Here is a 93,704-nt window from a genome sequence, read left to right as displayed (position 1 = left end):
CAAATATGAATTCATCATCAAAGAAGATTTTCAATTAGTAAGCTATAGTCAATTTATAAAAATAATAGGTCCACATTTCCCCCTATTAGTACTAATATTCAATTCTATTTTGGATCAGTGTGACGGACTCTCTTTTGTAGATTCAAGTAGTATAGAGGTATGTAAGAGATACCGTATTTCAATGAATAAAGTGTTCGCCGGCATAGCAGCAAGCAGTAAGACAACAAAAGGTTGGTTCTATGGACTTAAACTACATCTAATAATTAATAGAGCCGGTGGTATAGTTAAAGCATCTTTTAGCCCTGGCAATAAGGATGATAGAAAACAGCTGGAACTGATAATCAAAAATCTTTTTGGTAAAGTATTCGGAGATCGTGGTTATATTTCGCAACAATTATTTCTACAACTTTTAGAGCAAGGAATTTTTATGGTAACTAGGGTAAAGAAAAATATGAAAAATAAACTTATGTCTATGTTGGATAAAATATTATTGCTTAAAAAAGCATTAATAGAATCTGTGTTTAGTAAAATTAAACTATTGGGGAAGTTTGAGCATTCAAGGCATAGATCAGTTACAAATGCCTTTGTGCATATGGTTGCAGCACTGATAAATTATCAAATGTCTGATAATAAACCTTCTATTACATCTCTCTTGATATGCTAAATCCTATGCTATATTAATTCGAAACTTGCGTTCTTTAAATCTGTTGTAATGCTAGCCAAAGATGCAACACGTATAGTTTTCTTAATATTATTACTAGTATGTGGGTCTAATTTTTGTTCTACCTTCATAAGTCATTATGTAGGTATATACATATATCAATTCGATTTATCAATGATCTCTCCTATAGAAAATGATAGCTTAAAGCCTTTATGGTTACTTAATTTTCCTAATATTATTTCTAATGATAAAATCGTATTTAGTAGTATTATCTTAGGCTTTATTTCCTCAAAATTTTGTGCTGAAGTTGCAATTGGATTGGCTTTCAAGATAGAAGTATTTGTTGCAAAAATATTGCGATTGTTTATCTATGTAATCCCCTTATTTATAATGGGCTTTATCGTAAAACTACAGTTTGATGAAGTATTAAGTATAATTATTAAAGATTATATGTTTATTTTTGTGACAATCGCATTTGCTCAGTTTGGCTATATCTTTCTTGCTTATTTTATTTTAAGTAACTGTCGAGTTAAGGAATTCATAGCTAGCCTTAGTAATATGATGCCAGCGTCTATAAGTGGATTTAGTGCAATGTCTAGTGTAGTAAGTATGCCACTTAGTATAATAGGAGCGGAAAATAATACAAATAATAAAGCACTCGCTCGTACCGTTGTACCAATAACAGTAAATATTCATCTTGTTGGCGATTGTTTCGCCATACGGATTTTGGCTTATGCCATACTAAAGAGTTATGGATTAGCTGAACCTACTTTATTTAATTATCTTATTTTTACTTTTTATTTTGTATTGGCAAAATTTTCAGTAGCAGCCATACCAGGTGGCGGAATTATTGTAATGCTCCCTATACTTGAACAATATCTAGGTTTTAATACTAATATGATGTCGCTGATTACAGCTCTTTATATCTTGTTTGATCCTGTGATCACTTGTGCTAATGTTTTAGGAAATGGTGCTTTTGTTAAACTGATAGATAATATATTAGTGTAACTCAGAAAGCTTAATTTAAGCAAATTTGCATGGATTAAGTCATGTCCCACCGTGAGCATTGATAAATATTTCAGCAATAGGATGAGGTTTCTTAAAATACTCTAGGTTCTTGCATGCGGGAAATTAAATTATTTGTATTTTTAGATATTTTTGAGCAAAAATTAATAAGAACGCAAGAACCTAATATCTCTCTTTCTTTCAACCCGAATTCTGGATTAAAAGAGGTAGGAATGGAAGTATTTACAAGGGATAGAAGATATTCTATATAAGTTTTTAGCAAAAAAACAAGAATATCCCCTTGAAGAAAGATATTACCGCATTATTTTATTTTGTCGATGATTTTTGTAAAGTTGCTGAATATTGGATTAGTCGGTCTTTTTTACCAATTAGCAATAAAAAACCTACAAGAGAGTCTAAGATAAGCCATTCTGAGCTATTAACAATAGTACTTTTATATCATCAATCACCTTGTAAAAACTTTAAATATTTTTATATGTCCTATCTACAATTATATAAATCTGAATTTGTAACTCTTCCATCATATACTCGTTTTATAGCTTTAAAACCCAGAATTCTAACGTATTTAGTTTTATTGCTTGAATGGTATATGTATCAATCTCAACCTACCGGAGTCTCTTATATTGATGCAACATCTTTAGCAATTTGTCATCCAATTGGAATGCCTTCGTCCATATTCTTGTTGCTTACTGTATGAAATCTAACAAACCAGCTATATCTAAAAATTATCTAATCCAGAATTGAGGTTTTTAAAGTAATTGTTGAATTATCTATATTTGATAAATTAGATATTTGTGTCCCTTGAATTATTATTTTAATATTAATTAACGCGAGTTTCGTATTAAGATGCCTAAATTATGGTTAATGAATATGCTATAATGCTTATCCTTTCAAGGTTTGTAAGAGGTGTGACAAGTTTTACAATTTAATAGTTATAGTCAAAAAAGACAATTTACTAAAAATTTATGCAGTTTTAAGTACATTTTATAACAAAAACAATATTACTAATATCCTCGTAACCCAGTTACTATCAGCTATTCAGTTCCTCTATTAATACGAAACTTGCGTTAATTAGATAATTGATTTAAAAGAGAAAAAGTATATAATCTTTGTGTGGAAAGTTATATATTGGTAATAAATTATGATGTGGTTATTAATTGCGATTGGTTTAACCGTTGCGGTTCTTATTATAGGGGTAGTGTCGATGGCTATCGGAGGAAAGTTTAATAAGAAATTTAGTTCAAAGCTAATGACTTTAAGAGTTTTTTTTCAGGCAGTCGCCATATTTTTATTGATTATAATATATTTTTATAAAGTTAATTTATAAATGCCTGAAAATAACTCAAAAAGCTACTTAATCGATTTCTCTCATTTCTTCACGTAATTCTTCCCATTTGTCTAAAATTTCTTCTAATGTAACTTCTCCGACTTTTTTCTCTTCATCTTCAAAGTCCTTTAAATCTCTAATCAGTTTCTCTAGCTTTAATAATGAAATTTTTTTTTCATTATACTGATCGCTACAATGTTCTTCGAGTTGTTCGGCAATTTCTTCAATATCACCCCAATACATTACTATTCCTCTTTAATTTTATGCAAGCCTTATTTTTATTAACATGTTATCTGATATTTGCTATTATTTTTTACTAAATATTATTAATTCGACAAATTATTGCAAATAGGTGAGTTTATTATGCAACTATTGCCGGAATTAGGCAGGTTTGCTTTCTTTACATTTTGGTGATTTTATGGTATATTAAAATAAAATATTAAGATTTAATTATGTCAATATTACCGATAGTAAAGGCACCTGATGAAAGATTAAAGCAGAAATCTCAGCCGGTTTTAGAGTTTACCGATCAAACACGAAAATTTATGGATGATATGATTAAAACTATGTACCATGAAGACGGTGCAGGGCTTGCAGCAGTGCAAGTAGGGGTATTGAAACGTATTTTAGTAATTGATATAAAAGATCATGATTCGGTAGAAAGACCAAAAGATTTGTATCCGCTTTTTATAGTGAATCCTGAAATAATAGAAAAATCAGAAGAGCTAGTTACGGCTAACGAAGGTTGTATCTCATTACCGGAGCAACGTATTGAGGTGGCAAGACCGGAATCTATAAAGATTAGGTATTTAGACTATCATAATAAGCAACAAGAGCTTGAGGCAAATGATTGGCTTGCAAGAGTTATCCAGCATGAGTATGATCATTTAGAAGGTAAGCTTATGATTGATTATTTAAGTAATTTGAAACGAGATGTAGTACTTCGTAAGCTTAAGAAACTCAAAAATAATATAGTGTGAAAGTAATCTTTATGGGAACGCCTGAATTCGCCGTTCCCGCTTTTAAAAAACTTATAACTCATCATGAAGTTAGAGCTGTTTTTACCCAGCAATCTAAAGCTAAGGGCAGAGGACTTAACTTAGCTAAATCTCCCATACATCAATTAGCATTTGAGCATCAAATTCCTGTTTATACTCCTTCTACTCTTCGTAATGATGAAATAATAAATCGAATTAATAAAGTTAATGCTGATATTATAGTTGTTATTGCATATGGTTTTATTGTGCCGAAAGCTATATTAGAAGCTAAAAAATACGGCTGTCTTAATATCCATCCATCCGATTTGCCTCGCCACAGAGGAGCGGCTCCTCTGCAGCGTACTATTATAGAGGGCGACCGGAAAAGTAGCGTATGTATTATGCGTATGGATGCAGGGCTTGATACAGGTGATATATTGATGAAAGAAGATTTTAATTTAGAAGAAAGAACAACATTGGAAGAATTGTATAATAAATGTGCAAACCTCGGAGCGGAGTTATTAATTAAAACACTTGCAAATATCGATAATATAGTACCGATAAAACAGTCAAGCGACGGTATTACGTATGCTCATAAACTAACAAAGGAAGAAGGAAAGATTAATTGGCATGAATCCGCATATAAAATAGATTGTAAAATAAGGGGGATGAATCCTTGGCCCGGAGCATATTTTAGTTATAATGATAAAATAATTAAAATCCTTGAAGCAGAATATTTAAATACGGATCATCACTTTACTTCCGGTACCGTTATTAGCGATAAGCTGGAAATAGCTTGTGGAAGCGGTATATTGCGAGTGAAAAAACTTCAGCAAGAGAGTAAAAAAGCTTTGAATATAGAAGAATTTTTACGTGGTACAAATATTTTAAAAGATACAGTATTAAAATAAGAGTATTATTATGGGTGAAGATAAAAAAGAAGTTAGCTTTAATGATAATTTAGACGTTAAGGAGTTTACCTCAAAGCTTGAAAAGAATAGTGATATTTATTTTGTAAAAAGAAAAGTAATTAATATAGTAGATGATGAAGTAGAGGATCAAACTAAGCTACTTACGGAAACTCAATTTCTTGTGAAAAAAACTCCACACGGTAAAACATCTCAATATGAAATTAGCGGCTTTATTAACAAAGCCGGCGAACATATAAACGATTCAAAACAAATAAAACAAATTTCAAAATTATACGCTCATGCCGAATTTGCTGATTTACAGAAAAATGTTTTAGGTAAATTTGATAAGAACGGTAATTTAAGTATAACTAAAGATTTTGAAATTGATGAAAATCTAGTCTTTAGAAAAGGCGGTAAATTATTGTTTGTTAAAACTCAAAGCGGTTTGATAAACAGAGAAGGAGAAATGAAAGCAGTAAATCATGTTTTATAAAAAGGCAGGTTCTTTTTTGAAGATTTAGGCGGTAAGGTAGATACAAAATTAGGGACCACAAGTCTAAACAAAAAGCCGGCAAAGCCTACTTTAAAAAGAGGTTTAAATAACTTTAAGCTCCTTCATGAAAAATAAAATTAAAATTATTTGAAATTAGTGTTTGACAAGCTTTAGAAATATAGATATAAAATCATCACACAAAGTTTGAAACGTAAAACTTTGTAGCTGTTTAAAAAGTTGATAAAGCTAAAAACTAAATACACCGCGATAATAAAAATTTATATCGTGAGTAGATACTGAAAATAATTGTGAAATTAATTCTGTATGCATCGTGTAATCTCAAGTTAAAAGCGTAAGTAAATATAATAAGAGCATTTGGTGGATGCCTTGGCACTAGAAGGCGATGAAGGACGTAATACGCTGCGATAAGCTTCGGGGAGTTGCGAATAAACTTTGATCCGAAGATTTCCGAATGGGGAAAACCCACCTAATTTATTAGGTATTGTATAGTGAATACATAGCTATATGAGGCAAACCCAGCGAACTGAAATATCTAAGTAGCTGGAGGAAAGGACATCAACCGAGACTCCGTTAGTAGTGACGAGCGAACGCGGACCAGGCCAGTGGCTTCAAAAAATAACTAAAACAACATGGAAAGGTTGACCATAGAGGGTGATAGTCCCGTATAGGTAAAAAGATTGAAGTCCTTGAGTAAGGCGGGACACGTGAAATCCTGTTTGAACATAGGGGGACCACCCTCTAAGCCTAAGTACTCTCTAGTGACCGATAGTGAACAAGTACCGTGAGGGAAAGGTGAAAAGTACCCCGACAAGGGGAGTGAAATAGTATCTGAAACCAAATGCTTACAAGCAGTCGGAGCAAGCGTATTTATATGTCTTGTGACGGCGTACCTTTTGTATAATGGGTCAGCGACTTAGTTTATCTAGCAAGCTTAAGCCGTTAGGTGTAGGCGTAGCGAAAGCGAGTCTGAATAGGGCGTTTAGTTAGATGAATTAGACCCGAAACCGGGTGATCTAGCCATGGCCAGGTTGAAAGCGGAGTAAAATCCACTGAAGGACCGAACCCACTACTGTTGAAAAAGTAGGGGATGAGCTGTGGTTAGGGGTGAAAGGCCAATCAAACTCGGATATAGCTGGTTCTCCGCGAAATCTATTTAGGTAGAGCGTTATAGTGATTACCGTCGAAGGTAGAGCACTGAATGAGCTAGGGGGTCCCACAGACTTACCAAACTCAATCAAACTCCGAATGTCGACGAGTACAGCATAGCAGACAGACTATGGGTGCTAAGGTCCATAGTCGAGAGGGAAAAAGCCCAGACCGCCATCTAAGGTCCCTAAATCATGACTAAGTGTTAAAGGATGTGAGAAGACCAAAACAACTAGGATGTTGGCTTAGAAGCAGCCATCATTTAAAGAAAGCGTAATAGCTCACTAGTCTAAATAAGTTTTCTTGCGCCAACAATGTAACGGGGCTCAAGTCTATGTACCGAAGATGCGGATTTATGCATTTGACATAAATGGTAGCGGAGCGTTCCGTAAGCCTGCGAAGGTGAACTGTAAGGTTTGCTGGAGGTATCGGAAGTGAGAATGCTGACATAAGTAGCGATAAAGAATGTGAGAAACATTCTCGCCGAAAGTCCAAGGGTTCTTGCGTAAAGTTAATCTGCGCAAGGTTAGTCGGCCCCTAAGATGAGGCTGAAAGGCGTAATCGATGGGAATCAGGTTAATATTCCTGAACCTGAAGGATGTGACGAAAATAGTAAATTGTACAGTCTTATTGGATTGATTGTGCAGTGAATATTTCCCAGGAAATAACACCTTCATTATAGACCGTACCCAAAACCGACACAGGTGGACAGGTAGAGTATACCAAGGCGCTTGAGAGAACGATGCTGAAGGAACTAGGCAAATTGCATCTGTAACTTCGGAAGAAAGATGACCTGTATATGGGCAACCATGTGCAGGTGGCACAAGCTAGGGGGTAGCGACTGTTTATTAAAAACACAGGGCTCTGCAAAGTCAATAGACGACGTATAGGGTCTGACGCCTGCCCAGTGCTGGAAGATTAAAAGGAGGGGTGCGAGCTCTGAATTGAAGTCCCAGTGAACGGCGGCCGTAACTATGACGGTCCTAAGGTAGCGAAATTCCTTGTCGGGTAAGTTCCGACCCGCACGAATGGCGTAACGATTTCCCCACTGTCTCCAGTATCGACTCAGCGAAATTGAATTCTCCGTGAAGATGCGGAGTTCCTGCGGTCAGACGGAAAGACCCCGTGAACCTTTACTATAGCTTTGCACTGGTGTTAGGAATCAGATGTGCAGGATAGGTGGGAGACTACGAAGCGAAGGTGTCAGCCTTTGTGGAGTCATCATTGAGATACCACCCTTTTGGTTCTTGACATCTAACCGAGATCCTTGAATCAGGATCCGAGACAATGCATGGTGGGTAGTTTGACTGGGGCGGTCGCCTCCCAAAGAGTAACGGAGGCGCGCGATGGTTAGCTCAGGTTGGTCGGAAATCAACTTTTAGAGTGCAATGGCATAAGCTAGCCTGACTGCGAGTCTGACAAGACGAGCAGAGACGAAAGTCGGTCATAGTGATCCGGTGGTCCCGAGTGGAAGGGCCATCGCTCAACGAATAAAAGGTACTCCGGGGATAACAGGCTGATGATTTCCAAGCGTCCATAGCGACGAAATCGTTTGGCACCTCGATGTCGGCTCATCACATCCTGGGGCTGGAGAAGGTCCCAAGGGTTCGGCTGTTCGCCGATTAAAGTGGTACGTGAGCTGGGTTTAGAACGTCGTGAGACAGTTCGGTCCCTATCTGCCGTGGGTGTAGGAAGTTTGAGAGGATCTGCCTTTAGTACGAGAGGACCGAGGTGGACGTACCCCTGGTGGACCAGTTGTCATGCCAATGGCACAGCTGGGTAGCTAAGTACGGAAGGGATAACCGCTGAATGCATCTAAGCAGGAAACCCACCTCAAAACTAGACTTCCCCATTAGAGCCGTGGAAGACCACCACGTTGATAGGTCGGGTGTGGAAGCACAGTAATGTGTGTAGCTAACCGATACTAATAGCTCGATTGATTTACTTTGCTGTGAGATTACATATGCATATAGTGTTAATTCTATAAAAATGTAGTATCAACTCACAAAGTTATCAGGTTAAATTAGCTTTATCAATGAATAAAAATGTTGTTGCATGACCAATGTCATACCGTGGCTTGACCATGGTATCCAGTAAAAATTATTTTGCTGAGTATCGTAGTAAAAGTTAAGATATGATGTTAAGACTTTTTTTGAGTTGTGCAATAACATTAACAGCAAACTATAATACAAGTCTATCTTTTTAAAAGTTTGTATTGCTAGCTTGGTGGTTATAGCATGAGTGAAACACACGATCCCATCCCGAACTCGAACGTGAAACCTCATAGCGCTAATGGTACTATGTCATAAGGCATGGGAGAGTAAGTCGCTGCCAAGCTTGCAATGCAAATAGGGTCTGTCAAATTTTTTGTGTAAGTACGATTTCTCCATTTGCCCAATTTTGTAAATTAGTATCACAAAGTATAGCAAATTGATTTAAAGCCATGGCCCAATTCTTAATAGGCATTGTCCATTTTTTAGAAGCATTTGTCAATGCTAAAAAGATTATTTTCTGAATCGATTTATCATCTGGAAATACCCCCTTATTTTTTATAATTTTACGAATTTGACGGTTAGTTGATTCAATAGCATTAGTAGTGTAAATCGCCTTTCTAATGTCTTCCGGAAAGCTAAAGAACGGAGCTATTCCAGACCAATTTCTCTGCCATATATCAAAAATAACTGGATATTTTTCATCCCATTTTTTAGCAAAATTTTGTAATTCTCTTAATCCCTCTGCTTCATTTATTGCAGAATAAACTGCCTTTAAATCAGCTGTTACCAATTTTAAATCTTTATATGATACGTATTTTACAGAGTTTCTTACCATATGAACAATACACAGTTGTACTGTGGTTTTTGGGAAAATGCTATTTATTGCTTCTGGAAAACCTTTAAGACCATCAACACACGCAACATATATTTGTTCTACACCACGATTCTTCAGTTCTGTTACTACTTGCATCCAAAATTTAGATCCTTCATTCTTGCCTATCCAAATACCTAATAGTTCCTTCTTGCCTTCTATATTCACGCCAATATCTAGATAAACTGCTTTATTTATTATTATATGATTGTCTCTTGCCTTAACATGAATACAATCTACATTATAGGATATACACTATCAAGTGCTCTATTCTGCCACGCAGTAACTTCCTCTAAAATGCCATCAGTTACCTTTGATATTAACTCAGATGATACTTTGGTGGCATATAGTTCTTCTAAGTGCCCTTGTATTTCTCGAATAGTCATTCCCCTAGCATATAAAGATATTACTTTATCATCAAATCCTTCAAATCTCCTTACTCCTTTTGGAATTAGTTGAGGTTCAAATTCTCCTTCCCGATCCCTTGGCACTTCTACTATCAATTTACGACCCTCGGAATCTATTAGAGTCTTTTCATAATTGCCATTACGTCTATTATCTGACTCCTTGGTATTCTTAGAATGCTTCTCATAACCTATATGAGATTCCATTTCTTTTTCTAAAATCTTATTTACTATCTGCTTTTTAATTTCCTGAAATATTCCTTCTTTGCCAAATATCTCAGATGGATCACTTTGTGATAGTATTTCTGATACTACTTTTTCTATAGTCGGATTTGATACTTTACTCTTATTCTTCATATTAGCCTCATGTAAGTTGTTTTAATTAATTTTATTCTTAACTATTTTTATAACTTACACAAACTTTCTGACACCCCCAAATTGTCATGTAGTGAGAATCTTTTTAATTAGTTTATTATATTCTGTCCGATCATTTGTGCTACTATCACTGGTTCTGTAACTTGTATCTTCACTTTCAGTATCGCTAATAACCTCATGTATTACTCTTATAGATTTGCTCTATATATTCTCCTAGCTTACTATCTGTTAATTCATTATTTTGTATTATATTTTTTTATGTCATCTATAGTAATACCACGAGTAACTTGATTGTTATATCCTGTATCTTTTAGATAATCTTCAATTATATTTAACCTGTGCTCAGGTATTTTATTAGATATTTCTTGTTTAAATTGAGCATCCGTAATCTCTTTAATGTTGTCTATATCTAGACTTATTTTTAAATGTTCTGCTATAGATTTTTTTATAGTTTTACGTAGTTGTTGAACTTGTCTATTAACTTCTTGTCCAATTTGTAGTGATTTATATCCTTGTTTATATTTATAATATAATAGGATGATTTTTTCACTATCTTGCTGACTTGTAAAATAATCTACGATTTGTGCTGCTTCTAATTTTAACTGCTCGTTTAAAGCTTCTTTAACTAACTTCTGAGCTAATATATTTGGTTTATGTTGTTTTAACTGTTTATATAACCATATAGCACTTACTTTACTTCTATTAGCTATTAATTGATCGCCACCACGAACGTTTAATTCAAACCACTCTTTAATTTTAGATAAATTTGACTCATCATCACTAAAATATTTTGTAATAGCACTATATAGTGACTCTATAACTAATGAAATTTCTCGACTCATTTTATATAAATCTTTAGTATTACTTATTGAAAATTAAGATAACTTTAAATAGTGGATAGCTGCTCATGATTATCTGTAATATTACCAGTTAATTTTAATTCAGAATTTTCTTGGTCATAATTTGTAACATCAATCAGTATTTCAGTATCAATCTTGTCATAAGATATAGGATTAATTATATTACCCTGATCTTTTACAACTATATCTATGTTCCCAATTCTTTTTCCAATTAAACTTATTAGCTTTAGTTCAGGATGAGCCTTATAAAATCCTAAAACATCAACATCACATTGAGAAAAAGCTCTAAATGCAATTTCTTGATTTTCCTTTAAAAGAGTAAATAAGTTAGGGGAATAATTTATTAAAAAAACATATCCTTCAATAATTTTATCTAATGATTTATGTGATTCTGTATGATTACAACTTGTATTGTTACAGTTATCATAATGATGTTTACTTAAAACTTGATTTCCTAAATTCTTTACTATTATTTCATCACAATATTTATCGATTAGTTCCTTAAATTTATCAGAATCTAATCTATTAGTATTAAAATATCTCTCTTCCCATATTTTTTGATCCCAATTCCAAGATGTAATGCATTGTTCAAAATATTCTTCAACTTCATCTTTTTCTTTTGTTTTGACTTTAAATTTATGTTTTTTTCTTCTTATTGTATGACCTTCATTATCTTCTACTACCGGATCCCAGGATACTGCTTTTTTTATGTTGGCACTTGCAACAAATTCATCTTGATTCTTATCAACTAAGCTTAATTGATCTATTTCTTCATCATCAGTTAATTTTAATCCATTCAGTAATTCTTGATGTGATTTTTCATATTCTGCATAAGGAGTATTCATGATTTCTATAATCTTGTCATCTGGTATTTGGTGAGGTGATTTATATTTTATACTTAATTTTATTATTTCTATGAGATTGCTAATATTGATTGGTAATTGAGCATTATACCATTCAGGTATATCATCAGTAATTATGCGTAATTTTTTTAATTCTTCAGACCCTAATTTTAATTGTTTTTTTAAATTTTTTAATAAATCTACAGTATCTTCATTGTCTATTACAGGTAATATTTCAAGTTGGTTTTTATTATACAGTTTTAGTAGGATCGCAGAAGATATGTTTTGATCTTGATTAATAGATTGTTCAATTATGACATAAAATTTATCATCTGATACTATTTTATCTTTAGTTTCATATATTAATTTGGTTTTTAAATTATTTACAAAATTATAATATACATGATCCTCTATTACTTTAAATAAGTAAATATCCTCTATGTTTGCATTTGGTAAATAACTTTTTAATAATGATTTAATACTTTTATCAGAATACATTGTACTTGATACGCTAGAAGTCTGGTAAATTATACCTTTTTCAGCATTATCTTCTAATTTTCTTTTCTTATTCATTATATTAATTTGTATACTCTCCTTGATTACACAATCCAATTTTCTTTTAGTCATGTTTAATCACCATGAAATAAGTTTTAAAAAATTAAATCATCCTATTGCCATAATTTTAGTATTAAAATTATTAACTGTAAATTTATTTTAATAAACATTAAAAACTCAAAAATTATTGATAATCTTACGAAATACTTAAAAAATCAAGAAGTTCTGAGACCTATACCAAACCTAATTACTATATTATTGATTTATCCTTTACTATAACGACTCTTAGCAAACGAACTATCTATACTAACACTAATAGATTTAGCAATCATATTAACCTTCAGTTAATTCTTGACTCATATATTTTTGTTTTTTGTAGCAATCTAATTCTGTATCATGAACAATAATCTTTAATATCTCACCTTACAATTACTATATTCCTGATACTATTAACTTTCAATCCTATATTATGATGCGTGAGTAAGAGGGATAAATTATACTGCATTACTATATAAATTTAATTTTTTATAATTTGCAATTATATTTAAACAATGTGTGTGTAATTGTCTTGTAACATTTGGTATTTTAAGATAAGTAGCAACAGTTAAGAAGACCTGTAGAGTTTCTAAAATTGTTCTCCATCCTTTCTCAGAAGGTTTAGCTCCTACTGTTTGTATATTATGTAACCGGTCAAATAATTTAATTAATAGTAAATCTTTTTTCTTCTGCTGATACAATATTTTAACCATTTCTACTGCACTTATTTTTTTATCATTTTTAACTCGTGTTAAATCTTCAACCTGATTAGCAATTTTATAGCCAAATTCTTTTATAATCATTTCTTTAGTAAGTATTGTATCTTCAATACAATTATGCAATATGCTAGTTACTATGATATCCGTTCTAAATAAATAATCAGAAATCATATATGCTACTTCTAAAGGATGTGAGTAATAAAATTCTCCTGTTTCTCTTTTTTGCTTGCCGTGATACTTTTTAGCAGAATAAATTGCTTTTTTAATTTTATTAATATCAACTTTCTTCTTAGAAATCTTATTAACGAGCATGAGCTTAGTTAATAGTCTTTTACTGTATCAGCAATTTGATAGATCGTTCATTTTTACTTTTCCTAGATCAAGATCTATACCTTTAGGTAAATTTAGCTTTGCTATAATAGGACCTATAGTTTTTTGATGATTTTCTTGATTTCTTGCCATCTATCTATCCCTAATATTATTTAAGTGTAGTAAGAATCATAGCAATAATCAAGAAAATCATACTTGTTAATTAATAGAGCACTTTCAAAACTCTACTTTTAGAGATAATTTGTGTGTGTATTATCATCAAACCTTATCAATATCAACATTATGTATCATAAATCAGATCATCAAGAAGAGGTAACTTAATTGGTATATTACAGACAATAGTAGTACTTTTACCTTTTTCGCTGGTTACTTCAATCTCTCCATTTAGCTCACCAATTAGACGTTTTACAAAACTTAATCCTGATCCAAGTCCATGATATTGCATAGCAACATCAAATTTATCAATCTTTTCATGAAGATGTTGCCTGATTTCTTTAGACAGACCAATACCACTATCATGCACCATAAATTGGCATACCATTTCTCTGTGTTGTTGTTCTAATTCTGAAACGGCTGGACTAATAGTAAACATGTTCACTGTTACCACAACTCTGCCTTCTTTAGTAAATTTAATAGCATTATCTATTAACTGCTCTAATATTGCCCCTATTCGATTTCGGTATTATTCTGCTTCGCTTCAAGCTCAGAAAATGGTATGATTTTCAACTTCTCAATACTACGACCATAGATCATTTGTACTTGCTGTAGTATTTTATCTTGTGCATTTTCTGAAAGCGTAATATTTTTAAGTAGTTTGATTTGGTATTGATTATCAATTGCCCCAATAAAGCAGCAAGAACTTAGTAAGTCATAAGCGGTATTAGCATCAAAAATGCTGATTATTTTACGTTTTAGTTGAGCTTGTTTGCTATTATTACGACTGCTTTCTATCTTATCTAAATATTGCTCTTGAGCTTTATTGAAGTTACTAAATTGAGATTTAGTAGCATAATGATTCGCTTGAGTATATTCATCACTTAACTCATGAAATAATGCCTTAGCCATATAATCTAGTAGCACTTTTTTATGACCAAAATGATGATTTGAATATTTTTCTGCAAGCTTTAAGAGTAACTGATTGATAGAATCAAGATTAAATTCTCTATTTGATTTGAGCTGTAAGTAAATTGCCATCTTCTTAGCTTAATGGATAAAAATCTATTAATTTTTTTCTTTTGAACCAGCCCTTATTCTCTACAAATTCTCCTGCTGGATTATTATGAGATGATAATGCTACTTGCTTACATCTTGTCTTATCAATTTTATCAAGAATTTCTTGCAATGGCTTACTAACTTGTAATGGAGCGATGACAAAATTATTTTTGGCTGTTTCGGTATTTTCACTTTTTTGTTTATTATTTGGTGATCTTATTGTTTTAAATTCTAATTCTTGTGCAAGATTTGGTGTTTATTGATCTTGTAGTAATTTCTGATCGTGCAGAGTTGGCTTTTGTTGATTTGGAAAAATTGTAGATTCACTACATCTAGATTTATTAGATATATTTTTATTATTATCTATATATATAGAGTGGTCCAAACTTTTTGGGGGTTGAGCCAAAATTTTTTTCATTTTCAAGAGTATTTTTTTGAGAAAATGGATGAAAATTTTTAGCTAGTTTAATACAAGGAGTATTACGGCATTTAATGCCATATTTTACGATTGTTGCATTGTAAACGCTAATAAAGCCACTTTTTTGTAACTCAAGTAAGCATTGTCGTACACGTTCTTGGCATACACCTAAGGATTCTTGAAAGAAATGATAGGTTTCCTGAAGTTCGTCGATACTATTGTTATAGTAGATTTGCATGCGGAAGACTATTAGAGATAGAAGCTGTCTTGCAGTTTTACTTAATATTTTTCCGTTATGAGATGAGAGATTACTCCATTCAGGAGGAATAAAATTGCCAACAAAATTATAGAAAATTATTTGCTTTTGATCATCAAAATTATGCGTTGCACAATCATTAGTAAAATGCGATGAGCATATAGTGTGCATAAGACCTCAACTTAAACATCAGGTTTAATCGAGGTAATAAGGCAATTAAAGCAGTATTTTTAAAAATGTGAGGAGCATATAAGCAGCATACAGAGTAGGGAGGTAAAATTAGTAGATTATGAAAAGCTTGGAGATATGGTGGTGGGTGATAGAGGGATTAAACCTCTGACCTTTACGATGTCAACGTAACAGTTCGTTTTTTTAGATATTACCTTAGCAATTTCATAAAAACAAAATGCAGCACTATAGTGCTGTATCACGCCTAGTGAAAGCCTTATATTCATAGCTACCTCTTTGATGTGTAAAGGAATAATTTTACTGTAGTTAAATTTGAATAACCTGTCAAATACTTATTCACATATGCTAACAACTTATGCTGACAGGAGAAAATATGGAGCATCAATATTATCAACCATTATCTAATTTCAGTGATTATTCTTATATGATTTGCTATCATAGCCAAAGCATATTATAACTTTAACTATCAATGCTCTTTGAGGTATTTATGTCAGTAAAATCTTTATTCTTTACTAGAGAAGCATTAAATAATATAAAAATCCCAACAGAAAAACAAAATATATATAGAGATACTAAAGAAAAAGGATTATTTTTAATAGTATCATACGGTGGCAGTAAGACATTTTACCTTGGTAAAAAAATTCAACAATTATACCAAAAAATTAAGATAGGGCGTTTTCCAGAACTATCTATTACTGAAGCAAGAACAAGAGCATCTGAATTAAAAGGCGAGATTGCAAAAGGATATAATCCTGCAGAAGAAAGAGCCAGATTATCTAAAGAGCCTACTTTTAAGGAGTTTTATGATAAATATCTTAATGAATATAGTAAAACTAAAGAACCCTCAGCTATAAGCTGAGGGGTTATAAAGTGGAATCGATTAGAAATCGATCATCATTCACAGGTTCACCTTCCTGTTCATCAATATAGCGCTGTATCATTTCATCAGTTATATTACCTGAACTGACCGCCATATAGCCCCTAGCCCACAAATGATTGCCCCAAAATTGTTTTCTTAAATGAGCAAATTCTTGCAATAAAATTCTTGAGCTACTACCTTTTAAATACTGTACTAACTTGCTAAGAGATATTTGTGATTTATATGAGATAAACATATGCACGTGATCACATGATATTTTTCCTGAAATTATATATACTTCATGTTCCATACAAATCTGCCTTAGTAAATCTCTAGCCCTTTCCGCTACTTTGCCTATCAATGCTCTCTTCCTATATTTTGGTATCCATATAAGATGTACTTTTAAATCATACTGACTATGACTATTCTTTCTATAACTTCTCATGTTTCTTGATATAAATTCATTGCTAAAGCAATTTCATTATATCTTCCCTTCGCCTGAAGGCGAGGGATTTCTTATCCCCGAAGGGGGACATTAATAATAAAAGATGGAGGGATTATGCTGCTTCTGTAGATAGATATGCAAAACATTTATATCCTAGAAAAATATCCACCATTCAAAAAACAGATATTCAAGAGTTGTTTAATAATTTAACTAAAACTGGTAAATATGGAGCTAATAGATTTCTTGAGATATTAAGTCCTGTATTTAGCAAAGCAATAGAATGGGGATTGATTAAGGTGAATCCAGTTATTGGGATAAAGAAACATCAGGAACAATCTAGAGACCGTTATTTAACTAGAGAAGAAATACCACAGTTTTTTACAGCAATAGCAGAAGAGAAAAACCAGGTAATGAAGGATTTTTTCTTAATAGCTTTATATACATCAGTTCATAAAGATAATTTACTTACTATGAAATGGGAACAAGTAAGTTTTACTGATAAACAATTGTATCTTCCAGAAACTAAGAATGGTGATCCGCATCATTTACCTTTGTTAGATCAGGCAGTAGAAATATTAAAAGCCAGGAAAGAGCAATCCACTAGTACGTGGGTATTTCCAAGTGAGACCAGCCGTAGTGGTCACCTACAAGAACCAAAGAAAGCATGGAAGAGTATTTGTAAAAAAGCAGGAATAGAAAATTTAAGGATCCATGATTTAAGGAGAACAATACCAAGTTGGATGGCAATGACCGGAGCAAATCAATATGTAATAGGCCAACTCCTAAATCATAGAGATCCAAGATCAACGGCAATTTATACTAGACTTGCCACTGATACTGCTCGAGAATATATGCAAAAAGCCATTAATGAAATGATCTCTAAGGTTAAACAGTAAGAAGTCAATCCGCCAAAACTCAAAAAAATATCACTTTAGGCACTAATTCCCAAAAATTGTATGATTTTAGAGTAAATTACTACGATTTTGAAGGCTAATTTTAAATTTTTTTATAAAAAACACCCTATTTCCCAAAATGTACTAAATTTTTTCACTACTATTTTTTCTTATTTCCATAAGCTTTTGATATTAAAACCTTCATTATGGATTTGCTATTATTTTCTGCCATAAAACCCTATTTCTACTAAGTATGTAGAGTTTAGTTGGTAGAGCGACTAATTACCTAGTTCGCCCCCCAATTTAGAACCTCATCGTGCCCTATTAAGGCAATGGGCTCAGGATATCACCATTCACGCAGTTTTCTTTACATCAAGCTTATGATAGCTTACTGCAAGTACCTCTTCATTAAATAAGTACATATGGAAGGTTATTAATCTTCTTACCTTTATCTAGTGAAGATAACCACGCTATTCTCTTTAGTTTTGTTTCTGTTGTTTCTTGATAATCAGTTGTTATCATCAACATTTCCCTAAAAAGATTGATTCTACCCACGAGCCTTCCCTCCATTGGCATTACCCAATTTCATAAGTACTATGCCAGATCTGACTTCCTACACCTCGTTTTAACTTCCTCATTTTTACACTTGTGAGTTAATACTCATTTCTGAGAAAGTGCAGGATCTCCCAAGTTCACGTAAGTTCCATCTCAAAACATACCACTGTCTTAGACTCCGATAGAGAGAAAGATAGCTTGCCATTTTGCACTACCTCCCTTACTGCCTTCCATACCACAACTGTCGAAAGTTAAAAATCTACATTCTGTCTTAGGTTAAAATTTTTCTATAATCCTTAAATTATTTAATGTTATAAGCTCATTACAAGTATAGCTTTTAGATTAAAACAGTATAACATGCATGATCATAAACTATTATAAGTACTAATTATTAATATCATTTACCTTGTAATAGAATATGAATTTTTAACTTTCGACAGTTGTGCCTTCCATACCGCCAAAGATGTCGGCCTCTATAATTTCGTCCTTTACGGAGCTCAATCCATTCACTTTCGTTGCGGTCTGCTTTGTCCCCCACTTGAGCTTTACAACCCTTGTTACCTCATGCTGTATCAAGTTAGGTTCTACGCTGTTGGCTATTCTTTACGTAGGCTGGATTTTCACCAACTGTTCCTTACGCACTTTGCTTGGCACACTGGCGGACGGACCTAGTTATTTGAACCTCACATTATATCTAGTAACTATTAGATTCAACCTAAGGGCAAATCTTTGTCATCTATTTTGCTAAGATATTTATATCATATTTTGATCTTAAATTCCAGTTTCAAAATAGGTCTAATGTTTGAATATCATTAAGTAAATCTATTATATGGCAAAATAGTTTGTATAGGGATAGCGTAATTTTTATGATAAATACAAGATTGTAAAAAATTTAGTTCTGATTCCATATTATTCTCAATAATTTCAACCATCCATGCTTTATAATTTTCCTGTGGATGGGTAGACCAACGATATCCTCTAGACTTTAATAAATCCTTAGTCGCATAGGGTGCATTTTTAGCCCAAACTTTAAATCTTGTTTTATGATAATTCATGAGTAATTGTTTCAATACTAATTCTTTAGAAACGGGTAGATACTGTGATAGTAAATGTAACCCTGCAAGGCAATCTATAACTGCTCGGTGTCCTTCATAAAAGAAATTATATTTATATGCAAGATATTCCAATTTTTGGCTTTCTATTTTTTCATATTTCCAATCTATGTCTAATCTAGCACAGCCCCAAATTTTGGTTGTCAGATCTGGAAACAATTTATCAAAAAATGGTCTATCAAATCCTGCATTATGTGCAATAATAATACTTACATTCTGAAGAAAATTAATAACTTCTTCTTTATTTATATTTTGGTCACGAACCATTTCATCGGTAATACCGGTTAGTTCCGTAATATGTGGTGCTATAGGCTCTTTTGGATCTTGATATTGATTAAATTCCTCAAGTATATTGTAAATACGTCCATCGTTCGTGTATTCAAATTTCACCATTCCAAGTTCTAAGATTTTATCAGTAACATAAGATAATCCAGTAGTTTCTGTATCTAAAAACACTCCTATTTTTTGTGCCTGTCATCAGGTATGCTATAATAATTCGGTTTATTGTATCGTTTAATCACTTTATATTGATTAGTATTATTTAATACATCTGCTATTTGATCTAAATGGTTAAACATAGTATTTTATTTCAAAATATAAATTATAAATTAAAAACTTAATTATGCACATAATTTATTCAAATTTAAGAAAAATATATATGTTGTTATTAAAAAGCTAAACTTACACTATGTTATAGCAAATATAATAAAAGACCTTGAATAAGGTAGATTTTTAATAATACAGTATTTTAAACTTAAGTCATTTGTTATAAAATATAGTGTAAGTTTAGATTCTTATTCGCATAAATTAGTAATAAGAAAGATCCTTATTATTATAAATTAACTTTTTCGATAATAGTAATATTGCTAGTATTATTCAAAAGATAAATACTAACAAGTAGGACAAAATTTACCGTGTGTAGTGAGATTTACCGATTCATGATATGTAGACCAATATGGCATATTTCTTTTAGACCATCGAGGTTTTATCTTATCATGATACCATTTAGCACTAAGGTATTTTTGATAAGCTATACATACATTAGATACACTAGTAAAATCTAAGTTTAAGATTTTTGATCTAGTACAATTAATAAATGTAGTTATTGTACTATTAGGAAGATAATAATTATATTTTGATAAGGTGGATAACAATATTTCTGTTTTATGTAACTTATTAAAACGAAATTTATATTCTAAACACAAAGCTTCGAAGTGTTTAAAGAGCCAATTCCAATTAGCAATATTCACAGAAGTCCAAATAGTACAAGGATGTTTTAAATGAGTTGGTTTATATATGTTATTATAAATGGATTGACTGTTGATGAAAATTGCCGAACTTAATAATTGTGCAGATTCAAGTATCATTTTAACAACACGCTTATCATCTAATGCTTGGGCAAACACAATAGGAGAAATATCAGTAACAAAGATGTTCATATTCTGTGAATACTAATTTAAACTTATTTTATTGATAGAAAATTGAATTGGTACATTTTTATTATTTTCCATAAGAAATTGATAATAATGCCTTGCTAGATCTACAGCGTCACAACTACAACAACACTGGATAGCAAGTTTTAAACATTCTAATTTTAACTCCACATCGCTTCTAAACATACACCACTCGCCAATAATTTATTTCATTAATACTAGCAAAATTACTACTAGTTATCAACAAATTCATGGATAGAGCTATAGATTCTATCTCCAGATAAGCACAGTGTGAGATGAATTACAGTTTTTTTTATTATGGCTTAAAACTCCACTGGCAATGTAAAAATTAGGATGTTAATGTCATGACTAGCAAAACTTATCTATTAACAGCTCTATTAACAGAAATATCACTTATTATATGAATAATAATTGTGCTAATCAAAGATTATATTGGTCACTAACTACTTCCTTAAAATATATGGGACTGAGCTTAGATGAGTGGTTAGTTATCTTATTTGGTATAGTACCTGGGATAGTGTTATTAAATAGTGGTCATGCAAAGCTTGGGGTCATTAGCATTATAACCGGTATTGTGCTTTGCTATATATTTAAAAAGTTTAAGAAAATATCAGAATATTTTATACTTAAGAGTTATTTAGTCGCTAAGAAATGGCTATCTGCTCCTACTTCTTATCCTAATCTACTTGGTAAAAAGGTAGGCAAGTAATGGATCATTTATTTAAGCAAAGCGGGGTTCAGCAGCTAGTTAAATATAATAAGAGATTATTGCTTATCACATTGCTGCTTGCAGTTACGAGTCTTCTTGGGATGATTAAAACAGTTGGCACGGAAGAAAAATGGTTATTAATTCCGGCAATGGAGCCAGATCGCCGGATGATAGTATCATCCAAAAGCTATCATGAGACATATCTTAAAGAATGGGCAGTTTTTGTAATGAAAGAATTATTTACTACTTCACCAGAAGGAGTAGAGAGGCAAATAGCGGATATGAAGGTGGTGACTAGTAATACAGAGCAACTAGATAAGTTTTTTAAAGAACATTTAGATTTTGTTAAAGGATCTAATGTTTCATCAGTATTTTTTCCTAAAAAAGTAAAAGTCATTGAAGATGGAGTATTAATTAATGGAACATTTCGTTATTGGTTTTCTGAGAATAAGCATATAGCAGCTGATAAAACTTATTTGTTAACCTATAAGCGAGGAGCAAATCATTTATTATTACTTACAGGTATTAAGGAAGAAGAGGCAAATAAGCAATGAGAAGTTTGAAGTCAGAGTTGCAGATCTTAGTAGTTTTTGTTGGAATAATGCTTGCAAGCTTTAGTAGTAATGCTTATGGGATAAGCTATATGTTACATGCTGATTCTTTGTTAGAGCTGCAAATAGCAAAAGACGGCCCTACTAGAATTAATATCGAAGGAGAAAAGATTAATGATATCTTTATTCATCCTCAAATCGCCGCAGAAGTAGCAGTGCATGATTCAGGCTGTTTATTTATTTTGCTGCAGCAAGATAGCAGTAAACTGTATCTCACTCTAATTGGAGAAAATGGTACGGTCCAAGATTTAATGCTAAATTTCACTAAAACTAAACCAGCACCGATTAGACTTATTAAGTTTGATTTAGAACAGGAAGTAACAAAGTTAACTAATAACAAAGAAGAGAATCATCATGAATGTAAAAAACAAAGATGTAAGAGAAGAAGAAAGTAATAACCAGTATTTAAGGATAATATATTCTTTATTGCCGGTATTATTAATTTTTTGTGTAAATGTAATACTATCTGAAGTTGCTTTAGGAGAAACATTGGAAGGACAGTTAGATCGCATTGGTGGACTCTCTACCGGTAAACTGAAAACTATCGGGATATCAGGGGCAACGATTTTATCATCAATCTGGGCAGTGGTCAGGGGTAATTTAAGACTTGCTGGAGCAATTGTAGCTATTGGTATTATTTTAGGATTTTATTTAGAGTGGGTCTCTAGTGGGATGAAAATCAGTTAAATAATTAAGATGTTGATTAAAAGCAATGGATCAAGATTTCAATAAGCAGGAAGAAGTACAAGGTAAAGTAGAAGAATTACCATCTGCATTCAGCAAAAGATTATCAGGGCTTATAGAGATAATTAAAAACAGACCATTAGTAACTCTAGCTTGCCTAGGCGTAATAATGATTTTGCTATTTTATGGATTGTCAGAAAGTGAGGTAAAAACTTCTATGGTTTTAGCGGAAGATAGACAATCAAGGGAAATATCTGGAATAGAAAAGGCCATAGATCCAAGAGCTAAATGGACTGCAGAAATATTAAATGAAGTTAAAAACATGCAGAATCATTTGGAAAAGCTAATAGAGAATAAATATTTAGAAACTAAAACTAAAATTGATGATTTTAGTCAAAAATTAGAATCATTAGAGAATCCTCTTAAAGAAACTATATTATATGATGGCAATGATTTTAATAATAATCAAAAAATAGAAGATTTATTAGATAATAACTTTGAGCAAAGCATTGCTGCTGCTCCTACTGCTCCAGTAAAAAGATTACTTGGTTATGTAAAAAGAGCTGATGTGGAGCTCAAAAAAGATTTTAAAGATTATATTACTACTGGCAGCTTTGCACGAGGGGTGCTGCTTACCGGAGTTGTGGTTGGAACTGGCACTAATAATGCAGCTTCGCCTAAGCCCATAATGATAAGGCTTGTTGATACAGCTATTTTTTCTAAAGGGTATAAAACGGAGCAAATCAAAGAAGCAATTTTAATTGGTTCTTGCAGCGGGGATATATCATCGGAGCGGGCTAAATGCCGGTTAGAGACGGTATCTTTACTAAATAGTAATGGAGAGATAATTGAAAAACCGGTAGAAGGATGGTTAATAGGAGAAGATGGTAGACCTGGAATTAAAGGGATAGTAGTTGATAGATCATCAGATGTAGCAAGGATGGCGGTGCTTAACGGCGTACTTGGCGGGATAGCACAATTTTTCCAGAACCAGGCAACAAATAGCATATTTCCGGTGTCACCGATTACTGGTCAGCAAAATGCCTTAAAAGCTCAGGATTCTCTAAAAGCCGGTGTGGCCGGCACTGGTAATGCTTTAGAAAAGCTTGCTGATTTTGCAATTAAACGAGCAGAAAGCATGAGTCCGGTAATTGTTGTAGCTTCAGGTAGAGTAATAGATGTGGTATTTAGAAAAGGTTTTGATTTAAGAGAGAATAAAGAGGCTTCTAAAGTAGATAGAGTACTACCACCAACTACTACTGATTATTCGCAAGATAGAACAAATTATAGTAATTATCAAAATTATTCTGGAAATAAAGTGACAAGTTTTTCTAATAAAAAAACTAAATTGCAAGAACGTTTTATTAAGAATAATGATGATTATGAAATGACAGATATTGATTTGCAGTCAGAACAACAATATCCGGGTAATTTTTAATGAATAATAAAATAATTGATCTGCTTTTGTTATTAATGTTAAGCTTTATCGTTTCTGGTTGTAAATTGATGCCATATAGAAGCGATTTTGATTGCCCGCTGCCCCAAGGACTAAAATGTAAATCTTTATATGAAGTAAATAAAATGGCTGATTTTGATATGTTTAATCCAAATAATAATAATGATAAGCCTAATTTTAAATCGAGATGCTCTGCTAGATGATTTGGAAGGTATAATAATGACATCAGGAATTGATAAAGATTTTGCACGGGAGAGACTAGCTAAACATTTTGTTTATGAATCATATGATGAGGAGAGTAGCTTGTTTTTTAATAGGGACTCGGTAGGATTTGTACTACTTGGTTGGCCACTGGTTGGGACAAGCTTGCAAGCACAAGGGGAGATAGCTGAATTTTTAAAAAGTGATGAGAATTTACCGGCAGGAAGTAGTTTTCAAATATTGATGATTGGCTCTGATCATATAAGAGAATATCTAGATAACTGGCAATTACATAGAAAGGGCAGCATCTTTGCTGAGCTTAGCAGTAGAAGAACAAAATTTTTAGAGCAAAAAGCAAGGGAAGAGGGAAATATCAAAGATGTCGTGTTATTAATTTCCATAACTATTCCGACGCTGACGATTGATATTAATGAGATGCTTCGAAGAAGAGAAGTATTGCAAGATACATTTAAATCAATTGGTCTTACTACTTATAATGTTGAGGCAACATTGCTATTAAAATTTGTCCGTTTAATATTTGGCTGGAGAGAAGAAGAGCATCCTGAACTTAATCCTTATGAAATATTATCCGAGCAGATTTTACCTGGTAATTTTTCTTTATATGAAAAGGAAGATTATGTAAGTCTTAATGATAATCAAATATTTATAAGCTTAGAGGCAGGAAAAAGACCGGCAGAGTGGCGTTTATCAGCCATGGATTTATTTTTAGGTAATGAGCTAAGACGAGATGAATATATTAGAGCAAATTTTTTAATTCATTTTGGTTTGCAGATTATACCAAATCAGTTAGTGGCAAAAACAACAGCAATTACCAAAAGAGAAGCTTTAGAGAGAAATATTAATGCTGGGATGGGTAAATTCTTTCCTAATCTGCAACTAGAAGCACAAGATTTAGCAGGAGCAGTAGCGTGCTTGCAAAGCGGTGATAGAGTAGTAAATATCCACTTAAATGTCATTATGTGGGATCAGAAGAATAAAGCCAAAGGATCAGCATCACAGTTTTGCTCACAGCTTCGTCGAAGTGGCTGGTATTTTGTCCCTTGTAAATATGATCATTTAGCATTAGTGCTTGCTAGTTTACCGATGCAGTTAGTTGAAGCAGCACCTAATTCTTTAATGGGTAAATTTAATAGATTCAATAACATATTTAATAAAAAGACTCGAGGAGTTGGCGTAGCATTATCAAATCTTGGTAGAGGCATAAGGACTATTGCTTCAGAAAGTAAGGTGTTACTGCCTATCATTGGTGAATGGAAAGGGGATTTAAGCTCTCCTGGCATGCTGCTTACTGGTAGAAGAGGACAGATTATGTATTGGTCGCCCTTTGGTTCAGCATTAATTGGCTCAAATTTATATAACACATCTGCGGCTCCAAATGAAAATTTTAATCTTTGTATAGCAGGAGTACCTGGATCTGGTAAATCAGTATTTATGCAAGAATTAATGCTATCGGTCTTAGGCACTGGCGGCAAAGTATTTGTTCTTGATTATGGTAGATCATTTAAAAGAACCTGTTTGCTACTTGGCGGTAATTATATTGAATTTGATGTAAAAAATCCTATTTCTATTAATCCATTTTCAGAAATTCCAGCAGGTGGCAGCGAAGGCTCAATTGAAGCACAAGCAGATTTTTTAGCAAGTTTTCCATCGATTCTAGCTACCATGGCAGCACCTCAGTATGGCACTAATGATTTGCAGCAACCAATGCTGCAAAAAGCCTTAATAGCTGTGTGGCAAGAAAAAGGCAATAAAGCTGAGATAACTGATATAGCAGATTGGTTACTTAAAAGAGAAGAATCTTACGCACAGGAACTTGGTAATATGTTATTTCCGTTCACCAGAGATGGACAATATGGCAAGTTTTTTAGTGGTAAGGCAAAATTATCCTTAAGCTCAGATATAGTAGTAATTGAAACTGATCATTTACGTAGCAGCCCTGCATTACTTGCAGTGATCGTACAAATCATGATTGTTCATATTAACCAGAGCATGGTTAAAGGTGATAGGAAGCGTCCTTTTCTAATCATGATTGATGAAGCATGGAAATTACTATATGGCAAGAGATCTGGAGAATTTATTGAAGAAGCAGGTAGAATTGCAAGAAAATATAACGGCTCAATTACTCTTGCTACTCAGCAATTAACTGATTACTTTAGAGAGGAAGGATCAGCAGCTGAAAAAGCTTTTGAGAACTCATCACATAAAGTTATTTTAAAGCAAAATCCTGAGAGCTTTAAAGCAATGAGAGCTACCCCCAAGCTTGTAGGTTTTGTTGATGAGGACTGGAAGTTAAATTTACTACAATCAATTCATTCAAATCCACCACATTATAGTGAAGCAGCGATTTATGGACCAAGTGTTCATGGAGTTGTAGCAAGGTTAATGTTAGACCCATTTACTCTGATGCTAACATCTACTAATGCTAGGGATTACCAAGCCATAGAAGATAGAATGATTGCGGGAATGAGCGTTACAGATGCGATTAATCACATATTGCAAGAGAGAGGTTTTTTGTCAACACCGGCTGAAAAATGATACAGATTTCTAAATATGCACCGGTCGAAAATTAATACAGTACACACTACGTTATGTTGAATAATTAATTGCTTAATATTGAGATATTATTACAGTTATGCCTTATCAAAATGTACTTTTATTACAGGGGTTGAAATCATCTTGGAGCAACATAGCATAAGTTTTGGATGATAATACTGTATCATTTTACTTCCGTTGCTAACAGCTTAAAGTAACATAGAAAAATATGACAGGGTATTTAGATCTAAAAATTATTATTATAAGCTCCTTTGTTTTATTTGTGATTATGTTGAAGGTAAGTTATGTAAATGCACACAATAATAATTTGGCTATAAGCATAGATAATAATTCTAAAATAGAAATTAGAGATTATGAAGTCCAAGGTCATGTATTTCCAATTATTGAAGAGTCATTACTAGAGGTCATTATGGCTAAACTTCAAATAGCAAAACAAAATGGCGATTTAGAGAAAACGCAGGAAGAATTTAAAAATAAAGTACAGCAAAAAATATCAAGACCAACTCCGGTATTGGCTCTAGCAAAAGCAAGCATAAACCGAAATTGGCACTATGATCCGAGCTTTATACAAAAGACAGATATAAAAGATCAGGCGGGAAATATCATAGTAAAAGCTGGCACAAATGTAAATCCTTTAGAAAAAGTAAGCTGGGGAGAAGCTTTAATATTTATTGATGGTGATGATGAGAAGCAGGTTAAGTGGGCTAAATCAAAAATAGGAAAATTAGTACTCACGAGTGGCAATCCTATTAAGCTAGCACAAAAGTTAAATAAGCCAGTGTTTTTTGATCAAGGTGGCGTGTTTACTACTCGTTTTAAAATAAAAGCAGTGCCAGCTGTAATAGAGCAAGAAGGGATTTTATTAAAAATTAGTGAAATAAAGATTAATTGAAATGTCATAGTATTTAAGTAAAAAATTAAGGTGTGAATAAACACTGATAAAATCCGGAGGTAATCTATGAAAAAGTGGCAATTATCAGAAGCAAAGCAAAATTTAGAAAAGATAATAGATCATGTATTACAAGGTAAGGTGCATGCAATAGTAAAATCTAGTGGAGAAGTAGTATATCTAATCGCCGGTGAGAAAAATAATATGATAGCAGAGCAAGCAAAGTTAGGTTGTCAAGCAAATACAGATTTAATAACTTCTGAAATATACAAGTAATAATGAAGTTAATAATGTTTATTATAATTATTTTGCTTGGTAATTATAGTTATGCATCGATTGGCTGCGTAGGAAGATTTGTAAATCCAATAACTGATATTTGCTGGAAATGTTTATTTCCAATTACGATAGGAGCAGTAAAAGTAGTGCCAAGCCCTATGGCTGATACTAATAACCCAAGACAAATAATTTGTTTTTGCCCTAAACCTGGCGTTCCTGTACCAGTGCCCGGAATTCCAATTGGATTCTGGGAGCCCGTACGGTTAGTTGATGTAACGAAATCTCCTATGTGTATGGTAAGCCTTGGTGGTATTAGCCTTGATACTAGCATGCAAAAAGGAGTTAAGGATGATATAGAGGGAAGTAGCTTTTATCATGTCCACTGGTATATCTATCCGGTTATTTACTGGCTTGAGATATTACTTGATTTTGTCTGTTTAGAGATGTCACAATTTGACTTAGCATATTTAACTGAATTTGATCCATTATGGGGAGATGATAACAAGGCTGCTATATTAAATCCTGAAAGTTTGTTATTTGGCAATATTGCAGCTCAAAGTGCCTGCATAGCTGATTGTGTGAGCTGTAGTTCTGGTAACCTCTCAAATGATGCGATGTTTTGGTGTGGGGGATGTCAAGGTTCTCTTTATCCCTTTACCGGTACAACTAGCTCTCATAATGGCGGAGTTGGAACTTCTGCATTAATAGTGGCTAAATTTATGGCTAAGTTACATAGGGAGTTATTATTATGGGGTTATATGGGAAGCGAAGGATTATGTGGTAAATATCCAATGCCAATAATCAAGAAGAGCCAATATAGACTGCAGATGACTTACCCTATAACGGAAATTCATTCTTGTAAAAAGATTGGTGAGACTGAAACTACCTGGCAGGGTGCACGCGAATTCCCAGTTAAAGGTGAAGATTTTGGTTATTTGATTTGGCGTAAACGCAGTTGCTGTCTCTTTTGATTTTATAATGATGATGTAGAAGCTAAATTTACAAATATAGAGATATGCAATTTAACTTAAAGGCAATAATTTTAACTTGTTTACTAATATTAGGTGGAACAAGTTCTTTGGCACAACCAGCAGTATTGTTATACAATATATTACAACCTAAGTTAGAGCCTAACACATATAATAACATCTATATTTTTGTTTCATTTTCAATGCCTGATTCAGCATTAAAGAGTTATTATATTGAAGCAGAACAAGAAGGAGCAAGACTTGTAATGCAAGGTCTAAAAAATAATTCTTTTTTAGAAACTAAAGCAAAAGCTGATGAAATTGGTATTAGCTTTGATATTGATCCAAATCTATTTGAGAAATATCAAATTACTTCTGTACCGATAGTAGTGATAGATAATAACCAAGGCAAAGTTAAAAAACTAGCAGGTCATATAGGATTAAATGATGCATTGCAGATAATGCAAGAGGAACAAATGTGAGACAAAGTATTAATATTATTATGTTAGTTATTTTAGTGATGAATGCAATCAGTTCTTACTCTGCTACTATGGAGGATAGTTATAATAGTGCCAGACAGTATGAACACAGTATTAAGCTTGGTAATCCTGATCAAATGGGTAATAAGATAATATTTGATAAAGAGGTGAATATATCAAATTTAAGTAAAATGAATGATCAAGACTTAGCAAATCAAGGTAGTGTTATGCTAAATAACTCTGCACAAGGGCAATTACTGCAACAAAGTGAGCTGAAGAAAATAAATGCAATGCAAGAATATGACCTTAATCCTGACAATCCCTTAATTAGTAATTCAGCTAAGATTGAGGCAGAGCCATTAAAGCATACAGAAGGGACTGCACTTAATGTTAGTGAAAAAGTATTGAAAACCAAAATTAATAAGAGTTGCTGTGAAGGGGTAGAATTTGAAGTAGATATTATCAGAAACCTCATACTAGATGCTGAATTAATAGATAAATGGGGAGATTGGCAGGATCGAAATATAGCATTTTCAGGTTCTGAGATAAGTAACAGTTATCGTCACTGGCTTTATCCTGTCTTTTGGAAAAAGAAAAGACGTTTAGGTAAGCGTAAAACAATATACAGCATGCATATGCATAATAATCAGATCATAATGGAAGAAGTGAGAGCAGCTATTGTTGCTAAGTTAAATACTTCCCTTGATCATATTGATACATATATAGGAATTTCTCCTCAAGGAGAAGGAGCATTAACTGAAGGCTGGGATGGTGATATAGTAAAATGGGATAGATATGTTTTTACTTATAAATATCGTGATAAAATTAAAGTATTTAGAGAAAAAGGTGAGTACTTCCAAATAGTAAATGAGCTTTCAGAAGCTTTGGTTGAGGAAAATGAATGCCATGAAATAAATCGCATATGTCTTGAAGCTGGTAATAAGTTGTTTTTTAATCAATATAATGTTAATCGTCCATGCTGGAGTGAGCAAATTAAATATCAATGTAGTAGTGAGCCAAAATATGGGTGTGATCATTTAAAGAAGCAAGGTTGTGAACTTGCAAGGAGCAATTGCATTAGGCAAGCTGCTAGTATCTGTTTGCAATGGCACAAAGATTACATATGCTCTAATGAGAAAAAAGAACTCAGCTCTTCTCTTGCTGGATCACAAATGTTTTGTTTAGGAGGGAATTGTCATACTGCAACTATTGTGCCAAATAATGATATTGGGAGTGTTGGGCACCTTGCCATGTTAAATGAAATGAAAAAAGATATGCAGACAAATCCGATTTCAGTATTTAAGGGGCATGCCAACAGTTGCCGCAAAACAAATATTGGCAATTTTCTTAATTGTTGCTCTGGATTCAAAGGTTGGGGTAAGGATTTAGGGCTGAGCCAGTGTAATGCAGAAGAAAAAGCCTTAGCCTTAAAAAGGGCAAAAGGTCAGTGCTACTATGTTGGGACATATTGTGCTAAGAAAGATAAAATATTTAAGACATGTATTACTAAAAAATCTACTTATTGTTGTTTTAATTCAAAACTTGCAAGAGTATTTCAAGAGCAAGGTAAAGCTCAATTAGCTATTAGTTTTGGCACAGGGCAGCAGGCTAATTGTCGCGGGTTTACAGTAGAAGAGTTACAAAGAATAGATTTTTCTAAATTTGATTTAGAGGAGCTATTTAGTGATTTACTTGATCATGCTAAAAGTAAAGTGCATAAGAGCTTTCCACAGCAACTAAAAAACCAGATGCCTATAATAATGCAACAACAAAAATTTAATAATAATCATACTGATTCAAATTTATCCTATTAAAATGATGAAGTGGCTAGTAAACACAATAACTAAATCATCACTAGCTATTACATTACTAGTAATTAATTTATTGTTATTAATCAATGATTGGTCAAATCATGCATTTGCTGGTACTATGGAGTTAGATAGTAGTAATAAAAATGAAATGATCAGGTTTAATGTAAATAATCAGTTTTGGCAACAACCTCAAGGGTTTTTATGGTATAACGAGGATCATGCTTACAAGCCAGAAATATTAAAATTTTCTCAAGATCAAAAAAAGCAAGAGCCAGAACTTGAGCCTTATGATCAAAGGATAGAAGCTTTAAAGAAGGAATTTAATAGAGCTAAACGTAAAGCCTTAGATGATCCTACTCTTGAAAATGTCATTATTGCTCAAAGGTTACACAAACAAATTTTAGAAAAATCACATAAATTTGCCACCATGTGGCAACTAGCAACGATATTAGATTACAAGCTAGTAAACATGGATGAACCAGTAAATTCCTTACATAAAAAATTATATGAAGTAAGGCAAGAAGAAGAAAACAGCCAAAAACTAAGATTGTTAGCTAAAGATTGGGGATTAATTCTGCAAGTAAATCAAGGATGTGAGTATTGTCATGCATTTGCTCCCATTGTAAGAGAATTTGCAGATAAACATGGCTTTCAATTAATTTTTGTCAGTAATAGTGAAACTAGATTTCAAGGGATTTCAACCATTAAAGATACCGGTTTGTTACAAACACTAAATCCTGCAAAGCTTGTACCGGTATTATATTTAGTCGATAGCAGCGGCATACAAATATATCCAGTTGCAAGAGGAATTATTAGTGAAGATAAAATTGCTAAAAATATTTTATTGATAGTTCAGCACTATAATGGACTAAAGGTTAGTGATCATGATTGGTAACAATAAGTTTAGAAGAGTAATCCAAATAAAACATGTGATGCATATTCTCATGATAGTTTTATTGTTACAAGCAACAACATCTTATGCTTGGGATGTGCAAGATGTATTTGAAGGGATGAGTGTTAATGTAACTAAACCTGGTGCATATCAATCCCAAGCTGCCGGTTATTATGCTGCAGGAGGGCTATCAATGCGGACAGGTAAAACAGCTTTTAATCCGATCTCTATAACTCCGCCAACACTGACCATGAGCTGTAGTGGTATTGATTCTTACCTTGGCAGTTTTTCGATTATTTCAGGAGATGAGCTAGTTCAGCTAATGAAAAATATAGGCTCACAAGCAAAAGCTTATGCTTTTTCATTGGGCCTTAAGACCTTTGCTCCGCAAATAGAAAATGCCTTAAAAGATTTAAGAAATCTTGCTATGGAAATGAATCAATTTGCCAAATCTGATTGTGAGATGACTAAAGCTATATTTGCTTCCATTTTGCCTAAAGATTCAGCCATGAGAGAATCAGTATGTCGGGATTTACAATCCAGCTCTGGCTTTGATTATTTTGCTGCCGGTAAAAGGTGCCGTAATGATTTAGAGCAGAAACAAGCTTTAACGAATATTCAAAATAAAGATCCAGAGCTAATGCTAGATAATTATAATATTTTTATCAAGGCAGCAGAAAAAGCAGGGATTCCTGAAAATATGAGAAATGCCATTATGTCAATGACGGGAACTATAATAGTTCGAGATAATAATGTATATTTCTTTGAATCACTTGCTCAAGATGAAAAGAGCTGGATTACACATTTAAAAGGTGGTGAATCAGCATCAATTTATAATTGTGACAATATTCATTGTTTAAATCCAGCAATAAGACGCAATATTACTATTGCTCCAGAGCAATCATATCAAGGCAAGGCTAAAACCAAGCTGGATGAATTAAAGAGTAAACTTGTTAGTAATAACGAGTTTAGTAATGCCGATATTACTTTCCTATCCTCAATAGGGGAGGCATTTCCAATATATGATTATATTACCTTAGAAGCAATATCAGGAGTTACTATTTTAGATAGCTCTTCAGAATTAGTTGCTAGTTATAGTTTACTGCAGCATTTAAAGGAAGTGATATCTGAGGTAAGAAAAGCAGTTACTATGCTCAAATCAAAGCAAGTAGCAGATCATCATTTAATTGCCTACTTAAAAGCTTTAGATCGAGTACAACTTTTTGCTCAGGAGAAATGGATTAATATGCTAACTAGTAGCGATCAGATTGATAGAAGAGCAAGATTAATAGAACAACATTTAATAGCTAAAGAGAGGGCTTAATTATAAATTAAAATTAGATGAGCAAGCAGATAAGCAGGTACAAAAATAAGCAAAGAAGATAAAAATATAAAAAGAATATGACAGATTACGTAATACATACATTTGGTGGCGGAGATATATTATGGCAAGTTTTTAATGGCATAGGAAGAGTCTTTGCCTCAAATAGTGAGTATTTTACTCCGGTAGGTCAGTTTGCTTTGACAATTGGTGGAATTTGGGCAGCAACTCGTGCTATTTTTAGAGGCAATATCAGTATTTTTGCTATGGAATGGTTTTTTCCATCTCTATTTATTTTTATCTTTTTATTTGCTCCAAAAGCAAATATTTGGTTAAAAGATGAAATATCAATGCAAGCTCCTGTGAAAATTGATAATATTCCAATAGGAATTGCTTTTTTTGCTTCTATATCATCAAAAATAAGTTACTCTTTATCAGAGACGCTCGAAAAGCATTTACTGCCACCTGATGAAGGGTTATCAAGTAGGAAGAATGGGATTATGTTTGGAGCAAAAGCAATTGGTAAAATTAAAGATATTCAAATAGAGGATCCAGTAACTTTAAGCAATACAAAAGAATTCTTAAGGCAATGCTTTATGAAACCTTATATAATTGGTAATATTTTAGGTAAAAAAGCCGAAGCACAAAGAGCTAGTGACATCATTGCTTTTATTCAGCAAAATATGCCCAATAATTTTGGTATTTATTATAAGGATCCAAGTAATTCTACTATTTCTTTTAAAACCTGTAAGCAGGTAACTCCTTTAATTAAGGCAGCTATTAATAAAGAATTAAACGATGGATTACTAACTAAATTTGCAAATGGTATAGGGATTAGCTCGGGTAAGCAGGAGATGTTAGCAAGTAGATTAAAAGCTATGACGTTAAAATATCTTAAAAAAGAGCAAACAGATATTCACCAGTGGATGAGGCAAGCAATGTTACTTAATGCTAATCGTGAAGCTTATGATGATTTAAGAGAAAAATTCTCACTTTCTAGAATATATCCTCAGTTAGTTAGTATGAATGCGACTCGTGGATTATTTCAGCAATCCTTTTCTTACCTGGTTGCAGGAGAGATGGCAGCAAATATCATGCCTATCTTACAATCAGTATTTTTTGCTTTGGTAATTTGTCTCATTTTCATAGTATTTCCAATGTCAATGTTGCCCGGTGGTTATACTATCTTTAAAACTTGGATAACATTAATCATTTGGGTAACCAGCTGGCCAGTGTTTTTTACCGTAATTCATTGTTTGGGGATGATTAGCCTAGCTGGTAAAAGTGCAAATCACCTTACTGGTTTAAATATCTTATCGCAGGGGAGTTTTTCAGAAATTCTGTTGCATGAGTTTGCAACGTTTCAGATGTTGGCAGCTTCAGTTCCGATGTTATCCTGGGCAGTATTAAAGGCTTGTGCTCATGCAACAACAACATTAGCTAATCAATTTTCTCCAGTACCGGTTGCAAGTAGTATTGGAGCTAATATTGCTGATAATAATCTTGCTATGGATAATTATAGCATTGGTAATAGAACAATTGCTCAGCAAAATCTGACCCCAACTTTACAATTGGCAGGAGGAATTATTGATTATGGAGGAATGAGGGTGACCAGTACTGATAGTGGTAGACAGGTATTAACGCAAGCAGTAGACTCCTTAGTAAATAACTACCGCTCTTCTAAATTATTGCAAGATAGTTATCAAAGTCAGTTTATGAGTTCACAAAGTTATCTTGACTCATTAAGTGATCGATATAGTGATTTAACTACTACAGGAAATTCTATAGCAACTGAAATAGGCAAGAGATTAAGCTATGAAGAGGCAAAATCTATCGGTATTACTGATAGTGAGTATTTGGCCTTGCAACAAATAAATTCAGATAGCATATCTGCTACTGATCATACAGGTAGTAGTAATAGAAAAGGAACGAGTACTAGTGCCGATATAGGTTTAAATGTTCCTAGTCTGGGAGGAACAAAAGTTGGATCAAGTAATGACAAAGTACAAGATCAAGGTAAGTCAGTTAATCAACAACAATCATATAATGAGGCATTATCTAAAATTAAGAGTGCTACTAAAGATGGCAGATTAGGTCACACAAATAGTGATCTGCAGTCACTTAGTAATAATCTAAATAGTAATTTTTCTGAGCAACAGTCTGTAGGGCAAGAAATAGCAAAAACCAAACAAAATATCGAGCAATTAAGCTGTAACATGAACTATATAGCACAAAACTCGGCTGTTATTGATCGTAATTTAAATGAACCAGTATTGAATAGCATAATTGCAAAAAATATTCCTGGAGTAAGTAGTAAAGAGCAAGCTGCTATGTGGGCAGGTACTCACCAAAAAGAGGCTGAACAAATAGCTTTAGATATAGCTAAAATTAATAATACTATACCTCAAAATTTAAGCTCTACAAGTAGCTCCCGTATTCCAACTAAAGAAAGCTTGCGATCAAATTTTGATAAAAATACCAAACAATTAAATGACCAAGCTGCTATTAGTAGTATTGATGACAGAAAAAATGATGTTTATGATAAAAGCATAGAACAAATGCTAATTAACAATATAGACGATAATGAAGTAGAAAAAGTAAAGATTCTTGAGCAGTTATCTGATAAAGTAAAAGATAAGAAGGCACAGATTCAGGATGAATTTAATAAAACTCCTGAATCAACGATTGTAAGAACTGGCCAGAAAATAGCAGATAATCTTGAGATCAGTGATAAGGCTATAAAGAAAAGAAACATTAAACTATCAGGCTATAAAAATGAAAATAACTAAAGAACCCTCAGCTATAAGCTGAGGGGTTATAAAGTGGAATCGATTAGAAATCGATCATCATTCACAGGTTCACCTTCCTGTTCATCAATATAGCGCTGTATCATTTCATCAGTTATATTACCTGAACTGACCGCCATATAGCCCCTAGCCCACAAATGATTGCCCCAAAATTGTTTTCTTAAATGAGCAAATTCTTGCAATAAAATTCTTGAGCTACTACCTTTTAAATACTGTACTAACTTGCTAAGAGATATTTGTGATTTATATGAGATAAACATATGCACGTGATCACATGATATTTTCCCTGAAATTATATATACTTCATGTTCCATACAAATCTGCCTTAGTAAATCTCTAGCCCTTTCCGCTACTTTGCCTATCAATACTCTCTTCCTATATTTTGGTATCCATATAAGATGTACTTTTAAATCATACTGACTATGACTATTCTTTCTATAACTTCTCATGTTTCTTGATATAAATTCATTGCTAAAGCAATTTCATTATATCTTCCCTTCGCCTGAAGGCGAGGGATTTCTTATCCCCGAAGGGGGACATTAAGAAGAAATTTATGCAAAATATAAAAAAATTAGCGATTTTATCTATCTGGCCATTAATACTTTTTAACATTGTTTTAGCAGAAGGCTCAAATAACTCTGTTAATGAAAAACCACAACCAATAGATTCACAAAACAAGATTCAAGATCCAAATACTTTAGCAGAAGAGTATTTTAATATTGGAAAATCACTTTATAAATTAGGTGAATATCAGGAAGCTATCAAAAACTATGATTTAGCTATTAAATATAAGCCTTACTATGCTATAGCTTATAATAGTAAAGGAATAATTTTTAATAAGTTAGGAAAGTATCAAGAGGCCATTAAAAATTACGATTTATCCATTAAATATAACCCTCACTGTGCAGAAGCATATAATAATAAAGGAAACGTTCTAAATACAATAGGACAGTATCAGGAAGCTATAACTTTATATGACATAGCCATTAATTATAATGCTAGTTTTGCAGAAGCATATAATAATAAGGGGAATTCTTTAAACAATTTAGGAAAATACCAAGAAACAATTGAAAATTTTGACCTTGCTTTAAAATATAATTCAAGATATCCAGAAGCATATTATAACAAGGGAATCTCTTTAATGTCTTTATGGCAACATCAAGAAGCGATAGAAAACTATGATTTAGCTATTAAATATAAACCAGATTATGCAGATGCTTATAACAACAAAGGTGCAACTTTAATAAACTTAGGAAAATATACAGAAGCAATTGATACTTGTGATATAGCTATTAAATATCAGCCCAATTGTGTAGAAGCATACTATAACAAGGCTATCTCTTTAAACATATTAAAAAAATATCATGAAGCAATAGAGAATTGTGATTTAGCAATCAAATATGATCCTAATTATATAGCATCATACTTAGAAAAAGGTATAGCTCTTAGAAAATTAGGAAAATATCAAGAAGCAATTAAGAACTATGATTTAGCTATTAAGTATAAATCTGATTATGCTGAAAGTTACTTAGAAAAAGGGATTACTTTAATTAGCATGGGAAAAGAAAAAGAAGCTAAAGCAAATTTTCACTTAGCTCTTAAATACAAACCTAATCTTATGACAGAATATAGAGGAATAATTAAAGCTTTAAGGCAATTAGGTAATAACCTTATGGCTGATGAATTTGAGCAGAAATTACAGATATTAAAAAATAATCTATAATTGAACATGAAACTAAAAAATAAAATTAAGCTAGAAAATACAAATAAATTTGCTAGCAAATTTATTTAGCCTTACAATCAAATAGGAATTAAATGAAAAAAGAAATTATTAGTCTTGAGTATAAAGAATTTTTAGAACAACTGAAGCAACGTGTATCTAAAAGTCGTTATAAAGCTGCAATAACTATTAATGAAGAATTGATATTCTTATACTACTATATTGGTTGTGAAATTTTACAAAAACAACGTCATTATGGTTGGGGAGCGAAAGTGATTCATAACTTAAGTAAAGATCTATTAAAGGCATTTCCTGAAATGAAAGGTTTTAGCGTAGCAAATTTACATAATATGCGTAGATTTGCTGAGTTATACGCGGATTCACCAATTCTCCAGCAGCTTGCTGGAAAATTACCATGGTATCATCATGTTATTTTAATGGAACGAGTAAAAAGGCAGGAGGAACGAATTTTTTATATGCAGCACGCTGTACAATATGGGTGGTCACGTGCAGTAATGATACATCAAATAGATGCGAAGTTATATGCCCGACAAGGACAAGCTATTACTAATTTTAAACAAAAATTACCATCACCAACTGCAGAATCAGCAAATCAAGTTTTTAAGGACCCATATTTCTTTGATTTTCTTAATATAGGTAAAGAAGCTCATGAAAGAGAAATAGAACATAACTTAATGATACACATGGAGAAATTTTTACTAGAACTAGGTAGTGGTTTTGCTTTTGTAGGGCGTCAATATCATTTACAAGTTAGTACACGAAATTATTATCTTGATCTACTATTTTACCATTTAAAGCTTAGATGTTTTATAGCTATTGAGCTAAAAGCTGTTGAATTTGAACCAGAACATGCTGGAAAGATGAATTTTTACTTATCGATAATTGATGATAAATTAAAACATCCGACAGATAACCCATCTATTGGTCTTATATTATGTAAGACCAAAGACCAAGTACTTGCTGAATATGCGTTGCGTGACATGAGCAAGCCTATTGGTTTAGCAGAATATCGTATTACTGAAAATCTACCTGAAGATATTAAAACGTCTCTACCCACTATCGAAGAACTAGAAGCAGAGTTGGCAAGAGAATTTGACAACAATAAAAATGTCCAAGGAAAAGTAGTCACTCGTGAATTATCAAAATCAAAAGCATAGTCAAAATAATTTTACTCGTGGTTCACAAATTTTTGCTCATCAGATGAGAATGCTTGGGCAAGGCAGTATTAATGTTTTAACTATTGGATTAATATTTACTGTAGTTTGGCTAATGTGGCGTACATATCAGAAATTATCCTTAGTAAGCTTATATTATTTTATTATAGAGAGATATGTGGGGTTAAAACTTGCTATAGGAGAACATTTTTATCCTATAGATCAAATAGGTATTAAATTCTATTATTTAGAGCAAAAAGCTTGGGTTTACCGTAATGCTGAAGAATTTGTTTATAAATTTTGGCATGTTACACCGCATTCGCATAATATCAATCAATTTGGGCAATTCTTATTGCATTCGGCTTGGCAAGAAGGTATTATTACTTTTACTGTGAGCATGTTTACTGCTATCATCTTTTTTATGTATCGAGGTAAAAAAGCTGTTATCCAAGATAAGATCAGAGGAGCAGATTTTGTAGAAGCAGGTATTTTAGCAAAAATGCTTTATAAAAACAACCAAGCTGCTAATATTTGCTTTTCTGGATTACCATTAGTTAGAAATAGTGAAAGAAGACATATTCTTATTACCGGTACTACAGGTAGTGGTAAAACTAATATGTTAAATGAGTTATTACCTCAAATTAGAAAAGAGCATGGTAGAGCAATCATTGTTGATTTAACCGGTAGCTTTACTGATAGATTTTTTGATCCCAAATGTGATAAGCTACTTAATCCTTTGCAAGATGGTACAGAGCATTGGTTGCCTTGGAATGATTGTCATGAAATTTGGGATTTTAATGATATAGCCAGTAGTTTTAGTAATTATAATCCAAAATTAGATGATTTTTTTGCTAAAAGTGCTGAGTTAGTATTAGCTGAAGGATTAAGATTATATCAGGATAGTAAAGACATCAGAAAGCTAATAAATACTATTCTTTATGCAAAATAATAAAGAATTTGCAAGGGTCTTTAAAAATAGTGCAGTATCTGGTATAATTAGCAGTAGTGCACCTGAGATTTCTTCAGGTATTCAAGCAACTATTAGTAAAAATATTGAAGTGTTGCAACATTTAAAGCCTAAAGGTGAATTTAGTATTAGAAAGTGGTTTACTGCGGACAAAGGTTGGTTATTTATCACTAGTACTCCTAATCAAAGAGTAATGCTTCGACCACTTATTGCCGCATGGATTAGCATAGCAATAAAAGCATTAATGAATAGGAATATCAATAATGTTAATAGTAATATGTGGTTTGTAATTGATGAATTACCAGCACTGCAAAAGATATCTTCACTCCCTATAGCTTTAGCTGAAAGTAGGAAATATGCTGGCTGCGTTGTTGCAGGCATGCAGAATATCCATCAATTAGAGGAGATATATGGTCATGCAGGAAGTAGCTCAATGCTTGATCTATTTGGCAGCAAATTTATTTTTCGGGTAAGTGATCAGCAGACAGCACATAAATCAGCTTTAATGCTTGGTGAGCAAGAAATTATTGAAACTCAAGAGAATCTCTCTTATGGCTCTAATACTGTGCGTGATGGAGTAAATATGCACAGCTTAGAGAAAAGGAAGTTATTAGTAATGCCTTCTGAAATCATGAATCTACCGGATCTTACCTGTTATGTAAAGCTTGTGGGTAATTTCCCCATTACTAAATTACAAATGAATCTGCAAACTTGATTTAAATCCAACAAATATAAAAACCATTTTAATGGCATTTTTAAAAGATTTTAATTACTTCACGTAAGGGGAATACCTGAACAAGAAAAATCTTATTACAATGCCCCTTTAAATTGTGAATTTAGTACTATGAATTTTAAAGGTAATGTATACAGAAAACTTTTTATTTTACAAGAAACATATTTACTCTAAAGAACGAATAAAAACCTCATCAAGACCAGTTACACTAGAAATTAAAGAAATATTGCAACCTTGAGCTAACATTTTTTTTGCTATTTCAACTTTTTCCTCAGCTTTTCCTCTAGCTTCACCAACTTGTAAGCCTTCAAGAATACCTAGCTCTTTTCCTTCTTGTTGCCAATGCTCTGCTAAACTTCTCATAAGCCTTGTTCCTATTTCTGGATTTAACTTTGTTGATAATAAATTCTCTAGTTTTATTTTATCAGCTTGCTCTATCTTCGTCAATGTATAATATAATATCATTTCTAAATAATCATATCCTATAGTTATTTTGGTTAATTCCGGCAGTATATCTGATATTTCTTGCCATCTCTTTAATAACTCCCTCTCATGTATATGCTTGAGAAAAAATTCTAATATCCCTGACCATATCCTTTGTTTAAACTCTTCATCAGGAATTTCATGGACATTCACTAACTGGTAATCATTAATCCATAATTCTTTTGCTAATTTGTTATTGGCAAATAAATCCCACAAATTCCTTGAAACATTGTATTTCGCCTGACTATTGTAAAATATCATTGGGTATACCAATGGTAAAGTCTTAGCTTTAGGATTTTGTATTAAATATCGCTCACAAATATTAATCATATATTTAAATAGCCTAAAAGCCATAAAATGATCTGCTTTTGATTGATGCTCGACAAGCAAAAATAAATATCCATCTTGTTTATCAAATTTGCATGAGAATAAAACATCAGAGATAGAATCTTTTAAAGAGCTTTCTACAAAAGTGGTGTTTTCCATTGCTAAACTAGGAAAATCTATTAAACTTTTAATATTTGGGGGCAAATGTGCATTAAAGAACTCATGGGCGACTAGAGGATTCTCGAGTGCCTTACGAAATATCTTATCATGCTTAGCTTTCTTCGTGCCTTTATCTGGATCACCAAGCAGGTTTCCTTGTTCACTCATATATTTACATTTTTTAACTTGATAAAATAGTATTACACTACACTCTAAACTCTTATTCCTTGACTAAGCTTTACCTCAGATGCTTTCTGTAACTCACTTTTTATCGTTTGACCTATTTCTGAGCTTGGACTTACATATTGCATTACTTGTTTATCTCTTCCTATGGCATTTAAGTAATCTTCAGGGACTAGATGGCTTTTGCCTTGAAAATCATATACTACTATATCAGAAAATCTTTTATAACCAAGATTATAATTAGGATCAAATTTATTCTTTATAATTTGTAAATCTTTCTGTATCTTCTGCTCTATTGCTGCGATGCAAATCTTGTTACTATATGCAGTACAAGAATCTATGCCTTTTGCCCTGTAGATTTGTAAGGCAGTATTGATATTTTCTGCTGTGCCAAACTGTGCTAAAGCTTTTATTTGCTGTTGCTGCAAATTATTTAGTCTATTATTATCGTTATTTACCATTTTTGAAAATAGTAATTCTATAGACTTAAATTGTGATTTTCTATCATCACTTGCTTTTAAGGATGACTGTTTAGTTACCTTAGTAGCTGCTGTTAATTTTATTATTTCAGGCTCTAGAAGATTTCTAATAGATTCTGCTCCTTGAGATTTTAGCACATCATTAAAATCTCCTGTCTCGAGTGGTCGTATTATTGCTACCGCTGCTCCTTTGCTAATTAATTCTTCTTGAGCCTTAATTACAGTATTAACTGATACTGCTTCTTTGCCATCGTTATCAGCAGCAATTATTATTCTCTCTCCTTTGATAGGCTCATAGTTCCTGATGTTACTTACACCTAAACTACAAAGAATTTTGCCTTTAATACCAGCTTCCCTAATACTTAAAGCCGTCTCTAACCCTTCTGCTATAATCGTTACATTACTTGCTGAATTATTGCCATCTTTACTGCTTTGTACGTTCTGCTGTTCATTATTTTTACTAATCTCAACAAAAGAACCTTTAATTTTTCCAAAAGAACGTTTATTAACCTCAATATCAGCTTTATTATTTGTGTCTTTGTTTAAATAAATTGATTGTCCACCGGTAATATTACCATCTGTATTTCTAGCAAAAGCAATTAATGCAGGATAATATTGTTTACTATTACTATCCCACATCATATCAGTTCTAAGATCATTACTTAGTTGGTATCTTGTTAATACTTCTTTAATTCCACGATGTTCTGATAAATATCTTTTTGCTACATTATTTGGCATGACATATTTTACAGAGTCTGATTTTTCATATAATCCTATAGCTCTCTTAATTTTTGCTATTTCATCATACTGCTCTTTTTGATCATTGGTTTTTACTTGTTTATTTTTGTTCAACTTCAGATTTGTTACTAAATCTTTACTGTTTGTTGACATACCAACCATATTTTGTAAATATTTCTTAGCTTCTACAAAATCACAATTTTTTTCTCTTTGTACTAAGGTAAATAAATCTCCTCCCTCGTCTTTACTAAAATCATACCAGATGCCAGCTTTACTGCCACCTATCTTCATCGCTATTTTACCATCTTTCTCCCAGCGGAGTAACTGGCTATTTGATAAATGCTTATTTGGACTTCCTAACAAATTTCTACCTATTTCTTCTGCTTTAAATGATAATTTTTGTTTTAATTCCAGTGCTTCTTGTTTATTAATAGAATTATAATTTATTTTATTCTTGGCCATAATATCCTCTTGTAACTTAACACTGATTGTTGTATCTTGTTTATTACAATTCTTGAGGTTATAAGAAGAGCGTGTCCGCTCTTCTTGGACTTTATGGCTTGTGGCAAGATTTGTGCTAGTACTTCCTAGGATCTCTGCTACTTTAGCAGGTGGCTCTAACTTCACTCTTAAGTGGTAATAGTTATCATTACTATGTAATCTATCCTTAATATCTTCTACTACCCCTTTAAACCAATTACCTACTTTATCTATAATATTAGGACTCTTATTTTCTTGATCTTGAATCGCTACTAATTCTTCTAAAGTTTTAAAATTAATGCTAGATAGCCTATTATCTATTTTGTTAAGTTGTGATATTAAACTTGCTATATTTCTTGTACTGTCCTTATTATAGTAGAGTTTTACCTCTTCTATGTGCCTCGTCATCGCTACATAAGAATTTCTGCTATTTCCTGCTAAATTATGTAATACATAGACATCTTTAATTGAGGCTCCTTGTGCTTTATACACTGTAGAAGCATAGCCATGTTTAAAGCTTACATCTTGAGGATTAAATTCTATTTCTTTCCCGCTATCTGTTCTAGCAACAAACTTATCGTTACTTACTGAAGTTATCGTTGCAAATTCACCATTTTCTATTTGTAAATCTTTATTAGTGACCTTAAACAAAATACGATCTCCTGCCATATAATCTCCGTGCTTTTCAGATGATAGATGGTGTCTATATTCTGTACCGGTAAGCAAGCCTTTAGATTTTAGTAACTCCCTGATCCCTTGATTAATACTATCGACTTCAACATTACGCATGGTAATTATTAAACGCTCGTTTAGAGCAAATTTGCTGTTACTCCAATCATTAATTAATCTTGCCATTGATTCTTCTAACGTATGATCAATCTTTAAACATTTATGCTGTGCAAGTAAACGTAGACCACCAGTAATATCTGATCTTGCAAAGCATGAAGCCATTTCTCTTGCCCATGCTTTACTCTGTCTTCTAATATCACTTAACTCATATGAGCCAAATTTACTAGCCAATACTGCAAACATTCCTCCTCGCTCAACGGAAGTGAGTTGTCTCTCATCTCCAGCAAGTATCAAATTACAATTATTATTCCTTGCTACTTTTAGTAATTCTAAATAATCACTATTACTTACCATTCCTGCTTCATCTACTACTAGCAGGCTATCTCTTGGTAGATCAGCTTTGCCATTATATAATTTAAATAAAAACCCTTTTACTGTATGACATTGCAGGTAACCTTTACTTTTAAGCTCCGATGCTGCTTTATGAGTAGGGCTAAGCCCTATAATATTTTGCCCATGATTGGTGGCAATTTTATAAGCTTCAGCAAGTACTTGCGACTTACCAGTGCCAGCTCTACCTTGTAAAATCCTAATCCCTTGATTATTAATTAAAATATGCTGCAAACTTTCTCTTTGTGCTTCATTAACACTTGCAAGATTATCAATAGCACTTTTAAGCTTAATAACGTTATTAAAATGAATCTGGCTATTTACCTTATCTGCTATTCTAAGTATCCTTAATTCTTCATCCCGTATCTCTTGAGTAGTATAGTATTTAGTATTCGTGCCATCTTCATTATATAGTTTTACCAGCCTATCTGAATTTAATACCTCCCTTATTAGTTTTTGCTTTTCTGCTTCTTCTTGAATCTCTTTTACTGCTTTTTCTATATCCAATTTAGTAAAAATAGCTTGATAACGAATAATACGATTTAATACTCCATCGCTATTCTTAACAATCTCAAGATGGGCTAGCTTACATATTTTATTTTGCTCTGCTATTTCATTGATAATACTTCTCATTCTAGTAGGGCCGACATGCTGCTGTGGCATAAAACTTATTGGGTCTACTCTGATTTCTAAACCTAACTTGGCAAAATATTTATTGATTACTTCTTTAGCTCTTGCATGAATAATTTTATCTTCGGGGATAATGAACGCTTTGCCCTTAACTTTGGCAAATTTAGGATTTAAATCTACTGCCTTAGCTCCTAACGTTTTACCGTCTTCTGCAAATCTTCTGGTAGTAACAAGCACATGGGCATGCCAATTCTTTTCTCCATCATGCGGCTGATGAATATCAATTTGAACTCCTAGACCATTTTTGACCCACCCCATCTCTTCGATAATTTTATGAGTAATGGCTATCCTATCATTTAAATCTAGTTCTTTATCATCAGGTAGAGCTATAACTACATCTTTTAATAATTGACTATTTTTTCTTGTCTCTAGACGTTCTACTTCATTCATCAAAACCCTTGGGTCTTTGAATTTGTGATCTACATAATTAGGTAATAATACTGCATGGTAAACATTATCGTCTTTTTTGCTAAAATTATAAGTAATGTTAATTATCTCATCTTTAATAATCAGCCTGGCATTATAGGCAGCTTTAAGGCAAGCATTGCCCCCAGAGCTTCTACTTACTATCTCTATCCTTGCAAACTGTATCGCCATGGTTTGTTAATATCAATCTTATTCAATCCATCATTGACATTACTATGCAATCTTAAAATCATCCACAGAAATCCAGAAACACATGAACCAGAAAGCAAAAATAAACCTTCAGGTTTATATATTGCGTCTTGCTTTGTTTTATGTCACAAAGCAAGAACCTCTCTATCTATTACTTTTCAATATAGTTTAATGAGCATTAACCATCTTTGCTTATTTCTATTGATCTTAGTTTGCTGGTTCGGTTAGGTATGGGGATATTTTGATTTTGAGTGACTTGCCTGTTTCACCACTATGCCGGACTTTGCAAGCTTAAAAGTTGTATCCAAACATTGATCTATTCAAGAAAAAAATGCAGAATTTCTGAGCACTTATCATTATGCAGTTGACTTCCATAATTTATTGATGATTCATGATGATTATAACAATCAAAAATGCAAATTATCTATATGGATAATGTCATAAAACGTAGACTAAAATTAGAACAAAAAAAAGCTCAAATTATTACTAAAGAAGCAAGACTTAAAATTCAAGAAAGAAAAGCTCGTACCCGTCGTTTAATTGAAATTGGCGGCTTAGTTGTTAAAGCTAAACTTGATGATTTACACACTAACAGCTTACTTGGTGCTTTTGTTTCTTTGAAAGAAGAATTAATACAACATCCGAGTATCCAAAATCAATGGACTAAAATCGGCAAAAATGCTTTCGATAACCCAAAACTATAATCTTTGCTGACTTTACTAAAGAAATTGGCAGAACTTATTAATCTATGTTGTTAGTAAGATACTAAAATTATAATTGTAATATTTTGTCTTGCTATATCTTATTCATTGCTTTTTAGAATAATTTTTGAGTAAAATTACCAACTGACCACCACTTTATTTTTGTCTTGATTTTTCATGTATGGACCTCCTGTAGAATGCAAGAAAAAAATAACGTCAGTCCATTATATCTTACATGAATCTACCGTCTTAAAAGTCAAGAGTAAATTCTTTATTATTTTTTAACATAGCATTTAAACAAATAATAATTTTTCTCATTACCGCCACTAGAGCAATTTTTGCAGACTTACAAGCAGCAATAAGACGATTATAAACTAATTTTATTTTTTCGTTATATCTAACTGCAACTAAAGCCACCATGTACAGTGCCTTTCTGACAAAGAATCTGCCCCCATTAATGTGTGCCTTCCCTGTCATTTTACCACTTTGAAAAGTCCTAGGAGCTACCCCAACCAAATTTGCAATTTGCTTGTGATTAAATTTTCCAAGCTCTGGTAATTCTATCAACAATACACTAGCTGTCTTTTGACCAACACCCTTATAGCTGGTTAATAAATTACTCTTGGATTTTAAAATTGGATCATCATTTATTATTTGTTCAATATCTTTTCTAACTCCAACAAGTTGTTTTGTAGTAAAATCAATTTGGTTTTGAAGATAAACTTTTGCTTTACCTTTAGTATGATCAAGTCTGCATTTATTAGCATGTAAATAATTTTCTAGATTATGTTCCATGGAACGTAGCTCTTTCAAATGTTGCTCTTGCTCAGATATGAATTCATCACCTTTTTCTTCTTCAGCAACAAACTTAGCATAATTTTCTAGTAAGATAGCATCTAGTTTATCAGTTTTTGCAAAATGACCTTTAGCTTTTGTAAAAACATGTACTTTATTTGGGTGAGCTCTGTGTACAGGTACGCCATATTCTTGTAGAATACGCATGGTGCTACTTTCATAACCTCCTGTAGATTCCAATACACATAGCACAACTTTGCAACCCATGATATACTTATTATAAAAAGTTGATAGGGCTTCCTTACTGTTAGCTATTTTATAGTGTTTACCTGCAATTGAGATATCAAGGGTTTCCTTAGAGACGTCTATTCCTATAAATATTTCTTTGTTATTCATTTTTATTCTCTTTTCTAATATGATTACCTTTACCTTAAGTATTTTTTACTTGATTGTAAATTCGATCTTTTCCGATCACACTACCGTTCGTATTTTACTTAAGTTCACCTGCAAGGAGGTACCTTAGATTCACTCGGTCTCTCTTAACCTATCACACGATCGGTATCACTCCTTGCTTTTACTCTACTTCTTTAAAGACTTATTTCAAGATACAATCTCACAACTTAACCAACCTACCGGCCCTCAGCCGGTAGTAGTTGATTAAAAGTATTACATCCAATAGGATCGTTTTCTTTTTGAGCACTATAATAGTTCTTAACACTATGGCTTATTTGCTTAGAATAATCAAAATTAAACGTTCCATTATTAAATGATTGTTCGTTTAGATTTCTAAACCAATATTTTATTTCTGCTTCTGTTGCATTTGCTAGTGGTACTGATGGAGATTTTTCAGGATATTGTGCTGTACTATGGCATGATAGGCATGAAGAGTTTTTATTATCTATGGGACCATTAAGTCTACCTAAATATCCTAAAGAGTTTGTAGATACATTAGGATTGATCCAACACTCTGATAGTTTTTTTCTATTCTCGTAACTTGATGTAAAATAATTAGGATCATTACCCCACGTAATACCTACTAATTTCATATTAAACCATGGGTTTTCATTATTCATAGTATTATCATAAATAAATGTACCTGCAACCCATCCTGTTTCCTTTGAACGCCTATCTTTAACTAAAAAGTCAATTTGAAATAATCTCAGTTGTTTAAATACTTTTGGCGTACCTTTGTTATTCTGATTAATATAACCAGTCCAGGTAATACTGTTTTTAAGAGTTGGGATATCTTCTGGTGCTGCCTCTGTAAATACTAATTTTGCACTAACTGTACCATCTAGGAATATACCTTTGGTAATATCGGGTTTGTTGATATCTCGCCATACCTGTCCATATGTGTAAGCTCCTTGCTCATTAATAATAGAGATTGCCCAATTTTGTATTATAGACTTTTGCTTACTATGTAACTCACCGGGTTTAAATGCTTTCTCTCTGGTTAAACCGTGTACAAATTCTCTACCATTAACCCCATAATGCATCCATGGTGCATGATACCAATTAGCAATCTTATTACAGTGCAAATCAAAATCACAGTTAATATTACCATTATATATATATTTTAACACTGTATAGCCATATTTTGATGGCTCCTCCTTAAATGATATGTTTTGCCACGGTTTTTCTGTATTATGAATTTTAGTTGGATAGTTAACCTTAATTTGAAAGATCCTATCGTTATAACCTAAAGGTATTTTATCACATGAAGATATCACTGTTGAATTAGCATGTGCAATAATATTATCAAATATAAAAAGTAATAGTATTATTATATAATAACCTTTGGTTCTATTATTACCTTTAAATTGTAATAATCTTTTCTTATAACTCATCACTATTAAGTAATACAGTAATACGTATTCATAATACTAAATCTAGGTTTTTGTTTAGGTAATTTCTACTTGCCCTAATAAATCAATGATGTCTTGAGCATCATCAACTTCTGGATGATTAGTACAATAGGATATTATTCTTTCTTTTATATCAGGCTCAATCTGCTCATTATATAAAGGCATGTTATATTTATGGAGCATCTTGTATATATATGGATGTAATATATATTGTTTTTCGTCAATGAAATAAACTGGTCTATGATATAATAAACTTTTGACAGCACTACTTAATCCCATATCTTCACATTTTTTTAGAATGTTTATTTTAGCATTTATATCTGCCTCTAATTTAGTATTAAACACAGCAAATTCATCTGAAATGCTTTTTATAAAATTTACTATTTGTTCTTGTGTATATGTTATACTATTATCGTTAATAATATGAGAAACCATACCAGGAGTACAGTTTATAGAGTTTATAAAGAAGATGCACTGATCTATATATTGTTCTAAACTTAGATCATTTATTATAGTAGAAAATGCTAATAAATTGTTATTATCTTCAAACACCACATTTTTAAATATATGAGTTAAATGTTTTGCATTTATCCAATTTTGATATAAAACATTCCTTAGCTCCCAGTAAGTATTTAATCCTATATATTCAAAATTAATATCAAGACATGCTATATGCGAATCTTGAAAATCTTTAATCATAGAATTCATGCCATCTTTTCCTAAATGCTGGGAAGTGAGAATAAGGTTTATCATTTGCGTGTTTTTGAGACCTGTAGCTAAAGCTTGTGCTCCATCTTTTCCTATACTTTTTTCATTCAAAACAAGATGTATGATTTGAGTGTCTTTCAGACATGCAGCTAGTGTTCTTATTCCTTCACTACCTATATTATTATAACTAAGATTAAGATATGCAATCTGAGTATCTTTTAAGCAGTTAGCTAAAATTTCTGCTCCTTTGTCTTTTATACTATTACCACCTAGATTAAGATCTATAATTTTACTATCTTTAAGAGATTCACCCAGAGTATGCACTTCTATATCGTCTATATCATTAGAACTAAGATCAAGATCCATAACTTTGCTACCTCTTAAACCTTGAACAAAGATTTGTGTGCTTTGGTCTTTTTTATAACTTCTTAAGGTAGCATAGAGGTGAAGGTGAGTGATTTGTGTATTTTTCAATCCTTTAGCTAAAGCCATTGCTCCTGCTTGATCTATACTATTTAAACCTAGATTAAGATTAGTAATCTGAGTATTTTCTAAAGATTCCGCCAAAGCTCTTATTCCTTCGTCTCCTATTAAACTTTTGTACAAGTTAAGATATTTAATTTTTGTATTTGGTAATACTACAGCTAATGCTTTAGCACCGTCATCCTCCATTCTACTCTTGCGAAGATTAAGAGACATAATATTAGTTTTATCCAAAACATTTGCTAAAGCCTTAGTTCCTTCTATCCCTATTCTATTATAACTAAGATCAAGGTTTGTAATTTGAGTATCTTTTAATCCTTCGGACAAAGCTATTGCTCCTTCTTCTCCCATCCTATTGTTATAAAAATTAAGTTCTGTAATTTTTGTATTCTTCAAGTCTTTAGCCAAAAATTTCATATCTTTGCTTGTAATACTTCTATTACAACTAAGATCAAGGTTTATAATTTGAGTACCTACTAGGTTTTCAGATATAACTTTTAATACTCCTCTACCAATAGAGCCTGCAAGACTAAGATGTGTAATATGAGTATGTTTTAAACTTCTAGCTAAGGTTTCAGATTCTTCATACCATATGTGATTGGAACTAAGCTTAAGATTTATAATTTTAGTATCCTGTATACCATGAATTAATGCTTGTACCCCCTCATTTCCTATATCATTATAATGAAGACCTAAATAGGTAAGTTGTGTACCTTTTAAATTTTGAGCCAAAATATGTATTCCGTGATCTCCTATGCGGTTACCACCAAGCTCAAGATTTGTAATTTGACTATTTTTTAAAGAATTAGCTAAGGTTATTGCTCCTGTTTGTCCTATTTTATTAGCACACAGATTCAGAATTGTAATTTCTGTATCCTTTAAAGAATTTGCTAAACTCTGCACTCCTTTTTGTTCTATATCATTAGATGTTAAATTAAGACTTATAATCTTACTACCCTTAAGACCAGAAGCTAACGCAACTGCTCCTGAATCTCCTATATGGTTATTGGACAAATCTAAGTGAGCAATTTGAGTATCTTTTAAAACTTGTGCTAAAAAAGGCATAATTTCTTTTTTCATTTTATAAGCATGCAAACTAAGATGTGTAATCTTAGTATTTTTTAATTTTTCAACTAGTGTAATTACTGCATCACCTATATTATCAAAGCCAAAATTCATATTAAGATGTGTAATTTTTGTATCCTTTAAACCTTCAGCAAATGCTTGTATCCCATCATTATCTATACTATTTTCAGAAAATTTCAGATGTGTAATTTGAGTGTCTTTTAACCCTTGTACTAGTGCTTCACCTCCTTCTTTTGTTATTCTATAATGACTAAGGATTAGAGAGGAAATGTGAGTATCTTTTAATTCTTTAATTAAGATTTCTGCTGTTTCCTTATTTATAATTTTATAAAACTTGCTATTTAATGATATAGATAACATAAAAACCCTTCAAATTTACGAACTCCTTTAGGAATAATAAGTGGTGCAAATTCTCCGTCCCGGTCTCCTTGGGACCTCTATGCTCAATTTACGACCTCCAGGATCTATTAAAGTCTTATCATAATGACCATTACGTCTGTTATATGAATCTTTTTCATTTTGAGAATGTTTCTCATAACCTATATGAGATTCCATCTCTTTTTCTGAAATCTTATTTACTATCTGCTTTTTAAATGCCTGAAATATTCCTTCTTTACCAAAGATTTCAGATGGATCACTTTGGGATAGTATTTCTGATACTAGTTTTTCTATAGTCGGATTTGATATCTTGCTCTTATTTTTCATATTAGCTCCATGTAAGTTGTTTATATTATTTTTATTCTTAACTATTTTTACAACTTACACAAACTCTCTGACACCTTCGACAGCACCTTCTATTGTAATAAATTTATTGACTGAGTTATCTTATGATCTTCACTATTTTAATTATTTACCAACATTTTATCCTGTAAGATTTCATAATTAAAGACTACTCGTAGGCAGTGTGCCTCTAATTGCTTAGCAATCTCGGGTATTTTTAAATAAGCAGCTAAAGCTAAAAATATTTGTAAAGTTTCAGATGTTGTTTGCCAAATCTTGTCAAGAGACTTAGCTCTGACTGTCTGCATATTATGCAGTCTATCAAATAGCTTAATTAATAATAAATCATCCTTCTTTTGCATATATAATATCTTCACCATTTCTACAGCACTAATCTTATGATCTTTCTTAATTCTGGTTAGATCCTCAACATAACAAGCTATTTTATCACCAAATGTTGCTGCTATCATTTCTTGAGTTAACTCTGTATCCTCAATGGTATCATGTAATATAGCAGTAACAATAATATCAGTTTGAAATGAGTAATCAGAAATCATATAGGCAACTTCTAAAGTATGAGTGTAAAATAATTCTCCAGTTTTGCGCTTTTGTCTACTGTGATATTTTTTGGCATAGTAAATAGCCTTAGTGACTTGATCAAAATCTATCTTATTTGTTGTATATTTATTTAGTAGTAAAAGTTTTTGTAATAATCTTTTACTATAATAACAATTTAAAGATTCTTCATATTTACAATTAACTTGATTTTTAACCATATCTTGTCATGCTTTACTCATTTCTTCAGTTTAGTTAACTGAACTAGTAATAGTCAATAATATTTTTACTATAGTAGATTACTTTTATAGATATTGAAGTAAAGTCTTGTAAATTTTACTTTACAAGACTTTACTGTTTATTGATTTTTAATAAATAGATATAGGTAATTTTACTGGTATATTACATGTAACAGTTGTACTCTTACCTTCTTCGCTTTCGACGTTAATATCTCCACGCATTTCATGGATAAGTCTTTTAACAAAGGTAAGTCCTAATTTAAATCCTTTATACCCAGTTGCAGAATCAAATTCAATATTCTTACCTCTAATATATTGCTGTATTTCTTCAGACATGCCAATACCTGTATCATGGATGATAAGTTGTAGTACCATCTCTGTATTATCTTCGTCTATAGTAGTAGGAAATAGATTGATGGTCACAATAACTTTGCCTTCTTCAGTAAATTTAACTGCATTAGCTACTAATTGTTCTAATATTGCCTTTATCCAGTAACTATCTCCAATAATAATCTTTGCTATATCGTACTGAAAATTACAAAAAAGATCTAAAYCCTTATCCTTAGCTTCTGGTATAATTTTATTAACAGTTTCATTTACTAATTGCTCTAGATCGAAAGCTTGTAGATCTATGGGAACTAATTTAGTACCTTGTTGCTGCAGCAAATTAACCAGATTATGAGAATAATCTAATAGTCCCCTAGCACAATCTATGACAATATTAGATAAGGAATTCTTCTTATTAGAATCTGTTTCTACTCCATAAAGTGTAAGTAGCTCAGAGAGAATTTCATTACATGATATATCTAATTTATTGCTAATATTTTTAATTAAATCTATCTTAAATATATTAGATTCTTTTAGTTCATGCTTTGCCTGTTGTAATTCTTGCTCTAATTCTTGATGTTTGTCTGTAAAACTGTATTTGGGATCAGATGGCATTAATGTGACAGATATAGGAGATAATTGCAATATCCAAGCTTGCTGCAGAGTATTTTTAACGTTATTATTATCTTTTTGTTGATTTGTATTATTAATTATCATAACATCTCCTTGCTGTTGTAAGTTAAAAAAACAGCTCAGAGGTTAAAGTGTTAGAATGTTGAAGTCTTGAATTTAACCTCTGAACTAGAGCTGCAGTCATGTCAGCTCTTAACAAGGACAGATATCACCACAATTCTGTGAAGTACAGAGGATTTAAGAGCTTTTTTGACAGATTTTTATACAATTGGGCAAACAGCTGCATAAATGAGACATAGCTAAATTTTATTATTTGTTAGCTCAACTCTTTAATTTATTAAATCTAAATCCAAAGTAGCATTAATTATGCTACAAAAACTATCAAAAATTCCTTTAAATATGGTATTTTGCTAGCATTTAAGCCTACTTTATACTATAATTATAGTATAAATATTTTAATAATAATTTCATGTCAGTAAACAACTCAAACAAAACACAACCATTTCTACAATGGGTTGGCGGTAAAAGAAAAATAGTTGATCAATTAATTAAGTTTTTTCCATCAACACTAAATAACTACTATGAACCATTTCTTGGTGGTGGGGCTTTATTTTTTCAAGTTAGAGATAAATTTAAACATTGCTTCCTATCTGATATTAATCTCGAGCTAGTAACTAGCTATAACGCAACTAAAGAACCCTCAGCTATAAGCTGAGGGGTTATAAAGTGGAATCGATTAGAAATCGATCATCATTCACAGGTTCACCTTCCTGTTCATCAATATAGTGCTGTATCATTTCATCAGTTATATTACCTGAACTGACCGCCATATAGCCCCTAGCCCACAAATGATTGCCCCAAAATTGTTTTCTTAAATGAGCAAATTCTTGCAATAAAATTCTTGAGCTACTACCTTTTAAATACTGTACTAACTTGCTAAGAGATATTTGTGATTTATATGAGATAAACATATGCACGTGATCACATGATATTTTCCCTGAAATTATATATACTTCATGTTCCATACAAATCTGCCTTAGTAAATCTCTAGCCCTTTCCGCTACTTTGCCTATCAATACTCTCTTCCTATATTTTGGTATCCATATAAGATGTACTTTTAAATCATACTGACTATGACTATTCTTTCTATAACTTCTCATGTTTCTTGATATAAATTCATTGCTAAAGCAATTTCATTATATCTTCCCTTCGCCTGAAGGCGAGGGATTTCTTATCCCCGAAGGGGGACATTAAGAAGAATCCAGATAAGGTCAGTAAACTATTAGACTCTCATAAAGAAAAACATTCTAAAGAGCATTATTACCAAGTTAGAAGTAATAATGACAGTAATGACCCAGCGAAGATTACTGCAAGGTTTATCTATCTTAATAGATATTCATTTAAAGGCATTTACCGGATTAATATTGATGGCAAACCAGCTCAAACTTTCTCCGGTAGGAATTATAGTAAATCTGATATTGCCTCTAGATTAAAACAATGTAGTCAGCTTTTAGCTGGTACATACATTTATGCAATGGATTTTTCTTTTATTGAACCGCAAAAAAATGATTTTGTTTATTTTGATCCTCCTTATCATAAATCAGGTGAGAAGTTTTATACCAGATTACCCTTTGATGAAAATGAGCAAACTAGACTTAAAGATTTTGCTACAGAACTCAATGATAAAAATGTTAAAATAATGATTTCTAATAGTGATACTCCCTTTATTAGAAACTTATACAAGAATTTTAATATTAGTATTATTAAAGTTAAATATTCCATGCCTGAACACAATAAAATATCTGATGAAGTAGTTATTACAAATTATCAATTACCACAATAGCTTAGTTATATTCAAACTTGATTAATTCAAAGCAATAATCTTGACTCTTAAAAGCTTCTTCTAGATCTTGCATATGACGATTCCTAACATAATAATCATTAAAAGCTGATATTGATTTGAGGATTACCTTTTTATTGACTATATCTTCCTCTACCACTACTAATTTAGTTAATACACCAAAATCAATATATTAGTTATAACGTTCAATAAGAAATTTCCGTGCCCTGTACCATATTGAATTAGGATTTAATTGCTTGCTAAGCTGCAATAGATAATTTTGTTTTTCATCTTTAGTATTATTATGCTTTGCTTCAAGCTCAGTAAATTGTATGATTTGCAACTGCCCAATACTATTGCCATAGATCATTCGTACTTGCTGCAATATTTTATCTTGGCTATGTTCTGAAAGAAGCATATTTTTAAGCAATTTTATTTGATACCTATTATCTACTACCCCAATAAAGCAGCAAGAGTTTAATAATTCATAGGCAGTATCAGGATCAAAACTACCAACTATTTTACGTTTTAGCTGAGCTTGTTTGTTAGTATTAAGGCTACTTTCTATCTTATCTAGATATCGCTCTTTAACTTTGTTTATATCGCTAGATTTAAACTGAAACTGCTGACAATTAGCTTGAGTAGTTTCTCTCAGTTCATGAGCTAAAGCTTTAGCCATGTAATTTAAAAACACTTTTTTATGACCAAAATGATGTTCTGGGTATTGTTCTGCTAGTTTCAATAAGAGCTTGTTAATAAAAGTAAGATTAAATTCTCGATTTGATTTTACCTGTAATAAATCGGCCTCTTCTTGAGTTAAGGGATGGAAATCTGTTAATTTTTTTCTTTTGAACCAGCTTTTATGATTAACGGCATTAATTGCTGCATTATTGCTATTTGATGTTGTAGAGTCATATTTTTTAGAGATTTTATTAATAACTGTTTGTAGTACAGTGTTAATTTGCGTACTACCTGGTATGCTATCAGTGCTAGATACACTGATATTATCGCCTTGTTGTTCATTGTGTACTGGTTTTATGCTATTACATTGTGAATTTGCTTCAAATTTTTGTTGTTGCAACTGATTTTTTGCATTTTGACTGCATTTATCTTTTTCATTGTGCAAAATTGTAGATTCACTATATCTAGATTTATTAGATATATTTTTATTATTATCTATATATATAGAGTGGGCGAAACTTTTTTTGGGTTGACCTGAAATTTCTTTCGGGTTGGGACGAAAACTTTTTCGTGTAGGTAGTATTAAAATTTTTTTCGTTTTTACCTAAAGATTTATGATTATAAGGCTGGAAATCTTTTGCTAATTTCACACAGGGAGTATTACGACATTTTATACCGTATCTAATTATTGTTGTAGTAGAGAGATAGATAAAGCCAGCTTGTTGTAATTCAAGTAGACATTGTCTAATTCTTCGTTGACAAACTCCTAAATGTTCTTGAAAGAAATGATAGGTTTCATTAAGTTCATCAATGCTATTATTATGATAGATTTGCAAGCGAAAGACTATGAGAGATAGAAGCTGCCTTGCAGTTTTACTTAATATTTTCCCATTATGAGATGAGAGATTACTCCATTCAGGAGGGATAAAATTGCCAACAAAATTATAGTAGATAGCGGAGCCATTATCGCTATTATCAATATTTACCTTACTAGAGGTGGAAAAAGAGGAGAATATATTATGCATAATATTCTCCTGAATGTCAGTTATAGGAGAGATTTTGCAGCAATTATAACTCTGACGATGCAAACACAAAGGAGAATATAGGAAGCATATAAATTTTTTAATAATAATTATAAATTGTAGAAACGTTGAAGATATAATGGTGGGCGATAGAGGATTCGAACCTCTGACCTTTACGATGTCAACGTAATGCTCTAACCAACTGAGCTAATCACCCTTAGAGGTGTCTGTAACGTAATTTTAACTGATAATTAAAGAACTTTTATAGTGAAAATTAATAAGTTTTTTGCTAGAATAGCTAGTTACTATTTCAAAAAAACTTATAATTTGTAGCAAAAAAGAACTTAATTAGCTTTAAAACTATTTTATAGATAGCCTATTATAATTTTAAATTCTATATTTATTGCATAATGTACTAGATTTCAAGCTTTATTTCCATTATTTATAATATTTTATTATTTAGTCTATAATTTTATGAATTTTATGGTGGATTTAAAAACTAAAGCCTGTGATATTTCTCAAAATTTTACTATTTCTCTTGATGGTCCTGCTGCTTCAGGTAAGGGGACTATCGGTTTAATACTGGCAAAGAAATTTTCTCTTAAATATTTTCAGTCAAGTATTGTTTATAGGCAGCTTGCTTTTGACTGTATTAGTCAAAAAATAGATATCACTGATATAGACGCAGTAATTGCTTTATCTAAAGAATTAAAGCTCGATAATACTAGACATCTTTCCAAAGTCGCTTATAGAGAGGAATTTAAAGGAGACACGGAACGCAGCACCGCAGCGTACACAAGAGATCGCGCAGATGCGAGTCTAGGCTCGACTTATAAATTACCCCTAGAAGTAGAGTTTGGGAAGATGTCTAACCTTGACTTAGAGAATGAGAATATAGGAGATATAGCATCGCAAATTGCTGTAATAAGTGAAGTTAGAAATAATTTAAACAAATACCTGATTAATCTAGTAAAAACAACGCCTAGAATCATTATGGAGGGTAGGGATATAGGTACTGTTGTTGCACCTGACGCCGATTTAAAGATTTTTATAACCGCAAATCCTCAAATTAGGGCTGAAAGACGATATAAACAGTTGCAAGCAAAAGGAAAAACATGTATACTCGATGAGATTTTACGGCAAATAATTTTGCGAGATAAAAGAGATAAAGAGCGAAAAGCTGCACCGTTATTACCAGCTTCAGATGCTTTAATTATCGATACTTCAGAGCTTTCGGCAATGGAAGTCGTAGAAGAAGTAACAAATTACATAAAGAATAAAATAACTTGAAAGTAGCCAGTCTTGTTGCCTGGCTCAAAAAACTTATCTGTCACCCCGTGGCTTGACCACGGGGTCTAGCTTAAAATACTAATTGGTATTTTAAATTGTTTTTTTGGATACCGTGGTCAAGCAACGGTATGACATTTTGAGTACTTTTGGGTCCATGCAACAAACTTCATACAACTTTCAAAGTGCTAGGTTATTTTATTCAATTTTATTAACCTTTTAAAAAAATTTATTAGTTTAGGTTCTATGAACATTTTTAATTGATTTGCTATTTTGAGGTATTTTTTAGCGAAAATTAATAAGATTTTTGCCAGAATAGTTATTCATATTTCAAAAAAATCTTATAATTTGCAGCAAAAAATAACCAAAATTAAATCTTTTTAGAAATGTTCATAGAACCTAGGGCACTTTAGCTAATATTACGAGAAAAATATGCCAATAAAACTAAAACAACGATTTGTTCCACAACTTGCAACAATTAATCACGAATTTGAAGAAGATTTTTCTAAAATGCTTGAAACCGTTGATACAAGTCATATAAAAGAAAAAACGGTAGTTAAAGGTCAAGTAATCGAAATAAAAAACGATATGATTATTGTTGACGTTGGATTAAAAAATGAAGGTAGAATACCTAAGTCTGAATTTTTAGCTTTACCTGAAGTTGGGGACGTAGTTGAAGTTTTCATCGAGAAAATTGAAGGACGTAACGGCAGAACGATATTGAGCCGTGAAAAAGCAGTTAAAGAAGAATTATGGGGACAACTAGAAATCATGTGTTCCAAGGGCGAATTTGTCGACGGTACGATTTTCGGTCGTGTGAAAGGAGGCTTTACCGTGGATTTATCCGGTGTAGTAGCATTCTTACCGGGAAGCCAAGTTGACGTTAGACCTATTAAAGATCCTACTTCTATAATGAATATCAAGCAACCGTTTAAAATTTTAAGCATGGATAAAAAGCTTGGTAATATAGTAGTTTCAAGAAGAGCTATCTTAGAAGAATCACGTTCCGAAGCTAGAGATGAGATGCTATCTAAAATTAAAGAAGGCATGGTGTTAGAAGGAACTGTAAAAAACATTACTGATTACGGTGCATTTATCGATCTTGGAAGTGTTGACGGTTTATTACATTTAACCGATATTTCTTGGGGAAGAGTTAACCATCCTTCAGAAATGTTAGAATTTAACCAAAAGGTTAAAGTAATGGTTATTAAGTTTGATGAAAAAACCAAAAGAATATCACTTGGTATAAAACAACTTGATTCTAACCCATGGGAAGCAATTAAAGAAGAGTTCCCGGTCGGCAAAAAAATGACGGGTAAAGTTACAAATTTTGCTGATTACGGCGTATTTATAGAGTTAAAAGACGGGCTAGAAGGACTTGTTCATTCAAGCGAAATTAGTTGGTTAAAATCTAATCAGAATCCTAGAAAAACGCTAACTATCGGTCAGGAAGTAGAGTTCGTAGTTTTAGAGGTTGATACCGAAAAGCATCGTGTTTCTTTAAGTATTAAACAATGCCAAGAAAATCCTTTAATAAAGTTCGCTGAAAATAATCCTGTTGGTACTGTAATTAAAGCACCGATTAGAAATATTACGGATTTCAGTATTTTTGTTGCACTCGGTAATAATATGGACGGCATGATTCATGAAAGTGATATTAGCTGGGAAGATAAAGGAACGGATCTATTAAAATCATACAAAAAAGGTGACGAAATAGAATGCAAAGTTCTAGCCATTAATATTGAAAAAGAACAAGTTAGTTTAGGTATAAAACAATTGTCGCCGAATCCATATCAAGAAATCAGTGATGAATATAAAAAAGGCACAATAGTTAAAGCCCTTATAACAGAAGTTAAAGATGATGGACTCGAAGTATTATTAAACAATAAAGTAGCAGGTTTTATTAAAAGAACTGAACTATCGGATGAAAAAGACGAGCAGAAGCCTGAAATGTTTAAAATAGACGAAGAAATAGAAGCAAAAGTTGTTTCTATCGAGAAATCAACCGGTAGAATTTTATTATCGGTAAAAGCTCATAAAATAGCAGAACGTCAAAAAGCTCTCAAAGAATATGGTTCTAGTGATAATACTACCAATATGGGAGATATACTTGCTAATGCTTTAGAAGATAAGAAGTAATAATCTATAAGTCATTGCGAGGAGAAACTGTAAGTTTCGACGAAGCAATCTCAGGAGTTCTATGCTACTTCATGAGATTGCCACGTCGGTTCTCGCAATGACGAAAAGCTATTTAATTCATCAATTTCAGGAGAAAATATTAATGTCGTATGTACCGATAGTAATTGAACAAACATCACGCGGTGAACGTGCTTATGATATATATTCAAGATTGCTAAAAGAACGTATAATCTTTGTATGTAGTACTGTTGAAGATCATATGACAAATTTAATTGTTGCACAATTATTGTTTCTTGAAGCAGAAAATCCTAAAAAAGATATATATATGTATATCAATTCCCCCGGAGGAGTTATAACCGCAGGTCTTGCGATTTATGACACAATGCAATATATAAAACCTAAAGTGGCTACATTATGCATAGGTCAAGCTTGTTCTATGGGGTCACTTTTACTTTGCGGAGGCGAGAAGGGAATGCGTTATAGTTTACCTCATAGCCGTATTATGATCCATCAACCGTCAGGAGGTTATAAAGGACAAGCTACCGATATAGAAATCCACGCTCAAGAAACCCTAAAAATCAAAAGGTTACTTAACGAATTGTATAGTAAACATACTAGACAAGAGTTAAAACATATCGAAAAAAGTATGGAACGTGATAATTTCATGTCACCGGAAGAAGCAAAAAAATTTGGAATAATAGATAATATAATTTCTTCTAGAGATGCTATGACAATGTCAGCAAAATAAAGATTAAATTTTATAAAAAAATCTTATAGATTTAGTTTTATTATTATATAAGAGAATTAATGTCCCCCTTCGGGGATAAGRAATCCCTCGCCTTCAGGCGAAGGGAAGATATAATGAAATTGCTTTAGCAATGAATTTATATCAAGAAACATGAGAAGTTATAGAAAGAATAGTCATAGTCAGTATGATTTAAAAGTACATCTTATATGGATACCAAAATATAGGAAGAGAGTATTGATAGGCAAAGTAGCGGAAAGGGCTAGAGATTTACTAAGGCAGATTTGTATGGAACATGAAGTATATATAATTTCAGGGAAAATATCATGTGATCACGTGCATATGTTTATCTCATATAAATCACAAATATCTCTTAGCAAGTTAGTACAGTATTTAAAAGGTAGTAGCTCAAGAATTTTATTGCAAGAATTTGCTCATTTAAGAAAACAATTTTGGGGCAATCATTTGTGGGCTAGGGGCTATATGGCGGTCAGTTCAGGTAATATAACTGATGAAATGATACAGCACTATATTGATGAACAGGAAGGTGAACCTGTGAATGATGATCGATTTCTAATCGATTCCACTTTATAACCCCTCAGCTTATAGCTGAGGGTTCTTTAGTTGTCTAAACACACCTATTGAAATAAAAGATAATACTAATTATAGCAGCATTGTATTACATCAGCATAATTATATAAGTAGCACAAATCCTCAAATATTTCATATACAATGTAATGATAATATAGTGTCAACTATACACTTAAAAGCACAACAAGATTTGGTACTATATAATCTTGTAATACAAGGTGAATTAAAAGTTGCTGCTAATAATGTAACCATTTTATATGCAAAGAGTTTGAACAATAGTTACATAGTAGCAGAAGAAACTACAAAAGATTTTAAGATGATATTAGGAGGACTAATTCGTATTAAAAAATTTACTACAGAATTTATATCTGAGCTTAATATAATACCTGTACGTACAGATAATGATAATATGCAGTTAGTATATGAGTATACAGAGAAGTATCCTAGACCAGTCTATACTGTAAAATTAGAACATATTAATCAAAACTTTTTTGATAGTATGTACAATAGAGAAAATCAATTTATTCAGTTTAAAACACTAGGCGGAGCATTGTGCAAGTGGTCTTATATTTATAATTATTTATCAGATAATGGTATCCCATTTTTATTGAACCACAATTATCATAATGTTTTTAAGATTCGAGGCAAATTATACGATGATAAGAAAGGTTCATTGTCGTTAGAAGGAAATAAATATATTTTAAAAGTTTATAATCAAGCGAGAGAATTAGACTTAAAAGAAATAAAATTTTATAATCAACAACAACTGTACCATATAGAGAAAAATTTATCATTTGAAGGCATGATACCAGTATGTAATGCATCTTATTATTGTTACCATAACTTTTCTCCCAATTTATCAATAACAACTAAGAACCAAGTGAATTATGATAGTACTCATAACATATTAGTATTTATAGGAGATAACTATAAAGTATTGTATCACTTTAATCATCAAGATATAGAACCAGTTTATAATATAAATAATGTTTATTATAATATAACAAGTAATGAAATTTGTGCTACGTGCAATTACAATCAATCATTGAGTAGTATAATTTTATTAAAGTATCAAAATAATGATACCGTGCCAATTTGTTTCAATAGTATGTTACAAAATGCTAATATCACAAAATATAGAGATGGTTTATTTATCAATAATTGTTTTTTATCTTACTACATGACAATTTTTCATTTTATCATCTTTGGATATTGGAATATCAAGGACAACAGCTGTATCCAACGTACTAATTGAGTAGAAATATTATACAAGATATTAACCAATGTATCTAATCCAACACGAAATATACTATTTTGCCTATAACCATGTTTTTTAATAACTATTGGTTTATCTAAAACTATAATCTCTCCAGTTTGATAAGCTAGGCAAAATGCAATAGACAATATTTGCATCAATGTATCTAATCGTAAATCATTAGTAATATGAGTTGCTTCACAGTTGAATCCTGCTGATTTAAAAGCTTTGAACATTGTTTCAATTTGCCATCTTTGAGCATATATCTCAGCAGGATTTTTGATCTCATCACTATGTATTAAGACTGCAAGTTCACTCTTCTTATTTCTGATCCCTACTACATTAAATATTTCACCTTTTGTACCAATTCTACGTTGTGACAAACTCACATGCGATCCTATGGCTAGAGGGCGAAATAACTCTTGTATTTTAACCATTTTTCCCCTTGCATTACTGATATATTGTCCATTTTCTCTAACTCGAAAAACGTATCTTATTTGATTTGTTCTAAGCCAAGAGAGCCATTCCTTACCTATAAATTCTCTATCAGCGGTTAATGCTTCAATGCGGTTTTTGTCAAAAACTTCTAAAAAACACTCCATCAGATCAATACGCTCAATATAATCAGAGTTACCACACTTTTTATCACTTAGAAAATTCCAAAAAGGGGGATCGCTATACCATGAAAACTGACAGCTAAATATAAAATATTTATATGTCGTTTACCAAATTTCCAATTCGTTCTATCTAAACACAATACCCATTTTTGCTCCTGCTCAAACCCAGTCATCATGACTAACATAACAGGTAATACTCTCCATGATATTGAGATTTCAGAGATAAATCTTTGCATCCTTCTATACCATGAAGCTGCTTTAATCCCAGACGGCATTCTATTGCATAACAATGACATGTTTACTGTCCTGCTGTTAAGCATTGAAATGATAAATAATCCTAAACATTTTGCTCTTGATAAATTAAGCGAAATATGTTTTTGTAATAATTCGACTAGAGGGGCGGAATGATCTTTCATATGTAAACCAAGTTCTTTCCCCGTTATCATCATGAATTATCAGCAAAATTCAATCCTTTAGTCCTTACATCTCTAAAAATTGTCATGTAGTAAGGTTTTTTAGATAAAATAACTGAAAAGACGATGATTAATTTCCAGGATAGTAAAAACCATTCTTTTCAAGAGTTATTGAGTAGTAGTACTAATCCACGCCTTCGTCGTGCTATAAAAGAAGATAAGCAACATTCAGAGCAAGCAGCGGGTTTGGAATAAATTATCTAATTTAAGTTTTAAATTATTACCGGAAGCAGATGCTGCTACTCTTGACAAGAGTAAATCCTTTAATGATATTTATAAACTAATAAAACAATTTAATAATAATCCATCTAATACTCAAATAAAGAAACAAAATCATGAAACTGAAGCAGAAAATAATAATATAGATAACAATGAAAATTATAATCTATATTATAATGATATAGATAACAATAAGTCATCTTTGTCAGATTATCTTTTAATAGATGATCCTGGTAATGACCAAGGAAATTTACAAACTGTAATAAATTCTATAGATATACCTAGTAATCTGTCGTTATTAACATTATTAATAGGGCAGTTTTTTGGTACCAATAAGGCTTTATCTAATAATCCTTATATATCTCCTGAACAAGAAAAAAATAGATATATAAATGAGTTAAACAAAACAGTAAAAAGTGCAATATCAGAAATGGAGACAAAATATGGTAAAAGACATATAACTAATGAGGAATTAGAAGATATTTTACCAAGTTTAGATATATTATTTAATGACCAAGAAGAGTTAAATTATAACAATTATTCTACATCTATTCTTGGCAAAATAACTGGAAATATGTAATCATATATATGATTGTTTGGATATGAAGCAAATTAATAAACATTGTTGTTATGCAAGATTTAGAAAATTGGCAAGATGAGTTTAAGATATTTTGTTATGCTAAGAAACGTGAGTTTCGTATTAAGATGCCTAAATTATGGTTAATGAATATGCTATAATCCTTATCCTTTCAAGGTTTGTAAGAGGTGTGACAAGTTTTACAATTTAATAGTTATAGTCAAAAAAGACAATTTACTATATGCAGTTTTAAGTACATTTTATAACAAAAACAATATTACGGGTCTGTCAGATTTTTTGTGTAAGTACGATTTCTCCATTTGCCCAATTTTGTAAATTAGTATCACAAAGTATAGCAAATTGATTTAAAGCCATGGCCCAATTCTTAATAGGCATTGTCCATTTTTTAGAAGCATTTGTCAATGCTAAAAAGATTATTTTCTGAATCGATTTATCATCTGGAAATACCCCCTTATTTTTTATAATTTTACGAATTTGACGGTTAGTTGATTCAATAGCATTAGTAGTGTAAATCGCCTTTCTAATGTCTTCCGGAAAGCTAAAGAACGGAGCTATTCCAGACCAATTTCTCTGCCATATATCAAAAATAACTGGATATTTTTCATCCCATTTTTTAGCAAAATTGGGGGTGTCAGAAAGTTTGTATAAGTTATAAAAATAGTTAAGAATAAAATTAATTAAAACAACTTACATGAGGCTAATATGAAGAATAAGAGTAAAGTATCAAATCCGACTATAGAAAAAGTAGTATCAGAAATACTATCACAAAGTGATCCATCTGAGATATTTGGCAAAGAAGGAATATTTCAGGAAATTAAAAAGCAGATAGTAAATAAGATTTTAGAAAAAGAAATGGAATCTCATATAGGTTATGAGAAGCATTCTAAGAATACCAAGGAGTCAGATAATAGACGTAATGGCAATTATGAAAAGACTCTAATAGATTCCGAGGGTCGTAAATTGATAGTAGAAGTACCAAGGGATCGGGAAGGAGAATTTGAACCTCAACTAATTCCAAAAGGAGTAAGGAGATTTGAAGGATTTGATGATAAAGTAATATCTTTATATGCTAGGGGAATGACTATTCGAGAAATACAAGGGCACTTAGAAGAACTATATGCCACCAAAGTATCATCTGAGTTAATATCAAAGGTAACTGATGGCATTTTAGAGGAAGTTACTGCGTGGCAGAATAGAGCACTTGATAGTGTATATCCTATAATGTAGATTGTATTCATGTTAAGGCAAGAGACAATCATATAATAATAAATAAAGCAGTTTATCTAGCTATTGGCGTGAATATAGAAGGCAAGAAGGAACTATTAGGTATTTGGATAGGCAAGAATGAAGGATCTAAATTTTGGATGCAAGTAGTAACAGAACTGAAGAATCGTGGTGTAGAACAAATATATGTTGCGTGTGTTGATGGTCTTAAAGGTTTTCCAGAAGCAATAAATAGCATTTTCCCAAAAACCACAGTACAACTGTGTATTGTTCATATGGTAAGAAACTCTGTAAAATACGTATCATATAAAGATTTAAAATTGGTAACAGCTGATTTAAAGGCAGTTTATTCTGCAATAAATGAAGCAGAGGGATTAAGAGAATTACAAAATTTTGCTAAAAAATGGGATGAAAAATATCCAGTTATTTTTGATATATGGCAGAGAAATTGGTCTGGAATAGCTCCGTTCTTTAGCTTTCCGGAAGACATTAGAAAGGCGATTTACACTACTAATGCTATTGAATCAACTAACCGTCAAATTCATAAAATTATAAAAAATAAGGGGGTATTTCCAGATGATAAATCGATTCAGAAAATAATCTTTTTAGCATTGACAAATGCTTCTAAAAAATGGACAATGCCTATTAAGAATTGGGCCATGGCTTTAAATCAATTTGCTATACTTTGTGATACTAATTTACAAAATTGGGCAAATGGAGAAATCGTACTTACACAAAAAATCTGACAGACCCCGATTCCACTTTATAACCCCTCAGCTTATAGCTGAGGGTTGTTTAGTTTTCTTGCCTGCATCATATCCTCTAGACCCCCTTTTTGGGTATTCTTAACAGATTGACTATCTATAATACCTACAGTAGGAGTCGATTGCTTACTTGCTTTCTCCCTTACTTTCTGGACTAACCCTATGATGAACGAACATTAGAATTCCCCATGACGAATATTAAAATTCCCCATTTTTGAGTAAAAAATATTGTCTAAAGTATTACATTATTATCCTCCGATTTTATAGTTAATTTTTTGCCTTTCGCTGTAGCGATTCTATGACTTTCAGTATTTAGTTTAAGAATTGAAGAATGGTGAACCAATCTGCCAATAGCTGCTGACGTAGTCATTTCATCTTTAAAAATAGTATTCCATTTTGCAAAAACTAAATTGCTAGTAATTAATACACTACTCATTTCATAACGTTCAGGTAATAAGGTAAATAAAACATCAGTTTCTTCACGATTATATGGTACATATGATATATCATCAATTATCAATATTTCAAAATAATCGAATTTTTTAATAATTTGCTTAAGTTTTAAACTAAGTTTTGCTTCTAGTAATTGTTGAACCAAATTAGCTGCTGTTGTATATAATACACGCCTACCAGCAAGACACCACTCACGTGCTAAACCTATACTAAGATGACTTTTGCCAGTGCCAGGATTACCAAAAATAAGTATATTTTCATAGCGATCCATAAATTCTCCTTGTGCAAGATATTGGATCTTAGTTGAYGATAATCCTGGGATACTCTTAATATCAAAGTTGCTTAATAACTTATCTCGAGAGAGTTTTGCTTGCTTCAGCAATCTGGCAATACGTTGCTGATGTCTATGTTCTAACTCACGTATGGCTAACTCCTGTAGTAATCTATATATGTTTTCTTTTCTTGCTCAAAGCTTTCTGCAACTGATTTGTAGCATGATGCAAAAGTAGGTAAGCAAAGGTTCTTGAGTAAATTATTTAGCGGTTGCAGAGTTATTATCTGTTTACTCATGCGACCTCCATTGTTTTAAAGCAATGTAATTGATCATATTCAGACAGTATTGGTTGATTAATTTTTACTGAACAAACAGTTTTAGTCTGACTATTTAGTAAATCTGTAATATGATCAATTATTGGCTCAATCTTCTCTTCTAATAGCACTTCTAATGCAGCAACTACATTCAATTCTCCATACATTTTTGCTAATTGTAATATTTTAAGATATATTTTATGCCCTTTATATGGATATATAGATATAAGCTGGTCATATACCTGACGAAATATAGCACGTGGGAATAAAGCTTCATAATATTGATATTGGACAAATGCTCTAGGTTTACGTACTAAACTATCAATAATATGTCTATAATCAATAACATAGCCATTGCTGATTCTAGACATTTTTTGTAAACATTTGTTACCATAGTAAAGCTCTATTTCTTCAGAATAAATATAAGCTTTTAAAGTATAACCTATTAAGCGACTAGGCACAAATAAGCTACAGATAAAATACTAACTGTACTGCTTGGGTTAACACGTACTGATAATATTGTAGGTGCATTCCATTTCCTGATTGGTAACTCTTTTAAATAAACTAATTCTTCAGCTAATTTTTCTTTTCTACAGCTATTGCGCTTTTCTTTAATTTGTGTAAGGAATAATTCATAAGCTTTTAAATCAACAAAATTACGTGATCCACGTAATAGCAAATGTTGTTTCACTGCTTGCTTAAATGTATCATGACTTTTTTCAACAGAACCATTTTCATGACTAACACCGGGATTATTTCGCGATGGTGCAACATCGTAATAACCAAGCAATTCTTGCCATTTTTCTGTAAATTGTCTACTATTACCACATTGCTTGGTAGCTGCACTTAAATTATCTGTACGATGCTCTGGTAAAACTCCACCTAACTCCCATACAGCTTTTTCAAACCCTGATGCTAATGTATCAAAACTTTCACTATGGCATATGCTGAAAGTTTCCCAACATGAATAAGGCAACATAAAATGAAATAGTAAGTGAGGATATGGTTTCCCACCAATACAAATACCCAATTGATTCATATTGCTCCAATCAGACTGGCTTTGTTTGCCAGGAAGAATATTTTGTAAAAAGATTACTGGCTTATCCTTACCATGTTCAGCTCTCCATTGTTTCAACCTTTTCTGCAAACAGCATAATTGCTTTCCATTATAATTCCCATGATACTTTTCTGTCAAATATGCTAATATGGTAGTTGCTTGCAACTACCGGAGCTGATTCTAGCATTGATTCTATTTCATCCCAGTGCTTAACAAATGGATCCTTACGTGTCCTATATTTACGTATTGTTCGTAATTCGCTTGGATACTTATTAACACGTAAATACTTACGTGCCGTTTTTACACTCATACCTGCTTTTGCAGCAGAAATTATCTGATTATATTTTTTGATCTTTTGCATTAAAATACCTACTTGTTTATTTGTACATGTCATCAGTAATTCTCGAATAATATATAAATCTTAAAAAAGAAATTTTTATTCGATTTTACTGTCCATAGTTACTTCTTTTTTATAGGTAATTTTAATGTTCGTTGAGGGTAATTCTAATATTCGTTAGTCAGTATCACCTTTTCTTAAACTATCTGCTTGCCGGCCCCCTCTTTTTTCTAGAAATTCTATTAGTTCTTTCATATTTAAATCCTATAAATTTTAATATTTTGTTAAAAATGAGCTATAGACAGAATCATAATAAGGAGTTTTAAGAATACAATAGAAATTTAACTAAAAGTGTGAATAAATGAGTTGAAGTTGCTTTAATGAATATATATAAGTTAGTTTTTTATAATATTTAAACGGTATTTAAAAGAGTTTAATATAAAAAATTAGACATTTTGGAACATAAAAGGAGCATATGGATTTTTTAGAAAACGAAGGGAAACCCTGAAAGGGCTTGGCGAGAATGACGGGACTCGAACCCGTGACCTTCTGCGTGACAGGCAGACGCTGTAATTTTTGTAACAATACCTCTAGCATTATATAAAAAGCAGACATAGCATTATTAGCCTGTCTTTCAATTGCTATAACCTGAATCCTCATAGGATTTCCTATTATCGGAATGAAGATTTTAAATTGTAGGTAAAATTGCATTATCTGTCAATCTTTATTCATATTATTGTCATACCTTGAAATTAAAGCAGCATATATGCAGCATAAACTCATTAAGAAACACATTCTGTAACACCTTTTTTATTAATATATTGTTTTACAGCATTAATTAATAAACATTACAATAAAATCATACTAAAATTCATAGCCCTTCGTATAAAATGTTAAGAACAATTAAGTGAAAATTGAAAAAGTTAAAACAAAGTTGTAGCAGTAAGATAAAAATACTTATATACATTTAAGGGTTTAATTTATTGTATAAAACCAAAGTAATTTAGTATTATATAAAATATCCATGAAACCATTATAATTACGTTACTATATATGAAATATTATCTACAATTAGAAAAAGAAATAGAACAAATTTGCCAAATCAACAACGTTATTAATTTATTACAGTGGGATATTGCAACTAATATGCCAGCAGGTAGTGCCACTAGTAGAGAGCAAGAAATTACTACTCTTAGCTTAATTGTTCAGCGGAAGTTAAAATCCAATAAAATTACTGATTTACTCGAAAAAGTACAAGGGGAATCAGATCAATTAAATCAGTGGCAATTAGCTAATTTAAGAGAAATTGACAAAATAGTAGAAAAAGCTTTGTGTATAGATGATGATTTACATGCAAGATTTGTTTCTTCTACAACGCAGTCGGAATTAGTTTGGCGACAAGCACGGCTAGATAATGATTATGCTAAACTAAAACCTTATCTACAAACAGTATTAGAGTGTGTTCAAGAAATAGCTAAGGTTCAATCTCAAAGATTTAACTGTTCACTCTATGATGCTTTAGTGGATGAATATGATCCTGGTAGGCAAGCTAGTGAAATTAAAGAAGTTTTTGCTGTTCTTAAAAGGAAATTACCTCCTTTAATTCAAAGAGTAATTGATAAGCAGCAAAGTCAAACTGTTATTCCTCTTAATAAAAAGATTAGTATAGAACAACAAAAGTTGATAGCCAAAAAATTAATGCAAATCATGGAATTTGATTTAAATCAAGGTAGGCTTGATGAATCAACACATCCCTTTTGTGGTGGTACTCCTTATGATATAAGGTTAACTAATCGTTATGATGAGAATAATTTTCTCTCTGGGCTTATGGGAGTTATTCATGAAACTGGCCATGGCTTATACGAACAAAACTTACCTGCCAATTATAAAAATCAGTTCGTTGGAAAAGCTAAAGGTATGGCAATTCATGAAAGCCAGTCACTATTTATGGAGATGCAGGTAGGAAGATCTAAAGAATTTATGGAATTCTTGGCTAAACTTCTTCGAGATGAGGTTGCTTTTCAAGGACCCGAGTATTCAAGTGAAAATCTTTATAAATTAGCTACCAGGGTTAAACGCAATTTTATTAGGGTTGATGCTGATGAAGTCACCTATCCACTGCATGTAATATTAAGATATGAAATTGAAGAAGCATTAATCAATAATGATCTAACATTAGATGAGTTACCTCTTTATTGGAATCAAAAAATGCAGGAATATTTAGGTATTACTCCTGATTCAGATCGAGAAGGTTGCTTGCAGGATATCCACTGGCCAATGGGGAGTTTTGGTTATTTCCCTGCTTATGTTAATGGAGCTATTATCGCTAGTATGTTAATGAAAAGTATCCAAGAGCTTTATCCACAAATAGGTCAAGAAATTATGATAGGAAACTTTAGGAATTTAAATCAGTTTTTGAACAAAAATATTAGAAGTTTTGGTTCTTTAAAAACTACTAAGCAGTTATTGCAAGATGCAACAGGTCAAAACCAAATTAATCCTGATATATTTTTAAGTTATTTAGAACAAAAATATTTGGGATAAATTGATTAGTCAATATTTAAAATGTTTAAATCTACAAAATCTTTAAATGGTAAAATAATTGAAAATGTTACTAATGTTTACAAATATTATTGGAAGTATTGTCAGGCAGTAATTATCTTAATTGGTAGTATTATTATTTTAGATATTTTAATTTATTTCTATCTTATTCAGAATTATAAAAGTAAAGAAGAATATTTTATTAATGCTTATCAGGATAGTATATCTAATACATTGTTACGAGATTTTAAACTAATTTTTAATCCTTTAGCGGATATTAATACCCTAAAATTAATTCCCAATTCTTCTGCATCTCACAATAATATAGGTAATGATTTTATTTTATCAGGAACAATATTGAAAGTAGCAAGAGGTAGCAAGTCAATAATCTTTGATATGCAGCCTTTAATTTCATTAATAAACAATATTTTAGAACAAAACTTTTATTATCAACTTAAACTTAACAATAGTATTTTAGCAACTAATGCAGAAGATATTGAATTTATCTCAGTCGAAAATTACAATATTACTAAAAATATTATATTAACCATTAAATTATTACCAACAAAGGCTTCAGAGTATATTAACAGATCTTCAGAACATTTTACTTATCAAATCCAATTAGTATTCTTGGCTTCAGCATTATTGGTTATATTGTTGATTCCAATCTTAATATATTTGGTTAGAAAATATACCACAAAGCTTACATTAGTAAATCAATTATATGCTCTTAATGAAGAGTTAGAATTTAATATTAATTATATAAATCAATGTTACTTAAAAGATAAACAAAATCATTTTCCAATTGCTTTATCGCCTAGCAATGAAATCAGCAACTTAGATATAGCTGCAGTTGCACGAAATATGAAAACATGTGCTTTGTCTTATACAACCCGTTATAAATATAAGTTTGAGTTGCAAATAACTTCTTCTGTGGATTTTATACCTGTAAAATACGGACTCAATGTTGTAGAACAAATCTTAATGAGTTTATTTTATAATATCCTTTATTTTATGAGAGGTGGTACACACATTAAAAAAATTATAGTAAATTTTTCAGAGCAAAATATCATATTCACTTATGATTCCTTCTCTGCTAATGAAACACATATGGCTAGTTGGTCCAAAGATATATTCGAACATACAGGAAATTTTTATATTCTTGATAGCCAAAAAATCTTTGATTTAATAAAAAATTGTGGTCTACTTTACCAAGTTTTACCTAAACAAGGGCAAAATCGAGTAATAATTGAACTCAATAACAATGATATAAAAGATAATGTTGTTAAATTTAATAAGAAAAGCAAAAATTAATAAAATTATATTGTTGCTTTTAATATTTTTACCAATCAATTCAGTTTTAGCTGAGTTATTAGTAGAAAAGCAAGTGAAGCCAGTTTCCTTTTTCGTAAACCGATTCCAAGAAATTAAAACAATATCAGAAAATTTAAAATCTTATAAAATAGTGAGCCTAGTTGGTGTAACTAGTATTGGCAAAACAGAAATTACCAGAAAATATGCTGAATCACATCAAAAACAGTATAACTTAATTTGGTTTTTTGATTCTAGTACAGATTTAAATGAACAATTTGTTGCATTAGCCAAAAGGATTAATCAAGCTTTTGTTCTAACAGGGAATAATCATATTTCTGAAAATGCTAATCACTCTATTCAGGAAGTAATAGGATTTTTAGCAATGCAAGATAAATGGTTGTTAGTATTTGATAATCTTAGAGTTAATGATAATAATAAATTAAAAAATATTATTAATTGGCAACATAATGGCCATATTATCATATCATCCCAAGATAACAAAGATTTACCAAATGTTATATATGTCCATAAATTAGCTCAAAAACATGCGTTATTGCTGTTGCAAAACATATTGGGTAAGAAAACTGAAGTTGCTTTTTTAGAGAAATTAGTAGAGATTTTTAAAGGTTATCCTGGTCCTCTTGTGCAAGGAGCAATGTTAATTAAAGAGCATAACTACCTTTCTTTGGATGAGTATAAAGATATTCTAACTAATTCTTCTGACCCGATAACAGCTCACATGAAAATTATACGAAGTTTATTAAGTGAGCATGATAATAAGTTATTATTAAAGATAGCTTTGATAAATAATCAAAACTTTTCTAAAAACATGTTAGAGTCTATAACAGGAGATATTAATACAGTAGGAAAGAGCATATATAATTTAACTAGATTTGGATTAATAAAACACATTGGGACTATGAGAAAAGAGAACATGTTTGAAATGCACGATGCAATTAAAAATGCAATATTACAGATTAATCAAGGTACGGAAGGTACAACTATTAAAGAAGCGATTAATGATATTATTGACAAACTTAATAAGTTAATGCCTAGAGGTGTAGGTAGTAGATATTCTTTAATTAGTAAGGATCCTAGTTTAATATCAAATTTAGAGGTAATACTGAATAACACAGAAAAATATAGTGTCGATTTTAGCAAAATTCTAGAATTAAGAAAAAATCTTATCAATTATTATATGACTACTTTAAATTATTATAACATGGAAAAAATGAAAAATTGGCTTGAAGAAAAGGAATCAAGTAAGGTTTTTCAATTAAGCAAAATGACTGAAGAACAGAAAATAAGTTATAGTTGGTATATGGTAGATATTGGTATTTATGAAGATTTTTCTCAGTCTAATTATGTTAAAGCTTTAGCTTGTTATGATAAAGCAAAAGAAGTTGTTAAAGATATCCATAATCAGCCAGAATTAAAATCGACTATTTTATTTCAAATTGCTCAAACTCAAGCTTTTGGCGGAGATATAATAAATGCAGAAAAAAATATGCTTGAAGTTGATAATTTGATTCAGGAATATAAAGAAGCGGATTTTGATATGGGATTATATTGGTTTATCAAAGCTAAAATAGCTTTAGCAAAAGGAAATTATCAAGATGCTTTACTTGCTATAGAAGGTAATATTAAAGCAGAATCGCATTTACCGCAAGATACTTTTACAGCACCAACTTATATTCTTCAATCAGAAATACTTAATTATTTAGGAGAATATAAAAAAAGTTATGAAGTTATCCAAAGAATATATAAGCAAGAAATTGGTGACAAAAAAGCTGATCATGAAATACATGCTAGAATCCTTACTCAATTATCCAGAGCTGAATTAGGATTAGGCCTTGTAGATGCAGCACTGCAACATACGAAAGCAGCATGTTCTATTTTTCAAAAAGAAGTTGAAAAATATCAAATTCAATCAGTAATTAATACTGATTTAGCAGCTGCTTTAGTAGCACAAGGAGATGTGTTGCTACAAAAGAATAACCTTAAAAAAGCATTGGAAATATATAATGCAGCAGAAGCAATTTATCATAGACGATATGGTTCTAATTACAGCCAAATGGATGACGTATCATATTTACTTGCCCAAGGAACTAAAGCTGCATGCCTTCACAAAAGTAATTTTTGGAAAAACCATTTTCAAGATCAGTTATTTACTAACTTTGGTCAATCTCATTTTAGAAGTCAAGAAGTAATAACATTTTGCAAGAAGTTATTTTTCTAATTTATCCAAAGAATAATATTTCATTATAGTCCATTTAATGAATTCGTTATCTATAGTAGAATTTTTAAATTGTTCAGCATATGTATGCACTTCATAAATTAATGTAAATATTGCATCATAGCTAATTTGTATAGAATCAGGTAGATGCCCGATTTCTTCTATAACTTTCGTGCATACTTCAAGTAATAACTGAGGATTTTTAATATAATTCGCGTTATTATATTCTTCTATTAGTTCCTTGTAACTAACATTTAAAGTTTTGGCCATCTTTTTTATTAAATCTATAGAAGGGTTATTACTTTTATTGCGAAATATATTATGGATATTTCTATTAGTACCAGCTTTTTTCTCTAAATCATATAGCTTCCATCCACGTTCTTTTAATATCCTCGTTATATTTTCTTTTAATAGCTCAGCAGACATTTTGATATTTTTAATGAATATTAGATAGAAAGCATAATTACACGCCTTATGTTTAAAATGCAATTAATAAAAAATAATATATTGACAGGCTACACGAAATCATATTACTGTATACTCATACTACGAGTATACCAACTCATAATAATTAACAAGCATAGTAAGTACTAGCAAAGTTTGGCGATTATTAACAGTACTTACTAGCTACAATGGATGAGCTAAATACTATTTTAGTATTTAGCAATAACACTTAAATTATAAGGCTATAGCTATGACTATACATAAATTCTGTTTGCAGAGCAAATCCATTTTGCTTGGTCTTTTCAATCTCTTAGTTCAACTGAAGACCGAGTTTAGATCATTACTCGTTTCTTATATCTTAGCAAATTTCATGATTTACCAATCAAGGTCTAGTCATTATGGAACTTGAAAAAGTGTTTAGCCTAATTTTTGTGGCAGTGGCCATAATCTATATAGTAGTGATGTTTTATTTTCTCATAAATGTCGAGAAGCATAGTTTAGCAAAACAGCAACGGGAAGAGCGGTTACACATCGAAGTTACTAAGGATAGAAAACAGCGTGAACCTCAAAATACTATAGTTTTAAAGAATGGACACTAAACTACTTCGTTCCAGTATATTAACCAGTACTCTTAGATATTGTGTTGATTTGAGAACATAGATAAAAAATTACTGCCATAATGACGCATTATATTAACAAGAGACTAACAATCTTAGAAAGATTCATTATAACACCATTACAAAATCATTAAGAATTTAACTTTAATTGGATGTATAAAATATGACAGAAAAATTATTAAATTTTACTAAAGATTCTTTGCATAAAATTGAACCACCAAAAGAGAAAAGAGATGTTTATAAAGACAGCAGAGAAGCAGGGTTAATTTTGATAGTATCATATGGTGGGAGTAAAATCTTTTATTTAGCTAAAATGATTCAAAAAGAATATTGTAGAATAAAGATAGGACGTTTTCCGGATTTGTCTATTGTTGATGCTAGAGCAAAAGCAGCTGAATTAAAAAGTCAAATTGCAAAAGGGATCAATCCTACAAAAGAGAACAGTACAGTATCTAACGAACTAACTGACTTACCAATATCTGAAGAACTAACCTTTAAAGAACTTTTTGATAAATATATTAACAATTACGCCAAACATAATATAAAAAGATGGCAAGATCGTATTGCTACAATGGATAGACAAGCTAAACATTTTTATTCATTAAAAATTTCTGATATACAAAGAGCTGATATTCAGCAGACATTTAATGATCTTACGAATGTTGGTAAATATACTGCTAACCGATTTCTTGAAACGTTAAGTTCTATATTTAATAAAGCTATTGAATGGGAACTATTAGAAAAAAACCCTGTTACTGGAATTAAGAAACATAAAGAACAATCAAGAGATAGATATATTACTAAAGAAGAAGCACCACGATTTTTTCAAACATTAGAAGAAGAAACAAATCAGTTAATGAAAGATTTTATTTTGATTTCCTTATATACAGGAGCACGTAAAAGTAATGTATTATCGATGCGTTGGGAAAATATCAGTTTTATTGATAAAACATGGTATATCTCAGATACTAAGAATGGAGAACCGCACACTGTGGTGTTAATAGATGAAGCAATAAAAATATTACAAGATAGAAAAGCACAAGTAATCAATGAATGGGTATTTCCAAGCGAGACAAGTAGTAGTGGGCACTTGCAAGAACCTAAGAAAGCATGGAAAAGAATTTGCCAAAAAGCTGGGTTAAAAAATTTAAGATTGCATGACCTTAGACGAACATGTGCTAGCTGGATGGCCATTAATGGAGCGAGTCAATATGTCATTGGCAAAGCTCTGAATCATAAACATCCTAGATCAACAGCAATATATGCACGATTAAGCTTAGATCCGGTAAGAGAGTTTATGGAAAAAGCTACAGAGGCTCTAACAATTTCAAAGGAAAAAACTGTATCTAATAATTAATGGATATTAATTAAATTTGTTACTAGAGTTAAAAGTTGAGATAAATATTAGAGGATCATTTTTACCGGTAAGAAAATTATAATATTCCATTGCAATATTTGTTACTCCGCAACTACAGCTAGACTGAATAGCTAATTCCAAACATTTCATTCTCAAGTTTAAATCATTATTTAACATAATCTCTACTAATAAACTAATTGATAAAATATTAGCAAATCTAATTAAATTCTGCAACAATAAGCTGCACACAGAGGTAAATTCTACTCTTTTGTCTCCAGATTAGCACAAATATCCAAAAGTTTTAAAGTATCTATTATTAATCTAAATAATCCGCTGGCAAAATAATTTTGCGAGAGTTAAGGTATCAGCTGTGAGAAGGAGTTTACTGGCATTTTCCTTCTCTTAATTAAGGGCATAACTTTTAGATACTAGCAATAATATTGAAGTTAAAACTGTAATAATCAAGGTATAGAAGATTAAAACTTGTTAGTATCTTTAAGTTATATCACAGGTAGCTACGCAACTCTAATAATAGTGTGAGAATCTTATGTCGCATTCCCATCAAAATCAACAATTATATTGGTCGCTATCTAAGCCTTTGAAATATATGGGATTAACTTTGGATGAATGGGGGGTGACTTTAGTAGGTGTGGTGCCAGGGATAGTGCTGCTCAATAGCGGTCATGCTAAATTAGGATTATTTTGCATGTTTTGTGGAATTGGCTTTTGTTATAGTTTCAAGAAATTTAAAAAAGTTTCACAATATTTTTTATTAAAAAGTTTTTTGGTAGCAAAAAAAATACTCCCTGCGCCAATAAGTTATCCTGGGTTGTTAGGCAAAAAAGTAGGAAAATGAATCATCTATTCAAGCAAGCATCAGTACAGGAATTAGTTAGATACAATAAATGCCTTTTGATGATAACTGTGCTACTAGCGATCACTAGTTTACTGGCAACAATAAAAGCAGTTAATAAAGAGGAAAAATGGTTACTAATCCCAGCAATAGCACCTGATCGGCGGATGATAGTATCATCAAAAAATTATCATGAGACTTATCTAAAAGAATGGGCAATTTTTGTGATGAAAGAATTATTTACTACTTCACCTGAAGAGGTAGAGAGGCAGATAGCTGATATGCAGGTGGTATCTAGCGCAACGCCAGAATTGGAGAGATTTTTTAAAGAGCACTTACAGTTTGTTAAAGGTTCTAATGTGTCTGCAGTATTTTTTCCTAAGAAAACGGAAATAGTAGATGCAGGAGTGTTAATTCAGGGAACGTTTCGTTATTGGTTTGGGGAGAATAAACACGTAGCAGTTGAAAAAAGTTATTTGTTGACTTATAAGCGTGGTGCTAATCATCTCTTATTACTAACGGGAATTAAAGAACAAGTGGAGGATAAGAATGTTGAATAAAACAACTATTAATTTAAGAAATTATTCATTAGTTATAATATTTTTAGTATTATGCAATTTAAAGTTTGACACTGCTTATGCTATAGGTTATATGTTACATGACGATAGCATCCTAAAGTTGCAGATTGCTAAAGATGCTCCAACTAGGATTAGTATTGAGGGAGAAAAAATTAATGATGTATTTATTCATCCTAAAGACGCAGCAGAAGTGGTGGTGCATAATTCTGGTTGTTTGTTTATCCTGCCGCAGGTTGGTAATAATAAGGTATATTTAACAATAATTAGTGAAAGTGGCATAGTGCAAGATTTATCTTTACGTTTTATTGGTAAAAATCCTAGTCCTATAAGGTTACTTAAATTTGATTTGGTACAAGATTTGGCACAAACCACTAACATAAAGCAAGAGAAGAAAAATGAAAATAAGCAAATATCTAGAAATAAGTGATAGTAAACGACTTAACGAGCAGAGTAGTTATCAATCTATTACCTTAGCAATATTGATGGTGTTTTGTTGTTATATATTATTACCTGATATAGCATGGGCCACGACCTTAGAGGGACAATTGGATCGGATTGGTGGGCTTTCTACCGGTAAACTCAAGACTATTGGTATATCAGGAGCAACTATTTTATCGTCAATCTGGGCGGTAGTGCGAGGTAATATTAGACTGGCAGGAGCAATAGTAGCTATTGGAATTATTCTTGGCTTTTATTTAGAGTGGATTGCAAGCGGCATGAAGGTATAATGATTTAGGAGAAATAACTAATGCACCAAGAAGATCCAATATGGGAAGATCAACAATCAGAGAATAACAATAAGGTAGCTGTTGGTCAGTTACCATCAGGTTTTAGTAATAAGTTATTAGAACTTTTGAATGCTTTAAAGAATAGACCAGTAATTCTTATTGTTAGTATCAGTGTAGTGCTATTCTTAATCTTTTATTATTTTTCTGAAGCCAAGGTAGAGAGGTTTGAAGAACAGAAAGAAAAGCGTACATCTCGCAGTCAAATATCAGGGGTAGAAAGGGCCGTAGATCCAAGGGCTAAATGGACGGAAGAAGTACTAAAGGAAGTTAAAACTATGCAAAGTAAATTAGAAAGTTTAATAGAAAGTAAAGCTGTAGAGACCAAGAATTAAATTAATGATTTTAAGCAGAAGCTTGAATTGCTGGAGGAGAATCAGCCTCAGCCCCAAATTTTGTCAAATGAAATAAATCCTGATCATTTTCGTTTGCAAGATTTGCCAAATGAGAACCAAGAACAAGTAATACCAACTTTACCAGCAAAAAGACAATTTGGTCATGTTAAAAGAGCTGGGGGTAATATTAACAAAGATGTTAAAGACTATATTACAACTGGTAGTTTTGCTAGAGCCGTGCTGCTTACTGGTGTAGTGGTTGGAACTGGCACTAATAATGCCGCTAGCCCAGAGCCTATAATGCTGCGGTTAGTAGATACAGCTATTTTCTCGAAAGAATATAAGACAGAACAAATCAAGGAGGCTATTCTGATTGGCTCTTGTAGCGGAGATATTTCTTCAGAAAGGGCTAAGTGCAGGCTGGAGACTGTATCGTTGTTGAATCGCAATGGGGAGATTATCGAGAAGCCTGTTGAAGGTTGGTTAATAGGGGAAGACGGCAGGCCTGGTGTTAAAGGCCTGGTAGTTGATAGATCCTCTGAGGTGGCAAGAATGGCTGTACTTAATGGCGTGCTGGGCGGTATTGCTCAATTCTTGCAGAACCAGGCAACTAATGGCATATTCCCAATATCACCATTGACTGGTCAGCAGCATGCTTTAAAAGGAAAAGATTCACTAAAAGCTGGAGTATATGCGGGCAGTGGTAATGCTTTAGAAAAGCTAGCAGATTTTGCTATCAAACGTGCGGAAAGCATGAGTCCAGTAATTGTTGTGGCTTCTGGTCGAGTAATTGATGTAGTGTTTAGAAAAGGTTTTGATTTAAATCAGGATAAGCTTGACGATGAATCTATTAGGTTGCTGCCGCCAACTACTACTGATTATTCGCAAAATAGAACAAATTATCACAGTTACCAAAATAGTGATGAGGACACGTCTCATGTGAGTTCATTTTCAAATAGCAGGCAAGAAGGTAGGCAGTCTTCTCAGGCCAATGCTAAATTAAAAGAACGTTTTATCAAGGGAAATGAAGAGGAGGAAGATCAAATCCAAAACAACTTAAATAATGTTAATTGGCAGCAACAGTTGAAGCAACCCTCCTCACTCCAAGGTAATTTTTGATGAATAATAGTTTACTAATTAATTTTTTATTGCTGGTATTTTTGAGCGTAAATATTTCAGGATGTAAATTAATGCCATACAAAAGTGATTTCGATTGTCCTATTCCAGAAGGGCAAAAGTGTAAATCTTTATATGAGATTAATAAAATGACTGACCAAGGTATATTTGATCCTAATAATAATTATGGTGATGTGCTGGAGCCAAACAAATGTTGCAATAAGTTTAATAGGTTACATCGATGAAAGCTCAGGTTCACCAAGATTTTGCTCGAGAAAGATTAGCAAAACATTTTGTCTATGAGTCATATGATGAAAGATCTCAGCTATTCTTCAACAGAGGATCAGTAGGATTTGTGTTGCTTGGCTGGCCGTTAGTAGGAACGAGCTTGCAAGCCCAAGGAGAGATCGCTGAGTTTTTGCGGAATGAAGAGAATTTACCAGCTGGCAGTAGCTTGCAGGTATTGATGATTGGCAGTCAGCATATTGATCATTTTTTGGTTAATTGGCAAAATCACAGACAAGGTGAGATTTTCTGTAAATTAGCCGAAAGAAGAGTAGAATTTTTGAAACTAAAAGCGAAAACAGAAGGCACCATAAAAGATATGATATTGTTAATTTCAATGACTATTCCCGGCATTCAAACAAATATTGATGATATAGTTAGAAGAAAAGAATGCTTGAGCGATACTTTTAAATCTATTGGTTTAGTGACGGAAAATGTGGATGCCAAGCAATTGCTAAAATTTATTCGCATTATTTTTGGTTGGCAGGAGGAGGAACACGCGGAAATTAATCCTTATGAATTGCTTTCTGAGCAGATTTTGCCTGGAAACTTTTCGCTATTTGAGGAGCAAGATCACGTAAGGCTTAATGATAATCAAGCTTTTATCAGCTTAGAAGCCAGCAAAAGGCCGCTGGAGTGGCAATTATCAGCGATGGATTTATTTTTAGGCAATGAAATGCGGCGCGGTGAATATATTAAATCGAACTTTCTGATTCATTTTGGTTTGCAAATCATGCTCAATCAAACTATCGCTAAGACTTCAGCAATTACCAAGCGGGAAGCCTTAGAGAGAAATATTGCAGCTGGTATGGGTAAGTTTTTTTCTGATTTAATTGCTGAAGCTCACGATATGAATGGGGTAGTTGCTTCTCTGCAAAGCGGTGATCGGGTAGTAAATATTCATCTCAATGTTATCATGTGGGATGAAAAAGAAAAAGCCAAACAGTCAGCTTCTCAAGTCTGCTCCATGTTAAGGCGCAGCGGCTGGTACTTTACCCCTTGCACCTATGACCATTTGCCAATAGTGCTAGCCTCAATGCCTATGCAATTAGTAGAAGAAGTAAAAAATTATGTAGGAGAAGGATTTAATTATATATTTGGTCAAAAAATAGGAGGGCTTGGAGTAGCGCTTAGTAGCTTGGGTCGAGGTAAAAGAACCATCTCCTCTGAGAGTAAGGTGTTGCTACCAATAGTAGGGGAATGGAAAGGTGACTTAAGCTCGCCTGGAATGTTACTTACTGGGAGAAGAGGTCAAATTATGTACTGGTCACCTTTTGGTTCAGCATTGCTACCCACAGTGAAATCGCATAGTACTGCACCTAACGAGAATTTTAATCTTTGCATTGCTGGCGTACCTGGTTCAGGTAAATCAGTGTTTATGCAAGAACTAATGTTATCAATTTTAGGAGTTGGCGGCAAAGTATTTGTGTTGGATTATGGTCGGTCATTTAAACGCAGTTGTCTGCTATTAGGTGGAACCTATATTGAGTTTGATGTTAAAAACCCTATTTCTATTAATCCTTTCTCAAGGGTTCCAGAAGGAGATGATGAAAGAGCAAGTGAAGCAAGATCTGACTTTTTATCAAGTTTCCCCTCAATCTTAGCAACTATGGCAGCCCCACAATATGGCACTGGCACTAGTGATTTGCAACAACCAATGCTCCAAAAAGCTTTAATTGCGGTGTGGCAAGATAAAGGAGCAAAAGCTGAAATCACTGACATTGCTAATTGGTTGCTTGCCCGAGAGGAATCTTATGCTCAGGAACTTGGTAATATGTTATTTCCTTTTACTCGAGAGGGACAGCATGGCAAATTCTTCAGCGGTCCAGCGCAATTATCACTAAATTCTGAGATAGTAGTAATTGAAACTGATCATTTACGCAGCACTCCAGAATTACTGGCAGTAATAGTCCAAATCATGATCGTTCATATTAACCAAACTATGGTTAAAGGTAATAGGGATAGGCCATTTTTGATTATGATAGATGAAGCCTGGAAATTACTGGCCGGCAAGCGCTCTGGGGAATTTATTGAAGAAGCCGGTAGAATCGCTAGAAAATATAACGGCTCGATAACGCTCGCTACCCAGCAACTTACTGATTATTTTAGACAAGAAGGATCAGCATCTGAAAAGGCTTTTGAGAATTCTGCCCATAAAATAATTTTAAAACAAAACCCTGAAACATTTAAAGCCATGCGAGCTAACCCTAAGCTAGCAGGCTTTGTTGATGAAGAATGGAAGCTGAATTTACTGCAATCTATTCACTCTAGCCCGCCGCATTACAGTGAAGCAGCTATTTATGGCCCGAATGTTCATGGAGTAATTGGTAGCCTAATGATTGACCCATTCACCTTGCTGCTTACTTCTACTAATGCTAGAGATTATCAGGCACTAGAGGATCGGATGGTTAGAGGAATGAAGGTTGCTGAAGCAATTAATGATGTGCTGAAGGAAAATAGGATGGGGTTATGACGCCTAACATAATAATGATCTTTAGTTTTACTACTATACTGGCTTTCAGTGCTTTAGCTTTGGAGAATAAGCTGAAAATCAAGGATTACGGAGTACGCGGAGCTACTTTCCAGGTTATTGAACAATCAATGTTAGAAGTAATTATGGCAAAACTAAAAGCTGCCAAAGAAGGTGGGTTATTAGAAAAAATGCAAGAGGAGTTTAAAGAAAAAGTAAAGAAAAAAATAGCAAGACCCTTGCCTGTACTAGGATTACATAAAGCTATTAAGGCTAGAAGCTGGAAGTATGATCCAACATTTACTCAACAGACAACTATAAAAGACCAAAATGGGAGAGTGATAGTACCAGCTGGTACAAAAGTTAATCCTCTTGTTGCCCTAAGTTGGGGAGATCCTTTAATCTTAATTGATGGTGATGATGCTAGCCAAGTAGCATGGGCTAAAGCGCAGCAAGGTAAAATTGTTTTAACCAATGGTAGCCCAATCGAATTGAGTCAAACAGTAAATAGAGAGATCTATTTTGATCAAGGAGGTATGTTAGCAACCCGTTTTAAGATCGAAGCTATACCAGCAATCATAGAGCAAGATGGCAAAGAGTTAAGGATTAGAGAGGTCGCTCTATGAGGAATGTTATAATAATTTTTACTAAAAATACCATAATATTAATAATAGTGTTTTCTTTAAATAGAACTGCCCAATCAGCAGTAGATTGCGTAGGACGTTTTGTGAATCCTATCACTGATGTTTGTTGGAAGTGCCTGTTTCCGATAACTATAGCAGGCGTGAAAATAGCAGGTAGCCCTATGGCTGATACTCCTTCTGCCCGAAACTTACTATGTTTCTGCCCGAGACCTGGTATAGCTGTACCAGTTCCTGGTATCCCAATTGGCTTTTGGGAGCCGGTGCGGCTGGTTGACGTTACTAAATCACCAATGTGTATGGTTAGCCTTGGCGGCATTAGTTTAGGGACAAGCAGTCAAAGAGGCATAAAGGATGATAAAGAAGGAACCGCCTTTTATCACGTGCACTGGTATATTTATCCAGTCATTTATTGGTTAGAGATTTTACTAGATTTTATGTGTTTAGAAATGGCCTCGGTAGATGTAGCATATCTAACTGAATTTGATCCACTTTGGGGTGATGATGCAAAATCAGCAATCTTAAATCCTGAAAGCTTGTTATTTGCTAATATTGCTGCTCAAAGCGTATGTATTGCTGATTGTATAAGCTTGAGCACCGGACAATTATCCAATGATGCGATGTTTTGGTGTGCCGGCTGTCAGGGCTCTATTTATCCATTTACTGGCACGACTCCATATCATAATGGCGGAGTTGGCACTTCAACGCTAATAGTCTCTAAATTTATGGCTAAACTGCATAGGCAGTTAATGTTATGGGGATATTACGGTACAGAAGGCTTATGCGGTAAATATCCAATGCCGATAATCCAGAAGAGCCAGTATCGCTTGCAAATGACTTATCCAATACCAGAAGTGAGTTCTTGCAAAAAAATAGGAGAAACGGAAGTAACTTGGCAATCAGGTAGGGAATTTCCAATTAAAGGTGAGGATTTTGGTTACTTAATTTGGAGGAAACGTGATTGCTGTCTCTGGTAATTTAAGAGATGTTTAATATGTTAAAAAATTTCAGGACACTAATGCTTATAGGCTTATTATTGTTAAGTAGTGTTAATGCTTTAGCACAACCTCAGACTTATATTTTTGTATCGTTCTCTATGCCGGATGCAGCATTAAAGGAATACTACTTAGAAGCACAACAAACAGGTGCCATTTTAGTAATGCAAGGATTAAGAGATAATTCATTTATGCAAACAAGAGATAAAGCTATGGAACTTGGCATTAATTTTAATATAGATCCCAATCTGTTTGAGGAATATCAAATTAAACAGATACCAGTAATAATAGTTGATGATGGGAAAGGGTTCGTCAAAAAATTAACAGGTCATATACCTTTAAGTGAGGTGCTTAAGATTATGGAAAAAGATGATTATAAAAATTTACCGTAATTATTTGGTTTTTATGACGATTGCTTTGTTGTTACTAACTTATGAACCAGTATCTATTTTAGCACATTCCATGCAGGATAGTTACAATCAAGCAGAAGCTTATAGAAATGACACCAAGCTTGGTAATCCTAACTCTATTGGTAATAAGGTGATATTTAATAAAGATGCGAATGTCTCAAATTTAACTAATATGAGAGACCAGGATTTAACTAATCAAGGGGGTAATATTTTAAATAATAGCCTCGAGGGTAAATTTCTCCAGCAGATGGAAATGAAGAAAATTGATGCTATTCAAGAATATGATCTGAATAGTAAAAATCCTCTAATAACGAATGCAACAGAGGTTGCAGCTGATCCTTTGAAACATACTGAAGGTAGTAATTTTAGTTCTAGTGAGGTTGTCACTAAAACTAAGATTAGTAAAAGTTGCACTGAAGGTGTTGACTTTGAGATAGATATAATAAAGCAGTTGCATTTAGAAGTAGAATTGATTGATAAATGGGGTGACCCGCAAAACCGTAGCATGGCAATCAGTGAGAGTGATCTTCATGCTAGCTGGCTTGAGACAAAAATTAAGGAACATTATTACAATAAAGATAATTGGTGGAGAGCACACTATCAAAGAGTACGTGAGGAAGATTATAATGTTGGGCAACAATTAAGAGTTATGATTGCCACTAGACAACAGATCTTACTGGAAAATATTGGTGAAGTAAAAGTTGGTTATACTGATAAATCATGTTGGTTATTATATCATATAACTGTACCGACTGCTACAGTACTTAATTATACATATCGAGACAAAATTAAGGAATTTAAAGAAAAAGGTGAATATTGGCAAGTCATTAATGAAGAGTCAGAAAAATTAGCAGAAGAAAATGAATGTCATGAGCTAAATCGTCTCTGTTTAGAGAGTGGTAATAAGATCTTCTTTAACAGCTATGTTATAAACCGCCCATGTTGGAAGGAACAGATTACTTATCAGTGTAGTAGTAACCCTAGAGATGGTTGTAATCATTTAAAAGTTCAAGGCTGCCAGTTAGAAAATAGTACCTGTTTGAAGAGAAATGGTAATATCTGCTTATTATGGCAAAGAAATTATAGCTGTTTTAACGAGAATAAAAGCTTAAGCTCTTCTCTAAACGGTGCTTCGATGTTTTGCCTCGGAGGAGATTGCCATACACCAACTATAGAACAGAATACTGATATCTCCAATGTTGGTTATTTAGCCATGTTAAATGGAATGAAGAAAGATATGCAATTAGAGCCAATTGAGGTGTTTAAAGGTGAAGCAAATAGCTGCCGGAAAAATATTGTTAACTTTCTTAATTGTTGTTCATCAATGAAAGGTTGGGGGAAGGATTTGGGACTTGGAAGGTGCAAAGCTACTGAAAAAGCTTTGGCACTCCAAAGAAATAAAGGACAGTGCCATTTTATTGGCACTTACTGCTCAGAGCGTGATCCAATATTTAAGCAATGTATAACCAAAAAATCTACTTATTGTTGTTTTAATTCAAAATTAGCAAGAGTCTTCCAAGAGCAGGGTAAGCAGCAACTTGGTATTAGTTTCGGCTCAGCTAAAAATGCTAATTGTCGGGGATTTACCGTAGAGGAATTACAAAGGATAGATTTTTCAAAATTTAATATGGAAGAATTATTTGCTGATTTACTTGTGGAAGCCAAAAATAAGATGGGTAAGAATTTTCCTAAGCAGCTACATAATCAGATACCAGTAATGCAAAAACAACTACCGATTAACGGTAAAAGTCATAATTCTAATTTATCATATTGAGATGGGAAGATGGCAACTAAAACTAATATTAACATGGTTAAAGTGATGCTCATTAAGGATATTAATAATTTTATTATTAATCAGTTATCAATTATTAGGAGCATTCGCAAATAGTGAAGGAATAAGTGATAATATGGGACATATAAGACAAAAATGGCAAGAAAAACCTAAAGGGTTCTTGTGGTATAATGAGCAGTTAGTACAGAAAATCAAGGAATCACAATATTCTGATCTCAAACTATTGTTGAAAGAATCACCAGAACCTCATGACAGGAGAATAGAATCTTTAAAGCAAAAGTTTAACAGAGCACAGCGTAAAGCACTTGATAACCCAACTCTAGAAAATGTCATTAAAGCTCAAAGGTTACAGAAGCAAATAATGGAGAAGTCCCAGAAATTTGCTACTATGTGGCAATTGGCTAGCTTAATGGATTATCAATTAACTAATTCTTTTGAACCAGCTAACAGTTTGCATAAAAGATTATATCAGGAAAAGCTTGAGCAAAATAGTAGCCAGAGATTACGAGATTTAAGCAAAAATTTTGGCTTGATTTTTCAAGTTAGTAATCAATGTTCTTATTGTCATGCCTTCTTGCCTATTGTGCAACAATTTACAGCTAAATATGGCTTTCAATTACTGTTGGTCTCTAGTGATGGTGCAAATTTTCAAAATATAAAAACTAGCAAAGATACTGGTTTATTACAAAGATTAAATCCTAAACAAATTGTTCCAGTATTATATTTGGTTGAAAGTAGCGGTAATAGAATATATCCCATTGCTAGAGGGATAATTTCTGAAGACAAAATGATAGAAAATATTTTAGCAATTGATCAAAATTATCAGAAGCTTTATAAGTGAGAGATAGAGAATGAATAGCAAAATTCATAGTACTAGTAGCAAGATATACTTAACAATAATAGTTATAATCTGGTTGATTCAGCTACCAACTTCCTTTGCTTGGAATATAAATGACGTCTTTCAAGGAATGAGTACTAATGTGACCAAACCTGGTTCTTATCAGGATCAAGCAGCTGGTTATTATGCAGCTGGAGGATTATCAATGCGAACTAGTAAGACGTCGTTCAATCCAATATCGATGACGGCACCCTCTTTAACAATGAGCTGTAGTGGGATAGATGCATATTTGGGAAGTTTCTCAATTATTTCTGGTGAGGAATTAGTGCAATTAATGAAAAATATTGGCTCGCAAGCTAAAGCTTATGCTTTCTCGCTTGGGCTTAAAACCTTTGCCCCGCAGATAGAGAATGCCTTAAAGGACTTGCGGAATTTAGCGATGGAATTAAATCAATTTGCCAAAGGTGACTGCGAAATGACCAAAGCTATTTTTGCTTCAGTGTTACCCAAAGATTCAGCTATGCGTGAATCAGTCTGCAGAGATTTACAATTAGGGTCAGGTATGGATTATTTTTCTGCGAGCAAAAAATGTCGGAATGATTTGGAACAAAAGCAAGCTTTGCAGCAAGCTCAAAACAAAGATCCAGAGATGATGCTGGGAGATTATAATATTTTTACTAAGGCAGCAGAAAAAGCTGGTATTCCACTAGATATGCGTAACTCTATTATGTCAATGATTGGTACTATCATTGTGAAAGATCATAATGTTTATTTCTTTGATTCACTTGCCAAAGATGAGAAAAGCTGGATTACTCATTTAAAAGGAGGAGAATCCGCATCAGTGTATGCTTGTGATGATAGCAGTTGTTTAAACCCTAGCTTAAGGAGGAATATCAGCATTCTACCTGAGCAATCCTATCAAGGTAAGGCTAAAACAAAATTGGATGAATTAAAAAGTAAACTAGCTAGCAACAATGAATTTAACAACATGGATATAGCCTTCCTCTCTTCAATAGGAGAAGCTTTTCCGATTTATGATTATATCACGTTAGAAGCTATTTCAGGCGTGACTATTTTAGATAGTTCCTCAGAATTAATTGCTAGTTATACATTACTGCAGCATTTAAAGGAAGTTATTTCTGAAGTGAGAAAAGCAGTCACTTTACTAAAGAGCAAACAGGTATCTGATCAACATTTAGTTGCATATTTAAAAGCCTTAGATCGAGTACAGATTTTTGCTACTGAAAAATGGAGTACGATGCTAACTAATGCCGATCAGATTGACCGAAGAGCAAGGCTAATAGAGCAACATATTATGGCAAAAGAAAGAAGTTAAAGAACAAAAATTATGGACTATGTAATACATACCTTTGGTGGTGGTGATATATTGTGGCAGATTTTTAACGGCATCGGTAGGGTATTTGCCTCTGATAGTGAATATTTTACGCCCGTAGGGAAGTTTGCTTTAACTATAGGTGGTATCTGGGCTGGAACCAGGACTATTTTCAAGGGGAATATCGGCATATTTGCCATGGAGTGGTTCTTTCCATCATTCTTCATATTCATCTTTTTGTTTGCCCCAAAAGCCACTATTTGGCTAAAAGATGAGGTGTCAATGAGCGCTCCAGTAAAAATTGATAATATTCCTTCAGGTGTAGCTTTCTTTAGCTCAGTTGCTTCAAGAATGAGTTACACTTTATCTGAAATGCTAGAGAAGCATTTATTGCCACCTGATGAAGGTTTAAATTCTAGAAAAACTGGTATTATGTTCGGCACAAAAGCCGTGGGGAAAATTAGAGATATTCAAATACAAGATCCTATCACCTTAACGAACAGTAAGGAGTTTTTACGACAGTGCTTCATGAAACCTTATATTATTGGTAATATCTTAGGAAAAAAAGCAGAAGCACAACAAACTAATGATATCATTAGCTTTATCGAGCAAAATATGCCTAATAATTTTGGTATTTATTACCGAGATCCTGGTAACTCTGCTATTTCCTTTAAAACCTGCAAGCAAGCTACACCTTTGATCAAAGGGGCTATTAACAAAGAACTACATGATGGGGTTACTGACAAAATTTGCCTCGGCTATTGGCGTACAATCTGATAGGCCTGAAGTGTTAAATTATCGGCTAAAAGCAATGACTTCCGATACACTAAAATATTTGAAAAAAGAACAAACGGATATTCACAGTTGGATGAAACAAGCAATGTTACTTAACGCTAATCGTGAATCTTATGACGACTGGCGAGAGAAATTCTCTTTAACTAGAATTTATCCCCAATTAGTCAGTATGAACGCCACTAGAGGCTTATTCCAACAATCATTCTCCTATTTAGTAGCAGGAGAAATGGCGGCTAACATTATGCCAATTTTGCAGTCAGTATTCTTTGCTTTGGTCATTTGTATGATCTTTATTGTGTTTCCAATGTCGATGCTACCTGGCGGATTTAATATTTTAAAAACTTGGTTATTGATGATAATTTGGGTTGCCAGCTGGCCAGTATTCTTCACCATCATTCATTGTTTAGGAATGATAAGCTTAGCTGGTAAATCCACTTCTCTAGCGGTAAGTGGTTTAAGCATCTTATCACAAGGTAGCTTTGCTGAAATGACTTTGCATAGTTACGCCACATTCCAGATGCTAGCCGCTTCGGTACCAATGCTATCATGGGCTGTATTAAAGGGATGCGCTCATGCTACTACAACGCTGGCTAACCAATTCTCACCAGTTGCAGTAGCAAGTGGTATAGGAGCTAATATTGCTGATAATAATATTTCTATGGATAACTACAATATCGGCAACCGCACCATCGTCCAGCAAAATCTAGCCCCCTCTTTGCAATTAGGAGCTGGCATAATTGACGATGGAGGAATGAGAGTTACTAACAGTGATAGCGGTAAACAATTTATCACTGAATCAGTAGATTCTTTAGTTACTAACTTTCGAGCTTCACAACTTTGGTCAGATAGCCTGCAAAGTCAATTTATGACGGCCCAAAGTAAAATGGGATCATTAACTAATAGATCAAGTATACTTAGCTCCCAAGAGCAGAGACAATCTGAGAGCTTAGCCTTAAAATGGGCCCAAAGTGATTCCATGATTCAAGGCTTTTCATTTAGTGAAAATCAAGCAATCAAAGAATCTATTTTACAAGGACAATCTCTTAATGAAAATTATGGTAGTAGCGAGAGGAAAGAAACTGCTACTAATACAAACGCAAGTTTAGGGTTTAATTTTGGAGTTGGAAATGTGTCTACAGGAACAAGTAGTAGTAATAATAGAGTCACTAATCATGAAATATCGGCAACTCAACAAAAAGCTTATAACGATGCTTTAGAAAAAGTAAAGTCAGCTCAAAAAGATAGTCGTATTAGTACTACCAGCGATGAAGTGAAATCACTAGGTAAAGATTTAAGTAGTACCTGGAATGAACAACAATCAGTTGGCAGAGAAATAGCTAAAACAGCGCAAACCATGCAACAATTAACCAATCAAAGGAATTATGTTGATAGCCATTCTGCTACTATCGACCACATATGA

81 protein-coding genes, 1 tRNA gene, 2 rRNA genes and 11 pseudogenes are annotated in these 93,704 nt (G+C 32.4%); 58 read left to right on the top strand and 37 right to left on the bottom strand.

What is annotated here, in order from left to right; genetic code table 11:
* Nucleotides 1-13: 13 nt before the first annotated feature.
* The 5 genes and pseudogenes from REIS_RS07060 (at nucleotide 14) to REIS_RS07040 (ending at nucleotide 3,014) form a co-directional block, all read left to right on the top strand.
* On the top strand, nucleotides 14-664 hold the full coding sequence (locus tag REIS_RS07060; protein WP_371256172.1) for an IS982 family transposase: 651 nt from the start codon (nucleotides 14-16) through the stop codon (nucleotides 662-664).
* Between the two features lie 171 nt (nucleotides 665-835).
* A complete protein-coding gene (locus REIS_RS13030) occupies nucleotides 836-1,669 on the top strand; it encodes a cation:dicarboxylate symporter family transporter (RefSeq protein WP_081819115.1) in 834 nt (277 codons plus the stop codon).
* A 113-nt stretch (nucleotides 1,670-1,782) separates the two neighbouring features.
* Entirely contained in the window at nucleotides 1,783-1,938 is a 156-nt protein-coding gene (locus tag REIS_RS15865) for a hypothetical protein (protein ID WP_008580616.1), read from the top strand.
* Between the two features lie 29 nt (nucleotides 1,939-1,967).
* Nucleotides 1,968-2,339: pseudogene (locus REIS_RS07045) on the top strand (IS982 family transposase); the annotation flags it as partial.
* A 489-nt stretch (nucleotides 2,340-2,828) separates the two neighbouring features.
* Nucleotides 2,829-3,014 (top strand): twin transmembrane helix small protein, encoded by a 186-nt coding sequence (locus REIS_RS07040; protein ID WP_008580611.1) that lies wholly within the window; start codon nucleotides 2,829-2,831, stop codon nucleotides 3,012-3,014.
* Nucleotides 3,015-3,041: 27 nt separating this feature from the next.
* Here the strand turns inward: REIS_RS07040 and iscX are convergent, their stop codons facing one another.
* Entirely contained in the window at nucleotides 3,042-3,257 is a 216-nt protein-coding gene (gene iscX, locus REIS_RS07035) for a Fe-S cluster assembly protein IscX (protein WP_008580608.1), read from the bottom strand.
* A gap of 209 nt (nucleotides 3,258-3,466) precedes the next feature.
* Between iscX and def the strand changes: the two genes are divergently transcribed.
* From def to rrf, 5 genes and pseudogenes are all read left to right on the top strand, one after another.
* Nucleotides 3,467-3,994: a peptide deformylase gene (def, locus tag REIS_RS07030; protein ID WP_008580605.1), complete on the top strand. Its 528-nt coding sequence runs from the start codon at nucleotides 3,467-3,469 to the stop codon at nucleotides 3,992-3,994.
* The gene (gene fmt, locus REIS_RS07025; RefSeq protein ID WP_008580601.1) at nucleotides 3,991-4,902 is read left to right on the top strand and encodes a methionyl-tRNA formyltransferase; all 912 of its coding nucleotides are present in this window, start codon (nucleotides 3,991-3,993) and stop codon (nucleotides 4,900-4,902) included. Before def ends, fmt begins: the two co-directional genes overlap by 4 nt.
* A gap of 181 nt (nucleotides 4,903-5,083) precedes the next feature.
* Nucleotides 5,084-5,530, top strand: a pseudogene (locus REIS_RS07020) (hypothetical protein).
* Nucleotides 5,531-5,749: 219 nt separating this feature from the next.
* Nucleotides 5,750-8,511 (top strand): 23S ribosomal RNA (locus tag REIS_RS07015).
* 273 nt (nucleotides 8,512-8,784) lie between these two features.
* A 5S ribosomal RNA gene (rrf, locus tag REIS_RS07010) occupies nucleotides 8,785-8,899 on the top strand.
* Between the two features lie 21 nt (nucleotides 8,900-8,920).
* On the opposite strand, the pseudogene REIS_RS07005 reads toward rrf, so the two are convergent.
* The 10 genes and pseudogenes from REIS_RS07005 to REIS_RS14390 form a co-directional block, all read right to left on the bottom strand.
* Nucleotides 8,921-10,188, bottom strand: a pseudogene (locus tag REIS_RS07005) (IS256 family transposase).
* 254 nt (nucleotides 10,189-10,442) lie between these two features.
* Nucleotides 10,443-11,048: a hypothetical protein gene (locus tag REIS_RS07000; protein ID WP_008580597.1), complete on the bottom strand. Its 606-nt coding sequence runs from the start codon at nucleotides 11,046-11,048 to the stop codon at nucleotides 10,443-10,445.
* 44 nt (nucleotides 11,049-11,092) lie between these two features.
* Nucleotides 11,093-12,535 (bottom strand): hypothetical protein, encoded by a 1,443-nt coding sequence (locus REIS_RS06995; protein WP_008580595.1) that lies wholly within the window; start codon nucleotides 12,533-12,535, stop codon nucleotides 11,093-11,095.
* Nucleotides 12,536-12,957: 422 nt separating this feature from the next.
* The gene (locus REIS_RS06990) at nucleotides 12,958-13,530 is read right to left on the bottom strand and encodes an HD domain-containing protein (RefSeq protein ID WP_173400489.1); all 573 of its coding nucleotides are present in this window, start codon (nucleotides 13,528-13,530) and stop codon (nucleotides 12,958-12,960) included.
* Nucleotides 13,531-13,557: 27 nt separating this feature from the next.
* On the bottom strand, nucleotides 13,558-13,680 hold the full coding sequence (locus REIS_RS16500; protein WP_256377108.1) for a hypothetical protein: 123 nt from the start codon (nucleotides 13,678-13,680) through the stop codon (nucleotides 13,558-13,560).
* 148 nt (nucleotides 13,681-13,828) lie between these two features.
* A complete protein-coding gene (locus REIS_RS06985; RefSeq protein WP_241760957.1) occupies nucleotides 13,829-14,182 on the bottom strand; it encodes an ATP-binding protein in 354 nt (117 codons plus the stop codon).
* Between the two features lie 32 nt (nucleotides 14,183-14,214).
* A complete protein-coding gene (locus REIS_RS06980) occupies nucleotides 14,215-14,742 on the bottom strand; it encodes a hypothetical protein (RefSeq protein ID WP_008580591.1) in 528 nt (175 codons plus the stop codon).
* 4 nt (nucleotides 14,743-14,746) lie between these two features.
* Nucleotides 14,747-14,890, bottom strand: coding sequence for a hypothetical protein (locus REIS_RS14395; RefSeq protein ID WP_008579962.1), 144 nt, complete (start codon nucleotides 14,888-14,890; stop codon nucleotides 14,747-14,749).
* 229 nt (nucleotides 14,891-15,119) lie between these two features.
* The gene (locus REIS_RS06975) at nucleotides 15,120-15,605 is read right to left on the bottom strand and encodes a hypothetical protein (protein WP_008579963.1); all 486 of its coding nucleotides are present in this window, start codon (nucleotides 15,603-15,605) and stop codon (nucleotides 15,120-15,122) included.
* 116 nt (nucleotides 15,606-15,721) lie between these two features.
* Complete coding sequence (locus REIS_RS14390) at nucleotides 15,722-15,889, bottom strand: hypothetical protein (protein ID WP_160142977.1); 168 nt, start codon at nucleotides 15,887-15,889, stop codon at nucleotides 15,722-15,724.
* Between the two features lie 221 nt (nucleotides 15,890-16,110).
* On the opposite strand from REIS_RS14390, the gene REIS_RS13025 reads away from it, so the two are divergent.
* The gene (locus tag REIS_RS13025; RefSeq protein ID WP_008580588.1) at nucleotides 16,111-16,482 is read left to right on the top strand and encodes an Arm DNA-binding domain-containing protein; all 372 of its coding nucleotides are present in this window, start codon (nucleotides 16,111-16,113) and stop codon (nucleotides 16,480-16,482) included.
* A gap of 4 nt (nucleotides 16,483-16,486) precedes the next feature.
* Here the strand turns inward: REIS_RS13025 and tnpA (REIS_RS06965) are convergent, their stop codons facing one another.
* Nucleotides 16,487-16,927 (bottom strand): IS200/IS605 family transposase, encoded by a 441-nt coding sequence (gene tnpA, locus REIS_RS06965; protein WP_008580137.1) that lies wholly within the window; start codon nucleotides 16,925-16,927, stop codon nucleotides 16,487-16,489.
* 86 nt (nucleotides 16,928-17,013) lie between these two features.
* On the opposite strand from tnpA (REIS_RS06965), the pseudogene REIS_RS06960 reads away from it, so the two are divergent.
* Nucleotides 17,014-17,823, top strand: a pseudogene (locus REIS_RS06960) (tyrosine-type recombinase/integrase); the annotation flags it as partial.
* A 1,364-nt stretch (nucleotides 17,824-19,187) separates the two neighbouring features.
* On the opposite strand, the gene REIS_RS06955 reads toward REIS_RS06960, so the two are convergent.
* The gene (locus REIS_RS06955) at nucleotides 19,188-19,943 is read right to left on the bottom strand and encodes a 3'-5' exonuclease (RefSeq protein WP_008580581.1); all 756 of its coding nucleotides are present in this window, start codon (nucleotides 19,941-19,943) and stop codon (nucleotides 19,188-19,190) included.
* Nucleotides 19,944-20,377: 434 nt separating this feature from the next.
* A complete protein-coding gene (locus REIS_RS11270; RefSeq protein ID WP_008580577.1) occupies nucleotides 20,378-20,926 on the bottom strand; it encodes a pyrimidine dimer DNA glycosylase/endonuclease V in 549 nt (182 codons plus the stop codon).
* A gap of 415 nt (nucleotides 20,927-21,341) precedes the next feature.
* Between REIS_RS11270 and REIS_RS06945 the strand changes: the two genes are divergently transcribed.
* The 15 genes from REIS_RS06945 to REIS_RS06875 all read left to right on the top strand — a co-directional run bounded on the left by REIS_RS06945 (nucleotide 21,342) and on the right by REIS_RS06875 (nucleotide 36,601).
* Complete coding sequence (locus REIS_RS06945; protein ID WP_008580573.1) at nucleotides 21,342-21,650, top strand: hypothetical protein; 309 nt, start codon at nucleotides 21,342-21,344, stop codon at nucleotides 21,648-21,650.
* Nucleotides 21,650-22,204 carry a TraE/TraK family type IV conjugative transfer system protein gene (locus tag REIS_RS06940; RefSeq protein WP_008580571.1) on the top strand — a complete coding sequence of 185 codons (555 nt, stop codon included), beginning with the start codon at nucleotides 21,650-21,652 and terminating at the stop codon, nucleotides 22,202-22,204. Before REIS_RS06945 ends, REIS_RS06940 begins: the two co-directional genes overlap by 1 nt.
* Nucleotides 22,201-22,656 (top strand): hypothetical protein, encoded by a 456-nt coding sequence (locus tag REIS_RS06935; RefSeq protein ID WP_040614734.1) that lies wholly within the window; start codon nucleotides 22,201-22,203, stop codon nucleotides 22,654-22,656. The genes REIS_RS06940 and REIS_RS06935 overlap by 4 nt, the downstream gene beginning before the upstream one ends.
* Nucleotides 22,616-22,948, top strand: a complete 333-nt coding sequence (locus REIS_RS06930) for a hypothetical protein (RefSeq protein ID WP_040614733.1) — start codon at nucleotides 22,616-22,618, stop codon at nucleotides 22,946-22,948. The genes REIS_RS06935 and REIS_RS06930 overlap by 41 nt, the downstream gene beginning before the upstream one ends.
* A 25-nt stretch (nucleotides 22,949-22,973) precedes the next feature.
* Nucleotides 22,974-24,383 carry a TraB/VirB10 family protein gene (locus tag REIS_RS06925; protein ID WP_008580567.1) on the top strand — a complete coding sequence of 470 codons (1,410 nt, stop codon included), beginning with the start codon at nucleotides 22,974-22,976 and terminating at the stop codon, nucleotides 24,381-24,383.
* Complete coding sequence (locus REIS_RS06920; protein ID WP_008580565.1) at nucleotides 24,383-24,604, top strand: hypothetical protein; 222 nt, start codon at nucleotides 24,383-24,385, stop codon at nucleotides 24,602-24,604. Before REIS_RS06925 ends, REIS_RS06920 begins: the two co-directional genes overlap by 1 nt.
* Nucleotides 24,605-24,620: 16 nt before the next feature.
* Nucleotides 24,621-27,158, top strand: coding sequence for a TraC family protein (locus REIS_RS06915; protein ID WP_040614732.1), 2,538 nt, complete (start codon nucleotides 24,621-24,623; stop codon nucleotides 27,156-27,158).
* 226 nt (nucleotides 27,159-27,384) lie between these two features.
* Nucleotides 27,385-28,068: a type-F conjugative transfer system protein TraW gene (traW, locus tag REIS_RS06910; protein WP_008580561.1), complete on the top strand. Its 684-nt coding sequence runs from the start codon at nucleotides 27,385-27,387 to the stop codon at nucleotides 28,066-28,068.
* Nucleotides 28,069-28,134: 66 nt separating this feature from the next.
* The gene (locus REIS_RS06905) at nucleotides 28,135-28,341 is read left to right on the top strand and encodes a type II toxin-antitoxin system prevent-host-death family antitoxin (RefSeq protein WP_008579892.1); all 207 of its coding nucleotides are present in this window, start codon (nucleotides 28,135-28,137) and stop codon (nucleotides 28,339-28,341) included.
* Nucleotides 28,342-28,343: 2 nt separating this feature from the next.
* A complete protein-coding gene (gene traU / locus REIS_RS06900; RefSeq protein WP_008580559.1) occupies nucleotides 28,344-29,312 on the top strand; it encodes a conjugal transfer pilus assembly protein TraU in 969 nt (322 codons plus the stop codon).
* Between the two features lie 44 nt (nucleotides 29,313-29,356).
* Nucleotides 29,357-29,791, top strand: a complete 435-nt coding sequence (locus tag REIS_RS06895) for a TrbC family F-type conjugative pilus assembly protein (protein WP_008580557.1) — start codon at nucleotides 29,357-29,359, stop codon at nucleotides 29,789-29,791.
* 20 nt (nucleotides 29,792-29,811) lie between these two features.
* Nucleotides 29,812-31,602: a conjugal transfer protein TraN gene (locus REIS_RS06890; RefSeq protein WP_008580556.1), complete on the top strand. Its 1,791-nt coding sequence runs from the start codon at nucleotides 29,812-29,814 to the stop codon at nucleotides 31,600-31,602.
* A gap of 1 nt (nucleotide 31,603) precedes the next feature.
* On the top strand, nucleotides 31,604-32,494 hold the full coding sequence (locus REIS_RS06885) for a conjugal transfer protein TraF (RefSeq protein ID WP_040614730.1): 891 nt from the start codon (nucleotides 31,604-31,606) through the stop codon (nucleotides 32,492-32,494).
* Entirely contained in the window at nucleotides 32,484-33,815 is a 1,332-nt protein-coding gene (locus REIS_RS06880) for a conjugal transfer protein TraH (protein ID WP_008580552.1), read from the top strand. The genes REIS_RS06885 and REIS_RS06880 overlap by 11 nt, the downstream gene beginning before the upstream one ends.
* Before the next feature lie 77 nt (nucleotides 33,816-33,892).
* Entirely contained in the window at nucleotides 33,893-36,601 is a 2,709-nt protein-coding gene (locus REIS_RS06875) for a conjugal transfer protein TraG N-terminal domain-containing protein (RefSeq protein WP_008580550.1), read from the top strand.
* A 26-nt stretch (nucleotides 36,602-36,627) separates the two neighbouring features.
* On the opposite strand, the gene tnpA (REIS_RS06870) is transcribed toward REIS_RS06875, so the two are convergent.
* Nucleotides 36,628-37,068, bottom strand: a complete 441-nt coding sequence (gene tnpA / locus REIS_RS06870; RefSeq protein WP_008579324.1) for an IS200/IS605 family transposase — start codon at nucleotides 37,066-37,068, stop codon at nucleotides 36,628-36,630.
* Nucleotides 37,069-37,172: 104 nt separating this feature from the next.
* Here tnpA (REIS_RS06870) and REIS_RS06865 point away from each other — a divergent pair, with 104 nt between their 5' ends.
* From REIS_RS06865 to REIS_RS06855, 3 genes and pseudogenes are all read left to right on the top strand, one after another.
* A complete protein-coding gene (locus tag REIS_RS06865; RefSeq protein WP_008580548.1) occupies nucleotides 37,173-38,342 on the top strand; it encodes a tetratricopeptide repeat protein in 1,170 nt (389 codons plus the stop codon).
* 92 nt (nucleotides 38,343-38,434) lie between these two features.
* Nucleotides 38,435-39,517 (top strand): YhcG family protein, encoded by a 1,083-nt coding sequence (locus REIS_RS06860; protein WP_008580546.1) that lies wholly within the window; start codon nucleotides 38,435-38,437, stop codon nucleotides 39,515-39,517.
* Nucleotides 39,518-39,560: 43 nt separating this feature from the next.
* Nucleotides 39,561-41,196, top strand: a pseudogene (locus REIS_RS06855) (type IV secretion system DNA-binding domain-containing protein).
* A 183-nt stretch (nucleotides 41,197-41,379) separates the two neighbouring features.
* Here REIS_RS06855 and REIS_RS06850 read toward each other — a convergent pair.
* Together REIS_RS06850 and REIS_RS06845 are read right to left on the bottom strand one after the other, a co-directional pair.
* The gene (locus REIS_RS06850) at nucleotides 41,380-42,351 is read right to left on the bottom strand and encodes an Rpn family recombination-promoting nuclease/putative transposase (RefSeq protein WP_008580541.1); all 972 of its coding nucleotides are present in this window, start codon (nucleotides 42,349-42,351) and stop codon (nucleotides 41,380-41,382) included.
* 44 nt (nucleotides 42,352-42,395) lie between these two features.
* Nucleotides 42,396-46,529 (bottom strand): AAA family ATPase, encoded by a 4,134-nt coding sequence (locus REIS_RS06845; RefSeq protein ID WP_008580539.1) that lies wholly within the window; start codon nucleotides 46,527-46,529, stop codon nucleotides 42,396-42,398.
* Between the two features lie 446 nt (nucleotides 46,530-46,975).
* Here REIS_RS06845 and REIS_RS06840 point away from each other — a divergent pair, with 446 nt between their 5' ends.
* Nucleotides 46,976-47,251, top strand: coding sequence for a conjugal transfer protein TraD (locus REIS_RS06840; RefSeq protein WP_179943706.1), 276 nt, complete (start codon nucleotides 46,976-46,978; stop codon nucleotides 47,249-47,251).
* A gap of 246 nt (nucleotides 47,252-47,497) precedes the next feature.
* On the opposite strand, the gene REIS_RS06835 is transcribed toward REIS_RS06840, so the two are convergent.
* The 6 genes from REIS_RS06835 to REIS_RS06805 all read right to left on the bottom strand — a co-directional run bounded on the left by REIS_RS06835 (nucleotide 47,498) and on the right by REIS_RS06805 (nucleotide 54,743).
* The gene (locus REIS_RS06835) at nucleotides 47,498-48,439 is read right to left on the bottom strand and encodes an IS110 family transposase (protein WP_008580536.1); all 942 of its coding nucleotides are present in this window, start codon (nucleotides 48,437-48,439) and stop codon (nucleotides 47,498-47,500) included.
* A 233-nt stretch (nucleotides 48,440-48,672) separates the two neighbouring features.
* Entirely contained in the window at nucleotides 48,673-49,893 is a 1,221-nt protein-coding gene (locus REIS_RS06830) for a hypothetical protein (RefSeq protein ID WP_160142976.1), read from the bottom strand.
* 51 nt (nucleotides 49,894-49,944) lie between these two features.
* The gene (locus tag REIS_RS06825; protein ID WP_008580531.1) at nucleotides 49,945-52,545 is read right to left on the bottom strand and encodes a hypothetical protein; all 2,601 of its coding nucleotides are present in this window, start codon (nucleotides 52,543-52,545) and stop codon (nucleotides 49,945-49,947) included.
* Nucleotides 52,546-52,572: 27 nt separating this feature from the next.
* Complete coding sequence (locus REIS_RS13020) at nucleotides 52,573-52,890, bottom strand: transposase (RefSeq protein WP_008580529.1); 318 nt, start codon at nucleotides 52,888-52,890, stop codon at nucleotides 52,573-52,575.
* 137 nt (nucleotides 52,891-53,027) lie between these two features.
* On the bottom strand, nucleotides 53,028-53,681 hold the full coding sequence (locus REIS_RS06810; RefSeq protein WP_008580528.1) for an HD domain-containing protein: 654 nt from the start codon (nucleotides 53,679-53,681) through the stop codon (nucleotides 53,028-53,030).
* Nucleotides 53,682-53,828: 147 nt separating this feature from the next.
* Nucleotides 53,829-54,743 carry a sensor histidine kinase gene (locus REIS_RS06805; protein ID WP_008580526.1) on the bottom strand — a complete coding sequence of 305 codons (915 nt, stop codon included), beginning with the start codon at nucleotides 54,741-54,743 and terminating at the stop codon, nucleotides 53,829-53,831.
* Nucleotides 54,744-55,128: 385 nt separating this feature from the next.
* On the opposite strand from REIS_RS06805, the pseudogene REIS_RS06800 reads away from it, so the two are divergent.
* A pseudogene (locus tag REIS_RS06800) lies at nucleotides 55,129-55,371 on the top strand (DNA adenine methylase); the annotation flags it as partial.
* Nucleotides 55,372-55,378: 7 nt separating this feature from the next.
* Here REIS_RS06800 and tnpA (REIS_RS06795) read toward each other — a convergent pair.
* Complete coding sequence (tnpA, locus tag REIS_RS06795) at nucleotides 55,379-55,819, bottom strand: IS200/IS605 family transposase (protein ID WP_008579210.1); 441 nt, start codon at nucleotides 55,817-55,819, stop codon at nucleotides 55,379-55,381.
* 89 nt (nucleotides 55,820-55,908) lie between these two features.
* Between tnpA (REIS_RS06795) and REIS_RS06790 the strand changes: the two are divergent.
* Nucleotides 55,909-56,502, top strand: a pseudogene (locus REIS_RS06790) (DNA adenine methylase); the annotation flags it as partial.
* 190 nt (nucleotides 56,503-56,692) lie between these two features.
* Here REIS_RS06790 and REIS_RS15860 read toward each other — a convergent pair.
* The 3 genes from REIS_RS15860 to REIS_RS06780 all read right to left on the bottom strand — a co-directional run bounded on the left by REIS_RS15860 (nucleotide 56,693) and on the right by REIS_RS06780 (nucleotide 58,419).
* A complete protein-coding gene (locus tag REIS_RS15860) occupies nucleotides 56,693-57,625 on the bottom strand; it encodes a hypothetical protein (protein WP_008580517.1) in 933 nt (310 codons plus the stop codon).
* Nucleotides 57,626-57,671: 46 nt separating this feature from the next.
* Nucleotides 57,672-58,205, bottom strand: coding sequence for a hypothetical protein (locus REIS_RS15855; RefSeq protein ID WP_008580515.1), 534 nt, complete (start codon nucleotides 58,203-58,205; stop codon nucleotides 57,672-57,674).
* Nucleotides 58,206-58,342: 137 nt separating this feature from the next.
* Nucleotides 58,343-58,419 (bottom strand) — tRNA-Val (locus REIS_RS06780).
* Between the two features lie 266 nt (nucleotides 58,420-58,685).
* On the opposite strand from REIS_RS06780, the gene REIS_RS06775 reads away from it, so the two are divergent.
* The 5 genes from REIS_RS06775 (at nucleotide 58,686) to REIS_RS06755 (ending at nucleotide 64,219) form a co-directional block, all read left to right on the top strand.
* Nucleotides 58,686-59,492, top strand: a complete 807-nt coding sequence (locus REIS_RS06775) for a (d)CMP kinase (protein ID WP_037214310.1) — start codon at nucleotides 58,686-58,688, stop codon at nucleotides 59,490-59,492.
* Between the two features lie 429 nt (nucleotides 59,493-59,921).
* Nucleotides 59,922-61,628, top strand: a complete 1,707-nt coding sequence (locus REIS_RS06770) for a 30S ribosomal protein S1 (RefSeq protein ID WP_008580511.1) — start codon at nucleotides 59,922-59,924, stop codon at nucleotides 61,626-61,628.
* Nucleotides 61,629-61,770: 142 nt separating this feature from the next.
* Nucleotides 61,771-62,376, top strand: a complete 606-nt coding sequence (gene clpP, locus REIS_RS06765; RefSeq protein ID WP_008580510.1) for an ATP-dependent Clp endopeptidase proteolytic subunit ClpP — start codon at nucleotides 61,771-61,773, stop codon at nucleotides 62,374-62,376.
* A 150-nt stretch (nucleotides 62,377-62,526) separates the two neighbouring features.
* Nucleotides 62,527-62,967, top strand: coding sequence for an IS200/IS605 family transposase (gene tnpA, locus REIS_RS06760; RefSeq protein WP_008579210.1), 441 nt, complete (start codon nucleotides 62,527-62,529; stop codon nucleotides 62,965-62,967).
* Between the two features lie 154 nt (nucleotides 62,968-63,121).
* Nucleotides 63,122-64,219 carry a hypothetical protein gene (locus REIS_RS06755; protein ID WP_040614729.1) on the top strand — a complete coding sequence of 366 codons (1,098 nt, stop codon included), beginning with the start codon at nucleotides 63,122-63,124 and terminating at the stop codon, nucleotides 64,217-64,219.
* Here REIS_RS06755 and REIS_RS13015 read toward each other — a convergent pair.
* On the bottom strand, nucleotides 64,156-64,830 hold the full coding sequence (locus REIS_RS13015) for a transposase (protein ID WP_241760940.1): 675 nt from the start codon (nucleotides 64,828-64,830) through the stop codon (nucleotides 64,156-64,158). The genes REIS_RS06755 and REIS_RS13015 overlap by 64 nt on opposite strands.
* Before the next feature lie 38 nt (nucleotides 64,831-64,868).
* Nucleotides 64,869-65,285 (bottom strand): hypothetical protein, encoded by a 417-nt coding sequence (locus REIS_RS13010; RefSeq protein WP_008579269.1) that lies wholly within the window; start codon nucleotides 65,283-65,285, stop codon nucleotides 64,869-64,871.
* Nucleotides 65,286-65,730: 445 nt separating this feature from the next.
* Here REIS_RS13010 and REIS_RS06745 point away from each other — a divergent pair, with 445 nt between their 5' ends.
* Entirely contained in the window at nucleotides 65,731-66,108 is a 378-nt protein-coding gene (locus REIS_RS06745; protein ID WP_008580507.1) for a hypothetical protein, read from the top strand.
* 285 nt (nucleotides 66,109-66,393) lie between these two features.
* On the opposite strand, the gene REIS_RS13005 is transcribed toward REIS_RS06745, so the two are convergent.
* Complete coding sequence (locus tag REIS_RS13005) at nucleotides 66,394-66,795, bottom strand: transposase (protein WP_083787775.1); 402 nt, start codon at nucleotides 66,793-66,795, stop codon at nucleotides 66,394-66,396.
* Between the two features lie 33 nt (nucleotides 66,796-66,828).
* Between REIS_RS13005 and REIS_RS06740 the strand changes: the two are divergent.
* Nucleotides 66,829-68,096, top strand: a pseudogene (locus REIS_RS06740) (IS256 family transposase).
* Between the two features lie 48 nt (nucleotides 68,097-68,144).
* On the opposite strand, the pseudogene REIS_RS15850 reads toward REIS_RS06740, so the two are convergent.
* From REIS_RS15850 to REIS_RS11255, 5 genes and pseudogenes are all read right to left on the bottom strand, one after another.
* A pseudogene (locus REIS_RS15850) lies at nucleotides 68,145-68,272 on the bottom strand (IS5/IS1182 family transposase); the annotation flags it as partial.
* A gap of 74 nt (nucleotides 68,273-68,346) precedes the next feature.
* Nucleotides 68,347-68,991: an IS21-like element helper ATPase IstB gene (gene istB, locus REIS_RS06735; protein ID WP_241760956.1), complete on the bottom strand. Its 645-nt coding sequence runs from the start codon at nucleotides 68,989-68,991 to the stop codon at nucleotides 68,347-68,349.
* Nucleotides 68,992-69,133: 142 nt separating this feature from the next.
* The gene (locus tag REIS_RS11265) at nucleotides 69,134-69,616 is read right to left on the bottom strand and encodes a hypothetical protein (RefSeq protein WP_008579188.1); all 483 of its coding nucleotides are present in this window, start codon (nucleotides 69,614-69,616) and stop codon (nucleotides 69,134-69,136) included.
* Nucleotides 69,601-70,290 (bottom strand): DDE-type integrase/transposase/recombinase, encoded by a 690-nt coding sequence (locus tag REIS_RS11260; protein WP_050755334.1) that lies wholly within the window; start codon nucleotides 70,288-70,290, stop codon nucleotides 69,601-69,603. Before REIS_RS11260 ends, REIS_RS11265 begins: the two co-directional genes overlap by 16 nt.
* A gap of 31 nt (nucleotides 70,291-70,321) precedes the next feature.
* Nucleotides 70,322-70,606, bottom strand: a complete 285-nt coding sequence (locus REIS_RS11255; RefSeq protein ID WP_050755339.1) for a hypothetical protein — start codon at nucleotides 70,604-70,606, stop codon at nucleotides 70,322-70,324.
* A gap of 996 nt (nucleotides 70,607-71,602) precedes the next feature.
* Between REIS_RS11255 and REIS_RS06720 the strand changes: the two genes are divergently transcribed.
* From REIS_RS06720 to REIS_RS11250, 3 genes are read left to right on the top strand one after another with little or no spacing between them, the layout of a single operon-like run.
* Complete coding sequence (locus REIS_RS06720; protein WP_008580502.1) at nucleotides 71,603-73,093, top strand: carboxypeptidase M32; 1,491 nt, start codon at nucleotides 71,603-71,605, stop codon at nucleotides 73,091-73,093.
* 21 nt (nucleotides 73,094-73,114) lie between these two features.
* On the top strand, nucleotides 73,115-74,404 hold the full coding sequence (locus REIS_RS06715) for a hypothetical protein (protein ID WP_008580501.1): 1,290 nt from the start codon (nucleotides 73,115-73,117) through the stop codon (nucleotides 74,402-74,404).
* Nucleotides 74,373-76,643 (top strand): tetratricopeptide repeat protein, encoded by a 2,271-nt coding sequence (locus tag REIS_RS11250; protein WP_008580500.1) that lies wholly within the window; start codon nucleotides 74,373-74,375, stop codon nucleotides 76,641-76,643. Before REIS_RS06715 ends, REIS_RS11250 begins: the two co-directional genes overlap by 32 nt.
* On the opposite strand, the gene REIS_RS06705 is transcribed toward REIS_RS11250, so the two are convergent.
* The gene (locus REIS_RS06705) at nucleotides 76,632-77,066 is read right to left on the bottom strand and encodes a helix-turn-helix domain-containing protein (protein WP_008580499.1); all 435 of its coding nucleotides are present in this window, start codon (nucleotides 77,064-77,066) and stop codon (nucleotides 76,632-76,634) included. The two genes, REIS_RS11250 and REIS_RS06705, sit on opposite strands and share 12 nt — an antisense overlap.
* 798 nt (nucleotides 77,067-77,864) lie before the next feature.
* Here REIS_RS06705 and REIS_RS06695 point away from each other — a divergent pair.
* Nucleotides 77,865-79,058, top strand: coding sequence for a tyrosine-type recombinase/integrase (locus tag REIS_RS06695; protein ID WP_008580497.1), 1,194 nt, complete (start codon nucleotides 77,865-77,867; stop codon nucleotides 79,056-79,058).
* Between the two features lie 6 nt (nucleotides 79,059-79,064).
* Here REIS_RS06695 and REIS_RS06690 read toward each other — a convergent pair whose 3' ends face one another.
* Nucleotides 79,065-79,292 (bottom strand): hypothetical protein, encoded by a 228-nt coding sequence (locus REIS_RS06690; protein WP_008580496.1) that lies wholly within the window; start codon nucleotides 79,290-79,292, stop codon nucleotides 79,065-79,067.
* 313 nt (nucleotides 79,293-79,605) lie between these two features.
* Between REIS_RS06690 and REIS_RS06685 the strand changes: the two genes are divergently transcribed.
* The 14 genes and pseudogenes from REIS_RS06685 to REIS_RS17400 form a co-directional block, all read left to right on the top strand.
* The gene (locus REIS_RS06685) at nucleotides 79,606-79,914 is read left to right on the top strand and encodes a hypothetical protein (protein WP_037213835.1); all 309 of its coding nucleotides are present in this window, start codon (nucleotides 79,606-79,608) and stop codon (nucleotides 79,912-79,914) included.
* Complete coding sequence (locus REIS_RS06680; RefSeq protein ID WP_037213836.1) at nucleotides 79,911-80,471, top strand: TraE/TraK family type IV conjugative transfer system protein; 561 nt, start codon at nucleotides 79,911-79,913, stop codon at nucleotides 80,469-80,471. The genes REIS_RS06685 and REIS_RS06680 overlap by 4 nt, the downstream gene beginning before the upstream one ends.
* The gene (locus REIS_RS06675) at nucleotides 80,461-80,916 is read left to right on the top strand and encodes a hypothetical protein (RefSeq protein ID WP_040614727.1); all 456 of its coding nucleotides are present in this window, start codon (nucleotides 80,461-80,463) and stop codon (nucleotides 80,914-80,916) included. Before REIS_RS06680 ends, REIS_RS06675 begins: the two co-directional genes overlap by 11 nt.
* Nucleotides 80,885-81,217, top strand: a complete 333-nt coding sequence (locus REIS_RS06670) for a hypothetical protein (RefSeq protein WP_037213838.1) — start codon at nucleotides 80,885-80,887, stop codon at nucleotides 81,215-81,217. The genes REIS_RS06675 and REIS_RS06670 overlap by 32 nt, the downstream gene beginning before the upstream one ends.
* Nucleotides 81,218-81,237: 20 nt before the next feature.
* Nucleotides 81,238-82,728, top strand: a pseudogene (locus REIS_RS06665) (TraB/VirB10 family protein).
* Complete coding sequence (locus REIS_RS06660) at nucleotides 82,728-82,970, top strand: conjugal transfer protein TraV (RefSeq protein WP_008580491.1); 243 nt, start codon at nucleotides 82,728-82,730, stop codon at nucleotides 82,968-82,970. The pseudogene REIS_RS06665 and the gene REIS_RS06660 overlap by 1 nt, the downstream one beginning before the upstream one ends.
* Nucleotides 82,967-85,483, top strand: coding sequence for a TraC family protein (locus REIS_RS06655; RefSeq protein ID WP_008580490.1), 2,517 nt, complete (start codon nucleotides 82,967-82,969; stop codon nucleotides 85,481-85,483). The genes REIS_RS06660 and REIS_RS06655 overlap by 4 nt, the downstream gene beginning before the upstream one ends.
* Nucleotides 85,480-86,106 (top strand): type-F conjugative transfer system protein TraW, encoded by a 627-nt coding sequence (gene traW / locus REIS_RS06650; RefSeq protein WP_037213840.1) that lies wholly within the window; start codon nucleotides 85,480-85,482, stop codon nucleotides 86,104-86,106. Before REIS_RS06655 ends, traW (REIS_RS06650) begins: the two co-directional genes overlap by 4 nt.
* On the top strand, nucleotides 86,103-87,098 hold the full coding sequence (gene traU / locus REIS_RS06645) for a conjugal transfer pilus assembly protein TraU (RefSeq protein ID WP_008580487.1): 996 nt from the start codon (nucleotides 86,103-86,105) through the stop codon (nucleotides 87,096-87,098). Before traW (REIS_RS06650) ends, traU (REIS_RS06645) begins: the two co-directional genes overlap by 4 nt.
* 8 nt (nucleotides 87,099-87,106) lie before the next feature.
* Complete coding sequence (locus tag REIS_RS06640; RefSeq protein ID WP_338109783.1) at nucleotides 87,107-87,508, top strand: TrbC family F-type conjugative pilus assembly protein; 402 nt, start codon at nucleotides 87,107-87,109, stop codon at nucleotides 87,506-87,508.
* Between the two features lie 13 nt (nucleotides 87,509-87,521).
* Nucleotides 87,522-89,300, top strand: coding sequence for a conjugal transfer protein TraN (gene traN / locus REIS_RS06635; RefSeq protein ID WP_152540696.1), 1,779 nt, complete (start codon nucleotides 87,522-87,524; stop codon nucleotides 89,298-89,300).
* A gap of 133 nt (nucleotides 89,301-89,433) precedes the next feature.
* Nucleotides 89,434-90,159, top strand: a complete 726-nt coding sequence (locus REIS_RS06630; RefSeq protein ID WP_008580484.1) for a conjugal transfer protein TraF — start codon at nucleotides 89,434-89,436, stop codon at nucleotides 90,157-90,159.
* Nucleotides 90,160-90,169: 10 nt separating this feature from the next.
* A complete protein-coding gene (locus REIS_RS06625) occupies nucleotides 90,170-91,492 on the top strand; it encodes a conjugal transfer protein TraH (RefSeq protein ID WP_008580483.1) in 1,323 nt (440 codons plus the stop codon).
* A 9-nt stretch (nucleotides 91,493-91,501) separates the two neighbouring features.
* Nucleotides 91,502-93,695, top strand: a pseudogene (locus tag REIS_RS17400) (conjugal transfer protein TraG N-terminal domain-containing protein); the annotation flags it as partial.
* Nucleotides 93,696-93,704: the final 9 nt, after the last annotated feature.

Origin of the sequence: Rickettsia endosymbiont of Ixodes scapularis, from assembly GCF_000160735.1 — a bacterium.
GTDB lineage: Bacteria > Pseudomonadota > Alphaproteobacteria > Rickettsiales > Rickettsiaceae > Rickettsia > Rickettsia tamurae.
This window is presented reverse-complemented; position numbering and strand designations above follow the sequence as displayed.

What these genes read in the sequence shown, in the direction of transcription:
- REIS_RS13030 (WP_081819115.1), top strand. Translation starts at nt 836, where the DNA reads ATGATCTCTCCTATAGAAAATGATAGCTTAAAGCCTTTATGGTTACTT.
- REIS_RS15865 (WP_008580616.1), top strand. Translation starts at nt 1,783, where the DNA reads ATGCGGGAAATTAAATTATTTGTATTTTTAGATATTTTTGAGCAAAAA.
- REIS_RS07040 (WP_008580611.1), top strand. Translation starts at nt 2,829, where the DNA reads ATGATGTGGTTATTAATTGCGATTGGTTTAACCGTTGCGGTTCTTATT.
- iscX (WP_008580608.1), bottom strand. Translation starts at nt 3,257, where the DNA reads ATGTATTGGGGTGATATTGAAGAAATTGCCGAACAACTCGAAGAACAT.
- def (WP_008580605.1), top strand. Translation starts at nt 3,467, where the DNA reads ATGTCAATATTACCGATAGTAAAGGCACCTGATGAAAGATTAAAGCAG.
- REIS_RS07000 (WP_008580597.1), bottom strand. Translation starts at nt 11,048, where the DNA reads ATGAGTCGAGAAATTTCATTAGTTATAGAGTCACTATATAGTGCTATT.
- REIS_RS06995 (WP_008580595.1), bottom strand. Translation starts at nt 12,535, where the DNA reads ATGACTAAAAGAAAATTGGATTGTGTAATCAAGGAGAGTATACAAATT.
- REIS_RS06990 (WP_173400489.1), bottom strand. Translation starts at nt 13,530, where the DNA reads ATGCTCGTTAATAAGATTTCTAAGAAGAAAGTTGATATTAATAAAATT.
- REIS_RS16500 (WP_256377108.1), bottom strand. Translation starts at nt 13,680, where the DNA reads ATGGCAAGAAATCAAGAAAATCATCAAAAAACTATAGGTCCTATTATA.
- REIS_RS06980 (WP_008580591.1), bottom strand. Translation starts at nt 14,742, where the DNA reads ATGGCAATTTACTTACAGCTCAAATCAAATAGAGAATTTAATCTTGAT.
- REIS_RS06975 (WP_008579963.1), bottom strand. Translation starts at nt 15,605, where the DNA reads ATGCACACTATATGCTCATCGCATTTTACTAATGATTGTGCAACGCAT.
- REIS_RS14390 (WP_160142977.1), bottom strand. Translation starts at nt 15,889, where the DNA reads ATGAATATAAGGCTTTCACTAGGCGTGATACAGCACTATAGTGCTGCA.
- REIS_RS13025 (WP_008580588.1), top strand. Translation starts at nt 16,111, where the DNA reads ATGTCAGTAAAATCTTTATTCTTTACTAGAGAAGCATTAAATAATATA.
- tnpA (WP_008580137.1), bottom strand. Translation starts at nt 16,927, where the DNA reads ATGAGAAGTTATAGAAAGAATAGTCATAGTCAGTATGATTTAAAAGTA.
- REIS_RS11270 (WP_008580577.1), bottom strand. Translation starts at nt 20,926, where the DNA reads ATGAACATCTTTGTTACTGATATTTCTCCTATTGTGTTTGCCCAAGCA.
- REIS_RS06945 (WP_008580573.1), top strand. Translation starts at nt 21,342, where the DNA reads ATGAATAATAATTGTGCTAATCAAAGATTATATTGGTCACTAACTACT.
- REIS_RS06940 (WP_008580571.1), top strand. Translation starts at nt 21,650, where the DNA reads ATGGATCATTTATTTAAGCAAAGCGGGGTTCAGCAGCTAGTTAAATAT.
- REIS_RS06935 (WP_040614734.1), top strand. Translation starts at nt 22,201, where the DNA reads ATGAGAAGTTTGAAGTCAGAGTTGCAGATCTTAGTAGTTTTTGTTGGA.
- REIS_RS06930 (WP_040614733.1), top strand. Translation starts at nt 22,616, where the DNA reads ATGAATGTAAAAAACAAAGATGTAAGAGAAGAAGAAAGTAATAACCAG.
- REIS_RS06925 (WP_008580567.1), top strand. Translation starts at nt 22,974, where the DNA reads ATGGATCAAGATTTCAATAAGCAGGAAGAAGTACAAGGTAAAGTAGAA.
- REIS_RS06920 (WP_008580565.1), top strand. Translation starts at nt 24,383, where the DNA reads ATGAATAATAAAATAATTGATCTGCTTTTGTTATTAATGTTAAGCTTT.
- REIS_RS06915 (WP_040614732.1), top strand. Translation starts at nt 24,621, where the DNA reads ATGACATCAGGAATTGATAAAGATTTTGCACGGGAGAGACTAGCTAAA.
- traW (WP_008580561.1), top strand. Translation starts at nt 27,385, where the DNA reads ATGACAGGGTATTTAGATCTAAAAATTATTATTATAAGCTCCTTTGTT.
- REIS_RS06905 (WP_008579892.1), top strand. Translation starts at nt 28,135, where the DNA reads ATGAAAAAGTGGCAATTATCAGAAGCAAAGCAAAATTTAGAAAAGATA.
- traU (WP_008580559.1), top strand. Translation starts at nt 28,344, where the DNA reads ATGAAGTTAATAATGTTTATTATAATTATTTTGCTTGGTAATTATAGT.
- REIS_RS06895 (WP_008580557.1), top strand. Translation starts at nt 29,357, where the DNA reads ATGCAATTTAACTTAAAGGCAATAATTTTAACTTGTTTACTAATATTA.
- REIS_RS06890 (WP_008580556.1), top strand. Translation starts at nt 29,812, where the DNA reads ATGTTAGTTATTTTAGTGATGAATGCAATCAGTTCTTACTCTGCTACT.
- REIS_RS06885 (WP_040614730.1), top strand. Translation starts at nt 31,604, where the DNA reads ATGATGAAGTGGCTAGTAAACACAATAACTAAATCATCACTAGCTATT.
- REIS_RS06880 (WP_008580552.1), top strand. Translation starts at nt 32,484, where the DNA reads ATGATTGGTAACAATAAGTTTAGAAGAGTAATCCAAATAAAACATGTG.
- REIS_RS06875 (WP_008580550.1), top strand. Translation starts at nt 33,893, where the DNA reads ATGACAGATTACGTAATACATACATTTGGTGGCGGAGATATATTATGG.
- tnpA (WP_008579324.1), bottom strand. Translation starts at nt 37,068, where the DNA reads ATGAGAAGTTATAGAAAGAATAGTCATAGTCAGTATGATTTAAAAGTA.
- REIS_RS06865 (WP_008580548.1), top strand. Translation starts at nt 37,173, where the DNA reads ATGCAAAATATAAAAAAATTAGCGATTTTATCTATCTGGCCATTAATA.
- REIS_RS06860 (WP_008580546.1), top strand. Translation starts at nt 38,435, where the DNA reads ATGAAAAAAGAAATTATTAGTCTTGAGTATAAAGAATTTTTAGAACAA.
- REIS_RS06850 (WP_008580541.1), bottom strand. Translation starts at nt 42,351, where the DNA reads ATGAGTGAACAAGGAAACCTGCTTGGTGATCCAGATAAAGGCACGAAG.
- REIS_RS06845 (WP_008580539.1), bottom strand. Translation starts at nt 46,529, where the DNA reads ATGGCGATACAGTTTGCAAGGATAGAGATAGTAAGTAGAAGCTCTGGG.
- REIS_RS06840 (WP_179943706.1), top strand. Translation starts at nt 46,976, where the DNA reads ATGGATAATGTCATAAAACGTAGACTAAAATTAGAACAAAAAAAAGCT.
- REIS_RS06835 (WP_008580536.1), bottom strand. Translation starts at nt 48,439, where the DNA reads ATGAATAACAAAGAAATATTTATAGGAATAGACGTCTCTAAGGAAACC.
- REIS_RS06825 (WP_008580531.1), bottom strand. Translation starts at nt 52,545, where the DNA reads ATGTTATCTATATCATTAAATAGCAAGTTTTATAAAATTATAAATAAG.
- REIS_RS13020 (WP_008580529.1), bottom strand. Translation starts at nt 52,890, where the DNA reads ATGAAAAATAAGAGCAAGATATCAAATCCGACTATAGAAAAACTAGTA.
- REIS_RS06810 (WP_008580528.1), bottom strand. Translation starts at nt 53,681, where the DNA reads ATGGTTAAAAATCAAGTTAATTGTAAATATGAAGAATCTTTAAATTGT.
- tnpA (WP_008579210.1), bottom strand. Translation starts at nt 55,819, where the DNA reads ATGAGAAGTTATAGAAAGAATAGTCATAGTCAGTATGATTTAAAAGTA.
- REIS_RS15855 (WP_008580515.1), bottom strand. Translation starts at nt 58,205, where the DNA reads ATGCATAATATATTCTCCTCTTTTTCCACCTCTAGTAAGGTAAATATT.
- REIS_RS06775 (WP_037214310.1), top strand. Translation starts at nt 58,686, where the DNA reads ATGGTGGATTTAAAAACTAAAGCCTGTGATATTTCTCAAAATTTTACT.
- REIS_RS06770 (WP_008580511.1), top strand. Translation starts at nt 59,922, where the DNA reads ATGCCAATAAAACTAAAACAACGATTTGTTCCACAACTTGCAACAATT.
- clpP (WP_008580510.1), top strand. Translation starts at nt 61,771, where the DNA reads ATGTCGTATGTACCGATAGTAATTGAACAAACATCACGCGGTGAACGT.
- tnpA (WP_008579210.1), top strand. Translation starts at nt 62,527, where the DNA reads ATGAGAAGTTATAGAAAGAATAGTCATAGTCAGTATGATTTAAAAGTA.
- REIS_RS13010 (WP_008579269.1), bottom strand. Translation starts at nt 65,285, where the DNA reads ATGATGATAACGGGGAAAGAACTTGGTTTACATATGAAAGATCATTCC.
- REIS_RS11255 (WP_050755339.1), bottom strand. Translation starts at nt 70,606, where the DNA reads ATGACATGTACAAATAAACAAGTAGGTATTTTAATGCAAAAGATCAAA.
- REIS_RS06720 (WP_008580502.1), top strand. Translation starts at nt 71,603, where the DNA reads ATGAAATATTATCTACAATTAGAAAAAGAAATAGAACAAATTTGCCAA.
- REIS_RS06715 (WP_008580501.1), top strand. Translation starts at nt 73,115, where the DNA reads ATGTTTAAATCTACAAAATCTTTAAATGGTAAAATAATTGAAAATGTT.
- REIS_RS06705 (WP_008580499.1), bottom strand. Translation starts at nt 77,066, where the DNA reads ATGTCTGCTGAGCTATTAAAAGAAAATATAACGAGGATATTAAAAGAA.
- REIS_RS06695 (WP_008580497.1), top strand. Translation starts at nt 77,865, where the DNA reads ATGACAGAAAAATTATTAAATTTTACTAAAGATTCTTTGCATAAAATT.
- REIS_RS06685 (WP_037213835.1), top strand. Translation starts at nt 79,606, where the DNA reads ATGTCGCATTCCCATCAAAATCAACAATTATATTGGTCGCTATCTAAG.
- REIS_RS06680 (WP_037213836.1), top strand. Translation starts at nt 79,911, where the DNA reads ATGAATCATCTATTCAAGCAAGCATCAGTACAGGAATTAGTTAGATAC.
- REIS_RS06675 (WP_040614727.1), top strand. Translation starts at nt 80,461, where the DNA reads ATGTTGAATAAAACAACTATTAATTTAAGAAATTATTCATTAGTTATA.
- REIS_RS06670 (WP_037213838.1), top strand. Translation starts at nt 80,885, where the DNA reads ATGAAAATAAGCAAATATCTAGAAATAAGTGATAGTAAACGACTTAAC.
- REIS_RS06660 (WP_008580491.1), top strand. Translation starts at nt 82,728, where the DNA reads ATGAATAATAGTTTACTAATTAATTTTTTATTGCTGGTATTTTTGAGC.
- REIS_RS06655 (WP_008580490.1), top strand. Translation starts at nt 82,967, where the DNA reads ATGAAAGCTCAGGTTCACCAAGATTTTGCTCGAGAAAGATTAGCAAAA.
- traW (WP_037213840.1), top strand. Translation starts at nt 85,480, where the DNA reads ATGACGCCTAACATAATAATGATCTTTAGTTTTACTACTATACTGGCT.
- traU (WP_008580487.1), top strand. Translation starts at nt 86,103, where the DNA reads ATGAGGAATGTTATAATAATTTTTACTAAAAATACCATAATATTAATA.
- REIS_RS06640 (WP_338109783.1), top strand. Translation starts at nt 87,107, where the DNA reads ATGTTTAATATGTTAAAAAATTTCAGGACACTAATGCTTATAGGCTTA.
- traN (WP_152540696.1), top strand. Translation starts at nt 87,522, where the DNA reads ATGACGATTGCTTTGTTGTTACTAACTTATGAACCAGTATCTATTTTA.
- REIS_RS06630 (WP_008580484.1), top strand. Translation starts at nt 89,434, where the DNA reads ATGGGACATATAAGACAAAAATGGCAAGAAAAACCTAAAGGGTTCTTG.
- REIS_RS06625 (WP_008580483.1), top strand. Translation starts at nt 90,170, where the DNA reads ATGAATAGCAAAATTCATAGTACTAGTAGCAAGATATACTTAACAATA.